The organism is Pedobacter sp. AC212 (genome assembly GCF_979258625.1).
In genome coordinates, this window is the sequence record NZ_OZ409870.1 from 3575633 (window position 1) to 3690975 (window position 115343).

Here is a 115343-nt window from a genome sequence, read left to right on the forward strand (position 1 = left end):
ACCAAATCAAAATGCGCAGCACTCCATAATCGTAGGTGATGAAGCTCAGCAATTGGTGCAGGGTATTGCCATAAATCTAAATGGTAAGCGCTATTTTTGAGATCTGGCAAAATGTGGTTTCTTACCGTGATAGTAATTTCCAGTTCATGTTTCTTATCCGCAAAAATCGTGATTTGGCCATTATAATTGCCTGCGGGAGTATTTTGTGGTACAGTTACACCGATCCAGATTGGCCGAACTGTATTGGCTTCAATTGAAAGTGTTGAAACAATATCAATCGGGTCAGCCACTAAAAGAGAATCATAAAGCTTTGGCAATCCATGTGCGCAACCATCTTCTGCATTATCCGACAGTACATAGCGTACAAAAGAAACGTTTATATTTTCTTTACCAATTACCCCTCCAAGATTGTTTTTAAGATCACCAACTACAAAATGGATTTCCCCTGAAGAAACTCCTCCCCAAATTAATGCCTGTGTATGTATTCTCTCTCCTTTCCAGGCAATGCCATTCCAAAGCTTGCTTTTTTTTATATCTGGAACACGTTCTTTTTCATAGCGTACCTGATCGTCGGCGTAACTCACTTGCATTTTTCCCTTAAGCGGAATCCAAGAATTAGTGTCGGTAGGTTTAGGATTTGGAAGCTCGGTATAAGTCAGATTATCTTTATTATTCAATGTCTTATTCTGTGCTTTAATCTGAAAACAAAAACAGCTTAAGATCAACCATAACAGAAAAATAGCTCGAAAAAAAAACCTCATACCAAATTAATCAGGCCGCTAAGTTCCCCAATTAATATCAGGTTAATATTTATTTAATGTTATCAGTCAATGAATTCAAAAAAGCAACAATGTGACCTATTTCTGTATCACTAAGCTTTAACGGCTTTGAAGATAGTGTTTGCATAGGGACATGGAGGCCCAGACCTGCCCCACCGCCCTTGTTATAAAATTCTATTACTTCTTCTAACGTCTTAAAGGCGCCATTATGCATATATGGGGCCGTCTTAGCTATATTTCTCAAGGTCGGGGTTTTAAAAGCACCTCGATAATTATCCATTGGATAAGTATCGAACCGTCCATTATCTGTGTCGAGATGTGGATTTTCGAAATTGGCGCTGCTCGTTGTCCCGATCACTTCTAAGTCATTACGATCAAAACGTGGAGGAACCAAGCCATTGAATACAGGCGCAAAATGACAGGTTCCGCATTGTGCTTTGCCCATGAAAAGATTGTACCCATTTATCTCACTAATATTTAACTTTTTGAGTTTTCCACTCATGTAACGATCAAACCTGGAATTATAAGGCGAGAGCGTTCTTAAATAGGCAGAGATAGCTGTGGTGACTTTGGTTATTGTGGATGTTTTACTTAATTGATCTGGAAATGCGACTAGAAACGCTTGCTTGTAATCTGGACTATTCTTTAAGCGTTCTTCAATCGAGCTGAGTTTGGCATTCATCTCTAGCGGATTTTGTAACACTTGCAAAATCAATTCATTTGTATTTGATGCACGGCCATCCCAAAATTGACTGTGCTGTAGCGTGGAATAAAGGAGTGTGGGTGTATTTCTGGATAGTTTAGCGCCCCCATCGAAAGTGGTATTGGCAGTCAATCCATCAGAAAAATAAGTATCTGGATTATGACAACTACGGCAGCTCCGTTTCATATTTCCCGAAAGCATCGGTTCCTCAAAAAATTTTTTCCCTATAGCAATCAGGTCCGAATCCCGCTTGGTGAGCTTGCCAATTTCAATAGCCCCCGGACTAAAAAGCCTTGATGGGACTTTTGAATCTTTGCTACCAAAGCCGTTCTGAAAAATAAAATTATCCATAATACCTTGGAGCGGAAGTACATATTTTCGGGTAAAAAGAAGTCTGTCAAAAGTATCAAACTCAGCGCTTTTTTTGAGAAAGTCAATTGCCTCACCCAATTTGGCGTTCAACTGAGCATTCAAAGGCTGAGACGGCATATTAGTGATATAAGGCTGCAATACCGATCTGATTGTCTCCAACGAAGCCTTTGCTTCAATTATTCCTGATTTTAACTCTGGCGCATCAAATCCGGAAATCTCTAGTGATACCATATAAATTAGGGATAACTGCAGGCTTTCCATAATTTTAGTATCATTGATAGGGAGATTAAACAATAGCGAATTAATATCCGAAGCAGATGCAGCAAGAAGTTTTACCTGCCCGATAAGTTCAGCTTTCACACTATTCGAATATTCTTGAAAAAGTAACGACTCTATAACCTGCAAACCAACGGGTTCGCTGGCTTCCATAAAGGGTATTTCCACCTCGGGATTTGGCGGCTGGTTATAAATTAACGCAGCACTTGACAGAAAATAGTCCATAAAAAAGGCTATTTTTTTATAGGCAATTCTTGTATTTTTCAATTCGGCTATAGCGTTTAAATGACTTAGCTCCGAATGATCAAGAAGATCAACAGCATTCTTTAATCTCTCACAGGAGTTAGAAAAGGCCGAAGAATTTTCACGGAAGTAGATCAGAGTGAGCTTTGTTTCCTGGCTTTGGCTTTCATCCTGGCGCTGAACTGTCATGGATAGGAACATAAAACCCAGATAAACAACCAGCAAACCAAACAGCAATTTCTTCATAAATGACTTACTTCTTAATCATTCTGAATTGATCACGAACCTGTCCGTCGGCACATATCCATTTAAAGTCCAGCACATTCCCCTCCACTTCCAAAATCGCTGCACCTGCATCCGTCGCATTAGAATAATACATCGCATTGTGAGGGAAATCAGGATAAGGTTTACCAACATAACTTGCAGATCCACTCACTACGTAAACAGTTCCCTGGGTTCTTGAAGTTTTAACATAAGGCGAAGAATCTTTCGAGCCATCATTTAAGCCTGAAGAACTGCTGAGATTATGCTTTGTAGAATTGAAGGTTTTTGCAGGTCCGTAATGACCGTTCATAAGCTTTGATCGCTCATAAACATGGCTATGACCGCAAACAATCAGGTCTACTCCCTCCCTTTCTAAAATACCAATCAGATTTTCCCTTACCCCGGTCATGATATCATCGGTATCAGAATCATGAGTACCCTTGGAGTATGGAGGAAAATGCCAATAAGCTACTATCCAGCCCTTGTTTTTGTTCATAGTCAAATCTTTTTTAAGCCATTGCACCTGCGGGCTTAGGGTATCATAAAGAAAATATTTACTTTCCTCTTTTCCATAGGAATCAAGAGAGATAAAATGAATGTTTCCCAAATCAAAAGAATAATAGGCAGGATTATTTGACGGAACGCCGCCAGCTTCTCCCTTCACAGGCATGGTAAAATTCTGGTAGTAAGCGGTATTGTGGTTGTTTTGAGCATAATCCGAACCAAAATCTACATCATGATAATCATGGTTTCCAGGTGTAGGGTAGACTGGATAGTTTTTAAGCAACCTGTTTTTGTAAACATTGAAGAATTTAGATTGAAATTCGATATCAGTACCATCATTATAGGCATTGTCGCCCAGCAAAATCCAGGCATTAAGGTCTCTGTTTCCAAGATAGGATTCAAAGCTGTTTCGAACTCTCGCTTGATTGATGGTTAAAGCACCACAGTCGCCAAATATTCCAACTTTATATTTTCCGATTGCACCAACTTTTGGTAGCGTGGTAAAATAATTATTTAGTCCTAACTGAAGTGTATCTTGAGCAGAGCCTACGCTATAAAAATATTTTGTTGAAGGTTTTAGCCCGGTAATCAGTACTTCATGCTCGGTAACCAACGTAACCTGATCTTTTTTTTGATTCAATTGGTTAACAGCATCCCCATAGGTCACTCTACTTCTTGTAGCTACATCCGTACGCCATCTAATTACCATACTGGTATCAGTTGCAACCTGCAAATAGGGTTCTCTAATCAGTTTAGGCTTATTAATAAATTTTTCAGCTGAACTGTTTTGTCCCATAGCATGGTTGGCCAGAAGAACTAACCCACAAGATAGATATTTAATAAATGTTTTTAGTTTCATATTATTTTACGACTTCAACTTCGAAAACATCTTCCAAACAATTCATACCATCGGTAACACGGTAACTAGATTTTCCAACTTTCGGCATGATGGTAATTTCCCTGGTTTTTTCTGAAGACCCATCCCATTTGTATACACCTATATACGAAGCCTTTAAAGTAACTTTCTGCCCTGCTCTAACCTGAATTTTCTTTCTGGCATTTACATTTTTCATCATCGTAAAATGATCTCCAATCTTACCATCTGCCTGTATCCATTTCAGATCCAATCGATTTGCTTCCACTTCCAAGATACTTGCTCCGCCGATGCTCACACTGGCAAAGGGCATAGCATCATGCGGAAAAGAGGCTTGAGCATGATCAATCCTACCGGAAGAGCCGCTTAAAACATACACCGTTCCCTTATTAGAATCATTTTTAATATAGGGGCAAGAATTTTTTGAACCGTCGTAAAAACCAGACGAGGTACTTAGCAAATGTTTCTCAGGAGAAAACGAAGCCTCCGGACCATAATGCCCCTGCATTAATTTTGACCTTTCATAAGAGTGACTATGGCCACACAGAATCAGGTCAACGCCATATCTTTCGAGTATTTGAATGAAGTTTTCACGGATCTTTATGAGCTGTCTTTCTGTATCAGAATTATGTGAACCCATTGAGTACGGTGGATGATGCCAATATGCTATGACCCAGCCTTTGTTTTTGTTCGCTTCAAGATCTGCTTTTACCCATTTCACCTGTACTCCTGTCGTATCATATAACCTTGATCCGTTATCCTCAGTTCCATGCGAATCCAGTGAAAGAAAATGGATATTTCCAATATCATAAGAATAAAATGCAGGGGTATGCGAAGGCAGGCCACCAGATTCACCTTTGGTTGGCATGTTAAAATTCTGATAATAACCAATTTCTCCAGAACGTTGCGCTACTTCAGCTGCATAGGGCTCATCGCGGTAGTCATGGTTCCCAGGTGCCGGAAACACGGCGGATCTTTTCAATAAATTATCTTTATAGGTATTAAAGAAGTTATGTTGATATTCCATATCGGTACCGAAGGAATAGGCATTATCGCCAAGCAAAACCCAAGCCGTAAGTGTGTCATCACCGATATACTTTTCGAATTGATCGCGGCTGTTAAGCTGATTCGGTATACTAGTTCCACAATCACCGAAAATACCGATCCTATATTTACCTTCGGTTCCTACCGTAGGAAAGGTGTAAAAGTTGTTTTTTTCATCAAACTGTAGCGTATCCTTAAATCCTTCTATCATGTAATAATATTTTGTAGAAGGCTTTAGGTTATTTAAAGTGACTAGATGATCCTTACTTCGATTACTGTTTCCTGCAATTAAGTCGAGCTTTTTAGGGTCCGTTCCAAAACGCACAAATCCAGCATCAAGTTCATCGGTTCGCCACCTTACAATAATACTTGTTGGAGTAGTAACCTGAAGGTATGGACCACGGATTAACGCTGGGCGAAAACCATACCTTTCCGCATCTCTTCTCGATGTTGTAGTTTGGGCAATACCGTTAAAAGAAAAAGCGGTGATAAAAATATATAGTAAAATGTATTTCATTATGTTTAATTAAAAAGCAACCATAGCCAAAAGGTCATAGTTGCAATATTAATAAGAAAAAAAAAATTAAGGTTTATCCCACCATACCCGTGTGCTGGTTAAGTCAGGCCCCTGACGCTGCAAGGCTGCCTGTAATTTCGGATTGGTTGAAACCTCATCTGGCTGGTAGGTCAACCTTCTTGGCATCTGGGCATTAAGATTGCCTGGCTGCAGGGTGGCAGAAGTTAATTTTTCGTAAAGTTTTGGATAGCCACTTCTTCTCATATTGGCGAAAGTCTCATACCAATTGAAATGGGTTTCTATCCAGTATTGTGTATTGATCATCTCGAGTGCTGCCTCAGTGCTGGCCGGATTATAAGGATTAGCCACTAGATAGGCGTTTGCCTGTGTTGAAGATATTACACCTTCGCTGCCGTAAACTTTGAGTTGATCCATCGCAGCTCTTACGCCGTTTTCGTAATAGGTTTTAGCAGTTGTTGTACCTGTAATTATTCCTCTTACAGTACACTCGGCTAGCTGAAACTGAACCTGTGCATAGCTCAAATGGATATAAGGCGCATCGTATCTACCAAAAGTGGCATTATTTGAAACTGAATAATTTAAGCGGTTAGCTGAGGGAATACTCGCATAAGGTGCCTCCTCGGCCCTATCCCCAAAAGCTGGCCAGCCTTTCTGCTTTGAAGGATCTTTACTTCCAGCGCCGTATGTTGTTCTGGAAGCAGGTAACATGGCATATACACTTAAGCGAGGGTCAGCATTATCTTTTAATTGGTTAACAAACTGCGAGGTTAATCTATAATTATCCGGGTATCTGATAAAGATATGTGCCTGGCCATTAGAAGTTGGATTAGTTGTTCCACCTGTTGAGCTGTTTGGCAAATATTTAACAAGAAAGTTATCGTCGTTAGTAGTCATCAGCCCACCAGCTACGGCCTTTTCAATCCATTTTTTTCCATTTACCGGATCAACTTTCATGATCCTCAGCCCTAAACGCAGCATTAAACTATTTGCAAATTTCTTCCATTTTGTTAGATCTCCTTTGTATACAATATCTGAAGTAGTTGGCAGTTTTTTAGTATTATCGAAGGCGGCGGTAGCTTCTTCAAGTTCTTTGAACATATCTGCATAGATTCTTTCCTGAGGATCATAGGCTGGTGTAAATGTCCTGTCTAAGTAGCCTCTTCCACCTTCGAAGTAAGGGATCTCACCATAAAGATCCGTCAATTGGTGAGCAAGGTAGACTTTGATAATTCTTCCTATGCTGGTATAATTTACACGAGTTGGATCCACCTTACTCCGCTCTATAAAATCAACCGAATTTACCAGCGGATTACCATAAATCCATTCAAAATGATAGCCGTGATAGCCTCCTGGTGTAATCAGCGTTTGGTAGCTTTTTCTATTGGTAACCTGCATCACAAAAGGAGCAACAAAATCGACCATACAATAGTAGGTGTTATCAAGCATGGTTAATTCAATATCAGGAAGCATGTAATCCAGATTTGGGGTTGAAACAAAATCTTCGCTAATGTTTACTTTGTCAAAATCCTTATCGCAAGCGCCAAGAATTGTAGATAGGATCAGCATAGAGCAAACACCTATTTTTTTTATTATTGTTTTCATAATCAATATTTGTAAATGGATACTAATCTATTTGGGTTGATTAGAGAGAAAGTTTAAGTGTGAAGCCAAAGTTTCTGGTTACGGGATAAACCAAACGTTCAATACCTTGTGCATTGCCACTGGCTACACTGCTCTCGGGATCTACATTTGTAAGAGCCTTGTTTTTATATAAAGTGGCTAAATTCCTACCTACGATTGAAAAAGTTGCATTGGCTATACCTGCCCTGCTCAGCAGTTTTTTTTGGAAAACGGTAACTAAGTGATACTTCTCGAAGTTTTACAAAACTGGCATCGTAAATAAACTCTTCGGCAACATGCGAAACCTGTTGATAATAAGATTGTACACTTGCGGCTCCTGTTGAAAAATCCGTGTTGCTATTTCCTCGTAATTTTATGGTATTGATAGCACCGCTTTCATTCACGCCTTCCCCAACCAAACCTTCTTCACGCCCGATTAACGTATTTTTGTGTTTACCATTGCTGTACGATAATGCATTGGTTTCTGAATATATAGAAGCGCCCCATTTTGCATCCAAAAGCGTGAATAGAGAAAAATTACCATAACTAAAAGTGTTCGTGAATCCCAACATTTTGTCGTACACCCCATTGGCAAGAAATTCATTTTTAGTATTGTAAAGCGGTAAACCTTGAGCATTGTAAACGACCTGTCCGTTGGCGTTACGTTGATATTTATATCCATATATGCCACCATATCGTTTGCCTTCTTCCAACTGGATAATTACTTCACCACTTTTTGCAGTGGCCATAAGTATTGGTGCATTCTCCGTACCAGGCCCAAGGGTAACTACTTTATTTGCATTTTTTGTAAACGTTGTACTCAGATCCCAAGCAAATTTACCTGCTTTTACCGGTGTGGCTTTTAACAATAATTCAACCCCCTGATTCTCCATCTGTCCTACATTCAGAATGGCCGTTCTAAAACCCGTACTTCTTGAAACCGCAGTTCTCACAATATCATTTTTGATCTGTTTGTTATAATAACTCACATCGAATCCAATTCTGCTGTTAAAGAAATCCATTTCTAGTCCAAGTTCATAATCCGTACTCAATAAGGGCTGTAACTTACTGTTACTTACATTTGTTGTTCCGATATATTGCAAATTATTACTGCCGTAAGCAATCTGTGTTAAAGAGTAACTCAAATCAAGCTGATATGGACTTGTATCGCCGCTAACCTGTGCTGTAGATGCCCTGAGCTTACCAAATGATATTGCGGAAGGCAGTTTAAAAGCATCTGAAAAGACAAAGGATAATGATGCTGCAGGATAAAACAGATTATTATTCTCCATTGGCAAAGTAGAGAACCAGTCATTACGACCAGTTAGGGTTAGATACAAGTATTTATTGTATGAAAGCTCTAAGCTACCGAACAATGAATTGGTTTTTTGCCAGCTTTTACTTGTAGTAGGAAGTTTGGTAGAAAGATTATTAAAAGTATAAACACCTGGCACAACGAAACTATTACCCGAAGTGTTTACAATATCTCTTCTACGTTCTAAGTTATTTCCACCAACAAAAAAGTTCAAACCAAAATTGTGAAATTTTAAATCGTTTAAGCCTAGTATTACCTCATAATTGCTGACAAGGCTCTTGGTTGCAGCTTCTTCCAACTGCCCCAGAGGATAGCTGGTAAACTGATTACCTCCGGGAATATACCTGGTTCTTCCCGCCGCATAGTAGTCACGTGTACCTCTTACCCTTAAATATAACCATTTAGTGAAATCATATTGCAGGCTTATTGATCCGGTAACCCTATCTTTTCCATCACTTTGGTTTACTTTATTGACAGCATAGTAGGGATTAGATATGCTGTTGGCATAACTGAATTCATTTCCATCTGCATCATAGCCAGGATTTAGACTTTCCACATCAATATTTCCAGGCATATAGGCTAATGAATAAAACAAATTTGAAACATTACCACCAATGAATGGTCTGTTTTTTGCCTTTTCAATAGTATAGTTAATGGCAACATCCGCAGTCAATTTCCCGAAATGTGAACTGGTCTTAAGGTTTATCCCTGTCCGGTTAAATTTTGAATTAGGGATGATATCATTATTTCTTAAGTCTGACAAAGAAATTCTATAATTATGGGTATTGTTACTCCCGGATAGCGCAATGGTATTGGTAATTGTGCTACCCGTATTGAAAAAACGATCATAATTATCAGTCACCGGACTAAATGGAACAGTAACTCCATCAAATCTTGTAAGCTCCCCTGTTTTTCAGACCATTCAAAAGTATAATTTTGTCCTCAAATTTCCTGTAATAAATCTACAGGAGATTTGAAGTTCAATGCTTGATGTGGTCGATGGTAATTGTAATCCATCATCCATTCCTCTACTTTCTCCCTTACATCATCCAGGGAGTGAAATATGTATGCATTTAACAATTCTCTTCTGATGCTTCCATTCAATCTTTCAATATACGCGTTCTGTGTTGGCTCTCCTGGCTGAATAAAAACTAGTTCAACATTGTTTTCCTTTGCCCATTCATCCAACTTATGCGAGATGAACTCCGGCCCATTATCCATTCTTATTTTTTTTGGAAGTCCCCTATATTGTTTCAACTCATCCAACGCTCTGATAACCCGCAAGGACGGCAGTGAATAATCTATCTCCATAGCTAGCATCTCTCTGTTGTAATCATCAGCGATGTTCAACAACCTAAATTTCCTTCCATTCCAAAGCGCATCGCTCATAAAATCCATGGACCATACCTCATTTATAGTTTCTGGTACAGACAAAGGCTTCTTGACTCTTTCTGGCAGCCTCTTTTTTGCCCTGCGGCGGATATTAAGCCTCATTGATGTATAAATCCTATAAATCTTTTTATGGTTCCATTTAAGCCCTTTTCGACGCAATCGGTAGTAACACTGCCAGAAGCCTATGGAGACGTGCTTTTCAACAAGAAGTGAAAGCGCATCAACTACTTCACTATCATCCCGTCGTTTATGTTGATAATAATGTTTGCTGCGGTTCAATCCAACGCATTTACAGGCCTGACGATGGCTTATCCTTTTTACCATTTCATCCACTAAATCCCTTTTTTCGTCAGGCGTTAAAGCTTTTTTTCTACAGCCTCCTTGAAAACTTCATGCACGAGGCTAAGATTAGCATACATTTTCTTTAAACGTGCATTTTCTTCCTCCAATGCCTTAAGTTTTGACAACTCTTTTACTTCCATTCCGCCATATCTCTGGCGCCATTTGTAAAAGGCTGCTGTACTTATTCCTAACTCTCTGCAGAGATCGTGCACATTCTTGCCATTCTCATGTTCCTTGATTGCTTTTACAATCTGGGATTCCGTAAACTTGATTCTTTTCATATTGCCAATTAAAATTAATAGTTTTTCTAATAGCCTCGCTGCGCTCGGTCTAGAATTCTACTTTTAACTGGTCTGAATTTGGGGAAGTGCACAATCTTACTGATGGTCTTCCATCTAATCTTGAACCCCAACTTGACGAACTGAAACCTTCTTCCGGTGTAGCAGGAGGTTCATTACCCGTTCCACTCTGCCCATAATCAAATTGAAAGTCAGTAGTGTTAATGAGCTTATCAAAAAGAACCGATGAACTGAAATCAAGTGTGGCTTTACCATTGTTGGATCTTCCTTTTTTTGTTGTGACCAATATCACACCGTTTGAGGCAAGAGAACCGTAAAGTGCTGCAGCAGCATTTCCTTTCAATATACTGATATTCTCAATGTCGTCTGGATTTAAACCGGTGAGACCGTCCCCGTAGTCTACGCCACCATAAGCATCAGGTCCTCCCAATGTTTCAGAATTTATGGGAGTTCCATCTACTACCCATAACGGCTGATTGTTTCCGGTTAGGGATGCCCCTCCCCTGATCACTATTCTTTTAGTACCTGCAACACCGTTTGCGATATTTCCCACATCCACACCTGCAACCTTTCCGGATAAGGCATTAACAATATTTGGAGTCTGTACATTATTGACCATACTCCCATCCAGGGTGCTCACCGCATAGCCAAGACTTTTCTTATTCCTTTTAATATTAAGGGCGGTCACGACAACTTCTTGGAGATTTTTGGAATCCGGGGAAAGAATAACATTGATAGTATTCATGCGATTTACCGCAACTTCTTTAGGTATATATCCTACAAATGAGAACAGCAGGATGTCCTGTTCAGTTACTTTTGCCAGTACATAACCACCAGAATTATCAGTGGTAACTGCCACAGACTTTCCTTTAACGCTTACCGTTACTCCGGGCATACCAGCTCCCGTTTCATCAGTCACCCGCCCTTTAATTTGAATGAGTTTGCTTTGCCCAAAAGAGGTACTGCTGACTAAAGTGCAGAATAACAGCGTTAGCATGATATTGGTAAAAATTGATTTCATTATCTGTTTGATTTAATGTTTTAATGTGGGCAAAAGTATTGTTTGAGGAGCCTGCAGAAATCCTTTTAAAAGTTGATTTTATATACTTTTTTAACATAAAAACACTAAAAAATACCCTTTAACACTAATTTAACAATCAAAAAACAATAGCTTAACAAGCTGTTGGTGATATCTGTAAATTAATAGATACGTGAGGGAATAATGAATATAGAAAAACTGCCAAATTCAGATTTTCTTCAGATTTGGGTTTTATCTTCACAGATATGAAAGTGCTTATTATTGAGGACGAGCCCGCCCTGGCCTCAAACATTGTAGAATATCTTTCCGGGCAAAACTACATCTGTGAGCCCGCACCAACGTTTCAACGGGCTATGGCTAAGCTCAGTCAATATACTTATGATTGTATTCTGCTTGATATTATGCTACCGGATGGAGACGGAATCCGGTTGCTTGAGCAGATCAAAATATCTGAGAAGGGAGATGGTGTAATAATTATCTCCGCAAAGGATTCCCTGGATGACAAGATTCGCGGATTGGAAATCGGGGCAGATGATTATCTTACCAAACCTTTCCATTTGTCAGAACTCGCTGCAAGAATGTTTGCGGTTATTAGAAGAAAGAAATTTGACAATACCAATAAAATCAATGTTGGAGATTTAAAGATTGATATACCTGCAAAATGTGTATCTATAAAAGGAAAACAGATTCTGTTAACCAAAACGGAATTTGATCTTTTAATTTTCTTTATCGGAAATTCCAACAAAGTTATATCCAAGGGCGCACTCGCGGAACATCTTTCAGGAGACTATGCAGATATGTTCGATAATTTTGATTTTATATACGCTCATGTAAAAAACCTCAAGAAAAAACTCTCGGATGCCGGTTTTGAGCATGAGTTGAAAACGGTATATGGGACAGGATATAAATGGGAAAGATGAACAAGCTATTAAGCAAAACGTTTATTTCATTTTCGATCTATGCATTATTTGTCCTTGCAGCAAGTATTCCGGCTTATCATTATCTCGTAGATGGCATTTGGCTTGCAGAATTAGATGAACATAATCAAATCATTGCAAGCAGGACAGAGCATAAACTCAATCAAATGCACCTTGATGACAAACAACTTCAGGAAAGCATCAAACTCTGGAACAGCATTCAGCCTGGCACCAGTCTAAAAGAAGTGGGGCTTGATGTAAAGTTGAAAGACAGTCTTTTTATTGAATTCCGACAAAACCCGTATCTTAAAAGAGTTGAGATCGATCGTTTTCGGGGACTTCGTAAATTAATACATATCAACGGCAAGCCTTTTATTTTGACTATAGAAACTAATGTCGAGGAAACTGAAGAAACCGTAGCTGCGATTGCCTTGGTGACTTTAATATTTTTTGTTATTCTGGTTATGGGATTTTTGGTGCTTAATATGAGGCTGTCAAAAAAACTTTGGAAACCTTTCCGGGCAGCATTAAAAAACCTTAAGGAATTTAACTTAAACCACCAAAAACCTATCGAGTTCCCGGCGACAAATATTCTCGAATTTAGGGAACTCAATCAGGCATTAGAGAAACTTATCGGCCATACGATTTTGGTATACAAGGGGCAAAAAGAGTTTACTGAGAATGCCTCTCATGAATTACAGACACCACTTTCTATCATTAAAGGAAAGCTTAACCTATTACTTCAGGATGAGCCGGTTACCCAAAGACAGTATCAGCTCATCGAAGAGATTGATTTAGCAATCGCCAGGATTACCAGAATAAACAGGAACCTGTTAATGCTTGCAAAAATAGAGAATAACCAATTCGATAATACGGAGCAGGTAAAACTTAGTGAAACATTGTTGAAGACTAAGAGGGAACTCAAAAATAATTACCGGTTGGATGAAACTCTATTTATAGAAAAAATTGATGAAGGAATAACGGTTTCCGCGAATCAGACCCTGATTGAGATTATGGCAGGAAACCTGATTTCCAATGCCATCAGGTACAATACGGTAGGTGGAAAAATAACCATTTCATTAACAAAAGCCCAGCTTACCATCAGTAACAACGGCATCAATTCACTTCCATCCGAAAAACTTTTCAGGCGTTTTTCTTCCGCGAGCCAATACGGAAGCGGACTTGGGCTTGCAATTGTAAAAGAAATCTGCTTTAAAAATGGCTGGGAAGTGAATTATACCTTTGCCGATGGTGTACATATTTTTAACGTATTTTTCCAAAGAGAATAGGAATTCAGAATTAATTCTAAATCTCATCGGACTATTGTAATAAAACATCAATAACCTTATGAGACGATTATTCATACTATCACTTCTTTGCCTGAGCCTTAATGTAGTGGCGCAGCAGGCGACTGACACGACTGAGACAGCATTTACACCAATTGATTCCCTCTCATTTATCAGATCAAAAAAAATGTCAGACAGCGACCTTCAAAAGAAAAAGGAGGGCACTTTTATAACGGGGATTCCGGATTTTTCTTCTGATCCGGTTACAGGTTTTGGCCTTGGTCTCCGAACCAATGTGTTTTGGAACGGCAATCGCGAAAATCCATTGTTTGCTTACACGCCCTACCTGATGAGGTTAAAAGCGAACGCCGCGTATTATACCTCCAATGCCAGGGAACTCATACTATCTTTAGATGTACCTTATTACAAAGGCTCAAGATGGCGATTCAAGCTCGATTTCAAAGCCCAACAGAATCCATCTAATTTATATTTTGGATCAACTCAAGTTACTTTAGGCGAACTGCGCTTGCCATCGGCAGTGGCCGGTTCAGCCGGCTATGCAACCTACAAGGAATTCGACATCGCCCGTAAAACCCTTCGACCGGGTGGACCAGGGGAGGCCGCAACGACGGTAAGCGATGCACTTTCTAACCGCTTCCGGGAAACTGAATTTATGCTGAACCTAAAAGCCGACTATGCGATTGGAAAAGGAGTCTGGCGGATAATGGGGGGCTATGAGATTCAACACCTCGCCTACGCTACATTTGAAGGACTGGAAACCGATGCGGTTGACCCCATTTCCGGGCAAAAGAGAAAGGCGCTTAACGGCACTTCTCTTTTGAGGAGGGATTTTGAGCAAGGCAAAATTTCAGGGCTAGAAGGCGGATGGGTTTCAATTTTGCAGACTGCATTGATATATGATACCAGGGATTTTGAACCTGACCCTACAAAAGGGCTCTATTTCGAGGCCGCGAACGAGTTCTCTGGTAAATTCATTGGTTCACAGTTCAATTTCAACAAACTGTTTTTACAGGGTAGATTTTACCAAAAACTTCCGGTAGGGAAAAGAACAGTATTTGCAGCAAGGTTAGGAGCAGGGAATATTTTTGGAAAGCAGGCTCCTTTTTTTGAATTCCAGGACCAGTGGAGTCCGGATGGAAGTATCAATAGCCTGGGTGGCAGGCAGTCGCTCAGAGGCTACCGGGCGAACAGGTTTCTGGCGAGATCGGTTTGGTTCGCAAACTTTGAGCTCAGGGCCAGAATAGCCGAGATGAAGTGGGGCAAACAAAATTTTGGCTTTGGGATTGCACCTTTTTTCGACGCGGGGACTGTTCGGGACAGATGGCAGGACATCAACTTTAAAAACATCAAGACCTCTTATGGTGCGGGAGCCAGAATTTCCTGGAACCAATCCACCATTTTATTCTTTGACTATGGAATTTCAAAAGAAGATAAGCTATTCTTCTTTGGCATCGGTCAGATATTTTAAAATTAAGACACTACTTACTACCATGATCCTTTAATGCAAATTCAGGATTAGCTTTGCATTAAAGAATCATGTTTAAATGATCTAAGAATCTCTATTTACCGAACTCCAAAACTTTGAAAGTTCCTGAAATTATTTTTGGCCGCTGTCCTTCAACAGTACTTTTCTCAAAATTTGCTGTTGGGAGAAAAATATGATGGGTAACATTATCAAGTGCAATTGTTCTGGCACCAGACTCGGATTTTATAGTTTCTTCTACCACAAATTTATCTGCCGAAACTTCTCTCACTACTGTGATTGTTCCCTCCCCGTTCGAGCTGTAAGCTAATTTTGTTGCTGCATCAAAAACCACTCCGTCAGCTCCATCACCGATTGGTAATTTAGCTATATGTTTACCCGTTTTAGCGTCTAAAACAAGCATTACTTTATTCGAACACACCGTAAAGAGCCTCGAAGTAGTCCGGTCAATGGCCAAACCTGAAGGTTCTTCTCCACCAAGGAGTTTATGGCGGAATAACACTTTGAAAGTTTTACTATCAAAACAAACAATCTCATTTGTATCTTCAATGTTTACATAAATTTTTCCTTTTCCATCAGATACACCAGCCTCCGGCTTTCCTTCCAATGGAATAGTGGCTACCACTTGATCGGTCTGTGGGTCGATAACAGTCGCATCATGGCTTTTTCCATTGAATACAAATACTTTCTGCGAATAGTCATCATAAAAAGTAGCATCTGGGTTTTGGCCAACATTAATCTGCGACATCACAGTTAAGTTTCTTAAATCGAAAACCGTACATGTTGCTGTTTTACCATTGGTGGTATATCCCTTGCCCAGGGCACTTACGACAGCTATTCCATGTACACCTTGTGTATTATGGATTACACCAACCGAATCGCCCGTATTTTTGTTCAAAACATTTACCTGTGTTCCGTGAGAAACAAAAAGGTTATTATTCTTTTGATCGACAGTGAGATAATCCCAACCACCACTGCTCCCAATGGTGTGTGTAGCTAATAAATGAATACCTGTTTTCTTTTGTGCATTTACTGATAGGCCGGTTGCAATCAACAAAGCCATTGTTATAAATTTCTTTTTCATCTGTTTAAATCTGTTCTTTTTTGTGATGTTGGTATCATGATTTAATCATTCCATTGTGTGATTTTCAAATCGTGGCGACTTCATTTTATTTTTGAGTTGAATTTTCTAATGGCTTGTTTGAATAAAATTTACGGATAAGGCTTGGGAGTGCAACCAAAAGCAGTGGCAGGGCTACAATAAACCCACCAATTACAGAAATGGCCAGTGGTTGGTGAAGTTGTGCACCGGCGCCAATGCCCAATGCTAACGGCATCAGCGCAATAATCGCCCCTAGAGCGGTCATTAATTTAGGCCTTAACCGTGTCGAAATAGCGAAAGTAATGGCATCATCTACTTCTTTATCGTGCAACGACTCCTTAAACTGTAAGAAAGTAAAAATTGCATTTTCCCCGATAATGCCCACAATCATAATCAGCCCGGTGTAACTGCCCACATTCAGTGGAGTAGCTGTTATAAAAAGTGCTAAATAACTGCCTGAGATTCCCAAAACAGAAATCAGGAGAATTAAAAATGCTATTTTAAAATCCTTGAAAAGGAATAAAATAACAGTAAAAACAAGCAAACTTGATGAAATAAGGATAGTCAATAATTCAGAAAAAGATTGTTGTTGCTCCTTGTAAGCACCGCCATATTCAATGTGATATCCTGAGGGCAGATTTACTTTTGATTTGATAGCTGACTGAATATCATTCATTACACTTCCCAAGTCGCGGTTATCTAATCTGGCGGTAATGGCACCAATGGTTTGCAGGTTTTCCCTTTCCACTTCAGCACTACCTGGTTTCAGCTCAACTTTAGCTAAATTCTGAATTGGAATGGCAGTTCCATCAGGCAGAAAAATCTTCATCCTCGAGATATCAGAAATACTAAATTTTCTACTACCCGGATAAACCATTCGGATGGGAGAAAGTTGTTGTTTATCATACAAATCACCGATTACATTACCTTGCATGCCCGTTTGAACCTGCAACTGAAATGATGCAGGCGTTACACCGTATTGAGCAAGCATAGCAAAATTAGGCTGAACATTTACGGTTGGGCCAGATAATACAATCCCATCAAACACATCAGCTGTCCCACTTATCTTGGAAACCAAATTTGCTACCTGTTTTGATAAGCCCTGTAATTTTTGCTGGTCGTTACCAAAAATTTTAATCTCGATTGGCTGAGTCGAACTCATTAAATCGCCAAGCATATCGCCAATCACCTGGCCAAAATCGACCACTAATGCAGGCTGTGTACTTTCAACATGTGTTCTGATCTCAGAAATTACCTCACCTGTACTTTTTGTTCTGTTTGGTTTGAGTTGAATCAGGTAATCCCCTGTATTAGGCTCGGTAATGAAAAAGCCCATTTGTGTTCCCGTTCTTCTCGAATAGGCCTGCACATCAGGTATTTTAACAATTTCTTTCTCCACTTCTTTCAACATCCTATCGGTTTCTTCAAGCGATGTTCCTGGAGGCGATGCGTAATCCAAAACAATACTCCCCTCATCCATTTCGGGCAGAAATCCTGTTTGTAAGCGAGGAAAAACGACTGCAATGGAAGCTATTAGGATCAATATAAAAACAAAACTGATATACGGTCGCTGAATAAAATAACGCACCCAATTTTGTGGCTTAACTTCATGAACAACAGCTTGCTTGCCTGATGCATTATTGTGTGAATCTTTTGTGAGCAACAGATAAATTACGGGTAAGCCAATCCAGGTTACAAAAAACGAGCAAACCAGGGTAACAATCATGGTATTGGTCATTACCTGGAAATAAGACCCTGCAACCCCTGTCATAAGTACAAAAGGAACAAAAATCACGATGGTACTAATCGATGAACCCAACATTGCAGGAAAAAGATAATGAATCGCCCTTCCAAGTAAAGGAACTGTAGGTTCATCAGGATACTCCTCGTGTGTACGATGGATTTGTTCTACTACTACTATAGCATCATCAATAATTAATCCAATAGCCGCTGCAATAGCGCCCAAAGTCATGATATTTAGAGAGTAACCGATAAAATAAAGTACAACCACCGTTAGGCAAAGCGTAACTGGAATAGTGATGAGGATGGTTGCGCTGGCTTTAATTGAACGCAGAAAAATAATGGCGACAATGATGGCCAGTACTAATCCTATCCATAAACTATCACGAACGCTTTTGACCGATTCGTTTACAAAATCAGCTTGTACGTAATAGGGTTTGATGGTGATCCCCGCAGGAAGTATGGTTGCGAGCTGACTAACCTTTGTGGCCATTTGGCTCGAAAGGTCAACAAGGTTGGCGTTAGGCTGTTTAATAACTGCAATCAGAATTCCGTCTTTACCATTTGCATTTATTCGGGTATATTCTACACTTTGTTGTATGCTAACCTTGGCAATATCGCCAACTTTTAGTGTACGGTTTCCCTTTCTGGTGAGTACAAGGTCTTCAAGGTCAGTTTTGGTTTTTACCGTTGCATCGGTAACCGAGAGGTATAAATAATTATGGTCGGCTAAATAGCCGTTCGATTTTATAAAATTGGTTTGAGAAAGTACAGTGCTAATTTGATCTGGTGATATGCCTAGCGTTTGCATTTTGGATACATCAAGTTCCAGCCAAAATTCCTTGCTTTTCCCTCCAATAACCCGAATTTCAGATACACCTGTAACTTGTGAAAGAAAAGGTTTCACGGTATAAGTGGCAATCTTTTTCAGTTCAGCAGGCGAATATTTATGGCTCTCCAAGCTATAGCCGCTAACGGGCAAAATGGAGGGGTTCATTTTCTCAACCGAGATGTTTACCCCTGCCGGCAATGTTGCGCTGATTTTTGCAATCTGCGATTCGATTTGTTGCTGGCTTAAATTGATATCTGCTCCAGGATTCATAAATGCCGAGAGCTCGCAACTTCCACGACTGGTTGTACTCCTTACTAATTGTAGATTTGGCACTTGCTTTACCGCATTTTCCAACGGACGTGTAACCGTCACCACCATTCTATCAACTGGTTGCAGTTCAGCATCGGCAATAATTTTAATCTTCGGAAAAGTGATTTCGGGGAAAAGTCCAGTTTTCAGTTGCTGAAAAGAATAAACGCCTCCAACCAGAATAATGACCAGTACGGCCAGAATAGGATTTCTATGAGAGATAAAAAAGTTTTTCATGCTATTTCTGAATCTTAACTTTTGCTGTATCGGCAATTCCGTAGTTACCTGATGTGATAATTCTATCCATTGTTGAAAACTTAGGACTCAACACTTCCGTCGTACTGCTGTTTTCGATGCCTTTCCTCACATTTACTTTTACCGCTGTAGAATCGTTAATGAGTTTCATTACCCAAAATTCATCTTCCGTTTCGTTGGCTAATACCGCAGATTTTGGTAGCACCTGTGCATTTGGATGGCTGAGTTTGCTCAGTTTTACTTTTGCAATTAACCCCTCTGGAATATCTTTGCCTATTGGAACTTTAATAATGTATCGCTGAGTTTGCGCTAATGAATCAACCGCAGGCATTGTTCCAGAAACAGAACCTGTTAATGACGTTCCATCGGGTAGCAATACATTCAGGTTTCCGTTTTGCTTAATGATTTGATTAATCTCGTAGGGCAGGTCTAACAAAAACACTAAACTATTACGATTGCTGATGGTTGCCAAAGCCTCACCATCTTGCACATAATCGCCTTTTTGATGATTAACCTGAACGATAATTCCGCCTTGTTCTGCCCTAATATTTGAAATCCCTGAAAACTTAAAACCAGGATCGAGCTTATTAATGGTATTGCCAATCGATCTTGCTTCTTTGGTAATCAGTGTGAAAAGATTTTGCCCGCTGCCTACTTTTTGACCAGTTTGTGCGTTAGCTTTTTCGATATAACCATTGATGTTTGCTTTAACAAAGCTCTTTTCTAAATAAGCAGACGTTGCAGAAAGCTCAACATATTCAGCCAGTGAACTATCGCTCACATGCGTAATTTGTACTGGTGTAACTGGAGATGGCGTATCTGCTGTAGTTTCAGGTGCTGAACTGCTACAAGAAGAAAGTGTAATTGCAACAGCGATGCTGGCATAAATCAATTTTAAATATTTTTTCATTATCGGTTCCAATAATTATATTGATTAATCAGTTTTAAGCGGCTTATAGTAGTTTGTCTCAGCAGATTTTGTGCAGACATATAATTGTTAATTGCGATTACAAAATCAGCCACCCGCAAATCGCCTGTATGCATCAGTTTACTATCCACATCAATCAATCCTTTACTAAATCTGATTTGATCGTTGATTTTTCCAAAAAGCGAATTGGTTTGCTCAATTTGCTGACGAATTAAATTGAGCTGTTGTGTTTGTTGCCTAACAAAAAATGTTCTGTAATTTGATATGGTTTCTGAGGCCAGATCTAGTTTATTGAACTGCATTTTTTTCTGATGACCATCGTAAATCGGAACAGAAAATGTAAATCCCACACTAGCCCCAAAATTTTTGTATGGCTCAAGCACCAGTGATGAACTATATCCGCCATTGGCATATAAGCCAAGTTTTGGTTGATAATTAAGCACAATGGAGCTTCTTTGATTTTCATTCTTCAAACTATCCAATTCGAATTTCCTTTTAAAAAAACTAATTTCGACGGAAAGCTTATCCGATTTAAGTTTCGGCTCCTCTAACCGGATTGAAGTGGTATCAGCAATTCCAGATAAGTAATTTAGTGTGGCCAAATCATTTTTATACTGCAAAGCTGCTTGTTTTAAGCTTAATTCCTGCTGTTGCAGTGTAACCAAAAAGGTTAAATATTCTGATTGTTTGTAAATATTACTTCTGGTTAAAGTTTTAAGCAAAGCTTCTTCCTTTTTAAGTAAAGCAACCACCTCACTATTAAAATAAACCTGTTCTTGACTGGCAAAAGCCAGAATATATTGGTCGGCAATAGAACGATTTAAATCGAATGTCGACACTTGACTTGCGTACCTAATGGAGTCGCTTTGCAACTTTACGCTTTCTAACTGATTATTAATACGTTTTTTATTCAGTAAATCGTAATTCACATTGAGCAAAGCATCTAACGATTGTCCATTGGTTATGACTTCATCATAACCATAACCATGAATTATCGGTGCATACAATCCGCTTGAGGTTCCAGTGACTTGGGGTTTCCCCGTTGCCCGCACGATCAGACTATCGATACCTGCAGATTTGCGCTGGTTTTCTAAATCCTTTAGTACAGGACTCGAAATTTTCGCCTGGTTAAGGAAAAAATCAAGATTTTTTGTTGGTTCCTGCGCTTTCGCAAAAAGTGAAGCGTTAAGAAGTATACCAATGGAAAAATATTTGAATTTCGTTCTCATTTACTAAAATTTATTCCTTTAGTTAAAACTTGTGCAATTCTGCTAAAAGTTTAGCGGGGCATTACCTTTGGGCTAGTTAAGTGGATTTCTTTATAAATTTAAAATCTTCCGGATAGCATCAAACCCGATGCTCCAGGTTGGTAAAAGGGCATCAAAGTAAATTTGCTATCTTTCTTTTTATTGAATATCTGTTTCATGTAAGGATAAATCAGGTATGCAATCTTAGTCGAGGCAATTCCAAATCCCGCACCAGCAACAACATCGCTGAACCAGTGTTTATTATTGTACATTCTTAAGGTTCCTGTAGCAGTAGCTACAAAATACCCTGCATAGCCAATCCAAGGGTTAACATCCTTATATTCCTGATGTAAAAATTCTGCAGCCATAAAAGCAGATGCGGTATGGCCAGATGGAAATGAATTTTCTCCATTATTATTCGGCCTCATCCTGCCAACGCCCTGTTTAACAAAATGAGTAGAAACCCCCATAATCGCAGCAGAAGTTACATAAAGCATAGAGGCATCAAACAGATTATGTTTGCCTTTTACACCTGAAAGATTTAGTGCATAAACAGCCGCCGCTGGTGCAAACTGTAAATAATCATCAACATGGGCTGCAAACAAAGGATGGTCCTCCTGTAATTCGGCCTTAGTACTCAAATCAAGCTGTTTTAACGCACCATTATCGTAAACTGCTGCAAAGCCATAACCCACCAGAACAGCCGGGGCGATGAATGAGGTCACTTTAAATTTGTTTTTGGGAATAGGATTACCCGAATACCATCTTCCCAAAGAATCTACATTTGAAGTGGTTTTTAACGAATCTACATTTTGAGCAAATGAAGAGCATGTTGCTACTACAAGCAGCAACATGATATAAAAGTACTTAGCCATACTAAGGTTTTACAGGATTACCGTTCGCATCAAACAATAAGTCTTTTCCTTTTACTTCGGCCTCATAGCTTACGCTACCATCAGCTTTTGTAATTTTAGCAGCCTCGGCAACTTTCATTCCTTTTAACTTAAGCATTACAGCGGCCGGAAACTCACTTGTTTTGATTGCAACTTCTGTCTCTATTAAAGCTCCAGATACTGCATAAACTTCAGAAATCTCTTTGCCATTTAAGCTAAAGCCAGCCTCGTAATTTTGTTTTTCCATCTCCCAGTTTACCTTAATTCCAGGGTGATTTTTTGCAAAAGCAGTTTTAACCGCAGCTGGTATTTTTGCCGCTGCAACTTTCTGTGCGAATGTAACGGTGACCATAACGCCCATCAATAAAAAAATTCCAAAAATCTTTTTCATAGTTTTTTTTTCCTCAAAACTATAAGCCAATTATGTAGGAATTCTGTAGTTATGATGCAGGATTAAAAAAAACCGAAAAAATATGTAATTCGTTTATTTGCTGGTAATTGATCTGATATCCATATAGGTTACATACCTGCTTGGTAATGGCCAAACCAAGTCCCATGCCTTCAGATTCGTTTGATTTTGAGAACCTGTCAAAGAGCCTATCTTTCCCACTAAAATCCTTTCCTGTGTTGGAAATGATAAGTGTAGTTTCAGTGAGCTCTATCAAAATCTTTCCACCACGTTGATTATGTCTTACCGCATTGCTAAAGAGATTATTTAACAAAATATCTGCAAGATACCGGCTCATGTTGACTGTTTTATTACTCAATTTAACTTCAACAATCAAGCTGTCCCTTTCAAAAAGTTCATGAAACTGCCTTACTTTGGATTCTATTAAAACTTTTAAATCGATTTCCTGTGCACCGGTAATTAAGTTGTTTTCGATTCTAGCCAGTAGCAGAAGGGATTGATGCAGCCGGGAAAGCCTACCTGTTGCCTGATAGATGTCTTCGAGCAGTGTGCCTTGCTGGGCGGTAAAGGGTTCGGTCTGCAAAAGCGAATCAAGTTTTGAATTGATCACTGCTAGAGGAGTCATCATTTCGTGTGAAGCATTATCTGTAAAACTCTTGAGCTCCCTGTAATCCTTTTTCACCCGGTCAGCCATGGCATTTACCGATTGGTTAAGCTCAATGAATTCATCTATTTTTGTAGTATCGCTATTTAGTGATTCCATTTTGGTCACTTCAAAAGATTTCATTCTTTTAAGTGTGTTATAAAATGGCATCCAGAGTCTGCTCATTACAAAGCGGTTAATTAGAAATAGTGAGACGAGTAAAATTAGCGTCACCCCTAATGTGATTAGCAGGATTACCCTCACTAAATCTTCGGACTCTACCCTTGATTTGGTAATGGTTACCTGAATGTTCTTGCCTTTTAACCGGAGCGTAGTAACCAGACTTCTTCCCGGCTCCTGCTCGTTCTCGTTTTGGTTTAAGTAGGTCGTATTGCTAAACTCCCGGATATCATTAGTATCTGCAGGTAACTGGCGATAAGAAACCTGCTGATCGAGGTAACTTGCCGAAAGGGGTAGCTTTTGATAGGTCCTGGTGTACTGCCTGATCTCATTTTCCTCTACTGCTAAATCCTTGTCCAGTTTATTGGTGAGGATCAGGTGGATAAAGAAATAATAGATTATTCCGGTGATCACCAGGATAATGGAAGAGGTCAGGATATTGACCCTGTTATATCGGGTAGATAACTTCATGCATCTGTAAATTTATAACCGATGCCATAAACAGATTTAATATAATCCTTTGCACCTGTCTCTGCCAGTTTCTTTTTCAGATTTTTCACATGGGTATAAATAAAATCGAAATCATCCGACAGATCCATTTCATCTCCCCAAAGATGTTCTGCCATCGCATTTTTTGTCACAACCTTATTTTTATTGGATAACAAATAGACAAGCAGATCAAATTCTTTTCTGGTTAGCGTAAGTTGATTATCATTCAAGGTAACCGTCATTGCGGATACGTCCACTTTAATCTCATGGAAGGTAATCACATTGTCTCCGTCAAAATTTTTCCTGCGTACAATCGCACTCACCCTTGCCTTCAATTCTGAAAGATGAAAGGGTTTGACTAAATAATCATCGGCTCCAAGATCAAGTCCGGAAAGCCTGTCATCCAGAGAATGCCTGGCAGAGATAATCAGTACACCATCCTTTTTATTAGATTTCTTCAATTTGGATAAGAGATCCAGACCTTCGCCACCGGGTAAACCGAGATCTAAAAGGATGCAGTCATAACTATAAAGTTCAATCTTTTCACTGGCCGTATCGAAATCAGGAGCATGTTCACAAATATTCCCCTCTCCGGTAAAGTAAGCAAAAATGCTTTCGTACAAGGCCTGCTCATCCTCAACAATCAGTATTTTCATTTTTTTTAATCTACATGTTATATTTAAAACGGATTAACTGTACAGGTCAGTTATTCAACACGGCTTTTAAGCTTTGCAATATTAAGCGCTTTTTTTGGCTGAAGTTTATTTTTCCCATAATCAGTAAAATATATATGAGCTGATAACATGTTCAAATTTAATTCATCCCAGTCAACATCGGTATAAAAAAGATTGAGATTTATCTCCCATTCCGTTTTTAGCCGGCTTGCGTAATCCTGGTAGTCTGGGAGAGAAAAGTGATAGAAATCAGCATCGCAAATCACCTGTTCTAATTTGCCTACAGGATGTTGCGGAAATTTCGTAGCAACAATACACTTCTTAACAAGCTCTATTTTTTCTACGGCTAATCCATTTGCGCCTAAAAATTCTGCTGCAATTCTTGCGCTCTCCTCTTCGTGCCCGAAGTATTTCTCGGTATAACCGACATCATGAAGAAAAGCGGCAAGCTTTAGTATAAAAAGCTCATCCTCGCTAAGCCCTTCTGCCTTCCCGATTCTCTTTACTCCATTCACGACCATTAAAGTATGGCCGAGGTTGTGAAAATACATCTGGAGGGAAAGCCTACTTTGAAGACATTCCTTCACAAAAACCGCCACTTTCTTCAAAAGAATTTCATTCTTCATATTTTATGTTAATCCTGACAAGAATAAGCTTCAAATCTGGAGAAATTCTGTAGCACGCGTGCAGCCATAAACTAAAATATCACAACTATGATTTGTCATCGTTTTATTTGAGATTCTTCAGTTTGTCTACAGATTTGAGTGGTATTTTTATGCTAATTACAAAACAAAAATCATGTGGAGATATTATGCAATTCTTTCTGCCTTTTTTGCGGCAGCTACCGCTATACTTGCTAAAATTGGAATAAAAGGGGTGAATGGAAATTTGGCTACAGCGATACGGACGGTGGTCATTCTATTTATTGCATGGGGAATTGTGCTGGCAAGCGGGGAAATTTCTGAGCTGAAAACCTTGAGCAAAAATAATCTGATTTTTCTTGCTTTATCCGGTGTGGCAACCGGTCTTTCCTGGATTTTTTACTTTAAGGCATTAGAAACAGGGAACGTTTCCAAAGTTGCCCCGATCGATAAGCTTAGTGTTGCCATAGCAATGGGCCTTGCTTTTCTTATACTGAAAGAACCAATCGAAACCAAAACTTTAATCGGAGGACTGATGATTGTCGGCGGCAGCCTGGTGATTTTGCTGTAACGATTATATGATTGAATTGGGTAAAGTGGGAATATTCAGACGGGTTTTAAAAGCAGCCGGTTTATGAATATTTTTTACATCGGCATGAATAAGTTTATCGCTTTCAATCCCTTGCTTTTAAGTTAAGTGTGTCCTCAAATCCAAAATCAGGATCATTAGTCCATCTAAGAGATATACCTACAGAATTACTACAGATTTGGCCATTACATTCGCGAAACTTGATTCAAATAATTTTATGAAACTTCTACATCATTAATGAATAAAATTACCAAATTTTTCAGCCACAGGTTCTCACCTGTTCTTCTCGCGGTTGTACTGCTCTGCACTGTTTCTCTAATGACCAGAATTGCCCTTATGCTATTTTCTGCCCACAACCTAGACTGGTCAATAGCTAATGTTGTGAGAATATTTTTGATTGGAATTCTATACGATATGGCAGCGGCTTCATTCGCATGCATACCAATAGTTATATACTTGTGGATTTTCCCTGCAAGATGGTATCGGAAAAAAGTAAGCAGAATATTGCTATTTGTGTATTTCTTTATTGTGGTACTTACCCTTATGTTTAACGCCGTATCAGAATGGTTTTTTTGGGAGGAATTTTCGGTCAGGTATAATTTTATAGCTGTAGATTATCTTGTTTACACCACCGAGGTCATTGGAAACATCCGTCAATCCTATCCAATTAATACGATATTGGCTATCATGATCTTGCTTGTGGTGGCAGTGCTGTTCCTGATTCGCAAATTGATTTGGCCGGAAAACTATGTTGAGCAGCGCTTCAAAAAACGAAGTGTATATGCTCTTTTACTGCTTAGCTTACCTGTTCTTGTCTATTTCGGACTCAGCCATAAATGGAAATATCTGAGCAGCAATCAGTATGTTAACGAGCTGTCTGGAAATGGTATGTATGATTTTGGTTTCGCTTTTTGGAATAACCAACTTGATTACAACACTTTTTATAAAACATTACCGATATCAAAGGTGGAATCTATCATCCAGCATATACTTGGTAAAGCAACAGACAACACAAAATTCACTTATACTACCAGAATGGTAGATAATAAGCAGCAAGAAAACAAGATGAATGTTGTGCTGATCAGCGTGGAGAGCCTGAGTGCTGAATTCTTGGGCAGCTTTGGAAATAACCAGCACATCACCCCAGAACTGGATAAGCTGGCAAAAACAGGAATGCTTTTTACCAATCTTTATGCTTCAGGCACCCGCACCGTCAGAGGTTTAGAAGCGCTTTCTCTTTGCATTCCTCCAACACCGGGGCAGTCCATTGTAAAACGTCCGGATAACCGGAACCTTTTTACCCTGGGCAGTGTTTTTCGCTCCAAAGGATACCATTCCAGATTTATCTATGGCGGATATGGATATTTCGATAACATGACAGAGTTCTTTTCCAATAACGGTTATGAGGTAACTGACAGAAGTGCTTTAAGTGATTCAGAGATACATTACTCGAATATCTGGGGTGTAGCAGATGAGGATTTGTTTACACTTTCATTGCGTGAACTGGATAAAGACTATCAAAATGGCAAACCATTTTTCGCACAGATTATGACTGTTTCCAATCATCGTCCCTATACTTATCCCGAAGGAAGAATAGATATTCCCTCCAAGACCAGTAGAGAGGGTGCGGTGAAATACACAGATTATGCAATCGGAAAATTTATAAGGGAGGCACGACAAAAGCCATGGTTTCCCAATACGCTGTTTATTATTGTGGCAGATCACTGTGCCTCCAGCGCAGGAAAGGTAGAACTGCCGGTAGACAGATATCATATTCCCATGATTTTTTATGCGCCTGGTCATATTGCACCGTCGAGATTTGAGAAACTTACAGCGCAGCTGGATATTGGCCCCACTATTATGGGCTATCTGAACTTCAGTTATCACAGTAAGTTTTTTGGCCATGATGTTTTTAAAATGGAAGATACCGAACAAAGGGCATTTATCAGTACTTATCAAAGCCTTGGCTACATACGAGATGGCAAACTTGTGGTACTTGATCCCAATAAAAAAGTAAATACCTTCCGTCAGGATTTTAAAACCGGTGGTTCTGCAAAAATCCCCAATGATGAAAATTTAACAAATGAAACAATCTCTTACTATCAGCTGGCTTCATTTCTCTATCAGAAAAAACTTTATCAACAGGAAAAATGATAACAATAACAGTGTGAATCCTATTTGTAAGGACATTTACACAATCTACAAAAATGAAGCCTAATCTTAAACTTCAGTTTTCCAACAGAATCGCCACTGATATTTGCAGCATCAGTTCATTAACCCATTACCATGCGCCATTACTTATTTATATTTTTCCTCTTTTTTATTTCCATTAATGCCAATGCTCAAACGGATAAAGCTAAAATAACCGGAACCGTCCTGGATGCAACTACAAAAGAACCTATTGATTTTGCCACCATCACCGTTTTTAAGTCGGGTACAAAAAGTGTAGTCAATGGAATAAGTACTGATGCTAAAGGAAACTTTACGCTCTCAGGCCTTCCAGGCGGCCTTTACGATGTTTCAGTTGATTTCATTGGCTATAAAGCGCAAACCTTTCCTGTAACTGTGAGCCAAACATCTTCTGCCATTTCTTTGGGAACTATTTTACTAGCCTCAACCATAGATCAACTGCAATCGGTTACCGTAACGGCTAAAACACCGATTATTGAAAACAAAATAGATAAAACAATATATAACACAGCGAACGACCTTACAGCTCAAAATGGCGTAGCCTTAGATGTTTTGAAAAAAGTTCCGATGGTAAGTGTAGATATCGATGGAAATGTAGAATTGCAAGGTAGCGGAAGTGTTCGGTTTCTGATAAACGGCAAGCCATCAAATATATTTGGTGCAAGCCTGGCCGATGCATTGCAATCTATTCCGGCAAGCCAGATTAAAAGCGTGGAGGTCATTACCAGTCCGGGCGCAAAATATGATGCCACCGGTACAGGTGGGATAATCAATATTGTATTAAAAGACAATAAATTTCAGGGAATAAACGGTACTGTGAATTATTCTATTGGTTCCAGACTTCAGAATGGTTCGGCCAACCTAAATGTTAAAAAAGGAAATTTTGGAGTTGGTATTTTCTTTAGTGGCAACCAGCAGTTTAACACTGTTGCTAAAAGTTCTTCCAACAGAACATCCTACAATTCAACCAGAGACACCATTAATAATTTCTTTCAGGATGGCAGTAGTTCGCAGAAAAGGGGTAGTTACCAAACAGGCTTAAATTTAAACTGGAATATTACGCCAAAAGATGAGCTAACAGCCACCTTAGGATACAATCATTTCAACAATAATACGAATGGAATAACTAACCAGATTCAGCAATACCTGCTCGCGAGGTCGGGAAACAACATTTCTGATTTGAGGAGTTTAAGAAATTCAACCAGTAATTTTAGTGCCAACTCCACCGATGTGAGCCTGGCTTACAAAAAGACTTTCAAAAAAGAGGGCCATGAAATGGACTTTCTGTATAATACAAGTTTTGGCAATAATCTGGTAAAAGCTTCACAGATTTCAACTTATCAAGGCGGAGGTTTTCCAAATACAGGATTGAATAGCAGCAATCCCGGAAAAGAGAACGAAACAGAAATTTCGATGAATTACACGTTGCCTGTAACCAAGAAATTGACCATTGAGGGTGGCGCAAAAATATTGATTGACAACCTAAACAATAATGTACTGACTGACACGTTGCTTACAAACGGGGCTTATATCAATAATACAAACCAAACATATGGCTTTAACTACAAACGAAATGTGTATGCCGCTTATCTTTCGGCATCGTTTTCACTTTTTAAAGATTTCATCACCGGAAAAGCAGGCCTGAGATACGAAAGAACGGGAAAAGTAGCCGATTTCTCAGGAGCTGCAATCGCAGGCTATAACACCTTTGCACCTTCCCTTACCTTACAGCATAAGCTTGATGAGACCCAATTGGTCAAGTTATCCTATAGCTATAGGATAGAAAGACCGGATTATGGTGATTTGAATCCATTTTACAATATAAGCGACCCACACAATATCAGTACCGGGAACCCGCTTTTGAAGCCTGAAATTGGCAATAACTTAGAATTAGGTTACAGCAAAACTTTCGAGAAAGGTGCTAATATTTATTTTGCAGGATATTATCGCCGCAACACCGACGACATGCAACAATTAACCACGTTTTATGATGTAATTTCCATCAATGGCGTCGATTATTCTGCGGTAGCCTTGACGCAGAGGATGAATCTTGGTTCCCAAACCAGTATTGGCGCAAGCCTTTTCGCCTCTGTGCCGGTGACTGAAAAGCTTAATTTGCGGACCAATCTTCAAGCCGGCAACAGAAATAACATTTCGCCTGGACTGGCAAGCGTAAGCGCCTTTGCCTATAGAGCAAATTTGAATGCCAGCTACCAATTTGGCGGAAATTTACTTGCTGAAGTTTTTGGGAACTACAATTCCCAGCAGCGAAACTTCAGGAGCACCAGACCATCGGTATTTAATTATAGCTTAGCAATAAGGAAACAATTCTGGAATAAAAACGCAAGTATTGGCCTCACTGCAGCCAATCCTTTTAACCGTTATTTAACGCAAAGACAAACAAGCTTTGGACCTAACTTCGAACAAACCAATTTAAGACTTATCCCTGTTCAATCGTTTGGTTTAAGTTTATCCTATAAATTTGGCAAACTTCAGTTCAAAAAGGATACGAAAGAAGATAATGGACCTCAGTTACCGGATGTTGGTGGCGGCGGAAAATAATTGTGAAGTTCTTATTTAAGTTTATTGCCAATACTTGTGAGTTCGCAATCATAAAATTGAGTCTAAAATTAATTAAATTACGCACTGAAACATTCGGTTAACAAAATATTACGTCAATAACACGGGCCAGAGTTCGTCTAAAAATCACTAAATACAATATATGATTATAGTTAAACTTAAACTTCTCTATGAATTTTTTTTAAATAGAGTCTATCAAAAAACAGTCGATTTTTATGACAAACCAAGAATTTTCCAAATAGTTAGTATCAAAAAACGAACGGTGAGTTAAGAGATACTTGGAGATTACGGGGTCAAATATATCGGTATTTCCAGGGGATACCTAGCTATGCAAAACATAGCGTTTCTATTTCAACTATTTTTTCAGCAATTTAATCCATTGTATCTTGGTAGTTTCAACTGAAACGTCGATCTACCATTTCAAAATTTATAAAGACCTTTTCCTGACTGTGTGATATATAATCTAGTACTCCATACACCAGCAGTGTAAGCAATTCCTCTTGACGACAAAATGCTTCGCTGTCAAAACCCCTCTCGAGAACATATCCTCCCCTTCTTCGGAGGCTTCAAAACTAGGATTAGAAAACTTTGGTAAAATTTAATCTTCAAAAACAAAGTGTAAATGACCTGATAATTTTGAAATTGCCAAATGAGATAATTTTTGATTATGTCAAACCATTAGTGCAACTAGAAAATGCAAAGAGCATTAAGAAAACCAACATTGGGGAAACTGAAACTAAAGCTTTCAAAAACAATAAATTTATCGACTCTGTATTCCAAATCATATGTGAAATTTAAAAATGGATGCTAAAAATCTAAAATAGTGTTCTAAAGTTGAGTCCTAAGGTTATCCATATTTATCTAATTTTGTGCAAGAAACAAAAGAAATCTTAACGAATTGTATATCAAAACTATAGAGAAAACTAACTTAAAAGATCTAAATAACATCGATTTATAAGCGCTTAAAGATCAAAATATTAAAAGATCAAAAAGCTGGAAAATAGGCGAGATAATGCTTAAACGCAACAATTAATAAAACATAAATAGCTAACAATCAAATTGTTAGCTATTTTATACGGTACCCTCTCGGAGGAATACTTTGAACACTTAAGTGCTTTTTTACAAGTTCTTGGGCCAATTGTCGATGACTTAAAGAGCAAGGGATTTATATAAAAATCTGTTTTTTTGGAAAAGTGGCAACCGATGTAGTAAAAATTTAGAACACAAAAACTTGGCAAATATGAATGAGAATAGTTTCGCTTTTTTTCGTTGACAAGGACGAACTAATGAATTCGACTGGAGATTCCGCTGAGAGTAAATAAGTTATTTTGGAACTTAAGTGGAGAGTTCCACACTTCGAATCCAGTGCGATTGAAAATCTCAAAAAACGAACAATAAAATAGTCAAAACAATCTTGATTAGTTCAGATCATTTCATAATGTAAGGCATAAATTTCTTTTGGTCAGCTTAAAAATCTGGTTTTTAATAAAAGTCCCACATACTATCTTGACATTGAATTAAACTGCCGCCCGCATTACCGCCCGCCTCAACATGATTTTCTCAATAAGGCAGTGCAAACGGCTCCGATAGTCGCTACCCAACCACTTGATATAGTTTTTGGTTACCGAACCCAGGCATTTGCTGTACTGTTTTATCCTCCAGTTGATTTCTTTATCAAGTTCATGTTCCAGCTCAAACGCTTCGGCCACTGTATCAGCATTGTCAGCGCACATCATTGCATGTTGTCTGATGGAATCCCGGAGCACGGTTTTTGCCTTTTCCCCTTTATCCATGGCTGTTTGATAAACGGCAAGCACATCGAAAGATATCTCAGAGCTGTTGGCAAACCTGTTTCGCATTTCCGAAGGCATCTGGTGGATATCATCGCTGGCCTTTGCCAGGATCTGATGATAGATTTCGGGGTTTTCAAATACATGCTGCCAATCGACCGGCGCATTCCATTCTCCAAACCTTTCTGCATTATTACCCAGGTCTATAATGGTAAAGGTTTTTTTACCACCCAAGCGCCTGGCTCCTCTCCCGATCATCTGGTGATAAAGGGTGAGTGATGTGGTAGCACGGTTGAGGATAACTGACTGCACAGAGGGTTCATCAAAACCAGTAGTTAGTATGGATACCGATGTTAATATCGCCCCCTTTGTTTTTTTGAACCATTTTAATATTTCAACCCGTTCAGCACTTTCGGTCTGGTTATCCAGATGGCGGATCGGGTAACCCGCCTGATGAAAAACTTCCAATACCTTTCGGGAGGTAAGTATACCGTTATTGAAAATCAATGTTTTTTTACCAGATGCATGTTGCTTATAGGCGTGTACCAAAAGATCGAGCATTATTTTAGACGAATATAGCTCATCGGAACTACTCACCGTATAATCGCCATGTATGCCCCCGTTTAGCGTGTTGAGTTCCACCTCATAAGCAAAAGCCTTTGGCTTTGCCAAAAAGCCTTGTTCGATAAGCGAATTGATCTGCTCCCCAAGCACCAGCTCACTGTAAAAGCTTTTCATCGGGCGCGACACATCTGCTGAAAAAGGTGTGGCAGTTACCCCGATTACTCTGGCACCAGGAAATCTATTGAGCAGTTTATGAAAAGAATTGTGATGGGCTTCATCTACAATCACAAGGCCCACCCCTTCTGTATCGATCAAGCCATCATCGATCCTGTGTTTAAGGGTTTCGACCATGGCTACATAACAGTGATAATAATCTTTTTTGGCTATCCGCTTAACTTTGCTGTCTACTACTTTATTAAAAACGCCAGCATTTTTCATTGCAAGCGACGTTTGTTTGCATAGTTCTTGTCGGTGCGTGAGCACAATAACCTTTTTACCATATTGCTTTATAAAACGATCGGCAATTTCAGAAAAGATAACCGTTTTGCCTCCGCCGGTAGGCAACTGGAATAGCAGACGTAGCTCATAGGTGCCGGTCTGCATTTTTTCAAACAAAGTGTCTATCGCGTACTGCTGATAGGGATATAATTTTTTTGCTGACCCATGCGCAGCCGTGGATGATAAAATCTGCATGGTGATACAACCACAGAAACTGGCTGAAAGTTTTAAGGCATAATACCATTGGTTTCACAAAATCAGCACTCAAGGCTATGGTCGTAAATAATAATATAACGCCTCCTTTATGGATCATAAAAACATTCGTTTTTCCCGTAAACCATTGCAGCTATTGATGCAGCATTGTAAAAAGCATTCTCTAGAAGATAGAATAGAAACGAAGCATGCAGCCCCGTTCAACGCTCTTTTTTAAGACCTTAAACAATTTTGTCCTTAAAACCGAAGCAGACAAGACACACATTAATAAATCCCTTATTCCAACATGATCAAGGAACTTACCCCCCGAGGTCTATCAGCATCGCTATTCCGAACGTTCGACAAGCGGATGATCGCCGGGCCTGGGCACATCATCTTCCTGGTGATGCTCTTCAAACGCTAATGCAGCTCGCAATTGCTGTGAAATATTATTGAACCTGGAATCATCTGCAAGAAATGCCGCAAGCGTATCGAGCTCTTCTTTACTGCCATCTATCTGTATATTCATACCTTTAATTTCACAAAATACGGGCCAGGATGTCAGCCCATCTGCAGTTGCACGACTTCGTTACAAGAACGGCTATAATCTTTTCAAGCCTACAAATGATAATTGTTGTCCCTAAAAAACCGTCATATCAACTACCCTGATACTTGTATTTTTACAAGCTTTCCAGAATGATATATGATTATGATTTCACACAATAAAATTTATCTGTATAAAGAAATTGCACGCCTGATGAAAAGAAAGAAACAAGGAATCTTCCGCTGACTTATAAGGCGTTAGAAACATAAGCAACCACATTTGATACTACAATACATATATTTTATTTAAATGCGGGTTTAGGTGGTATCCTGCCTCCCGGTTGCACCTAAATTGTGTAAGCTGCTTTCTATACTCTTCCTCAAGGCTTTTCGCTGCTGGTAAAAACATTCTATTTTATAGAGTGCACGAAAAGATCTCCCATCAATTACACATAAGAGCTTTGATTTCCGATGGGTCTCAAATCGATCATACACTCCGTATGACAAAGTTGAGTACTGCTGTTGATAAAATCTTTTACCGGAAAGATAAATAAAAATGAACATACACAAAACTAAAGATTGTGCACTTAGTATAAGTTGCTTTTTTGTTGATATTAATACTGTTTAAACTCAAGTAAAATACCCTTTCTTGTATATCATTGGGTAAACAAGGAAAGTTTTCATTGAGTATTAATCGCTTTGACTATGTTTGTTGAATGTTTAAGCCCATCAGAAAGCTACTGTTCATAGACGACGAACCATCCTTATTGGAACTTGCCCCCCTGATGTTCGATGAGTTCGAGGTTCTCGCTTCGGATAATGGTGCCTCAATCATTGAGCTCATTAATGATTTCCAACCTGACATCATTCTCATTGACCTGATTATGGGAAACCTCAACGGTCTTGACGTTTGTGAAACGATCAGAAAACAGCCAAAATGCAAAACGCTCCCTCTCATTCTGATGACAGCCGAAATTATAAAACCTGATTCCGATTTGTAAGGCGCTGATGGTATCATCGAAAAACCATTTGATATGCCTGAAGCATCAGCCATGATCCAATCTTTTTTTGAGAAAAGATTTTAATCGGAAAACCATTCGCCAAGATTTATTGTCATTAGATAAATACTAAATTGATATGCGCACCATCCTCTTACTGGAAGACGATCAGGATATTAGAAATCATACACTTAATCCTTGAGCAGGAGAATTACAACGTCATTTCCTTCGCCAACATAATGGATTTTAGCAATAGGTAAAAAAAAATCCAATTGACCCCTTTCCGCCAAAACACCAACGTAAAGATAAAAAATAATTTACAGTGAATATATTTCTGGCGAGACGGGGTCAATCTATTCTGGTTTATCCACCTAAGTCGTTATACAACAACAGCTTAGAAGACCCTGTGGAGAATGCCGGATTTCCACTTGTATTTTAATCCGTTAAAGTTTCTACCGATATTGTAAGAAGGATCAAGAAAAATTTATTTTACGCAACCATTTTCAATAACATCGGCAATATTATTACTAAGGGAAATCCGTCTCAAAACCAATACTTTATGTATTGAAAATCGAGAGACCTTTAATGGCAATATATACTGTACATGAAATACATAATTCAACTATCATAAAGATGTGCAATAGTCTAAGCTTCCTATAAAGTCTATTATTTCTTCTGTCATGAATAGGCTACTACATTGAAAGAATGTATTTTCTTCAGATATTTTCCAAACGACACATCCTTATCTTTTCAAGTCCCGCGTTTTGTAATAAAAAAGAATGATGAGTTTTTTATTCTATTTGCCAGCCTCTTCGCCACTGACTTATTACAGACAATAACTTAACCAAATCAAAACATTATTAAAGAGAACCGGAATACAAGATTAGAAAGTAGAAAAGTTGGCTAAGGTGAGGCTTTGGTTGATTTTTTAAGCTTTCTTCATCAAGATATTTCTGATAGGGGCGGCATCCAACGCCCCTATCAGAAATACATGTTTATCTCAGCTATTTTTGAGCAAGTAGTTTAACTAAAGTATCATACAATACACGTCCTCTTAGATTTTTACCGATGATTTTCCCAGAAGGGTCAATGAGAAAGTTTGCCGGGATACTCTGCACACTATAAATCTTGGAAGCCTCATTCTCCCAGCCTTTTAAATCAGATACCTGTGTCCAAATCAAGCCGTCATTTTTTATAGCAGCAAGCCAGGCATCCTTTTTTCCAGGAAAATCCATTGAAACACCCAGTATAATAAAGTTTTTATCCTTGAAGGCATTGTATGCATTTACCAATGCTGGATTTTCAGCACGGCATGGTCCGCACCATGATGCCCAGAAGTCAACAAGTACATATTTCCCGCGAAAATCAGATAATTTCGTGGGTGTACCGTTAACATCATTTTGGGTAAAATCTGGCGCCGGCTTTCCTTCCGACACAAGCGACCCTGTGGAAAACTGGACGGATTTTTCTTTAAGTTTTGTCAATGCTAAGGTTGCTATTTTGCTTGTTTCATTCCGCATTTCCAGAATTGAGATCAATGAATCTGCCCTATTTTTACTTACCGAGCTGCCTCCTGCTACATAGTATGCCATTAGCGGCGTCAGCTTTGAAGCAGGATACTTTTTAACAAACTGTGATTGTGCATCGTTAAGGTAAAAGTAACTACTTTCGTATTCCTTCAGCGCCTGTACTCTCACCTCATTACGTGTCAAATAGCCTACCGATTGGATTTTCTCCACAATAACCTTGGCTCCCCGCAAAGCTTTTGCAAAAACTTCATTGAATTGGTGAAATACATCGGCTGATGCTCCTGTTTCTCTAACATTAGATATGGTACCCTCCGAAATTACCTGCGTTTCACCTTCAACAATAATCAGGCGGGCTTTAACGCTTTCTGTGATATGCATTTGGTCGAGCTCAGGGCCTAAAGCCAAGGTCAACTCAATGGCATCACCCTGTATTTCTCCTGAAAATTTGTAAGTACCCTTCACAACAGTAGCGCTATCAGGTTTCTTGCTCAAATAATCCGGATAAAGTAGGAAGACTTTATCTGGCATTGATTGCATGTTTTCTAATCTTCCGTTAATGAAGAACTTATTTGATTGCTGTGCAACTGCAATAAATTGCAATGCAAAGATTAATATTGATGTAAGTATTGTTGATTTTGTGATTTGTTTCATGTTTTTTAGCTGAGTTATTTGGGCTATTTATTTTTTAGTATATAGGCAACGGCCTTCGACAGTTTAAAAAGAACGTGTTACTTTAACAACAATCAATTATATCCTGGATTCTGGTCTAAATTTTTATCATTCCTGATCTCATACGCTGGTATAGGCATCAGTTGCTTGTACGGCAACCATGTCGTACCCTTTGTAGGGGCAACTACGCTCATGATCTCGTTAATTCGTTCAGTACGCTTTAAATCGAACCATCTATGTCCCTGCTCACAGAACAGTTCCAGTTGTCTTTCTTTCATTACTGCATCGAGAAGGGCGGGCTGGGTAGTAGCGTTAGTATTTCCCAATCCGGCCCGGTTGCGAATCCTGTTCATGTCACTCTGCGAACCAATTATATTATTCAGCTGGGCACGGGCTTCAGCCCGAATCAAATACTGCTCACCCAGACGGAGTATGGACAGATATTCTGGCTTGGAAGCAGCCAATGCGGCGGTGTGTGCCTTGTACTTGTATGGAAAAAGATAAGTTGTACCGGAGATATTAGTTTCTCCTATCCAATTTGCCCTCCTAAGGTCATTAAGTTCGAAAGCTTTTTCCAATTGCGGACTGATGGAGGCAGGCTTAGCTGAAGTACCTATGGAATTTGTGAGCACAAAATTACGTGCATCAAATAGAGCATAATTGCCCTGAACAACGGATTGCAGTTGAAATATGGATTCATTGGAATTTTTCAGGAATACTGATGATGGAGCAACCAGGGAAAACATAGATGTATTATCTAACAGAATCGAAGCTGCAGTTTCTGCCTGTGCCCACTGTTTGTTATATAAATAGATGCGGGCCAGTAATGCAGTCGCTGCCCAATATGTTGGCCGCACTCTTTCTGCACTTGACAATGGATATGACGTCGTAGCATCACCGTTTAAATAGTTCTTGCTGAGCTTAGCCTGTGCATCCTGCAGATCGGCGATCATTTGCGTATAAATTTCGGGAATTTCAGCACGTTTGGCCATGGTGTAGAGCCGATAGTCAGATTTTATGATCAACGGAACTTTTCCATAGGTGTTTACAAGATAATAATAACACAACGCACGCATAAATTTAGCTTCACCAACCAGTTGAAGTTTGAGCTGTGCATTTAGTTTAGTGCTACTCTCTATACCTTCAATAGCTACATTACAGTTATAGATAAGTGTATAAGTTGTGGACCAGTAAATCTCGGTGTTATCGGAAACGTTATTCTGATAGAGCTGTGTGTAGGGTGAGGCTGAATTAATATAATAATTTTTAAGTTCATCCGAGGCAAAGCCCGTAAACAGTGTCGCATAGCCGTTTAATAGATTATTCGTCTCAGCGATCCGTATATATAACCCGTTCAAGACTGACGTCGCAGTTTGATTCGTTGCATATACGCTAGACCCCGTAAGCCTGTCGTCAGGCGGATCAAGCTGAACAAATTTTTTGCAGCCGGAGGTCACGGTGATTATTAAAATAATTATAGAATATATATATTTCATTTTCATTAGATTTAAAGGTTAACTTGTACACCGAGAACAAAAACTTTTAGTGGAGGGAGTGTTGCATAAGATTGGGTTTCAGGATCACGCCCTTTATAGGAAGTAATTGTAAAAAGGTTTTGAGCTGAAAAGTTAATACTTGCATTTTTTACCTTGAGCTTATTTTTAAAAAGTGAAGCCAACTGGTAAGAGAGGGTTATATTTTTTGCACGGATATAGGAGGCATCTACATAACTGGCATCGCTCTGAGCCCAGGTACTGTAGGCCCTTATACCTTCGAAAGATTGTGTAAACCGCTGATATTTGGCCTGGTCGCCTGGTTTTTGCCATCTGTCAAGAAATTCAACAGGCACATTACTGTACGTCGCTGAGATCTGATCATATAGATCGGTGCTGAAATAACCGGGCGCAAAATCTGTCAGGCTAAGTCTACCTATTTGCTTAACAAATTCAAAAAATACATCTAGCTGCAGATTTTTATACCGGAAAGTATTATTGAGCCCCCCAAAGTATTTTGGCAAAGTATTTATCGCATTAACCTGGTACTCACTATTCAAACTTACATAGGCTCCCGCATTTGAACCTAATGATCCATCTTTTTTAAGTGCTGTGTATAGACCTGTAGTCGGGTCAATGCCCTTATAGACCCATGCATAAGTTCTGCCACTGACCGGCTGTCCAATTTCAAGTATACCTGCATAGGTTGAACTTTCAATATTATCAAATTTCAATAGCTTATTGCGATTAAAAGAGGCGTTCAAATTGGATGTCCATTCGAAATTACCAGTGGTGATATTTCGTGTGCTTAAGGTAAATTCCAGACCCGAATTTTGGACCTTAGCTGGAAAATTATAATTAGGAACACTGGTGAATCCCGTAAACGTAGGAATACTATAGTTTAGCAATTGATTAGAACTTCGATTTCTGTAATAGGCTGCAGAGGCAATGACCCTATCTTTGAAAATCCCAAGATCTATTGCAAACTCAAGTTTAGCATTTTTCTCCCATGCTACATCCGGGTTTGCCAGCGTCCTAGGATAAAAGCCGGTCAATCCCTGATAGGTATTTGCACCGCGGCTCTGATACAAATCATAATAGGCATAGTTACCTATATTATCGTTACCACTTGTACCGTAACTTCCCCTTAGTTTACCAAGACTTAAAAATCCGAATGCATCTTTGATCCATTGCTCTGAAGAAAATATCCATGCAGCAGCAGCAGAATAAAAATTTCCAAATTGTTTATCAGGTCCAAATCTGGAGGAACCATCTCTTCTCGCTGTGAAGTTGATAATATACCTGTCAGAAAGATTGGCATTAATTCTGCCGTAAACCGCATTGTACTTATATTGAGCGGAACCGCCATCCCCCAATGAAACCTGCCCTGCATTTGCCAAATTGCCAATTACCACATCGCTTACAAAATTACTCCCTATGAGGTAGCGCCCTTCATTATCAGACTGCTGAAAAGTGGTACCAGCAAGCGCGCTAAGTTTGATGTCTTTTATTTTTACTTCATAGCTAAGCTGAGGTTCAACGACCCAAGTTTTCTGATCATTAATTGTATTGATTAATGCAGGAATGGTAGATGCTGGAACCAGTGAGAGGTATAAAGGTGAATAAGAAGAAACCGGCTGTTTTATTTTGATATTGCTATTTAAATTTGTAAGCCCGATATTGGCTGTGAAAACAAGTCCATTGGTAAGCTGATAAGTTGGTTTAAAACTAAGCACGAAATTGTCCGTTTTATTGCTGTAGGTCCGGGCCAAATTAGCATAAGGATTGTTTCCATTATCAGAATTGGCTCCGCCGAAATTCAATGTACCGTCAGGATTGAAAGAATCAGGCGCATTTGGTGCTCTTAAGGTATTCCCTGTCAAGTCCATCTGGGAATTCAGATTATTGTCCCTGAGAAAACTTCCGGAAAAATCAATTTTTAGTTTTTTATTTTTTGAATAGGTGGTGAGGTTAAAATTTAGTCCACCTCGTTTATCGTCAAAATCTCCAGGCGAAAGGTTACCCTGCCTGTTAAATGTTCCCCTAATGCTATACTGAATTGTCTCAGTTCCACCTGAAAGGGAAAGGTTGACATTAGTGTATGTGGCAAATTTACCGATTAGTTCTTTCTGCCAATTGGTATTGTTCGTCTGGCTCCATGTGCCGTTTATATCATAATTGGCATCGCTAGGAGTTGTTGCAATATCCGGCAAGGGGAGGCCATCATTTTTGAAAGCTTCGCGGCGCATCTCTAAATATTGCTGGGTATTCATTAATTGCAGTGTTTTCGGTGCCTGCATTATGCCCTGATTGATATTCACTCCCACGGACATGCTGCCAACCTGTCCTTTCTTGGTCGTAATTAGTACCACTCCATTTCCACCCCGGGATCCGTAGATAGCTGTTGCATCGGCATCTTTCAATACGGAGATGCTTGAGATATCGTTTGGATTAATATAGTTCAATGGGTTGCCTTGAGCACTGTTCGCGAGCAAACCACTACCTCCATTATTTCCCAGTGGATCAAACAATAATGCAGATTGAAATGGTATACCATCTACGACAAATAAGGGACTATTGCCCACAATATCATTTAAAGAGGATCTGCCCCTGATCAGCATATTTACCGGACCATTGACGATTCCACTGGTTTGAGTGATCTGAAGACCAGCTACCCGTCCCTGCAAAGCCAGCATAGGGTTTAACACTGGTTGTTTTTCAATATCTTTTGCTGTTACCGTGACAGTGTTACCAGTAGCCAGTTTCTGATTTTCAGTATAATATCCTTTATTTACTGTCACTTCCTGTAATTGCCCCGCTATTGGATTCATACGGATGATGCCCATTTCAGAATTTGCAGGAAGTTCAACCTGATCGTATCCGATAAATGAGACTATTATGATCGCCTTCTCATCGATATTGTTAAAGTAAAAATTGCCTTCTGAGTCTGATTGGGTACGCTTTCCAGTTCCCTTGATACGTACGGTTGCTCCCGGTAAAAAAGTACCGTTTTGATCCGCTATACGTCCACGGATGTTAATTGTTGCAACACTAAAAATTTTGTCCAAAATGGATGGCGCCTTCCTGGTGATGATGATGTTTTTGCCGTCGATCTCATAGATCAGGTTTTGATTGGCAAGGCTATTATTCAGCACTTCATCTAATGGTGTGCTATTATAGTTCGCATCTATTGTTTTTCCATCGTTAATAGTGGCCGCGGTGTAGATTACTGCATAGCCTGTTTGTTTCCGGATTTCCTTAAAGAGTTGTTGCAGATCGATATTGTTTACTTTTAGCGTGAGCTTCTGCGCAAAAGAAGCTGCGCTGACCTGCATCATCATAGCAATCATTAAAACTGTCACTAGTTTCATAATCAGCAGGATTTTAGGCACGTGATGATTTCTCCAACGTATTGGTTTAGCATATATTTTATACATTTGAACTTCTGTTTAGAATTTAGAATGGTTACAAGTCATTTACTGATCTGATCAGATTTTGCTCAGGGGTGTTTGCAGCACCCCTGATTTTTATGCTGTCAGTGATTTAAATGTATCTAAGTGCTATCTGGATTTTTTTTCATTTCGTTTAAGTTTGTTTGTGGTTTAGTTGATTTTTGAGTTGGTTAATCTATTTCTTGCTGATGATGATGCTTCTTCCTGCGACTTTCATATTTACATTAGCAGCTTTACTGAGTACTCTTAACAGGGATGTAATGCTTTCATCCCTGGAGACGCTGCCGCCGAGTATTTCATTTTTAAGCTCCTGTTGTTTAAATATGATCTCTACATCGTACCACCGGCTGATTTTGCGCATCGCAGTTTCCATGTTTTCGTTATCAAATATGAAAAAACCACTTCTCCACGCTACGGCTTCATCAGTATCAGCTTCCCTTATACTCGCTCTGCCGTCTCTGCTGTGCGTGGCTTGCTGCCCGGGCACCAACATTTGTGCATTGCTGCTTTGATTTCCGGTCTTTGATACTTTTACACTTCCCCTCAATAGGGTGGTTTTAGTACCTGGCTCGTCATCGTAAGCATTGATATTAAATTCTGTTCCCAATACAGATACTTCCTGCAGACTTGTAGTTACGATGAAAGGGTGTTTTTTGTCTTTGGCTACTTGAAAATAAGCTTCACCAGACAAAGTTATTCTACGTTCCTTAATCTTTTGGAAATTTGTGGGATACACAATTTTAGAGGCAGCATTCAAGTCTACCGTTGAGCCGTCTGGCAACCGTACTTGGTAGGTTTCCCCTTTAGCCGTTGACAAAATATTGGTTCGGTTCGGATTAGTATCAGCATCATGGATTTCATAAACCAGTTGTCCGTCAGCTGTCTTTTTTATGTGAACTCCAGCCTCATTTGCGAGCTCACCATTAGCTGCATCAGTTAATCTGATCTGCTTGCCAGATGCCAATGTCAGTGTAGCTCCAAATTTTCCAGGCGCAATTTCCTGAGCATTCAGGTCAGCAGAATCGGCAGGTGTTTTTCCAATATAAAATAAAAGGTATCCTCCAAATACAATTAATGTGATGGCAGCAGCTGCACCTATAAGACGGGGACGTAATCTTAACCTTCGGGAGTTAGAGACAAACTTCCTGTTCAATCGCTGCCAAACTTCCTCCTTCGAACTGTTCAGTTCTGATTCGGACACCTCGGCCCTTTTTTTATTATTGAGTTGAAAAAGCCAGAGTTTAATAATCCGCTCTGTCTCTTTATCATCGCCTCCACCAGGCAACTTGTCTAAAATATCTTTGATGTCCTTTTTTGCCATAAGGCTTATTGATGCTTATTTACTGTAAGGCAATCTAATAAGGCCATTTGGTGACTTATGATTAGGAAATTGTTAAATTAAATTCAAATAATTTTACAACACTCTGGTTATCAAATAAATAAATGTTAAAATTTAATTAAGGATGTAAAGTACAAATATTGCGGTTCCCAAATTTTCCCTAAGCTTTCTGACCGCCCGTTTGAGATGCGTATTCACGGTATTTTCGGATATATCCAATTTGGCAGCAATTTCTTTCGCAGATAACAACCCCTCGAACCTAAGCTCATAAACCTCACGCATCTTTGGAGGCATGGCCTCGATTTGCTGACGAATCATAAGAGCGATATCTTTCTCACGGATTAAATAGTCGGTTTCAGCACTATCTATCTCGATAAAATAATCACCCTGCTCGATATATTTTTTTACGATAGCGTTATGGGTAAAAATATTAAATATTTTGTTCAGGACTGATTTATATAAATAACTGGCGAGGGAACCATTTAGCACAAACTTTTGTCTGTGATCAATCATCCAGGCAAAAATATCATGGACGACGTCTTTTGCTTCATCAGAATTGCGGAGTTTGTTGTAAGCAAAAAGGTAAAGCAGATGATAGTAGCGGTCATATATTTCCTTGAATGCAGCGTCATCCCCAGAGCGAAATAGCTCCGTAAGTTCCGAATCACTATACCTACTGTAGCACTCCATTTTTAAAACCTTGGATAAAATCTACTAAATTGCAAGCAATGTAAAAATTATTTGGCACATATAGCTATAACAATGCCTCACGATTGGTAATATCGGATTGATTGACCCAAGTGATTAGTATCGCATTAGCATTACAAGTAAAACTATCAGCTAACTCTATAAACTTATTTCTAAGTTTGTAACTCTGGTCATTAAAAACTGAAACAACCTCCCTCTAAATTTTAGGATGGCTAGATCACTCCTATCGAACTTACCATTCAAAGCAAAGTTCTTGAACCAACTGAATAAACAAATTTATTTCACCCCATTCCGCCAATTTTGTAAAATCCAAACAAGCAAAACTTTATAACAAATCTATTTCTAGTGAGATGGGATCAACGTACTCGGATTTATCCACATGATAGCTGCACTGACCAGACATACCAGTCCAAAATGAAACAAGCACGCATTTCGGGATTTCAATAACGCCAATAAATCGAAAATTAAGCGGTTCATCGTAAAGTTAATTGAAGGAGTTGCGGAACTCAACGGGAGTTAAATCTGTTTTACTCTTAAATAGTTTGCTAAACGACTGGGGATATTCGAAGCCCAGCTGAAAAGCAACTTCCCCGACAGTAAGCGTTGTCGTGGAGAGTTTTTCTTTCGCTTTTTCAATTATTTTTTCGTGAATGTGCTGCTGTGTATTCTGTCCGGTAAGGCTTTTGAGAACTCCGCTCAGATAGTCGGGAGAACAATTGAGCAATTCGGCAATATACTTCACGGTAGGAAGGCCCTTATTAACTAGATCTTTATGATTAAAATAATCATCGAGAATTTTTTCCAGTTTATCCAGTATCTGATTTCCAGATATCTTACGGGTGAGAAACTGACGCATGTAAAACCGATTTGAATAATTCAGGAATGATTCAATCTGGGAAATGATGATCGATTCACTGAATTGATCGATATTTGCATGGTATTCCTGCTCGATATTTTTAATAAAACCTTTTAAAACAATCTCCTCTTTTTCAGAAACGAAAAGTGCTTCATTTATTGCATAGTTGAAAAACTCATATTTTTTGATCGCTTTGGCTAGCAGATTTCCCCAAAGGAAGTCCGGATGGATAAGCAGTATGCTACCTGTACTTCTGAAGTTATCGTCCGCTTTAAAGGAAAATATTTGATTGGGCGATATAAAGAACAATACGCCGTCATCGAAATCATACTTTTGCTGTCCATAGCCATACTGTACATCCCCGGCCTCCACCTTTTTGAGTGATATAATATAAAAATCAAAGACCACCTTTATACTGTCCTCACTTTTGTATGGCGTTATCTCAGCTAGGTCTATAACGCTAATCATCGGATGTTCCGGATTGCCTATGCCCAGTATTTTGTGGTATTCCTTAATCGTTTTTATTCTGTAGGGTCGTTTCAAAATCATTCCGATTCTTATAAAAAGATTATAAATACAAGATTATTCGGTATCAACTTTTTCCAAAGTCAGTCCTGGATTCAATCCAAAAAAAGAAAATCCCCAGAAACCCTTGACGTTGAGACTGCCTTTTACGGTAATGCTGAGGTAAGAGTCATAGGTATTTCCCTTCGCCCCATCGTAATCATAGAGCTTTCCCTTCCATCTGTTCCTTTTAACATCAAATTTAATATCAGTTAATAAAAGAATTCCCACCAGGGGCTTTTTTCGCTTTTCTTTGTCAGGATTATTGACGTCTAAAGCAGGCTTTCCATAATTATCAACAGAATTCTTTAAATAAATTAATTTGCCATAATAATTGTCACCCGTTTTAAACATCTCCACCTTCCCTTCTTTGACCGGACTATACCATATACCAACAATATCATCCGCTTTTGATTGTGAAAATATAGTTGTATAAAAACTTAGCAATAGCATTGTTAAAAGTAGATGTCTCACTGCTCGTTATATTTTATTGCGAATGCTTTCGCAAAATCATTCATTTTATTCCTACCTAAAATCACTGGTTTGTTTTTAAAGTAATCTTCGAAAAGGCTACCATTGTGCATCGCCACATTCATTTCGGTAAATTCGTCGGCTATTTTTTCTGAAGCCCCTATTTTTATAAATGCATCTTTCATTTGCTTGTCACCGATAAGCACCCACTTTAAGTACGGTTTCCCGATGGCGTTTCCCAGCTTCGAAGCTATTTCCTGGCAGGTAAGTTCCTCACTGGATAAATATCTAACTTTCTTTCCTTCCTGCTGAGCGTTGAGTTCCTCTGCGATGGCAGAGGCAATATCCAAAGGCGATACCCAAGCAATTTTGTCACTTCCGCCATAATTTGACAATATTATTCCTGAATATCCTTTGATAAGCCCTTTGATACCATAATATTTAAGGTAGAGCAGTTTTCCAATGATACCCTTTAAAAAGCCGTCACCCTTAACCATATCCATAAACGCATACAAATTATAGTCGAAAGATCCCGGTCGAAGATGGGTAACTGCTACATCCTGAGGAAGTTGCTTAAAGACATTCTCTGCAATGTAGTGGAAAACCAAAACCCCTGCGCCAGAAGGCCTCTCACCACCTACGCTACTCAGATGAACCACCTTTTTAATGCCCGCATTTTGAATTGCCTCAGCATAATTCCTGCTAATGTCCAATGCCTGTTTCTGATAATCAGGCGTATCAGCCCCAAAAAAGTTAAAGGGCGGCAACATACAGTAGGCAGCGTCATGGCCCTGGAAAGCTTCAGTTAGAAAAGTACCATCCTCTAATTCTCCAATCGCAGCCTGTGCACCTAACTGTTCGATTTCCGCCTTCCTCATTACCGATCGGCTGATTATGGTTACCTGATGTCCTTGTTCAATCAGTTGCACAACGAGCGGCCTGCTGATATTCCCCAATGAACCTGTCACAATTATTCTCATAATAATATTTCATTTAATCCTGATGCAAAGCTCAGTTAATTAAATTTCATTTGTGTGTTCAAAACCTCTTTTCTTGTATTCAAAAACAAACGAAAACATTTAATAATTTAAATCCAGAAACTTGATGAGGTTATCACCAATTGAATGAAATCATTACAACAAGCTAAAGTTGATCATTATTATCACTATGTTAATGAGTAGCAAATCTTCTAAAGAGAGATTCACTGGAAGTTTCAAACCGAAATTCGTCCTAATTGCATTATAGTATTAAAAACTCTCAATTTTGATATCACTTTGCTACTGACGTTATTGACATTTGAAGTAAGTATAGGATAAAAAGAGAGTTTCATAAGAATAAATTTCTCGAATGATAGCATATTATATTTCAAATTTCAGTTGTAGCCCATCAAATAACATCGATAGGTCTTACTTTATTTGTGAAGTCTTATAATAACGGATTATCTAAATTATTATGGAACCACTTCATAATATCAGGCATATCGGGATTTGAAGATTAGGTGGTGTACATCCCTTACTTTATATCTTTCTTTCAGCTGTAAAATTCTATTGCAACAATTACGGCAAAGAGAAAAATCGTCTCACAAAATGTAGGTATCCATCCCGTACTGTATACTCTCTTTCTGCTATATATCTATCCGCTAATTGTGACAAAGAAAAAGTTTAAGATGCCGAACATCGATTAATTTAGAGTATTAATAACTATAAGCGCCTTGGTGCCTTTTTTTTAGGATTGTTATTTTTCTGCTATTACGAAATATAACCTTTTAAAAGACGTCATTCAAAAATTGATTTTGGATACAAACATAAAGGTTTTGGCTTCATTCCTCACGTTTTGCCAAGATATCTTTGCTTCACATTAATATAAAATAGAAGCATGTTATCACAAAACAAAATTGCAGTTGTAACCGGCGGAAGCCGTGGTCTCGGAAAAGATATGGTTCTAAGTCTTGCTAAAAGTGGACTTGACATAGTTTTTACGTACAATACTCAAAAAGAAGCAGCCGAGGATATTTTAAAACAAATTGAAGCCATCGGGAAAAAGGGAATCGCACTTAAGCTTGATATTTCAGATTCTTCCGGATTCGATGAATTTACAAAAACTTTAATAGCCAAGTTGAGATCTGAGTTAAATACAGACAGATTTGATTTTTTAATCAATAATGCAGGGTTTATCCATTATGCTGAATTTGCAAATCTTACTGAGGATCAGTTTACAGAAATGGAAAATATTCATCTGAGAGGACCGTTTTTCCTCACACAAAAACTGTTACCTCAAATCAATCCATTCGGTGGTATTGTAAATGTATCTTCCGGTCTTACACGTTTTGTCACACCAGGTTTTGCAGCTTATGCAGCCTTGAAAAGTGCAATGGAAACCCTGACTAAATACCAGGCTCAAGAATTGGGAAAAAGAAATATCAGGGTTAACGCGATAGCGCCCGGAGCGATTGAAACCGACATTATGGGTGGTGCAGTTCGGGACAATAAGGAAATGAATCAACAATTAGCCGCTCAAACTGCATTGGGAAGAGTGGGTCTACCCGATGATATTGGTGGAGTTGTTACTTTTTTATGCAGTGATGCTGCACGCTGGATCAATGCCCAGAGAATTGAAATTTCAGGAGGTTCTAATCTTTAATGCCAGGTTCAAAATGGAAAATCAAGAGAATGCTTTTGTAAAAGCATTGAAAAAAGACGAAATAGATACAATCCGTAAATTTTACGGTTCGTTCAAGATGAAAAATCCGGAAGTATTAGATGAAATCTGTTTGCAAGACTGGAAAGATATCCCACTGGCACCAGGTCAGAAAAACGGCCCTGAAGGTTTAAAAGAAATCATGAACTATCTTTTTGAAGCCTGTCCGGATATCGAGGTTATCATCCACGAAATTTTTGGAAGCCACGAGCGAGCAGCCGTAAGGGCGTCAATGGAATTTACTCACGTCAATGAGATTATGGGAATTAAGCCGACCCACCACAAAGTATCGGTATCGTTGCACGAATTTCATTATTTGAAGGATGGCAAGCTGACCCATACCTGGCATTTGGAAGATTGGTTCGGACTGTTAATGAAAAGCCAAACAGAAGAGGCAAAGTGATCTTAAGATGTAATGTTACTTTTTTAGAATCTCTGATTTACAATTAATACTTTAAATTTGTACCCATGGAAATCGTTAGAATAAAGTCGATTACAGAATATCATCGATTCAGAGGACTTCCAAAACCCGAACACCCTTTAATCAGCCTCGTTGATTATTCCCTGATACAGTTCACTGAAGAAGCACAAACACTGAATATCGTTATGGATTTTTATTCGATAGCTTTGAAGCGGGATATTGGGGCTAAAATATATTATGGTCAACAAACTTATGATTTTGATGAAGGACTGATGTCGTTTATTTCGCCTGGTCAAGTTTTAAGAATAGAGAGAGATCCGGATTCGTTTAACAGCGGATCCGGTTATCTTTTGCAAATTCACCCTGACTTTTTGTGGGGTTCTGCCTTAGCGCAACAAATTAAAAAATATTCCTTTTTTGACTATTCAATTCATGAAGCGCTATTTCTTTCCAGTAGAGAAGAAGAAACTATTCTTTCTATTTTTAAAAACGTAAAACAAGAATATCATTCTAATATTGACAGTTTTTCGCAAGGTCTGATTGTCTCTCAGATCGAACTGCTGCTCAAATACTGTGAACGCTTCTACAACCGTCAGTTTATTACCAGAAAAATCAGCAGTCACCAGATGCTTACAAAAGTAGAGAATTTCCTAAACTCCTATTTCTCATCGCAAGAACAAATAAAAGATGGCCTTCTTTCTGTAAAAAAAACTGCAGATGCTATGAATGTTTCATCCGATTATTTGAGCAATATGCTTAAGCAGCTCACAGGTAAAAATGCTCAGGAACACATCCACCAAAAACTGATTGAAAAAGCGAAAGAGAAATTATCTACCACGAGCCTGTCAGTAAGTGAAATCGCTTATGACCTCGGATTTGAATATCCGCAGTCTTTCAGCAAACTCTTCAAGATAAAGACAAATGTTTCGCCAATGGAGTTTCGTAAATCATTTAATTAATCAACAGGTGATTGTCAATGTATTATGCTTTTGCTTAAGAAAAAATAAAAGCCAACGCAAATAGTTTGGGCTTAAATAGTACACAAAATTAGTTGAAATCCAACTAAAAGAATTTATGGAAAATACTAAATAGTATCTCTTTTATCTGCAAAAATCCCTGTTGGCCTAATTCAATATTTTGAAGGTCTGCCGATAATATTAAAGCAGAATATTTCTACCTGAAGAAAATCTGCTGAGATACTGATAAAGACTGCTCGTCAAGCGCTGACACCAGAGAAAACAATGCTTACTCATACATTATTCCTGCTCAATAACCAATTTAACACCTTTAAGCACATAAAAGGGCAAGTAATGTCGATAGCTGCAACGCATGCATCCCAACTAATGAGAAAGGCGTAGATTGCCAAACTGAAGATTCCGGTTCAAAAAAGGTATTACGCTGCCATCTGTACCGCCAACCGTGGTCGGACCATTGGCGCCAATCAAAACACCTTACAAAGTAAATATGCCCTTTACTTAATGATATATTCAATAACATCAGATTCAGATAAGCGGAAATACCCCAAAGCATACTCGCTAACCAACCCTTTGTTATATATATTCCCCTTTGCATTGGCTGCTACCGCTTGAAAAGGATTTGCGCCAGCAGCATTTTGGAGCATTAACCTCATGTAATTAAAATAGGGTTTTGATATTCCTTCCAAATGGATATTAACTTTGTCACCCTTTTTCAGCTGCTCTTCTATTATAGATGCGGACATTTGAACGCCACTATAAAACTTATCTTCTGCAACAGATATGATAGGAACCGGCTTATATGGGTTATTAAACGTGATCATATATTGATTTTCCATACCAGGGCTATCTTTATAAAACATAATTACTTCCATTTGATCCTTTGTGAAGCCACCATTGTTATCCTGGTTAACCTCCGATATTCCGGGGCAATCCATCAGCTGTTCAGAAGCAGCATATATTTTACCTTCATAAATAATATTCAGTTCATACTTTTCTCCAAGCCTGGGAACAAAATCAACACAAACATATTCACCTTCATTATTGGCGGCAACAAATTTGAAAATCCTGCCTTCGCTATTTTTTATTGTTACGTCTTCAGCATCATTTACTGGTGCTGATTGACTATCGTAGTATGCGATTGTTTTCGAAAGCCGGATTTTCTGAACATTTCCCGACGTACCCTTCACCCACTTGATATTTGCTTCCACGACCAGACGCGGCGCTGCAGTCTCCAGATTTACAACCACTACTTTTTCACATGCGGAAAGCATGACCACCCAGCATAGGGATAATTTAATAATAATTTTTAATCTTCCTCTCATTTGAATTTAAAGTTATAGGTTACCGCAGGCACAATACCAAAAAGGGAAAGCCGGACGGATTCACTCTGGTAGGTATCGAAGTTTTGGCTAAAGTTAATTGAAGATGTATTCTTCCTGTTGTAAAGATTATAGAAACTCAGTACCCACTCTCCCCTAATTTTTTTACCGGATCCTGGATTTGGCACATAGGATACCGACAGATCAAGGTGATGAAAATCTGGCAGCCTATAGGCATTCCTCGCTCCGTATACTGGGACTTGGATACCCAAATAATTAAATTGGCCAACCGGATAGCAGGTAGGCCTGCCTGTTTGATAAGTAAAAGTTGTTCCTATAGAAAGTTTTTTCGACAGTGGATAGAAAGCAGTCAGTGAAAAATTATGTGGCTTGTCATAATTGGTCAAGTACCATTTTCCGTTATTGATACCCGGACCACGAACACTTGTGCCTGTAGTCAGTTGCTCCGTTTTACTTAGCGTGTAAGACAGCCACCCGGTAACCTTCCCATAGTTTTTTCTAAAAAGCACTTCAAGTCCGTAAGCTCTTGATTTGCCGCTCATGATCACCTGTTCAAGAAAATCATTCCCCACCAGATTTGCGCCATCAATATAATCAAGACGATTTTGGATCTTTTTAAAATAGGCTTCCAATTCTAATGAATATTTGTTCTTAGTAAGGTTAAGGAAATACCCAACACCCAGCTGATCTGCAATTTGAGGTTTAAAGTATCTGTCGCTTGGCGCCCAGACATCTACAGGCGTCGGAGAGTTACTATTGGAAATTAGGTGTAGATATTGCACCATCCTATTGTAGCTCAGTTTAAGGCTTTGCTGCTCATTCAGCTGAAAGGAAGCGGCGAGTCTTGGCTCCGGGTAAAAAAAACCGTCCACGATCTCGCTCTTTTTAAACGACTGTGTAGCAGATGGCTGTGCGGAAGTGTAGATGCCCAGCTGCTCATCGTAAAATACCGGACCTGAATCGTACAAATTGAGATTTCTACCACCCATTCTGAGAAATGAACTCAAACGAAGACCATAAGATATCCTAAATACAGCATTAATCGTCTGCTCTGCCTGAAAATATGCTGATGATTCAAAGGAATTCTTATCAATCAGTTTTAAGGCAACTACCGGTGCTCTGTTTCCAAAGGGAACAATTTCTCCAGGTTTGATCTGATAAGAAATAAGGTTAAGCCCGTAACCAATCTTAAGACGTTGGGAAAGGGTTTGCGAAATGTCATACTGAAGGTTTGTACTGTTAATGCCAGCGGTCCAGTCCAATCCTACCGGATTGATCTTTAAGCGAAAATCGTAACCTGAATATACTGCTGTAAACTTTCCACTTGAGTGCTCTGAAAAACGGTGTTTCCAGACCGCGTTTACAAAAGCATTGCCATAATTATTAACAAAGTTATTACTGATTCCAAGCACATCGTTTCCCAGATAGCCCGATATAAAAAGGCGGTCTTTTTCCCCAAGACGATAATCCAGTTTTGCATTCAGGTCGTAAAAATAGGCTGTGTTTTCATTCCCTGAAATTTTTAAGAAAAGATGCGCATAAGAGCTTCTCGCAGCGATTAGCATTCCCCCTCTGTTCTTACCGAAAGGCGCCTGCATGCTCAGCCTGCTGGTTATCAAGCCCAAGCCACCTGAAAAAGCCGGTCTGGTCTGTAGAATATCTTTGCTGTTGATGTCCAAAACCGATGAGGCCCTGCCACCATATATGGCCGGGATTCCACCTTTGTATAGGTTAAGGTCTCCAACAATATCGGCATTGAAAACAGAAAACATTCCAAACAGGTGAGAAGAAGAGAAAACAGGGGCTCCATCCAGTAGTATCAAATTCTGGTCGGAACTACCTCCCCTGACATTGAAACCAGATGAACCCTCCCCTGCATTGGTTACCCCAGGAAACTGCAGTATCGCTTTAAGAGGATCGATTTCTCCAAAAATAGCCGGAATCTTCGCCAGTTCAGTTGAACTCAGCCGATTCAGACTCATTTGGGGAGCCTTTAAATTCGCAGCTTTGGTTGTGCCAGTCACCTGAACCTCCAGCAGTTGTTGCGGGTCTTCTTTGAGTATAATGTCGCGAACTGTCTGACCCGTTACTTTGAGCTCAAACTCTTGGGGGATAAAACCAACATAAGCAACCCGCAGCCGGTATAATCCAGTTTCCAGGTTAATTTGGTACTCGCCATTATTATTGGTAAAAACAGGTTCCTGTTTGCCAACGAGGATAATATTTACCCCCGCCAACTGATTTCCAGTACCGAATTCAGTAACCGTTCCTTTTACCAGGTATTGTTTCTGGGCAAAAAGCGGTGTGATATGGAGAAAAAACACCATAACCATGCAGCTCGGTACACTTAACCGATGAACTAAATTATTTAACATGAATAGGTAATAGGATTAGTCTAAGTTTTGATTAGTAACTGCTTTAGCTGGATCTGAAAGAAAAGGTTTCCCCTGAAGCGCTTGAAGGAAAGTAAAGGTTGCAAGAATCGCATATATACAGGCAAGAGCCAGTGTAGCGCTTTTATTTTTAAAAACATACCAGGAAAATAAAGGAATCACCTGCAGGGCATGCATACCAATAAAATGGGCGACACGCAGGTCTCCGATCCTGGTATTCCAACCAAGCAGGGGAATCGCCGCACCTTTTTGCGGTTCGCCGACACTGTGGCTGAACCTTGCTCCCATCAGTCCGCCTTCCATAGCGAATATCACGAAAAGAATGATACCCGTCCTTATTGCCCATAAATAATAGTCAGGCAAGGGTCTTATCGCTGAGGTAAAAAAAAGAATGCCAATATAAAGTGTCCATAAGGTTAAAATGACCGCGACAATGCCCATCATAATCGTCATTGTGAAATAAAAAGGCGAGCTGGTATTAAAGTGCGACATCTGCCCCCTTGCAGCCTGAAAGGAGATATACAAAATTTCAAAGCCAAGTGTAATGACCACCACCCAGCTGTAGATATACACTGATGGCTGGTCTTTAAGTTCAAAAGCATACCACCCCATCGTCCATGAAAAAATAGCGATGGATAGCGCAAATTTCAGTGGCTTCAAAAAATTAGTAGTTCCTTGATTAAAATAAAATTGCATCAACAGCAGCAAAACCAATGCCGCGAATAGGTTCAGAAGCCCGAAATTGAAAAGCAGAATATTTCGGTCAAGCAGTATTTTCATAAATTTTATCATTTCATTTCTGTTAAATCATCGATGTATCTCTTAGTAACCAACAGTACTTTTGAGTCAGTCTGAAATCATGACTTCGTTGTTTTTCAAAATTAAAGGCATTGGAGGTGATTAAATAGCTACATTAGCTTTAAAAAGAGTCAGAAACGGTCAAAATGATTTTAGAAGTTGATAGTACAAGTCCTGAGGAATTAATTTATGCAATTGCTAGGAGTATTAAAGCTGAGGTTAAGGACGGAACGATGCAGATTCCTTCAGTTTACGGAAGTGGATATATCAAAAGTATATCAATATCCAATGGACCTACGATATTAATAAGACAATATGAACTTAAAGAAGAATTAAAAATAAGCAGCAAAGCCGGCGAGCAAAGTGCGCAGGGAGTTGTAATAAGTTTCCATAACATTTATCAGCATAAGGATACACCGAAAAATCAGACACGCTTATTGCCTTTTGCGCAGATAGAGTCAGCGGTCGAAGACTATCAGGAGTTGTTTCAATCCAAAACCCATTTCAATACGATTATCATTATCATCAGCATCAGTCAATTGCAAGCGCTTATCCAACAAAAAGGCAATCAAAATACCATCCAGAAGCTGCTATGGAAAAACAAACCCTTCATTTTTGAAGAGCTATTATCGCCTGAAATGCAGGATGTTGCTAACCAGATTCTAAATAAGGTAATTCCTGATGACCTCAAAGCATTATTTTACCGGATTAAGGCTGAAGAATTGATTTACCACCTTTTTGCCGAACTTAACCGAAGAAATAATTTCTCGGTATATCCTGCAAACATTGAGGATATGAAAACAGTGTATTCCATTCGGGATAAAATAATTGATGATTTATGCGTGAAGCCGAACCTGATGCGGCTTGCTCAGTCCTATGGAATGAGTGAGAGTAAGCTCAAGCGTCTTTTCAAACAGATATTTGGAACCAGTGTGTATGATTACTATTTGAGGTTCCGAATGGAACACGCCGTTATTCTCTTGGTAGAAAAGAAACATTCCGTTGCCGAGGTAGGATATATCTTGGGATTTACCAACCTGAGCCATTTTGCAAAGTTATTTGCGCGGCACAAAGGATTGAATCCAAAAAAGTATGCAAAAGTACATCAACAAAAATGATCCGGTGCTGCATTCGTACCTCCTTGATACATTGTGCATTAACATCATTTAAAATTGTCAGCGACATATAAACCTTTAAACTAAAATACTTGACGAAAAGATTTCTCGTATACTTTAAACTCCTAATGTTTGATATAAAGAAAAATCGACCCCGTTGGATGAAGTTACCTTCCGTGGGGTTGTTGAAAATATACGATACAAAGAAAACACTGGCGTAGCTTGCTTGCAATGAGAATTTAAATTAATGCATCTCAAAACAATATGGCAAGAAAAAAACTCTTTAATCAAATGGATCACCATCAGTCTCACAAAACGAATGTATGCCCTAAATGATTGCTGCTATTTAGAAGATTACAATTCGTCAAGTAAATATATTGAAAGTGTTTAAAATAGGGACGCCAGTTCATGACGATGGATGTTTTATTGATCTGGAATCTATTTAAACTTAATACAGCAAAAAAAATGTTTCAGCCATTCCTCTGATGTAAAAAGCCTTACTGGTTTTAAAGCAATTTCAACAGCAAATTTGAAACCGGTGAGCAATTTTTTTTGGAAGATACTTTCCCAGATTTGATATACCTAAATTGTGCCTAGAAGCGGAACAATATTACCAACAGTAAGAAACCTGTAAAGGGCAGATTGTCCCAATGCATATCTACCCTTATCCAATTAAGGAGATTAGATTTTTTATCCGATTTGGACATATTCATTCAGCACATTAAGATAGATGTCATTCCTTGGAAAACCAAATTGATTGTAGAGATAAAAAGAGCAATCAAGTAAAGTAATACTCTCATTGATCGCTTTTAATCAATTATAACATTTATTTACAAGCAATCGTTATTGCGTCAAGTAACTTTAATCACTAAAATCATTGCAAGATGATCAAGGTAATCGCTTTGGAATTTGATTGATTTAAACTAAAGCACTTTGGGAAACTGATCAATTGCGATGCATGCATTATACAGAGACAGATTCGAATGATTTATTCTTAATCCTCTTAGTTCAGAGCGCTTAAAATGTAGATCATTTGTTTATTATGCAGTATGAATTTAAACTCCACATATTCCAGATGAATGTTCTTCGAGATTTTAATTATTGATCCGCTTGAATCGTAGTTGTCAATAATTCGATCACCTAATGAAATTGAGTTCAACTTGATCAAGGGAGTTTCATGGTCTACTTTGGTCATCTTAGAAACATATTTAATTGAGTTTGATTAACGGATAGTTGTACAAACTAGTTTTTTTTTTATAAATAAAAAACTAACAAAATAGGAATCAAATTGACTTATTAAATCTACAAATTCAAATAATACGAGCTTACGCAAGAATGTTTAATCTTGTTCAATAACGCTAAGGCTGTGAAGAGATTGCCTTTGCTTGTTCTAAGAATGTCTGATCTTTATAAATTATAAGAATAATCATTGTCAGGTGAATTTTTCATAAATGAACATACTGGGGATAGGATGTATGGCGGAAACCGCCAATAGTTTTAAGTGCCAATAGTTTTTCAGCTCAATTCATAAATTCTCGAGTTATAGATGACCTTAAACTAATTGTCCTTGATAAAAACAATAACGAGATGCTTTTCGAGAACAGTACGCCAATTAGCATATTAAAATACACATCAATTGCTTCATCAAACTATATTTTCTTCAGATCAGCAATTTCCAAGAACAAAAACATTCCAATAGAAAAGGATTACTTCAAAGGATGGAGAATCAGTATTACTGATGTAATCAACTACGTCCCAAACCCAGGTGAAAATTATGTGCCAGAAGACCTTGTGTTGAGTTTTCCAACAGATTCAGGTGGCAGACCTTTAAATTTAAATAATGCAGTAAAATATAAGGTAGAACAAAGCAATGCCCTTCAGAATGTCGTAGAGCTAAGAACATACACCGATTTTTTAGGCCTTTTCGGAGATACCCCTAATGGCATCGTTCAATTAGAGGGAAAAGCTGAGTATTTTATAGCGCCATTCAATTTGACAAACAGTTCAATTTATCTGTTCAAAAAGATAACTCCATTTGTTAATTTCTCTAAACTTGACCAAAAAACGAGAAATGTAGTGCTACAGGAGTTGACGACCGCATCTTTTTCTTTCAAAACTCCCCTGGAAATTTTACAGAAATCATATCTTCAAATGGGTTTTAACCTGAGTTTGCTTTCGTTCAGATTCAGGAAAGAATTTCCTTTCGAAATGAATTTTTATGGATCCACACAATATCAGATTACAGATGTGATGAAAAGCGACAGTGTAGGCCAGAATTACAAGACTATGGGACTAGGCGGTGGGATAAGTCTGGAATTTAAGCGTTATAACAATTTTGGTTTTATTTATTCCTCTCAATTTACCAGATATAATGTAAATGGCTTTAATACTTTATCTGCGGTATTGAATCCAGTAAATTTTTGGGTTTTTAAAAATGAGGCTGAAATCTACTATTACCCCGGTTCAACAAAGCAACAGAGCATTTTCATAAGATTAAAAACCTTTAATGACATTACGAGAGGAAACAATGATGCATTTTATCAATTACAGTTCGGCTATCGTTTTTCTATTGGTGGTGGCAAGCTAACGCGATAAATCGAATTTAAAAGTTAACAATGTTGTAGCTCAAAACTCCATCCCAATATAGTCAATTGGAATCGAATTTAGAACAAAAACCGTTAAGCATAATATGCTGGTTATAGAAGAGTTGGGTTTTGCTGACCTACTACTAAGATAAGCATCCTATCGCTGATTTAAGATAAGATTGGAATTTATAAAACCGGCCGGCATCCACCGACCGATTTTATCATTAACTAAACTATTTAACCTTCTTTTATAAAGTTTTTCTACATCTTGATAGGACTAAATCCATTTGCTGTCTCCGTCTTTTTCTCGCTGTTGCTTTTGCCTCTTCAACACAATTCGATCTAATACATAGCAAAGCATATATAGGGAAAGCAGAAGCGATGCTAAGATTTCTCTTGACTCCATATCCAATTCAGTTTAATTATTTTCATTGTTATAATTCAGCTCAAAACACTGCATAGAATTGATCAGTTGTAAAATTTCGTCCTCTTTGTACTTTTCCAAATTGACCAAGAAATCTCCCTGGGGCAGGCGATCCACGATATTTATATTTTCTTTATCCAATTGAACAATGAGCCGGAATTCATCTTCCGGATTTGCAACACAAAATCTCACGGCATGCACCGAACGATCTTTTGGATTAACTATGGCCCGGAACTTTGTATTTCGTTCTATTTCCCGGTACAACGACAAAGAGCATCTGCACAATCGGGAGACATTGCCTTGCAAACCTCCATTTGCTTTAAAATCCATAAGCCGGTGGTAAAATAAAAACATATCATCAAAGTTTGATTCAATTGCCTGGTTTATCCCATTTTCCGTAAGAGGTTCATTGAAAAGTGTGAAGGTCGATTTTTCCAAAAGTGAATCTCTGATGCAAATGATGGACAGATGTTCGGGTATTATTTTGCCGGCGCCTCCATGAGCGTAAACCAAGTCAAAAAAATCAAAGGAAATTTGGGCATTAAATAAATCAGCTGACCGGTCACACAATACAGGGACTGAAACCTTTGGAAATTTTGAGACCCTGTTACCCTGTAGATCATTTGTCGAGGTCAGGTGCAAAAAAGAGATATTATATGGTATCCAGTTACATTGGGGGATGTATGAATAGCAAGATTCCCTGGAGGAACTGATTATTTCAACATCGAAATATTTTCTTGCATCAATAATTGAAGTAGCGGAACGGCTTCCTGTATCCAGAAATCCACCGCGTATTCCTTTGGAAAGATTCAACATGGAAAAAATGCCAGACCGCTCTGTGTTTCTATTATTATTTAATATCAACACAGAATAATCAGGGGAAATTTGCAATATTTCGCTGAGTAAAATCTGTACCTCATTCATAGTTGGCTCTACTTTAGCGTCAGCCAATTCGGTCAAAATCCCGTGGTTAAGGGATACTTTCAAAGTACCCTTTGTTAGTTTGTTAGAAACTGGATACGAATTATTTTGAATCTGCTGTTCCATATTATGCTGCTGTTTATAGTGCAAATTTCTAAACGATAATAGCATACGGGAAACCGCAGCAAAAAAATGGTCTAAAATACTTTATATGCTTAAGCCCACCTAATTATATTCCGTTTCATCTTTGAGAAAGGGACGAATAAAAATATAATTTTCCAGCGGTGAGAATACAGATGCAGTAATTGTAAATAATACACTATCAATTCATTACATCCAAATTCATTAGGATTTATCCACGAGAAATCCTGAATTTTAGATATCTTCGGCCGACCAAATTAAACCATATAGGTATGTCAGAGTATGTATTAGACGAAACCGACAGCAGCATTTTGAATCTGCTACAAAGGGACGGAGATCTCACGTATAAGGAAATATCGGGAAAACTAAGAAGAAGCAAATCCAATATTGTTGAACGTATCAAAAATCTAAAAACCGAAGGCTATATTGAGAAAAGCGTTGTACTGATTAATGTCCAAAAAATCAGAAATATATTCACTGCGTTTCCCCTTGTTGAATTAAATAATCATGCTCAGGATTCAATTGATATCTTCAAGGGCGAGATGACCCGATATTCGCAGGTCATGGAATGTTACCATGTGACTGGCAATTTTGATTTTATGTTGAAGATCGTAACCAGTGATATGATTGCTTATAACGACTTTTTAAGGGAATATATCGCTACGAACCCTCTGGTCGGCAAGATCCAGAGCTTTATGGTTTTATCCCAGAGCAAAAGAGAAACTGCGTATGTATTGTAGGAAGTCATGGAGGAGGAGCCCCAATTCGTTTTTTTAACTACAAGCTTGCGGCGTTCTCGTCCAGATGTAAAAAAAAAAGGTTGTCCAAAGATTTATTAAGCAACTGGTGATTATCTGGAGGATTTTTCGACGTCGTTCCTAAGCATTAATGAATTCTTGTATTGATAAATAAATCAGGTAAGGCAATTGGCTTGTCTGCTATCTTTTTTAACAGAACAATATTTTATTCATCTGTAGATTTAGATATTATCTAATGGTTAAAGGGATTTAGTGAATGCTCAATTAAAGTGCATTTTAAGTTTATTATACAAGCACTGTTGCTTGAATTTTATACTAACTGAAATTTCAACTAGGGATGTTTGATAGGAAGGGCAACTTTATAAATAAAAGTTGCCCTTTGACTGAATACCCCGGAATCTATGCCCCGATACGCTCACGAGCCTGTTTTGCGGCAGCAACCATGTTTGTAAGCGCCGCTTTTGTTTCGGGCCATTTGCGTGTCTTTAATCCGCAATCCGGGTTCACCCAGATATTTTGTACCGGAAGTAGGCCAGCAGCTTTCGCCAGAAGAGTAGTCATTTCCTCAGTGCTTGGTACTCTTGGTGAGTGGATATCATAGACACCTGGGCCAATCTCATTAGGATATTTAAAATTGGCAAATGCCTCTAGGAGTTCCATTTGTGACCTTGAGGTTTCAATGGTAATCACATCTGCATCCATAGCAGCGATTTGTTCAATGATGTTATTGAATTCACTATAACACATATGTGTGTGGATCTGGGTTTCATCTTGTACCCCACTTGCGCTGATCTTAAAAGCTGTAACTGCCCAATTTAGATAATTCAGATGTTTAGACTTTCTTAAAGGTAATCCCTCACGAATGGCTGCCTCATCGATCTGTATAATTCGGATCCCTGCCTTTTCCAGCGCTAAAACTTCATCACGAATGGCAAATGCAATCTGGTTAGTGGTAACATCACGCCCTTGATCATCGCGTACGAAAGACCACTGTAAGATCGTTACCGGACCAGTCAGCATCCCTTTCATTGGTTTGTTGGTTTGGGATGCAGCAAATGTACTCCATCGAACAGTCATATCAGCCGGACGGCTTACATCGCCATAAATAATCGGAGGTTTTACGCAACGGCTTCCATAACTTTGTACCCATCCCTTCTTCGTAAACAGAAAACCGTCCAACTGTTCTCCAAAATATTCTACCATATCATTGCGCTCAAATTCACCATGAACCAATACATCCAAGCCAATTTCCTCCTGCCATTGGATGGTTTCAATTGTTGCTTTCTCGATGGCTTCTTCATATTCCTGCAAACTCAAATCCCCTTTTTTTAATTTCGCACGCAGTTGACGGATATGATCTGTTTGTGGAAAGGAACCAATGGTCGTGGTTGGGAAAGGGGGAAGATTAAACTGGTCATGATGTAGCTTCTGTCTAACCGGATGAGCACTCTTTCTGCTGGAGTCCTTTACAGTAATAGATGCGAGACGATCTTTAACCTCTTTATTATGTACTTTCGCAGATGTTCGTCTACTTTGCAACGCGTTTTTATTTACTGAAAGCAATTCTTGATTTCCATCAGAAATCGCCTTAAGTGCGACAACTTCAGCAAGTTTCTGTTTCGCAAAGGCCATCCAGTTTTTGATTTCCGGATCAATGGTCGTTTCCTGATCTAAATCCATTGGACTGTGCAAGAGAGAACAGGATGGCGAAATCATCACCCTATTTTCACCGATTTTTTCAGTTGCTTTGTGTATCAGAGCCAATGATTTCTCATAGTCATTCTTCCATACATTCCTTCCATCAACGACACCCAAGGAAAGTTTCAAGGTTTCTGGTATAATCGACAATATTTCATCCAACTGTTCAGGAGCCCGCACCAGGTCGATATGCAGGGTATGTACAGGAAGATTTACTGCCAGCTCCGCATTGTCAAGCAGCGCATCAAAATAAGTAGCTGCTAAGATCTTGATGCCGCTAACCCGATTTGCAATGGCACGATAGGCATATTCGAAAGTTTCTTTTTCTTTTTTTGAGAGATCAAGCACCAAACAGGGCTCATCAAGCTGTACCCATTCGGCGCCCATCTGCTTTAATCTATTAATGATCTCGATATAAACCGGAACGAGCTTTTTGATCAGATCTATACCTTCAAAACCGGCCTGTTTTTCTTTGCCCAATATCAAGTAGCTGACAGGGCCAAGCAAAACTGGTTTCGCTTTTTTACCCAGAATCTTCTGTGCACTGCTGTATTCAGAAAATATATTTTCGCAAAAAATCCCAAAATTTTGGTCTGCAGTAAATTCCGGAACGATATAATGATAGTTGGTATCCAACCATTTGGTCATTTCCATGGCCGTAATATCAAGACCATCTTTTTGATAGCCTCTTGCCATCGCAAAATAAAGGTCCATTTCGCGGTTAGACTTGATTTGCGAAAGCACCGGAGAATATCTCTTCGGGATAACGCCAAGCATAAAGCTGGTGTCCAGTACCTGATCATAATAGCTAAAATCATTACAGGGGATCAGATCTATACCAGCAAGCTCCTGGCTTTGCCAGTTTTGTTCTTTGATGATCTGCCCGACTTTCTTCAGTTCACCGAGACCAATTTTTCCGGCCCAATACTGTTCATTTGCTTTTTTTAATTCTCTATTCCCACCGATCCGCGGGTAGCCCAGGTTATGCGTTTGCATTGTTCAATTTTTTTAGATGGTTAATACTCATTGTTGGCCTTTTTTTCCAATCACGAATGAGACACCCGATCTTGGCTTACAACTAAATTTATTCTTTTCAAAGGTATAATTGAAGACACAAAAACCAGCATATGTAAAATTTTAAGCAAATAATTCTGTTTAAATAATTAAAAAAGGTTTTTTTACTTTAATATAGTATTTTTGAATCGTGTAAAAGAAAAATATGCTATGCAGGACCTTGATGAGACTGATTTACTGTTGTTAAAATTATTGGGCAACAATTCAAGCCAAACCACAAAAGAGCTGGCCAGACAGGTCAACCTCTCTTCTTCTCCTGTATTCGAGCGGGTGAAGAGACTTGAACACAATGGATATATCAAGAAATATATCGCCATATTGAATGCCGAGAAATTCAATCAGGGATTTATCGTTTTTTGTAACATCAAGCTTAAGCAACATGATAGGACCATCGGGCACAAGTTTGTTGAGGACATTATGAATATTGATGAGGTTGTGGAATGCTATAACATTTCGGGAGACTATGATTTCATCTTAAAAGTATATGCGAAAGATATGAAGCATTATCAAGACTTTGTGTTCAACAAACTCGGATCTGTGGAAAGTATAGGCAGTGCACATAGCACCTTTGTTATGGCAGAAATCAAAAACGCCCACAACATTAGTTTGTAGGAAATAATATCCTTGAATAAATGCTTATCATATTTCGTCTAACTACACAGAGAAGTCAAAGTAAAATTACCTCCGACCATTTTCGCGCCATGCTTTTCATGCACTTACAGTAGTAGATACAAATCTGGACTAATAGATATCTTTGATCTGACACCTTTCCGGATACTCCACAACAATAACTTTGTCATCAAAAGATTTGCAGGTGATGAATATAATTGCCTAAAAACTTAAGGCTCAGAATATGTACCCGTCTCCTTTCTGATTAAGACTTGATTTATTCCATAGAGAATAGCAAAGTATACTTATTGGAAATCAGGACAACTGGCCACAGTTACAATATTGCTTATTTAATAACCAATTCTGTTATGTCAACATTAGCTAGTACCATTAAAATTCATCACTCAGCTCTCCCGACCATATACTTAATTATCCTGTTCATTCGGCCAAATGATCTGGATTAAACAACCAGTAGCATTTAATGCTGCATTTGAAAGCTGGTACAGCTAAGTATGTCAAATCACAAGATTAATTCAGTTAGCATAAATCAAAACAATGAAAACAGTAAACTATATCCTTTTCGCAGCATTACTAATTACTTCTAGCTGTAAGAAAAAAAACATGTACATCTTTACAGATATTGAATTTTCACTGAATAAGCCACAGGAGATCAATTCAGCTACATTCACGGTCACTAAAATAATTGACAACCGCTGCCCGATTAACACAGATTGCACTACTGCAGGAAAAGCTGAGGCGTATATCACTGTAGTATTAAATGGTGAGGTCAGAGATTTAGTGTTATGTATCGGGGGAGATTGCAAGAGCACTGGGCTTTCGGGCTTTCAAACCCTTACTATCTCTAGTGTCAATTATGCTATTAAATTAATGGAAGTTAATCCTTACAACAATCCGGGTACTGATACCGAATCCAAAACGGCGAAGTTACAGATCGCCAGACAATCTTAAGTACATTGATAAGCAAATATAAACGATCGATGTAACTGCATTGCCCCCTGATTAGGTTTTCTTGGGGGCTTTTTATTTTATCTTAATAGCGGTCAAAGGTTGATGTCAGCCGTCCTCAGAACCTATTTATTATGGAGTGTGACCAACATTGGAAATGGCATCTTAAACAGTTGTAACCATACTTTAAATAAATGAAGTTATTACCTTGAGCGATTATTCGTCAATATGGTCGTATTTGTCAAGTCGAGCGAAACCCGGATCGAAAAATATTCAGGCCGCTGTGAATTCAGGAAAACAAACACTTTAGGATCTTTATTTTAAAGTGATTTTGAATATTGCAGCGGCGTTGGGCCGAATCTCCTTGTGCCGGTAATCTTTGACATTGATGATTTGATGGGTGATCAGATTTTGCATCGAATCAATTGAATGCTCATCAATCCCCATTCTTAAAAAGTCCAGCGTCGAAGTTGAGATTTTATTTTCATAATTAAATATTGCAATGTATCTATATTTCCCCGAGGCTTTCACAAATAAATTCGAAGCACCACTGCCCATGACTCCCTCTACCGGCCCAAAAGGCTTTTCCGTCTTTAATCACTTGCAGCAAATCCGGATTTTGAAAAAGTATTTTCGCTGATGCTTTCCATTCTCCACTTCTGGAAAAGTCATCACCCGTTATAAATGTGCCAGTTACAATTGCTGAAAGCATGCGAGAAATATTTGCAGCCTCCGACTCCTCTCCCAGCACAACATGATCGGCATCGATGTAATTGTAAAGGTGAGTTTGCCACCACCCGTAGGTTAAACTGTTTAGCGTGTATTCTGTATCATTAATACTTTTAAAAGCATCACATGCTATTCTTCGTACCTGAAGGTATCTTCCGGAGGCCAGATTTGGGGAGATGGCTGCATAGACCAGCATTTTATTATCTAAACATTTAAGCAGATATTCCATTCCAACTTTATAGGCCTGCATTCCCGTAGAGATATTTGGATCGTAAAAGCGGCTAAATTCTACGGCAGCATGGCCTAGAAAATCAAGCTTGATCATTTCAAATCCACACTTTTTGAAGTTGGAAATCATATATTTTATTCTCATCTGTGTACCAGGATGTGTGGGATCTAAAGCCCTCGCTCCATCAAAATCATGGAACTCATCCTTTACTTTCGTCCACATCTCACCGTAGTTATAACTACTGCCTTTCGCTTTCCGACCTCCGCCAGATCTAAATCCCCAATCGGTAAACGGTGCCCAATATATTCCCGGCTTTAACCTATTCGCTTTACAATAATCAGCAAATTGCTTCAGTTGTGTATAACTATCCCCATCCATCATATTGTCCCAATAAGAATCCAGATCAATATAGCAGACGTCATCAACCCGGAAGTGCTTCATTTCCTTCGCAAAAAAATCTACCACGCTTTTTACTTTCTCAAGTGAAACTTCTTTTTGCATTGCACCCCAGCTATTCCATCCGACGGGTGTGGGTCCTTTCCAGTCTCCTACTAAAGGATTTGAATGAGCCCTTAGTGTTTTTGAATAGTCTTCCATGCCAATCCGCCAGTCGCTAAAATATCCAAATAGAATTTTTGACGACTTTATTTCGTTTGCATGGATATATCCATGCTCAAGTTTGTCTCGGCTGATGTCTGGATGTGTAAATCCGCACTGCACTACTAAATCCACCGCATATCGGCTTATCAACGTGGTTTTTATGCTAGTTTTCCATTGATCCTGATCCAGTGTGCCGATCACAAAGCCTTTCCGCTTTTCATTATCATAAATCGAGGTGACTTCTGCACTGGTGTTATCTTTTCCCGGCCGCAGTGAGTCTGCCCTGTAGCGGATGAAGGCGTCATTATCGAATGGTACAAACAATGCGTTGTAATTTGTGAAAGGTATACTTTCAACCAATTCTCCTTTTAACGGAAACAGCTGATTACTGCTTAACGCTGATCCCTTTACAGAAAGTTCAATTACAAAAAAATTGCGATTGGTAAAAGCAAGAAATGACTGGACAAGATTCAGACCTGATCGGAACTTTAGCGTAAAAGTGTATCGTTGACCTTTACCCATAGAATTCCTGAAACTATTTTTGCGAACTGATATGCCATGAGCATTTTGGGAACTTGTCAGCTGACTCTTCAACTTTGCTTCAGAATAAGCATTTTTCAAAACAATTTTTCCATCGACATAAATATCAAAAGTTCCCTTTTCAGGGTGGTAATCAATGAGCGACTTATCGCCATACTGCATTTTCTGTCCATATCCTGATACACTGCATAAAATAAGGGATGGAAATATGAATGTTCGAAAAATATTAGCCCAAATAGCGTGCACAAACCATTTCATTTAACCCCTTTCCGCCAATTCACTAAAATGCAGATAAGCAAAACTTTACAACAGTTTTATTTCCGGTGAGACGGGGTCAATGTACTCAGGTTTTTCCAATCTGAGGCGCAATAATATCTCCCTAAGCTAATCTAGGTTACTCGCTGCAACTGTCCTTGGAGAAAATAAACACCTTAGGCTTGATCTAACAACTGTCGTGAAAGTCAAGTTTGTCTACCGCAGATATATGATGATTATGCGCGGAGCGCGCCCGGAACTATCAAAGCATTAGGGTAACATTAAGTTACCCTAAATACTCCGATCAACCTAAATAAACTTCTCGGGTTCTTTCGAAATTGCGGCAAAGATCGAGTGCAGTCTGCGCCCTTTGTAGGCCTGTTCCATAGAGGATGCTTTTAAGCTTGAGTTCTCCATTCTTAAAATTCCGTACATTCTGAAAATAACCTGTTACTGCATTGTAAGCACCAAATAAGGTACCTTTGGTCGTTGGCTCCTGTTGCGAGGGTGCAGTTTGGGCATATTCAAAAACATCCTGTACAATATTCATGTAATGTCTTGAAAGCTGGTGAAACTTTTCATCTTTCAAACTTATAAGGGTTTCTTTTCCGGGTGCCATAGCAATTTGTATCAGTTTGAATATTTGCTGATCATTGATCCGTACTTTTGCCCAGTGGTTATAAAGTTGTTCCATTTCATCGGCTAACCGATTGGTTAAACCCATCAGCTGGTGTGCCTGTTTGAGCCGATCTTTAGCGCTCGCGGTGTGACGGATTTTGATACTGTTCTGCAGGCTGTTCAGGGCGGCATTCAGCGTATTCTGGCACACTATTCTCACGGGAGTGAATGCAGCTGTTATACTTCCATAACCATCATGGGAAGTTGTTAAAAAAATGTACTGCTCAATAAGATCATCCCTTCCTATCTTGATATACTCAGGCAATTTGGCTGTAATAAAAATACGTTCACCGTTCCCCAATGCGCCAGCTGTTTCGTATTTGATACTGTTGTCATTACCTACGATACTATCAAAAAAGGAAAAGGCATCCTTATTTTGAACGATTTCGTAATCCCTGCCTACTACACCAAGCACCTGTTCTGTATCGCTTCGTATTGTCGCAAAATAGTTAGGCACCTGAATGGTGGGTTCGATGTCATTAGCTATCGCATCATAAAGATCGGCGTTGGCATTATCGAGACTAAAAAGGGGCCTTTTTTCCACTTGGTAGTCAAGGCCAGCATATTTGATTGCCTGTGCGCTAGTAGGGTATTCTGTGACGATTGTTCCCAGGTTATGCCATGCCTTTTCTTTAACCGAGAAAAAACTGTGTTTTTTGCTAACTGGATTATAATTGATGTTATGCGCCATGATTTCTGTTTTTTAGGTTTCGGGTTTGAGTGGTTAATATTTCGGAATGAATAACCTTGACTTTGGGGGTATTGGTGATAAAGAAACGGGATGTCTTTTCCATTTCCTGCAAAGTTTCATTAATATGGCCGTGTTCGGTTTTCACCTCGATACGGACAATAAAAAAGATCTCTTCTGTTTTCATCTTAATTGAATTTAGTAGTGTAAAAAATTGTATTTATAAGTAGAGAGCATTGATCAAAGCACTTTATACAATATTTAGCAATAAAGGCTGCCAAGGTTTAAATTTGATTCTAGGCCAGTAGATTTAGCCCTGCCCGAACGAACAGGACTAAAAATGGTCTTTATTTTGGAATGATGATTTCTGCCTCTATTTCAGCTAGTTTATTGGTACACAGATCACGCACAAACAGCGCAACTGCTTTGATAATCACAGGATTTTTGGTAGAGAATTTATTTCGTTTATCGTCTGTTATCTCAATTTCGCAACCCTGGTAATAATTGGAGGTGATATCTTCTGCTTCTTGTTTTTGTTCAATCTCGAACTTATCCAAATTATCAATGGTATGAACCAGCCTGCCTCTCTGCACCATCCTTCTATGGAGTTCTTCCACGAGTTTTATAGTTCCCTCCAAACTCAAGGCTGGTTTTTCTTCGGTGACGGTATGAGCGGTTTTTGACTCGTCATTTTTCATTGTCTTTGCTTGGTCTATGGTTTTAATGTTTGCTTTTTCATCATTACTCAAGAGTGACTGATTTTCAATGTTTCGATTTGACTTTCCTGCAAGTGGCTGATAGATTGGGTTCTTTACATTTTTAAGGTCAATAAATTCAGCAGTTCCTCTGGCGGTATTGTTTACTTGATCTTTCATGATTGTTTTTTTAAATAATTTTAAATACTGATGTTTTACGCTCTCCCCAAACTGGGGGGCAATGTTTCCGTTTCGCTCCGCATTGCGGAGCTTAGGGACGGGTGGCTTTTTCGGTTTTAAGTTGTTCATGTCTTTTAATTATTGTGCTCAACGCCAGTCGGCAGGATCCTCCTGGCTTTTTGTTAAGCCACCCTCACCTGATTACAATCCATCAGCAAGGCAAGACTTTGCGAAAAATAAATACGCTTTGGAGCGTAGCGAGAAAGGAAGATTTTTTTTCAGCAAACCGGAGGCCCTGGTCTTGCCGGCAGAGGGATTGTTCAGAAATTTGCTACTCAAAATGCCTACAGGTAAACGATTTGGGATAGAAAAAAAGGAAATGGAAATAAAAAATGAAGAAAAAAACAATCAACAAAAAAATGGCATCCATTGCCGCAAAGCGATGGATGCCATATAAATATCAGTACTTACATCAGGTTTTCATCTTTGAAGCTGAAGTATGAGTCCGTGCAGAGAATGATGTGATCCAAGACCTGAATATCGAGGAGTTTTCCGGCCTCAACAAGCCGTTTGGTAAGATTAATATCCGCCGGACTAGGCGAAACCTCCCCTGAGGGGTGATTATGACTGAGCAAGATAGCGCTCGCGCAGGCCTTAAGGGCTATAGCGAAAATTATCTTGGCATCAGCTATTGTTCCAGACAGGCCACCCTGAGAAAGATTAACAATTCCCATCACGCGGTTTCTGCGATTGAGCAAAAGTACCTTAAATTCCTCAAGCAGTTCAATTCTGTCTTTACTCCAGTTTTCCAGCATGATTTGGTAGGCACTGCCAGCGCAGTCTATCTGTGGTCTGTTGGCTGCCTTGAAGGCTGGCTTGTAGCTGATTTCGATTTCGGCAAGTTGATAAGCTGTCTTTTCCATAATATTTTGATTTAATTATGGAGCCCGATGGGTCTGTGGGCCGCCAAAGCGAAAGAAGCAACGGAATAAATGGCCAGGAATGCAAAGGCCTCAGGTGGGTTTATGCCGGAATTTCTTGTGCGTGCCGGCCTACAGACCTAAATTTGATCCAAAAGTTAAATAAAAATTTGGGATGTAAAATGTTAGTCTAGGTTTTCAATGCTTTTGATCAGGGAGGTTTTCCACTGTAAGTAACCCAGCCTTCCGCACAGCTCATTGACAAAATATTCAATATCTGCAGGCACATCATTCACCACACGGAAGCGAACTTTATATTTGCGATTATAGCTAAGGCAAACGATGATATCATCTGTGGAAAATCACTTTCCCTGAAGAGATTTGAGGTGAACCTGTTTCAGATCCTTCGCGGCACGTTACAGGCGATCGTTCATTACCCTGGCCAGGTTCTTCTGAGGAACAAAATCAGTCTCGAAAATGGCTAAAACTGTGACGGTCATAGAGCAAAATAATTTTTTGAAATGAACATTTACAAATAAATAAAACTAATCTACTGAGGTTCAAGAGAATTATTTTTATAACGGTTCCCTGATCGTGGAGATGTTGGTGTAATATGCCCCGATAGCAAACGGACCGAAAACATGCTTTAACAGGGATCCTGGTGTGTAAAAGCATTATGAATGTGTTTCTCGATCTTTTGTAAATTGCCATGGGATCATTGGCAAATCCCCCGCGCAAGAGGATTATATGGTGTATTTTACTTCAATTTAAAAAAAAATCCTATATTAGCTTTTGAGAGCGTTAATTTAGATGAACGGGAACAGAATTTAGGTTTTGTTCCCGTTTTTTATTTGTACCGACAGCATTGTATAGTTTGGCAGGATTTAATTATTATATCCAGGTCTTTTGAGCCGAAATCTGTATTACGAAAACATTAAGTTTTTACTTATCGCTATTTTTTCCCTCATACGTCAGCTCTGATTTCCTGAACTAAAGGCGTAAGGTCCTACAATTTTACTCACTGAAATATGGCCACAATATTACCCTTTTAAGCAAATATTGTCCCACTATCTCCTATTAGAGGTTTAAATCGTTCTCCTAAATCCACTGCTTTTTTGTAAGCGAATGAACCAGGTTGGTTAAGTTAACTTCTCTCAAGTGAGAAAACAACCCCATAAATAAATTGTCGAAGGGCGTCTAACATATCCTAAAAGCAGTTTGGATTGGCTTTATTGAGGAATTTTAAGTTTTATCTAAAACCTTATCATGTTGGTCCACTTACTTGGTAATATATAAGGGAATTGGCATTTGCCCAAACCACAACCTAATTCAGACTATTTGAAATTTCCTTCAATTGAAACTAGCATCAAATAAAATTTACGACAAGACGTTACACATTTAAATAATGTTTTACTGATGTTTATCAGTTGCGTTTTCAATCTTTCTCTTTGTCTATGCAATCAAGGATTACTTTCGTTAGATTGGTTATCGGAATGTTGCTCTAATCAAAATCAGAAAATTGGCTTGGTGTTATTAATGTATAGAAACTTTTAGTGCAATTGCTATTTGAAGTGATACTTTAAACCGATCTCAAACTCTCCATTAGTATAATTTTGCAAATCAGATGTGTTGCTGGTGTAAAATAACAAAACTGAAAATTGATTTTGATAAGTTGTTCCAGCGCCAACAGTTACACTATTAGTGGTGTGGTAAATGGAACTCAAGAGCAACTTATCTCCCCAAAACTGGGTATTCAAACCCAGGTCTACGATATCCCGGTAATTATCAATTCCCCTATAGGTTAACTTAGGTTCAAGTACATTAAGCACACCATTTGGATTTAAAAATTTGTAGGAAATTGCCCCAAAATAACTGGAACGGTCTACTACAGTCCTAACCAGGTCACGGTTAAAAAAGCGTTTCATATTGGGAAGTGCACCCTGAATGGTCAAACGATTAGTCCTAAAAGCGATTCCAAAATCTCCGTCGAAATAAAGTTTACGCTGATTAAAATTATTCAGGCTCATGTCGCTTTGATCACCTCTAACCTTGCTGAAATCAATCCACTCGTTCATCACGCCGGCAGACAAGCCGAAATCGATATAACTGCCGCCATTGTTTAACGGCAAATGATAAGCAAAACTACCTTTGATGTTTGTACGTTGAATCACCCCCGATGTTTCATTGTAAAATGAAAGCCCGGCACCGATTTTACTGTTTTCAGAACCATAAGTAGCCGTTACAGCCTGCATGGATGGAGCCCCATCTAAAGATGTCCACTGCGCTTTGTAAGCGGCATTAGCTTCCCATCCCTGTGCTATCCCAGCCATTGCCGGATTGTTTAAATATTGATTTTGATAATACATGGAGCCCATAGGATTTAGCTGGCTGTAAGCTGTGAGACTCACCAGCCAAAGTAATGGGAATAATAATTTTTTCATGTTTGATATTTTTATTTCCGGCCATTATCTGGTGTAACGACCGGATTAATTTTTGTTATTGTCCGATGATTGAAATGAAACCTTTTCTAATGCCAATACCCTGGCCGAAATCAATGATGTAATAGTAACTACCCTCGGGTAATACATTTCCTTTGAAAGTACCATCCCAGGTATTATTATATCCTTTCATTTCGAAAACGGATTTTCCTGCTCTGTCAAATACTTTAACCAAGTTATTAGGATACATATCGATGTTCTCAATAATCCAGGTATCATTTTTACCGTCGCCGTTTGGTGTGAGTACATTCATAATGTTCAATACCTGAAAATCAGCCCTTACCTCTAAAGTGAAACTCTGGGTACTGCTTCTTCCAAACTGATTGAAACCTGTAACCGTATAAGTTGTATTGGCATTCGGCCTCACGGTTAATGTGGATGTATTTTGCCCGCTCAGGATTCCATTTGAATTACTCCATTGATAGGTAACCGCTCCGCTTGCAATAAGGTTGGCTGTTTCGCCTTTGCTTACACTTGCACCTTTATTACTCACAATACTGATGAGCGGCGCCGGGTTGTTAATAATGGTTAGGCTTTGCGATACCGGAAGGGCGGCTGCATAGTTTGCATCACCAGTCTGACTAGCGGTAATCACTACGGTACCTGGATTCAAAATCTCAACCTGATTACCATTCACAATGCGGGCAATATTGCTATTGCTGCTGGTATAACTAATTGTTAATCCAGCGCTTGAAGTGGCAGTTAAATTAAATACTGGATCTGTCGACAATTTATTCGCCAGTACATCAAACGTAATTGTTTGCGGACTGGAAAGTACGGTAAGGGTACCTGCCACATAACTTATTGCGTAGTTAGCTGCTACAGCTCCACTACCTGTAATCGGATAGATGCCAGAAGGCGAAGCAGCGGTTGCAGTAGTAGCAATATTTACAGGTGTTGTTAAAACGCTGTTGTTTTCCAAGCCGGCAAAGCCACTATAACTTGCAGTAAGCAATGGGTTTGGTGCAAGGTAAGCCTTTGTTTTATTGTCTAATGTAACCACCAGATTCTTTCTGTTGATGATTAAGTTGTTGCTATTGAAAGTAATGATATAATTTACACCAGCCGTTAAATTGTTCTGATTAATGAGGTAACTTCCACTATTTTCGCCGGCTACTCTGGATAACGTTCCGGTCAATGCGTCTCCTGCAACTAAGGCGCCCGGCGAAAGCGTATAAGTCAATAATGGATCCGTATCGCCATAGATTTTACTTTTGGCATCTGCCGTAACCACTATTGGTTTTGTGGTAATAGCCGCGGTACCAGAAACTACACCCGATAAAGTGTAGTTATTGGCTTTTGCGCCGCTAAGTGTCGCACCTACGGTTGCGATCGCTTTGGCTGAACCTGCGTTTTTATCTGCGAATGTTGGTGTAAATCCTGTCAACACGACATCGGCAAGATCAGCAGCCAGTACACCATTTAAGGCGATACTTGAAACCATAGCTGAGTTGTTGCCATCGTAAATCTTGTTTGCGAAAATGATGTTTCCATTAACCGGCTTTCTATTTACAACCAAGCTTACTATCTTACTTATAGCAGTATAATTGGTTGCATCTGCCGGAACAAAATCTACTTTTAAGCTTTGATTTGCACCTGCATTTAAAAGCGTATTTAAACTAGGTGTGTAAGTCAAGGTGCCAGGAACATTCGCCGCCGCATTTAACTGCGTTGCTGTTAGGGCCGTGCCATAAGTAATCGCAACCGGGTTGGCCCAGGTAATTACCGGCGTGGCTTTGGCTACATTAATGGTTACCGTTTCGCTTATTGAAGCATAGTTCGCCGCATCTGTTGGAACAAAATCCACTTTCAAGCTTTGGTTTGCACCTGCATTTAAAACCGTATTTAAGTTAGGTGTGTAATTAAATGTGCCAGGAACATTAGCCGTTGCATTTAACTGCGTTACGGTTAATGCTGTCCCGAAAGTAATGTCTGCTGGGTTTGTCCACGCAATGACTGGGGTTGGTTTACCTACATTAATGGTTACTGTTTTACTTGTTGAGGTATAATTAGCCGCATCTATCGGAACGAAATCTACTTTTAAAGTTTGGTTAGCTCCTGCATTCAGGATCGTACCCGAAGCTGGTAAATAAGTGAATGTTCCGGGAACACTAGCCGCCGCATTCAGTTGAGTTGCGCTCAATGCCGTACCGAAAATGATGTCTGCAGGGTTCGCCCAGGTAATTACTGGCGCTGCTTTGCCTACATTAATCGTTACCGTTTTAGTGATAGCAGTATAATTGGCTGCATCAGTGGGAACAAATTCTACTTTTAAAGTTTGGTTTGCTCCTGCATTCAAGATCGTACCCAAAGCTGGGGAATAAGTTAATGTTCCGGGAACACTAGCCGTTGCATTCAGTTGGGTTGCGCTTAATGTCGTACCGAAAATGATATCCGCTGGATTCGCCCAGGTAATTACTGGTGTCGCTTTGCCTACATTGATCGTTACGGTTTTGCTAACGGTAGTATAACCAGCTGCATCTGCCGGAACGAAATCTACTTTTAATGTTTGGGCTGCACCTGCACTCAGGATTGTACCCAAAACTTGTGAATAAGTTAGTGTGCCAGGAACGCTTGCCGTTGCATTTAGTTGCGTAGCTGTCAATGCGGTGCCGAATGTGATGTCAGCAGGATTAGCCCAGGTAATTACCGGTGTTACTTTCCCTACATTAATTGTCACTGTTTTACTAACAACTGTATAATTGGCAGCATCTGATGGAACAAAATCTACTTTTAAAGTTTGGTTTGCACCCGCACACAAGACTGTACCCAAAACCGGTGAATAAGTAAATGTTCCAGGAACGCTCGCCGTGGCATTTAACTGCGTAGCCGTTAATGCGGTACCGAATGTAATGTTAGCAGGATTAGCCCAGGTAATTACGGGTGTTACTTTGCCTACATTAATCGTCACGGTTTTACTAACAGCAGTATAGTTGGCAACATCCGTCGGAGCGAAATCTACTTTCAAATTTTGGTTTGCGCCTGCATTTAAAACCGTCGCTAAATTAGGGGTGTAAGTCAATACTCCAGCAACGCTAGCCGTCGCATTTAACTGGGTCGCCGACAGTGGTGTACCATAATTAATATCTACCGGGTTTGCCCAGGTAATTACCGGTGTAGCCTTCGCCACATTGATGGTTACCGTTTTGCTGGTTGAAACATAATTCACCGCATCAGTCGGAACGAAATCTACATTCAATGTTTGGGTTGCACCGGCATTTAAAACTGTATTTAAATTAGGGGTGTAAGTAAAGGCCCCCGCAACACTGGCCGTTGCATTCAGTTGGGTTGCGCTTAATGTCGTACCGAAAATGATATCCGCTGGATTTGCCCAGGTAATTACTGGTGTAGCTTTGCCTACGTTAATCGCTACCGTTTTACTGATTGAATTGTATTTAGTGGCATCTGTTGGAACGAAGTCTACTTTTAGATTTTGGTTTGCACCTGCACTCAAGATCGTACCCGAAGCTGGTAGGTAAATGAATGTTCCTGGAACACTAGCCGTTGCATTCAGTTGGGTTGCGCTCAATGGCGTACCGTAAATGATGTCTGCCGGGTTTGCCCAGGTAATTACCGGTGTAGCTTTGCCTACGTTTATGGTTACTTTCTTACTAACGGCTGTATAATTCGAAGCATCAGTTGGATCGAAGTCTACTTTTAAGCTTTGGTTTGCGCCTGTATTCAATACCGTTCCGGCCACTGGTAAGTAAGTTAACGTGCCAAGCACATTGACTGTCGCATTTAATTGGGCCGCCGTTAATGCAGTACCGTCGTTAATATCCGCCGGAGTGGCCCAGGTAATTACTGGAATTGCCTTGCTTACATTAATGGTTACTGTTTTACTTATGCTTGTATAATTGGTTACGTCCGTCGGAACGAAATCCACTTTTAAGCTTTGGTTTGCACCTGCATTCAGTACCGTACCAGAAACCGGCAGGTAAGTAAAGCTGCCGGGGATACCAGCCGTTGCATTCAGTTGGGTAGCCGTTAATGGCGCACCATAAATAATATCGGCAGGATTAGCCCAGGTAATTATCGGTGTAGCTTTGCTCACGTTGATCGTTACCGTTTTACTTGTCGAAGCATAGTTAACTGCATCCATCGGCACGAAGTCTACTTTTATGTTTTGATTTGCACCTGCATTTAAAACCGTCGTTAAATTAGGGGTGTAAGTCAGTGTCCCTGCAACACTTGCTGTTGCGTTTAACTGCGTAGCTGTTAGCGCCGCGCCATACGTAATGTCTGCGGGATTTGCCCAGGTAATTAATGGTGTAGCTTTACCTACATTAATGCTTACTGTTTTACTTGTCGAAGCATAGTTAACTGCATCTGTCGGCACGAAATCTACCTTTAAGTTATGATTTGCGCCTGCACTTAAAACCGTGTTTAAATTAGGGGTGTAAGTCAGTGTACCCTGAACACTAGCCGTTGCATTCAATTGGGTTGCTGTTAGTGCTGTGCCATACGTAATATCTGCCGGATTTGCCCAGGTAATTACTGGTGTAGCCTGCTCCACATTAATGGTTACCGTTTTACTGGTTGAATTATAGTTAGCAGCATCCGTCGGAACGAAATCTACTTTTAAGTTCTGATTTGCACCTGCATTCAGCACCGTACCAGAAACCGGAAGGTAAGTAAATGTTCCTGCAACACTTGCTGTTGCATTTAACTGCGTCGCTGTTAGTGACATGCCATACGTAATATCGGCAGGATTTGCCCAGGTAATTACCGGGGTTGCCTTGCTCACGTTAATCGTTACCGTTTTACTTGTCGAAGCATAATTCACCGCATCCGTAGGCACGAAATCTACTTTTATGTTCTGGTTTGCACCGGCATTCAGTACTGTACCAGAAACCGGCAGGTAAGTAAATGTGCCAGCAACACTTGCTGTTGCGTTTAACTGCGTAGCTGTTAGTGCCGTGCCATAGGTAATGTCTGCCGGATTTGCCCAGGTAATTACTGGTGTAGCTTTGCTCACGTTAATCGTTACTGTTTTGCTCGTCGAAGCATAGTTCACCGCATCTGTCGGCACGAAATCTACTTTTAAGTTTTGATTTGCACCTGCACTTAAAACCGTGGTTAAATTAGGGGTGTAAGTCAGTGTACCCGGAATACCTGCTGTTGCGTTTAACTGCGTAGCTGTTAGTGCCGTGCCATACGTAATATCTGCCGGGTTCGCCCAGGTAATTACTGGTGTAGCTTTGCTCACGTTAATCGTTACTGTTTTGCTCGTCGAAGCATAGTTCACCGCATCCGTAGGCACGAAATCTACTTTTAAGTTTTGATTTGCACCTGCACTTAAAACCGTGGTTAAATTAGGGGTGTAAGTCAGTGTACCCGGAATACCTGCTGTTGCGTTTAACTGCGTAGCTGTTAGTGCCGTACCATACGTAATATCTGCCGGATTTGCCCAGGTAATTACAGGTGTAGCTTTACCTACATTAATGCTTACTGTTTTACTTATCGAAGCATAGTTAACTGCATCTGTCGGCACGAAATCTACTTTTAAGTTTTGATTTGCACCGGCACTTAAAACCGTGGTTAAATTAGGGGTGTAAGTCAGTGTACCCGGAACACTTGCTGTTGCATTTAACTGCGTAGCTGTTAGTGCCGTACCATAAGTGATATCGGCAGGATTTGCCCAGGTAATTACCGGGGTTGCCTTGCTAACGTTAATCGTTACCGTTTTACTTGTCGAAGCATAGTTTACCGCATCCGTAGGCACGAAATCTACTTTTAAGTTCTGATTTGCACCTGCATTCAGCACCGTACCAGAAACCGGCACGTAAGTAAAGGTGCCGGGAATACCAGCCGTTGCATTCAGTTGGGTAGCCGTTAATGGCGCACCATAAATAATATCGGCAGGATTTGCCCAGGTAATTACCGGGGTTGCCTTGCTAACGTTAATCGTTACCGTTTTACTTGTCGAAGCATAATTCAGCATATCCGTAGGCACGAAATCTACTTTTAAGTTCTGGTTTGCACCTGCATTCAGCACCGTACCAGAAACCGGCACGTAAGTAAAGGTGCCAGCAACACTTGCTGTTGCGTTTAACTGCGTAGCTGTTAGCGCCGTGCCGAAAGTAACATCTGCAGGATTTGCCCAGGTAATTACTGGTGTAGCTTTACCCACGTTAATGGTCACCGTTTTACTCGTCGAAGCATAGTTCGCCGCATCTGTCGGCACGAAATCTACTTTTAAGTTTTGATTTGCACCTGCATTCAACACCGTACCTGAAACCGGCAGGTAGGTAAAGGTGCCGGCAACGTTTGCTGTAGCATTCAGTTGGGCAGCCGTTAATGCCGTACCATATGTAACATCTGCCGGATTAGCCCAGGCAATTAGCGGTGTAGCTTTACCTACATTAATGCTTACTGTTTTACTGATTGAATTATAGTTCGCCGCATCCGTCGGAACAAAATTCACATTTAAGGTTTGATTAGCACCTGCAGACAACACTGTGCCAGAAACCGGCGAATAAGTAAATGTTCCGGGAACGCTTGCTGTAGCATTTAATTGCGTAGCCGTTAATGCTGTACCATAGGTAATATCAGTTGGATTAGCCCAGGTAATCACCGGCGTAGCTTTAACAATACTGAAATTAACGGTAGTGGAATTTCCTGCAACATCAGTGGCAACGAGTACATAGTTACCCACTGCACTCACATTGGTATTATTTGTAAAAGGATTTCCATTGAGCGTTCCGGTGCCGTCGTTAAATGCAACAAGCCTGGAAACAGGTGCCGTATAAATGTCATTATTTGTAACCCCTGTTACTACAGGCGCCGTCAGATCAATGATGATGGAAAATGCTGATGACGCAATACTTGTATTTCCGGCCACATCAGTGGCTTTGACAGTAATGTTATGGCTTCCGGCCGCTAGTGATGGGCTCGTAGTGATCGACCATAACCCACCTGTAGATACTCCACTTCCTAGTTCGGTTGTGCCATCTGTATCATAAAGTCTCACCGTAGCTCCAGCTTCTGCAGTTCCGGTGAAAGTGGGACTGGTGATATTGGTAATTCCATCTGTAGTGGAAACACCGCTGTCGCTTCCGGCAGCAAAAACGGGTTTGGCTGGCGCTGCAGGAGATACCCTATCAATGGTTATCGACCGGGCTCCAGATACCGGACCTGTATTGCCCGCAGCGTCTTTTGCCGTTGCAGTAATACTATGCCCGCCAATGCTGAGTGGTGTACTTACTGCAATGGACCAGTTTCCTCCTGTTGCTAACGCAGACCCAATAATTGTACTGCCATTATCATATAAAGTTACAGTAGTACCAGGTTCAGCAGTTCCTGTAAAAGTTGGTGTGGTTACATTGGTAATTCCATCTGTAGCCGACAGACCACTATCGCTAGCCGCGATTAGAAAAGGTACTGATGTTATAGCCGGTATCTGCGTATCGAAAGTTAAGGCCTGGTTTGGACCAGCGCCTCCTGCATTTCCGGCAACATCGGTATAACTTCCAGCCGCTATCGTAATACTGGCCGCCCCATTGTTCGTGTTTGCAGCAGGCGTAAAAATTGCTGTTCTGATTAGTCCAGCACCCGAAATGCCACTTAGCGTACCTCCCGATACTGTGATATCACCCGAAGAACCATCCCAGGTAAAAGTATTTCCCGGGTTTTCGCTAAATGTAAAAGTAATGGTAGCTGTTTCCCCAGCTTTCAAAGCTACACTACTGCTTGAAATGGTAACAGATGGTGAAGTTAGATCAACAGTAATACTTAGCTCTCCCGAAAGTGCACTGGTTATGTTGCTAGAATTGGTAGCAGTAGCCGTAAATTTATGAACCCCTGCAGTTAAAGCAGTGCTCAGCGTAATCGACCAGGCACCATTGGTAGCCAAAGTTGAACCCAGTAGCGTTGCCCCTTCATATAGTTTAACTGTAGCGTTCGCCTCTGCAGTTCCTGTAAATACCGGGCTTACTACATTGGTAATCTGATCTGAATTGGATATCCCAGAATCGCTGCTTGCCGCCAATAATGGTGTGGAAGGCGCAGGGATGATTGGTTTCAGCATAATCACCTTGCCTCCGTTTATTCCATCATCTCCATCCACAACAAATAGGGATGAATTGGTTTCTGCTATTCCCCATGGATAATAAAATCCATTTTGACTCAGGTTGTTTTTGATGATTGTCGCCCCACCGGCAGCACCGTATTTCGTTAATTTATACTGATTAGCCGTGCCGCTAAATTCACTGGCATACAGATTATTTTGTGCATCAACAGCCAATGCCGAAGGATAACCGCCAGCAGATAAAACAGATTCTGTTCCTGATGATGTAATTTTAATAATGCTGCCCTTATCTACCCCGTCAAATGGCGCCGCGATGTATGTAGTGCCATTTCCATCAACAGCCAATCCTGTAATGTACGAATAACCAGCCCCAACATTAAAACCTGCACGAATCATGGTTGCAGTGCCTGGTGAAGCTCCGGTGGCATATCTTACAACATCGTATTTATTAGTTGCTCCATTATATTCCGATACATAAAGCTGATCATTGGCAATGGTAAGTGCCGTAAAATACTTTCCGGTAAGAAACGAAGTTGAACTGGTGTAATTTCCCGCTGCCGAAACCTTAATAATTTCTCCGTTTTTATTCGTATCAGTAAAATCAGTGGAGAGGTACACATCACCGTTAGAAGCTACCGCAAGACCCCAGGGAAACTCCTGAGCCCCATGTGTAAGCCCCGTATACACCACCACAGGCGTTCCCGCCGGATTGGTTAAGGGATTGGTGTACTTTACCACCTCATAGGTTTGGCCATTGGTGCCGCTTTTCACACGGGTGACATAAATATTGTTAGCGGCATCTTTCGCCATCGCACTATAAAGCCCGCCCTGTTCGAGGGTAGTTTCAGCGTATTGCGCCAGCGCAGGAATAGCCAAGGACAGAAAAAACAGTATAGCCGATAAGACAATACCTGATTTTGTAAAGAATCTCTTCATTTTGGAGCGTGTACTAAACGGATAAATAGGGGTTTTGCCAGCCACTCACAGTTTCCTGATACAACAAAGAAGTATCAAATCCTACTGCTGATGTTTGGGCAATGATTGTTTGGTTTATATTTTGGTTATTCGTAATGATTCTGGTAATGTCGATGTTTGGCCGTTGCCTGCCATCGGCATCTACATCTAAAACACCTCTCGGGCCAGTTACACACTGGTTTTTTAGCTGCTGTAAAGCATTAGCTGACTCGCCTCTTTTAATTAAAGGCATCATTTCTGCGAGTGAAAGACCGATTTCATAGCCAATCATGCCAAAAACATTGGCTTGTTGTTTACCGAAATCCTCAAAATCCTTTATAAAGTTGCGATTGTAAACGCTTTCATCATTCCGGTTCCAGCTGGAGCTTGAATATACTTTGATGCCGAGGTGTTTCACATCATCAAGCATATCTTCATAACCCATGTTCTCGGCAATCAGCAAAGGAATGGCATCGTAGAACTTACTGCTGCGCCATTGTTGCAAAAAGTCGTTGCCCATCTTACCCGTAAAAATGGCGTGTACAAAATGGGGCGGATCTTTTTCAAGAGCGGCAAAAAATCCTTCCAGGTACAAACCATCTTTATTGGCCAGATTTTCAGTTAATACCATGCTGTGTAGCCTTTCCGCTCCGGCAGCACCGGCACCATCCACAAAGGCTGCATTTAAATTAAAACCTGCTTCATAAATGGGCGCTATGAGCTGACCATCTTTGCCAAATTCTTTTACCGCCCATTTACCCAGTGCATACTGTGCCTGCCAGAAATTCATGGAAATCAAGCCGATATTTGGGCCGTAACCTGCAGGTGATGGTGCCAGTTCACCCATATCGAAAAACAATCCCAGCTTCTGGTGATTTTCCAGCAAGGGACGGATTTCATCCAGCACCTTGATATTCACCATGCCGGTAACCACATCCACCCCTTCAAAGAAAAGAAGTTTCTGCAGGGCTTCCAGGATTGCTTTTATACCTCCCTGACCAACATAAACCGGTACAAAAGCAAAGTCTTGCTGACTGAATTTCATTTTCGCAGCCGCACAGTAAATCCCCGCCATCACATGTTGTGCATAGTAAGGATAAATGCCCGAATAGGGCATCAAAAAGCCAACTTTGATGGGTCTGTTCAATTTAGTTTCTGGACGGATAAATGCCCTCAAGGCAAAAAATATAATTTAAAGCAAGATATGGTTGTAGAATGGAAACAGGCTGCCCGCCTCCGCTTAGCCCTATTGTGACATTTTGTCCAGCTAAAGACGTAGGGTTGCTGGTTCCATTTGTATAAGTATTCAAAGTTGTTGCATTTGGCCCTGAACCCGTTTTCGGGCTTATTGCTAATCTATTTCCTGTGGGTAATGAGCTATTACCTACGCTACTATCAGCAATTTGCCCTAAGACACCAGTATGATTGTGCTGGGGCATTTGATTAATCTGCAATGTTATATTTTCTACTCCCGAAATTTGTCCTAACTGGTATTGGCTTAAACCGGGCACTGATCCATTCGTAGCACCAATAGCCACTCTACCGCGTAGATCAGGCAGAGCAAACGTATTTATTCCATTACCACCATAAGTCGTTCCGACTAATGAAAAAGTAGCTGCATTTTGTGAAATGCTCAGCAACTGACCGTTGCAGTAAGCCCAGCCTCTCATGGCATAATTCCCGGCAAATAGCTTTATTATCGCAATATATTCTTCCATAATTTAGATATTAAAATTGTAATTGTTATTATTTCGAGCCGCCATCAATGACAGCAATTGTTGTTGAGACTGGATTTTGTTAGCTCCCGGTACATGCTGTTTAAAAGCCAAACCTGCCCTTTCTTTTTCTTCACTAAATGCGATGGTAAGGGTTGCAGTTGATAAACCTTTATGGTGGTTACTGCTCAACAATACTTCTTCCTTTTGAGCATTTTTAACGATCCATAATTGACTTTTGCCTTCATTCGCGTTTCCGCCAATTACACAATCCACGCCAATGGAAGATTGCGCCAGGATTTTATTATTGATTCTCGCTTTTTTGTTAAAACCCAGGTGTGCCAGGCAAATTACTACATCACAGTGGTGCTTTTTTTTCAGCAAATGGCTAACTCTGTTCAAAGCCGTTTCTTGATGGCTTACCACCAGGCCAGCAATATTCGCACTTTCACCTACTGCCGTTACGCCTACCTTAAATTTACCATACTGTAGAATTTGATAGGACTTAACCGTTTTTCTTAAAAGCGGGTCTTCAAAATGATAATTACAGCTCAGTAATGGAAAATTGAAATAAGGAATGAGCGCTTTAAACGATTCTATACCTTGTAATAAATCAGCAGCGCTCAGGTTTACAGCATGGTAATTGATCTTATTCATGATATCGATGCCCCGCAACTGATCATTCTTATCGTGGCCGGCATTTAGAAAACCACCAGCATCAAACAATAAAGCCGAAACCTCTTCGTTATTAATCGTGTTATGCAACTGGCGAAGCCCCCCGAAATCCCGGTAAGCCGCGTTAACCTTCCCAAGAAGGTCGTTAGTGTACATCATTTTTAACTGCGATTGGTTTACCCCACGGGTATTAATAGATTTCGCAACGCCTGCAAGGGCATCAAGCGAATTTGCCAGTAGCAAGCTACTGCCAACGAAGAGATTTTTCCGAAGGAAAGATCTTCTATCTGTATTCATAAAAGCGTTTGTAAGGAGGATTAATTCTTACAAAGATGTAATAAAATTTTTAGTCAAGATAGCCTTATTTACAAGAGTTTGACAAATGTCATTAATTATCGATAAACATTTGCCCTAAGTAGATTTAAAGGTATAATTAGTCGAAATATAGCCATAAAGAATTCTGAAAAAATTAATTTATCAGCATTTTTTGTACACGCAATCATACACGATATTTTTTCTGTATAGCTGATAACATGTATTTTTTCAGCATCCAGACAGACAAATTAATAGGCGTTTCTCCCGTATGCAACCGAAAATCTGCAGATACAGGCTCGTCAAAATTATCATTTACTCCCGTCAAGTTATAGATTTTATCCTCATGCTGGTCGGGCAGAAAGGCTCGTTGATACAGTCCCTTCGTATCCCTCAATCGCAAAGTAGTGATATCACAATCTATATGTACCAAAAGTGCGTCGTACATGTTTTTTAATAAGGTTCTTGATTCCTGATAGGGATTAATGGCCGAAATGATGATTACATCATAATGCTGATTCATCTCTTCCGCCACGGCACCCAGGCGCCTGATGTTTTCTATGCGGTCTTCCCGGCTAAAACCCAAATCCTTGCATAGCTTTCCGCGGTATACGTCGCCGTCAATCACCGCCACCCGGTATCCTTCAAGGCTTAGTGCTGCTTCGAGCGCATGGGCTAATGTGGTTTTTCCTGCTCCGGATAAACCAGTAAACTGGAAAATTCTAGCCATCAATACGCAACGTTTTATAATATTCTGAATAGGCCGTTTCTGCAATCTCATAACGAAAAGATGCATCCGGGCTTATCTCCGTTTTAAAGGGCCTATCTGGATACTTGCTGTGAAAAGCAATCCTGTCGATCATGGCCGGCTTCAAAAATTCGAGCCCGATAGCCCGCTGGAAATGAGGCACCATTCCCTGCATCCCCCAACGGTAATCATAAAAATGATTGTGTGGAAAGTTTAAGTCATGATAACTTCTCAAACGATCATAATATCCGCCGAGTACTGCTGCTGTGTACAAATTGAAATCCTCGAAGTCAGCCGGTTTAAGTTCCATTCCAAACACCGCAGGTAAAATATAACCCGGAATGCTCTGGATGCCTCTTCTTTTGTAATGCGACGCCAGCACCGCAGCAGGTTCACGGGATAAAAAATAAAAGGGGGTATCCGGGAACCATTCTCTCAATAAAGCATAAAAGTGCAGGTGCCAGCTATCCAGTTTAATAAAGTAATGTTTTTCTCTTCCTGTTCTTTGTTTACCCATCAGCTGAATAGCCGCTAAGAAAACACCCTTAAGTTCCTGCTCCGTTAAAGAGACATCCTTTTCTCGCATCCGCAACACCTGATCAAGCAAAGGTGCTTCCGCGATCACGATATGATCCTGAGCTGCGGCGAGTGCCTGGGATAACAAAGTGGAACCACATCTGGATACATGAAAAATAAAGGCTGTTGGTGTCAAACTTTTCACGCCGGCGGCAGCTTGCAGCAAAAAGGCCAGATCGCTTTGCGGATGGAAGCGGGAGCGCATGCGCATGCGTGCCCTGCAAATTGATATCGTTTCATCAAAGAAAGGTTCCTGAATGTGATGATCACGCAAATCCAGCCAATCAACGTGCCATTGTCCACCCTCAAAACCAATATGATAAGGGATCCAGTTTTTTAAATGCGCCTTCATCTCCCCGCCCTTAAATTTTTAATCAATGCCCGGGCCGTATCAGTATTCATCCGTTCCAGCTCAGCGATAATCTGATCATTGGTTGCTGCATCATATTTTTCGGCTACATGCTCCGCGTCGAAATCATAACCATGTGCTGCGAAAAGCGAATCTGTCCACCCATTCCTGATCCCATCCATCACCAGATGAACCCGAACTTCATTTCCATCATTTTTAATGCTATGCGTTTGGCTAAAATCAATGTACCAGCAACTGCCTTCCTTTAACGCAAGGGTTTCTTCCGCTACCTTAAAAATCACATTTGCATTGGTTTGAACCGGAATATGAATTCGAAAATGACCCTCTTTATAGTTGCAGCCTAAATCGCGGTGGGGTTTAATCTCGCTTCCAGGATGCAAGGCCAGTAAACGGATGGTTTCTTTATCATATTCCCAGGCATCAATCACCTCCCTGAAATAAGGTAAGCGATCCAGCAGTGGAGTATCCTGATAGGTTGAAACACCGTAATTCGCATAAATATCTGCTTCCCGGCCACTGCCAGAACGCAAAGAAATACTTTGCCAGCAACCCTGATAATCTTTTTGATTAAAATGATCGCCCCATTCCTGCTGTAAACAAATGGAAAGTTCTGCCTGGAGCTGCTCCACATCATAATGATGCTTAAACTGGATGTAATCTAACAATGGTTCGGGATTTGATTGTAATGTTAGCAAACAGTTTGTCCTTAAACAAATTATTTTGCAACTTCATGCTTTTCCAATCCCCCATCAATGGTATCCATGCATCAGCTTCCTGAACCTCATTTAAATACCACGCCCCAGCCAGACTGTCCCTTTATCCTTACTTACTATGAAAATCACCGCCCAAACGAGGCACCAGAATCAAAAGATGACGCGCTGATCCTAAAAGAGAAAATGTTTCTGTCTTTCTTCCAGATCGGCATTTTTGAAACCTACCAGTTCCTATATCAGGAGTGCAGGGATGCCGCACATTTTAAGGAATGGCTGATCGGATTAAAGGGACTGGAAACGCATTTAAAATCAATTCATAATTTTAATGAATGGCTCCGGGCAGGTACATCAGAAAACGATACGATCCTTCCCCAGCTTCTGGATGAAGTGAATATGGATTCCTGGGCAAAAAACGGATACCTGAAAATTTCCGGCCTAGTACCCGAACAGGATTGCGAAGAAGTAATTACTTTTATTGAAACGAGCTTAGGCATCCAAAGCGATAATCCCAAAACCTGGTATCAGCCTCATGAATTATTGCAAGGCATGATGTTCCAACGCTATCAGGCGGCCTGTATTGATAAAATCCGCCACAACGCCAAGCTGAAAGCAGTATTCATGCAGCTCTATGGCGGCAAGAATATCGTTCCGAATGCCGAAAAACTAAGCTATAATCCGCCGGAAAATACTCACTACCGCTTTGCCGGAACTCCGCTTCATTGGGACATTGATTTTAGCAGAGGCATTCAGTACCACATTCAAGGCCTGGTTTACCTTAACGATGTTCCTGCAGAAAGAGGCGCATTGACATTGATCCCTGGCTTCCACCACGAAATTGACATGTTCCTCTCTAAACACCCCCATCCGGATGTAGCCATCGAAAAACTGAGGCAAGAAAACCGGCAGATTGCCGTTGCCGGCAAAAAAGGCGATTTAGTTGTTTGGCTCGAAGCCTTACCCCACGCCGCTAGTCCGAATCATTCCGATCAACCCAGGTTTGTACAGTATGTAAGTTTTGGGCTGCTGTAAACACAATAACAATTAAAAAGCGATTTCAATGTGGGTAACTTGGTTCAGTTTTTATCTTTTAAAGCAAAGTTATACATATGAAAAACACCAGATTACCAAAACGATTTCCCAAAAACTAAAAATAATTTCAGCGCTTGAAAAGGGGAAAAATTACATCCATAGATACTGCGAGTCGTAAAGGCGTGATCATTGACGAGTTTAGCTCACCCTAAACGGCCTTGAGGCTGTAGAAATCAAAGCAAGAAATTATTCACTCGTTTAATTATATTGGGATGTTATGGTTCAACGTATTGAGTGAGGACTATTTTTTTTGCGTGGTTAAACATGGGCGTGCTCACCAAGAAACGACAAAATCATTGAATTTACAGTTCCGCCATTAGCGCTAATTCCAAAGAAACACGTAATGGCAGCTTTACTGATATAATGATTTGTGCTCAAGAAAACCCCTATTGACAGCCGCTCACTTCAAGCCTCGCCTTCAACCTCTCTTCCGAACCGTTTCGAGACGGCCTGCTTAAGTGTGTTTATATTTAGGTTAGCCTCCATCCCTTATTTTTTATGAAACAATATATTCCATTTTGTCTTTAATGAAAAAAATGTAAAAATTCTTCACAGATGAGTCGGTAGAATTGGTTTTTTAAGATAAAGATGTATTAAAATCTGATACTGGTTCCAATAAAGCAAGATCGCCCAGCGTCGGCCTGAATACCATAATTCAGTCCTCCGTCTAGCTTTATTCCTTCCGATACTTCCACCTGCACTGCGGCATTAATGTAATTCGACCAGTGATGGGATTTGAAGTCATAAGTATAATAACTCTCGGCTATACCGTCAACTTTTTTAATAAGCTGGTGGCTAAGGCTTACCGACTGGAGAAATTCAGTGTGCATACCTGAATCCTCTTCATCTTCTAAATGGTCGGCCTCAAGTTGAAAACCAAGCTTCCAATCACCCGCAAGTTTTAACTGCATAGGAACGATCAGACCATACTCATATCGAGAATCTTCATACCCAGAGGTCGGAAAACGCATATAGGGCATGGCAGCGAGTGCAAAGTTTCCCCGTTTATTTCCTAGAAAATTCTGTTTCAGCCGGAGACTGAAGTTTCCAAAGCCGTGACTGCGCTCCAGCTCTTCGCCGGGTTCTGATTTCACCTGCCAGACGATGGGTTCCGCGCCGAGCTGAAGCTCGGTTGTACCGCTAATGCCAGCCTTTAGATAAAAATTATTTGCAAAGAACTTGGTGGTAGATTCTTCCCCTACCCTCTTCTGCACAGACCGGAACAGATCAGACTCAAACTGGAAATGTCCCGCATCAACGGTATGTGCTGATTCGGTCACGTCTGGCCGATCTGTTTCCATTTCTGCCATGGACGCAGCCGGAACCGGATTAAGAAGCGAATAGCTTGATTTCTGTGTGCGCTGTGCCGAGGTGCTGCCAGCAAACAACACTACAAACAGAAAGATGAGGAAGTTTGACTCTGTACGGTAAATTTTAATGCTCATTTTGGAAAGTATAATGTGGACAGACGAACAACAAGATAATTAGCAATCCGGTTTAGATTTTTTGAGGTATGAGAACTTAACTATTGTTACCAAGGATAAAAGCGAGATCATATTGATTGAAAAACAATTGTCTGATTGGCAAAAAAGAAAAATAAACGGTGTTAGTGGTAAGATGGAAATTGCTGATGCGAATTACACCGAAGCAATGATCATGGAATTTAGCGAAGAGACAGGCGTTGATACTTGTCCAGATCAATGGCATAAGTTCGGTACGATGACTTTTATAAAAGATATATAGGGGGAGAAGCTAAAGTATCGTAATTCAAAATGTTTGACAATGTGGTTTACGATTTTATTACCAAGGAATCGAAGGAGATATTAAGGGTCAATACTGATAAATGCCCTGATGGTTTTTCGTGCATGCATAATTTACATATTCTCATTCCTTTGGCATTGAGTGATGAGTTTAGGTATACCTCATTGGTCGGTTAAATAAATAACCTACCATCCTCTGTTCGATGACGGGTCGATAGTAATTTGATACCGATGAATGAAACTAGGCCTATTGTTACGCCTACAAATATTGCTGCTTTAAATGGTGACATGGTATAATAACGCTTCAATTAAATTTTTGTTTTCCCCCGCTATCTTAATTGGTTGCGGGGCAAGCCCGATCAAGCCATACAGGAATTTGTGGCTTTTTTATACTATCGCCTCCGGCGCTTTAGACACATAATTTCTATCATACAACCGATCGCCATTAACGCATGCAAAAACACGGCATATAATCTTAAATTTAATGGCATTCATTGTTGACATTTTGTTTTTTTTATCTATTTCGACTCTCCTTTTATAATAAGCTTTAATTTCAGGATCATGCGCTATGCAAGTTCTAACGCCGTTATGAAGAAGCGATTTAATCCGTTTGTTAGCGAATTTCGATACTCGTGAATTCTTGATTATACTAGTTCCTGATTTATGCTCAAATGGTGCCACCCCACAATAGGACGCAAATGTTCTGGCAGTGGTAATTGATTTGAATTCATTTGAGTGGATAAGAATTTGTAGTGCAGTAACATCACCAATACCCATAACTGAAAGCATGATTTGCATCAGCCTGTTACAGTGAACATCGTTTTTCCATAATATCTTGATGCGATCGTCGATTTTGGTAATTAGATCATTAATTTTGTCAATTGAGGGTTGACAAAGATCGATATTTGCTTTCGAGATGGATTGATCAATAAATGCATCATCTTCCTCTAATGGAGTGATTATTATAGTTTTAATCTTAACAATACGTTCACGCAAAGTAGATAAACTACTTAGTTCTTCGATAATTTGTCTGCGTGGCACCCATAATTTTAGTTCTTGCAAATTTTTGATTAAATATCTTGCAATTCGTGCCGCATCTAGTTTGTCGTTTTTACCTCTAATAGTACCAAGTGAATTTTTGATGCGTAATGCTGGTTCAACTACAACTTTAGCCTTCATCTTTATTAAGGTTTTCATGAGAACAATCCCATAAACGCCAGTAACTTCCATTCCAAAAACTGCATATCTAAGTTTGAATCCGGGTATTTGATTCAAGCTATTTACAAAATCGATTATCGATTCGACGTTATTGGATACTTTTCCATTATTTACATGCCCGCCACCATATCTTACGCAATAATTAAATGTCGCTTTTGCAACATCAATTCCGATAAAGTATTTAATAACTGATAGCGCTTTTGACTTCATGAATTACTGTAAAATCAAATCACTCTAAAGTCCTTAAATCCCTTATAGATTTCACTAATTTTGTGGAAAGGTCGCTTCTTCCATGATATAAGAATTATTTTTGAGCCTAATATTTCTGATGGGTTTTTCCTATAAGTAATACTAGGTTTTTCTCAAAAATAGTTATATCAAAGGTTGAGTGATTTGATATTTGAATATAGTAAGAATAATACAATTATCAACCTAAAATCAGATACTTATCGCCTCATTCGCCTGAAGACAAACACGCCTGCAACTAACACAGCTCCATAGGCATAATGATCGAGATCGCATTGAACAGGGGGATTTAAAATTTCGTAAGTCCACTCATCATAGGTTTGGCCTAATGCTGCAAATTGACAGGTGCCTATTCCAGTACGAGTTATGAGCCTAACTCTAGGACAAGCTGGGGCAGAAGTTAAGAAACCGCCTCTGTTTCTCGTATAAAGGAAATTGAAAACAGAGTTTCTTTGCGTGTATAGGGTTCCAGTTGTAGTTGATCCGTCAAGGCATCCATTTTGGGCGATTGAATCTGTACAGAGAAACAATAATGCAAGCAAAATAAATCTTTTCATCTTATAACAAACGAAAATTGACTTATCTCAATTTTTCTATTTGTACAATGAACAAAAAATGAACAGAAAATTTAAGTTTTTCAGAGAATGAACGAGGTCATTTATATACAATCACTCAAGGTGGTTTTTTATTTCTCCAATAATTCAGCCCGAGGTACCTCAGAGTTGAAGATCATTAATTCATAATCATAGCTGATGTGCTCGCCAGGTTTCGCGGGTTCTTGAACAGGAAACGAAAGGTAAATCATACCGATCAATAATATAAAGGTTAAACCGAGACTAAGCAAGACCTTAAAAGCATAATTACTGAATTCTTGATCTGTCATAATTTGAACTGGTTAATTTATCCCCTGCTAAATAAATAACAGGGGATGTATACTTTCCTCGCGAAAGCTGAGAGCCGTCATCCTGTGATCCTCAAGACTGTATTGTCTACCACAATTATAGACATTCTCAAGTTAATCAACAATACTCAAATTTAATATACCCTGCCAAATCCATGACAGGGTATTAGAATACTAGTTAAGTGTCATCCCACTAGTTTAAGGTTCACATAAAATTAATGATAAAATATTTAATTAAAATGCTTGAAATAAAAATGTATACTAAAATGTATAACTACCTAATGGGCGGTGTATTTATCACCCGATAAATTCTATTGCCGGCAAATTGCCCGACATTTAATCTGCTTTAGGCTACCAAAGTCCCTAAAATTACATTTTAACTTAATATATCCTAGTTTGAAAACTACAAAGCCCTGCATTGTACTGCAAGGCTTTACTCTTATTAAATCATCCCAGACTGTTAAGAAAAAGGCTATCTCAAGACAGCTTTAATATTATACACTAACCAAATGTATGTTTTCACCATAGGTAGATGAATGGTATTACAACTCTTATGAGAAGTAAGTGTTTTGGCTATATTATTTTTTTTGAATCGACCTCTGCTGCTATAAAACTGCTCCTCAAACTCTGCAATATTTTGTTCTCAAGTTTTTTTAGCAACTTCTATCGGTCCTTTTATTATGCTTGGAACTTTGTGTTTGCGACGTGGCATGCCAATACAACAAGGAGGAATCCGCGTTTATTTTATCGGTGATCTTTCGGATCCCAGAAGATTGCACTAAAGTTTTGCACCTGCTCATCAAACACCACAACTCCCTCACTCTAGAAAAGTTCGTGCACAGTAATATTAGTGAAGTGGTCTCGGCCGGTCAATAATCCCGAACGGTTAACAACCGATGAGCAGGAAGGTTGGATGAGTTAAATGTGAATGATTCATTGCGACTCCAGCTGATCTGGATGATTGGGCAGAACCCAAGCAGTGCGCTATAGCTCCATAAGTAGTTACATGTCCCTCGGGGGTGAGCGCTACGATTTCATAAACTTTTTCCTAGAACTCCGGCAAGTCGATGAAACAATCCCATTCTACTTTGGTTTTCGATTAGGCTTGCCATATGACATTAACGCAAGTTAGTGAACTGGAAGAGTGGTTTAAAAATGCACCTCATACAGATATGCCCGTATTCCTGAATGCTGCAGTTGAGGTGACCGATTAAGATCTGTTTCTGGAATTGCATTTTTTTCCAATGAGCACAAAACCTGATTCGAAAATTAACTCCCCTATCATATTGGATTGCAGCAAATGAAGTTGATTACAGAAAGTTATATTTAACCGGCTTCATCAATATGCTTTCCCTCTGATCCGGCAGTATTCCCGTCAAATAATTGCGATCTCTAAGACAAACGGTTGATTAGTAGAAAGCCGAGACTGGAAAGGTTAAGAAGTCATGAGATATGGCCCTTGTGTTGTTGCCAACCAATTTTGCATTGTTGGAAAGGCGTTAACCTTGCCGAAAAAGATTTACGATGACTCAAATCTGTTATTTCAAATATTTGAAGAGAATCAGCGCTAAATGCTCCTCATTATCGCATCTGCTATTCAAAATAATTATCTGGAGCCAGATCCTGCATTTATTAAATTCCTGGGGAATAATATTGACGGAGAAACAATAGTAATCTCACTTTAGGTTTCAATGAAGAAAGCAAACATCCAGTTTTTTTTTCGATTCTATTATCTTAATGAACGGCCTAGCAGAAATAATAAGTCCAAGCCAAACAAAGTAAAGTCCACTAGACGGGAGCGAGTTGATAGCCGCCCACACTCCAGAATCGCAGGCGCCTGCAAATACTTCGGTTAGACCGAATGGGATGTAAGATGGAAATTAGCAGGGAATAACTTTATGCTTAATAGGGCATCGATAAATACCAATGATGATGACGAAGAAGGCTTTTCTGTAGATGGAAGTAATGATGAACAGCCGAAAGAAATGCATGCTAGTGAGTTTTTAAACTAGGCTATTTTTTTTTCTAATCGAGAAATAGGTTACAGGAACGATTATAAGCATTACCCACCAAATGTGATCATCAAGCGGAACGTTGCATGGGCTCTTGAAGGGTGGGGATATATTGGTGTAATATAGCCCATTCTTCGTTGTTCCATTCTCAGTTACTGAACAGGGACCAGTGGAAGGACCAAAAACCTGAATATATGTGTGGACACCACAAGCACCTGTAAAATTCACAAAATTATTTCCATTACCAGGAACGAAGGTTGTTGCGCCAGCAGCAGTAGGTTTGTTGAATACCTTATCGAAAGTATCATATTTGGCAATTAAACAACCCTGACTAAAACATGAATAAGTGCTAAACAATGATATAACGAAAAGTAAAATCAACTTAACTTTCATAAAAGTATTCTGGACAGTAAAATATTAGTGGAAGAATAAATCGGATGCAGACTCGTAAAGAATTCCGCTCTTTAGTAGCAATAGCAAGATTACAAAAGCGAACAAAACGTAAACTACGTTAGTGCAGTATCGTACGAAATTTGTTTCGTGCAATACATAGCATGTCTTCAATGAGAGCCATTGAAAAGCTGAGTTTAAAGAATTCATACAACGGGATAGACACTATATACAATGAAGATAGACAGAATGTTTTAAAATATTTACCTCAACGATGAAATCGTAACCCTTTAGGTACTTATCACGAGACAAATACTTGGCTGCCGTTAAATTTAGGTAGTGAACCAATAGGTCTTGATTCAGTGAACTAAGAATGTACATAAGTTCAAAACATTTCAGTTGTGAAAATTCGCTAATTCTGGGTTTACAAAAGCTTTTTTTGATGCATCTTTGCGAAATGTCTATTCCTGGTCTTTTTTCAGCAACACTTTTTGTGTTGGCGTGCTGTGCTGTAAACTGTTTTTCGCAAACCGGCTGTTTTGTACCTGTCGCAGGAAGCGCGGGAAGGAGCACCGTAGATATGATATATACAGCGCCGCAGCCTGGTGAGTCTCCAGGGAAATTTTATACCACTGCAATCGCTTATCGATTAACTTGCCCTGCTGGAGCTAGTTCGTTGATAACTTACGCTTCCAATGTTCAAGATGCAATCCCATCAGCGGGTTGTTGGGTTGATTATAAAAATGATGGTAGTCCAACGCAGTATCCTAATAATTATTACCAGAATGGTAAGGTGGTTACCTTCAATGTTAGACAATGTCCTATTGACGACTATATTCCCTTAATGTTCTTTGGAGTGGCAGGCTTGATTTTATTCAGGAGGAAGATTGCATTCCAATGAGTTTTTCTAGGCCTACAAAACTTGTAGCTAATTTATAATATGCCCATGTACTATATAGAATGATTCTTTAAAACCAATGTTTGAGATGATTGTCTCTTAAACGTCCCGTTATTTTTTTCTAACCTAAAATTAATGTAATGAGAACGGGAATAGTATTATCCTATAATAAAGAAGTGAAATATGGTTTTATTAAAGACCTGAATGGCCAAAAAATTAGGTTTTATAATGAAGATGAGATGGATTACTGTGCAGGAGATATCGTACAGTTCAAAATCGGAGTGATGAAAAACAGACCCCTCGCGATCAATGTAATTTTAATTGCCAAGAAGGTTAACCGGTATTCTAGTGATTGCTAAAATTAGAGCCCTCCCCTATTGGGCGGGGCTTGGAGTTATGCTAATGCCTTGTCAAATTTTTTATAATTCTTTCATAGTATCTAGAATTCGTCAAAAAGCAATTCATGTTTTATTTTGCTAAAGATATCAGCATTATCAACTTGTCGATATCTATCGTATAGGCTTTTCAAGAACTCCTTTGTGCTTTCGACTAAATACGGAATGAATAGCAAGAGCGTAAGACCACTGGAGGGTTTATGCCGGAATTTCTTTTGCGTGCCAGGCATCAAACCTAAATTTGTACCGGATTAAGTCATAATATTGACCTTAACTGCTTAAGTTTGTTTTTTGTAGCGTGGCAAAAACCGGATTCTTCCACTGAATGTAACCTAACCTCCCACAGAGTTCCTTTACAAAATATTCAATATCACCGGGAACATCGTTCACTACCTGAAAGCGGACTTTATATTTCGCCGTGTAACTGATGTAGATGATCAGGTCATCAGAAGAAAATCCACGACCGGACAAGGGCTTAAGATGCTGCTGTTCCAGTTCTTGTGCAAGGCGTTGAAGTCTATCGTTCATTACCTTTGCCAATTGCTTTTGAGGTATGAAGTCGGTCTCGAAAATAGGTAAGACGGTTACAGTCATACCACAAATATAATTTTCAGACAGAAATCTGCAAATCAGTTCCAGTAACGACCTGAAATACAGATTTTAAATTTTTTTAGGCTCAGCAGCGATTCCCTATTAGGGTATCCAAACCCGAGATAAATACAAAATTTTGTGTTTATAACCTCCATTGTCAACATTCTCATTCACTTTGCTGATGAAATAGATTGATCCTGTTGACCGAAAGAAATATCACAACATTTTTAATGGCACAAGAGAATCCGATCTTACTGTAATAAATAATTGGCCATGCGTAATGGAATACCAGAGTATAAAATCGAAGCGCAAGAAAGCTATCCGTACTTTTTTTGTTCAGTGGTAAAATAAGCGCTTCTACCGTTAATCTTTTCTGATTTGATGGGATAACCCGTAGGCGATTTCTTGATATGGGCACCATGAATGTTCATGAAGTCCCGCAGCTCCCCCACCAGTTCATTTTTGTTTTCCGCTCCAATTTTTGATATGGCCTCTTTCAACACCTTTTTCATCGAAACATGAAGTTGCTTTACCACTTTTTCCGGAATCTCCCTCGCAACTGACAGGGGCGAAATACGTGCATCCCAAAGGATTTCATCTGCATAGGAGTTTCCGATTCCCCTGATCGCTTTCTGATCCATGAGTACTTCCTTGACCTTCCTGGAACGCTTGGAGAGCAGCACACCTAATTCCTTCTCACTGATCAGCAGGGCATCTGGAACAACATTTTCTTTCGGATTCATTGTCAGGCTAGCCTGCTTAAGCAGATCAACAATTGCAAAACCCTCTGCTCCTGTGAAATGAAATGCGGCAATGGTATGTTTGGGCAGTTCCTGGTCAGCTTTGATTTCTTTTAACTCGCCTCTCAACATCAGATGTAAGCCTAGCATGCCGGAATTCCCGAAGTGGAACTGGAGGGTCTTCCCCACTCTGTCTACCCCTGTTAGCTTTTTGTTTTCTACTGCCTTTTTGAGTTCAGTGCCGGAGACATTAAGTTTTTTATCAACTATTATCTCCATCGATTTTAGTAATTTACCTTCAAAGCGATGGCTTAAGGTACGGGCAAAAACAGTTAAATCCGGAAGTTCAGCCATGACAAAAATTTAGACGCTTAAGTATTCTTTAATTTTAACAACGGAGTCACCATTTAATGCGATAGCTCCTTTTAGCAGATCAGGGCTAACCTGGAATTGTTCTGCCCAATAGCGCAAGTCTTTTTCATCATCCGCATTAATTTCCCGCTGATCAAGAGGTTCAAGGGTATCAGAGTCATCTTCTATCGCAAACCGCTCAGTTTCTCTAGTAGAATGCTGCGTTGCCTCCGTAGTATTTCGTTCGTTATCTTCCATCTCTTCAAACATTCTATATTTCTACTTTTATTAGCATTCAAAACAGGTCTTCATCCGGATGGGTAAGCAACTATATTAATTTACGCCCACCATTACGAAATAGGCCTCTTCTTCCTTTTTAACCAGGAGGTCAAGGTGTTCTTCAAAATCCACGAGGTTCATTACCTCATCTTTCAAAAAGGTACTGAATACCTCGATATCCGTATTAGAATCAATAATAACTTCAAGGGTTTCACTTCCTTTCCAATGAGTTGCGATGATTTCCGGATAGGTGCCCATAAGCAATGAAGAAAATCCTTTTCTGGAAAAAGCTTCAGAAATATTTCTGGCAATCTCCCAGACATAAGGTTCTAATTTATCATCTTTTGTATTCCATTGTAGTCCCTTATCTTCATCCTGCCACATGTTTCCGATATATTCTCCGTTGAGGTGTACCAAATAACATCCTCCGCTTTGTTCAACTGTAGCCTGAATATCTCCTGACACACCAGGTATGGTAAATATGAACCTTTCCATGTTGAAGTAGTTATTATTGTCGTGTTCAATATCGTTTAACAGCGAAGGCCCGTTGTTTCGACTGGTTTTCTTTTTGTATAGCAGGTAGGCTGAAGTAAAGGCGAAGACCCCGATGGCACCGATAACCAACCCTTTAAGCATTCTACCGGATTGAAAATTCTGAATGTTATTCATTAGCGCTTTTATTGAAGAGAACATTTGTTTTGAACATAAGTTTTGCATTTATTCTAGCATAATAGAAATGCAGAGCTAGGAGAATTGTGACTGCGCATCACCAATAACCTTCTGCATGTCAATACCTTCGCCCAGTATGCCGCCAAAAATATCTCCGGTTTCTTTTAGCCTGGAAATCGCATTGAAAATGGTGAAGTCCTTCATTTTTAATCCTGGTTTGACTTCCTCCCAATCCAATGGCATCGATACTGTGGCGCCAGGTTTGGGACGTAGGGAATATACGCCTGCTATGGTCGCACCGGGCCGGTTTTGCAGGAAATCAAGATACATTTTCCCTCCACGATTTTTTATTGCCCGCTCCAGGGTAGTAAACCTTGGAAGCATCCTATTGACCTGGCGAACGATCAGATTGGCAAAAAGCTGGCTTTGCTCGTAAGTATACTTTGCACCAAGAGGAATGTAAATATGAATTCCGGTTGATCCCGAGGTCTTGGGATAACTGGTTATGCCAATCGACTGAAGGATCTCATGAGTCACCTGTGCGGCTTTTATCACCTGCTCAAAGGTATTCTTATCGGGATCAAGATCAATCACGCAATAATCAGGATTCTCAGGAGAAGAGGCCCGGCTAAACCATGGATTCATTTCAATACATCCCAGGCTCGCCATCCAAAGCAGTGTAGCCCTGTCACTCCCTAAAAGATAACTTTTCTCCTCTCCCTTCTCATTGGTATGAGGCATGGTCAGGGCCCATTCGGGCGCATTTTCTTTTACATTTTTTTGGTAGAAACTCTGACCGTGTATGCCCCCCGGATACCTGTTCAAAGACATCGGCCGATCTTTCAGGTAAGGAACCATCAAGGGCGCGACCGCATCATAATAATTAAACATATCGCGTTTGCTCACCTTGTCCTCCGGCCAGTAAAGTTTATTTAGATTTGTAAATTTCAGCAGGTGTCCATCAACCTTTTTTTCTTTGGTATCATCTTCACCTTCCAGTAGCGGTCTGATCTTCGATAGTTTCTTTATAGGAAGATTAGGCTTGGCTAGATTGCTTTTTGTCACGGAAACCTTATCATCATCGCTGTTCAATTGGTGGTCGAGCTTAACTTCATCAACAATCGCTTCAGCATCTTTTTCCACTTCAAGAATGATTTCTTTTGGATCCTTATCTTTTCGAAGTCCTTTAAATGATGCCTGACAAACTTTACCATCACTGGTGAGTTCGGCAAACTCGATTTCGCATATTAGTTCGGGTTTTAGCCAGGTTGGCTTTGCCCCCAGTCTCTGTGGCCGAAACTGTGAGGGTTCATCCACATCAGGAATCGTTTCAAAGGGACAGATCTTAGTCGAAATGGGTTCGAAGGCTATCATGAGTTCTTTCTGTGTCGTCTGATTAAAACCTGTTCCGACTTTGCCGATGTAGTGGAGCTTTCCTTTTTCATCATATACCCCAATGGCCAGGGCACTGAATTATTTCTCGGTTCCTTCATTCCTGGTAAAACCTCCAATAATAACTTCCTGACGTCGTTTTGCTTTGATCTTGAGCCACTCTCGGGACCTGCTGTCAGAGGAATAGTAACTATCCGCACGTTTTGCAATAATACCTTCAAGATACATACGTTTTGCAGCATCAAAAAAATCAATTCCCGAGGTGGAATAAGCCTGGCTGATCTTGATCGTATCATGGCCGCTGGGCAAAATCTCTTCTAATATTTGCCTCCGCTCGGTGAGGGTCTTATCCAATAGCGAATATCCTTCGAACCAGAGGATATCGAATACGTAGTAGTGAAGTCTAGCTTTTTTCTTGATTTTCCAGTTTTGTAGCGCACCAAAATCAGGGGTTCCATCTTCTTTTAAGGCAACAATTTCACCATCCAGTATCGCCCTGAAATTAAATTCATCCATCGCCTCACGCATGGCATCAAACTGGGTAAACTCGAGGTTATTTCTCGAAAATATTTGCGTCCGGCCTGGATTAAGATAGGATATCGCACGGTAGCCGTCCCATTTGATTTCATAGATCCAGCCCGGTTCATCGAATGGCTGATCAACCAGTGTTGCTTTCATAGGCTTAATGTCCTGTGGCATTTCTTGCTGTTCCGCACTGCCTGGGCATTTCGGCAAAAATGGCCAGCCGTTCCGCATTTAAACTGTCACCCCATTTCGCTTTAAAGTGACCACCTGTTTCGGGACAAACTGGCCGTTCTGATCTTTTGATCAGCTTTTTTCGCAACTGGCTTTCGGGAATAATTTTTCGATTTCTGCATAAAATAAAGGCTCCTGGGAGCATATCTACTATTCGGGATGGACTACGGTCACTTCGCTGTTTTGAAGGGGGTATGGCGTTTTTTTACGCGTTACCTTGCCTTTAGAATGGATTTTGATCGCTAGAAAGGTCTGAATTGAGGATAAATCCGGCAGTAAGATGGATTAAACCGAAAAGTCCTGAGGGAAATGGATTTGGATCCGAAGTGTATATTTGTTCGGAGGGAAAGGAACTAGATACGCATCATCCGGTAATCAAATTGGTGGCCAGTTTGGCCCGAAACAGAGGGGTCACTTTCACTGAAATACACACAATGGATAGTCAACACAGCTGGTGTCAACGGTATCTCTATCATTCCTTCGACTTTTATACATTGGTGAGCCATTAGGCAAAGATAGTCCCTTGTGAACCCAATTTACTAGTTTGTAATTGACTACATTTTTAGGTGTGATTTTATTTAAAATCCTATACTTTTGTATAGGAACACTATCGATGATAACGGAAGGCGCAATGGGTAACATTAATTCTTGTAGCTCTTCAAGTAATTGACTGTCATTTTTGGCCAACATTACCCGATGGACTCCATACAATGAATAAAAAAACCAGTTAATCTTGGCAGCTTCGTCTGAAGGATGGAAAAAGCGAACATAACCATACAATTCGGTAAAGGCTTTTAGATTTGTCTCTTTCTGTTTAAGTGTTTGCGCAGAAACAAAAACGGGGACGTAAATAGACAAGAAGGTGATGAAACACCTAATTCTGATTGCGATCATACATACTAAAATTAAGCACAAGTACCAGTAAATAGATGTTAATCTTTGTTAAAAGATTCGTTAAGAATATCTTGAAATTCTTAGGTATTGGAACAAGATTTAGAATTTTGATCTCTGTTGTGATCGTTATTTAAGGCTCATAGATGGGCGACTAGGAGAATATCGTTACCGCCCAGTCATATAACATAGGTTACCTGAAAACCATTAGCTTTTTAAATTATTTCAACATTAATAAACTAACATACGATGGTGTTATTAATGCAAATTAACGGGCGCCTTTTTGCGCATATATTTCAGATGGTCAATGAATAAAAATTTAACAAGCTTTTAATCGGGTATAGCAAGAAATGATGGCTTAGTGAACAAACCACCGTCATTGCCCCCCTGTTGCCAAAATATTTTTCTCATAACTAATTATCAATCAATGAATTAATAATTAACCAAAATTGGTGCAAAGGGGTCATTCTATTCTGGTTTATCCACACTTGACCCCTTTTCGCCAATTCCGTAAAATAAAGGCAAGTAAAACTTTACATAAAATTTTTTTCTGGTGGAAAGGGGTCAATCAATTCTGGTTAATTGGAACTGCACTTAATAGATTGGTCCAACAAGGTACCTTTTATATTGTGTTTAGAAAGGATTCACTATCCCATCAAATTGCAAGTATCTTTTTCCATTTTTTTCAGGTAAAGATTTACTCTCCCCATCAATAATCATGACTTTTGGAATACTGCTTTGAAGACCAAACCATCTGGGAAGACCTTCTCCATTGGGATTGCCACTTTTGATAAAGTTTAGCAAATAAGACTGGAAGACTTTCGATGTTTCAAAATCTTCACTTTCCCATTTATAACTGTTGTTTAGCTTGAGATTTCCAAGGGCATATTCAATATCTGAAGCATGTACCGCACCCAATATATCTGCATTATGTGATCCTTGTCCGATAAAAGCAGGACGTTCTCTAGAAAACAAATACCGATATACAGGATGACCGTTTGTTTTGCTGTGCACATCAATCCATTTCCATGTAGAATAGGAAATAAAGCGATCGCTTGCGAGGTCAGTAGCCAACTGTGGCACCTGCTCATCTGTGTTCGCATAATACAGAGCAAATATTTCTTGGCTCTTTGAAGCAAAGACCCTATCCACTCCGGCTTTATAATTTTCAACAGTAGGTTTCTGATTAGACAGAATAGCATTCATACTTCGCTCTGCAGTATTCCATCCTGCCAGGAGTGGCACATCCATCTGACGACCGTAGGTATAAGTAGTTAGTGGTTGTTCTACAAAAAAATAACCGTCTACTGTTAAGGGGAACCAGTAATCTTTTGATCTTTTTAATAACTCCTGCGTTGGGATTTTACGTAAGTCAGAGATGCTGTTTGCTCCGCAGGCTTTTACGAATTCGGCGCCTATTTTTTCTGCATTTGCCAGGCTAACAGGAGGTTCGAACCCAAGTATGGAGCCGCTTTGGCCGATCGCACCTTGAAACAATCCTTTTGAAAGCGGTGAACACAGCTGAGCAGAAACGGACATAGAACCAGCTGATTCCCCAGCAATGGTGATCTGATCCGGATTTCCTCCGAATGCTGAAATATTACGCTTGATCCAACGCAGCGCTTCACTCTGATCCTGCAACCCATAGTTACCAGAACTCCCCTGTTTATTTTCTTTGGATAGGTCAGGATGTGCTAAAAACCCAAAAACACTCAGCCGATAATTTATAGTAATAAAAATCACGCCTTTGCTAGCCATACTTTCTCCGTCATACCTGGGTTCTGATCCATCCCCACTGGAAAATCCTCCTCCGTGAATGTAGACCACCACAGGTAAGGACTTACCATCCTTTATCTGAGGTTTCCAGATATTAAGATATAGGCAATCTTCACTTTCTACATCACTCCTGAAAACCATGTCATCGTAAGTATTCCGCTGAGGCGATCGTGAACTAAAAGCCACAGCGTCTTTTACACCAACCCATTTCTTTTTAGGCATGGGAGATCGCCATCTGCGTTCACCCAACGGAGGCTCCGCATAAGGAATACCTTTAAATGCCAGCACACTGCTGGAGAGAACAGTTCCTCTGATTTTACCTTCCTTAAGCGTGACCAACGTTTCACCGTTCTTTAAAACATCATTCTGAGCGAATGAAAGGCTCGAAGAAAATAAGAGAAACAACAGAATTATATATTTTTTCATTTCTATCATAATGACCAGATATGGGTAAGCGACGACCCTTTATTTATAGTGTAAGTGAAAGACTGATTATTCTCAACGACTTTTACCAATTGGGGCTCTTCTGAATTATTGGAAATGATAAGCACCCGTTTTCCCTCCGGAGTTAAAAAGGCTACATTACTCACCTTTGTGGTAAGGCTGCTTTCAATTCTATACGATCCGACAGGGACAAATTTAGATGCGTGTGCAATGACATAATAGGCAAGATTGCGAACCACCTTATCTCCGTCTATGGTCACTGCTCCCTGGCATATTGAGCAGCCTCCATTGTCCGTATGAGGATTATAGCTGGGATCTGCCGCGAGATTCCACAAAATCACATTTTTACTCCAGTTCCGTAAGGCATCTACTAATATCCTTCCTACTGGATAGGCGGTATTGAAACCACCATCCTTGCTTACCGCCATCATTTCAGTAAAATAGAGGTTTTTCCCAGGGAAAGCACCATGAACCTTGCCCATGGCAGCCGTCTGACCGGCATATAAATGAAATCCTGAACCATCAATATAAGCTGCCGCTTTCTGATCTGCCAATATTGAAATGGGATATTCTGGACCATCACAATTGTGGTCATAAAGAACGATTTTCGTTTTTATATTCTTGCGTTTAAAGTTTGGGCCCAGATGATCACGGATGAAACGCAGCTCTTCTTTAGCCAAAAACTGCATGCTGGGTGTATTGCCATCATTAAAAGGTTCATTTTGAACAGTCACAGCATCAATAACAATCCCGTGCTTTTTCATGGCCTCTATATATTTCACAAAGTAGTCCGCATAAGTACTATAATATTCATCCTTTAATCTCCCACCCTGAACATTCTGATTTGATTTCATCCATACCGGTGCGGACCATGGAGAACCCATAATTTTTATCTTTGGGGATATCGCTAAAATTTCCTTTAATACAGGCACCACATCTTTTTCATCCTGCGATAGGGAGAAATGCTTTAACCCTGGATCAGTTTCCCCTGCTTTCAGGTCATCATAAGAAAATACGTACTCATTCAGATCAGATGCGCCTATACTCACGCGGATATAACTGATCCCCACTTGGCCAGGCCTGTTTCCAAAAAGCTCATTCAGAAGTTTGCTTCTCTCCGTAGCAGACATCCTGATAATATGCTGAGCACTTCCACCTGTCAGTACAAACCCAAACCCATCAACAGACTGATATTGTTTTGCTGCGTTAATGTTGATGACTTCCGCCTCATCATTTCCCGCCTCGACAATATTCTTTTTTGATAAAAGCATCGATTTGTCATTGCTGGTTTCCCAACTCTCCACCTTAAGTTGTGCCAGGAGCAGAAGAGGAAATGCATTTAAAAACAAAATTAACAGGAATGCATTCTTGGACGGATAATTTGAAAGGGGATATCGTGGCATAAACTTATACTTTGTTCATACAAACTTAGGTGCAAGCCTTCCATTACTTTAATAGGATTTTAACATTTAATGATATTTTGTCTCTGATGAACATCCAAGTAATGCCTGAATGCCTAATCTGTATGGTTTATGAACCCATCATTTAATCTTCTTGCAAATGCTTTAACCTCGAAATAATCTCCATACAGGCCCTGCTGTTATGATAGGGACATTTCCATAGACCAGCCTTATCCTGTTTCGCCATCAGAGAACCATCCGCATTTCTCCCCCAAAACCACTCACCATTCTGGTGGTCGACTATCTGTTTTTTTGTATAGTTCCATATTTTATCAAAAAGTTCAAAAAAAACTTGATTCTTTGATAATTCGAATGCATTTAAGAAACCAACCATGGCCTCCGCCTGTACCCACCAATGCTTCTCATCATTCCTGTGATTATTCACCGGAGAATATTCATATATCATGGCCTCCTCATCCATACCCTCAGCAGATGCTTCTGCAATTTTAATGGCCAGGCTTTTAAAGTGCGAGATGAGCTCCTGGTGTTTAATCATTTCGGCCGCCTCCAACAGTAGCCATGATGCTTCAATATCATGACCATAAGAAATTTCACTGGATTTCCTGTTCCATTTCTCATCAAAGAAAAGATCAAGGTGTCCGTCTGTATTTATAATGTATTTATTAAAAACACCTAACAGACCAATGATCTGATTTTTTAAATGTTCATCAGGCCATATTTTGTAAAGCGTGGTGTAAGCTTCCAAAATATGGAGATGCGTGTTCATTGTTTTCTTTTCATTGGCATCTTTTTGACTCAACCTTAAATCCGGTACTTGATCCCAATTTTCTGCAAAAGCCTCAAAATAGCCGCCATCTACCGGATCGAAACTATGAGATTCGATATCGCGAAATAATGCTATAGCCAGATCCAATGCCTCATTATCTCCTGTTGCCAAATGATATTCAGAAAGGCCGTAAATGGTAAAAGCGATGGCATAAATCTGTTTTTTTCGATACCTGGGCATTCCCGTATGGTCAAGCGACCAATAAACGCCTCCATATTTTGTATCAATGAAGTGTTCTTTGATATACTGAAAGCCATGTTGGGCTAAATATAAATTCTGCAAATCGCCATTGAAATTGTATGCCGCGGAAAGGCTCCATAAGATTCTTGCATTCAAAACCGATCCCTTTTCAGCATCAGGATTAATTAACTCACCTTCGGCTATCTGACCAACGAACCCTCCAAAATCTAGGTCTATGGTATTGGTCTTCCAGTAATTTAGTATGTTATCAAGTTCAGTTTTGAATTCTTGGGATAAATGCAATAGCTTATGGTCCATTAAAAATATATTTTAAACAAAAATAAATTTTCAAGTAGTTATGTCTTAATACTTTTTTAACATATAAACATTAAATAGCTACATACAGTATCAATACATTTTTATCAAAATCAAATATTTATTTAACATTAAATTTAGGCTTTAAACCCGATTATTGCACGTATTACCATTTAAACTATATTATAAGCCCGATTTACACTGGTATTTATTTACCAATATTCCTCCATTTTCTTAACATGTATATTTTATGATGACGGAATTTTGCTTAATTTAGCACTATACCAAATATAACATGTTAAATAATATGATAAGGGAAATCACACCTTTGACACAAAGTGACTGTTTCACAATTTTTTCACGTACTAAAACCGAATTCGATTTTCCGCTGCATAACCACGATGATATGGAGCTCAACCTTGTGCTCAATGCGCCAGGCGCAGAACGTATTGTTGGTGACCATATTGGCGAAATTAATGATATGGATTTAGTGCTGGTGGGATCCAACTTATCCCACGGATGGTTTACACATAAGTGCCGGAGTACTGAAATTAAAGAGGTAACGATTCAGTTCCACAAGGATCTGCTAGATGAAAAACTCCTGAAACGCAACCAACTATCTTTTATCAGGAATATGTTTGAACAATCTAAAAGAGGGGTGTTGTTTTCAGCTGATACCATTAGTAAAATTGCACCAAGACTCCTGAATTTAAGTAACAAGAATGGATTCCATTCTATGCTTGAACTGTTATCGATCCTGCATGATCTTTCCATTTCTAAAGATAATAGAATGCTCTCCGATTCCACATTTACAAAAGAGGATTTCAATTACAATAGCAGGCGCATCGAAAAGGTATTTGAGTATATGAACAGTAATTTTGATAAGTTGCTTACCTTATCGGACGTGGCCAAAATCGCCAACATGCCAGAGGCTTCGTTCAGCCGGTTTATCAAAAAAAGGACAGGCTACACCTTTGTTGACAGCCTTAGTGAAATCAGATTGGGTCATATCAGCAGAATGCTTATTGACACCACCCAATCTGTAGCGGAGATTGCCTATAAATGTGGTTTTAACAATATGGCCAATTTTAACAGGACTTTTAAAATCAAAAAAGGTTGTACCCCAAAGGAATTCAGGGAAAATTATGGTGGAAAGCGTGTATTTATTTAAAATATCCTTTGCACAAACCCATGGAGCTGTTCACGCCAGAAACGCCATTCATGACCGCCCTGGCTATCATGAAATTCATGAATTATACCTTTTTCCTTTAGGGTATAATCCAGCGCCAGATGCCCCTGATATCTTGGATCATCCTTACCACAGGCGATCCACAATAATTTGATGTTTTGATTAACTTCTTTTGGATTCGAGAATACTGATGGCACTCTTTCATTTATGTCAAAAGCAGCATCACTCAGCAGCCCGGCACTGAACTCTCCTATATAAGAAAACTTATCCAGATTTTTCAGCCCTATAATGTAAGCCTGCCCCCCGCCCATGGAAAGCCCAGCAATGGCCCTTGACTTTCTATCCGCCATGACCCTGAAATTTTTCTCCATATAAGGTATAACATCAGCCAGCAATTCTTTTTCCAGTTGCTCAACGCCATCTTTTGAACTTCCACCGGCCCAGCTTCCATCTATAAGGCCATTGGTCATGACAATAATCATTGGTTTGGCTTTTTTTTCAGCGATTAGATTTTCCAGGATGACATCTGCTTTGCCTGCGGCCTGCGTCCAGCTTGTTTCATTATCCCCGCCGCCATGCCTTAAATATAACACCGGAAATTTCTGCTGTTGGTTTTGTTGATATTCTGCTGGAAGAAAAACCGTCATTCCCCTTAATTTCTGAAGTGAAGATGACTGGTATTTAATGTACTGCAAAAGACCATGAGGAACCTGCTGAACCTCATCGAACCTTGGCTCATCCCCTGGAACTTCGACGATACTACCATAAAGTTCCGTACCTGATTTTACCACCGGATTTTTTGGATCCAAAATAGTGATGCCATCAACCCAGAACTGATAGGAATATACACCTGGCTGCTGAGCAGGAAGTTTAATTTCCCAATTACCGGCCGTATCTTTAGTCATTGCAGCAGGATTCACTGCCCATTCCCCGAAAATCAGGTTTACCTGCGAAGCCTTCGGTGCCTTGAGACGGAAAGTTATACTCTTATCATTTGCAACCACTGGTGAGTAAGGTGGTGAAGCAGGCCCCCACCAGCCCTGTACGCTATAGGTATTTTGAGGCTTTTGTGCGTTTGACTGGAATCCAGCCAAGAATATCAGCATGAACAAATATCTTTTCATCTTTCAGTTTACCAGCCTTTCATCTCATCAAGGGTGATGACATTTTCAGCATTTATTAAATTATTGATTTCTGCATTCGTGTTATGCTCAAACACCAACTCCGACCACCCCATAAAAAAAGTCCATTTTGGCTGTGTTTTGAGCTGCCCTGGACTTGGCAATTTTTGACATTCACCGATAGCAATTGGCTTGTTCCCTCCCGCTTTCACCATAATATCATACTTATCCTGACTAAAACCACTTTTATCATCATAGATATCCAGCGCCGCAATATCCCAATATTCGGGACCTGGATTATAATCAACTGCATCTTTTGCCAAAGATTTAAAATCCTGTATATCCCATACCCAGATCAGGTTTGACAGTTTTTTGTTTTTGGTTAAATAGTCGTGCGTGAGCTGGTACAATTTTCGCGTACCGGATGCTCCCGGCCTTCCACCCCACCAGAAAACGCCCTGATTCATTTCATGCAACGGACGGAAAAGTACCTCAACATCTTTCTCCTTCAATTGCTGCAGATATACTGCAATTTCATCCATCATCGCTTTCCAGCGTAAATTGATAATGGTTCCTTCGGTAAGCAGTTCCGACCATTGTTGATCTGTTAATTTACTAAGTACACCTTTCTTGTCCCAACCACAAGGTTGCTCCAGTGCAGGATTACAGGCATGCCACATGACATTAACGACTGAACCCTTGCTCCACTGTTTGGACGCTTCGTTTATCATCTTTTGTCGGTTGGAAATATTTTCCTGCTGAAAAAGAAAATCGCCGCTCCATAATCCCGGGTATCTTCCGGTCGTGACATTTATCTGAACAGTCCATTTCGCGGGTTCAGCATTCGGTTCCCGGTTATGGATGCCGGCAATGGTATATTTTCCTGAAATGGCATACAGATAATTCAGGCTTTTGAACCTGGTTGGTCCGATTGCTTTTTTCAATTTCGGAATCACTACCGTTTTCTGGGACTTAACCTGCCCGATCAAACTGAGGTTTACAATAAGACAAAGTGCGTATTTAAGTATTTTCATAATTTATTTCTTCTTTAAAATATAAACAGCATCGGTACCGGGATTTAAGACCACTGTAGAAATCTGAGCCTTATTATCAATAGATGTAATGTCATTTAATGCAGAGAATTTCCCAGTTTCACAATCATATCTTTCTGCAGAATAGACTGCAGATATTAAAGGTATGTTGATTTTGGTTGTGAGTTTTTCTTTTTTAGGGTTATACAGATAGATATAATACTCATTTCCGCATTTGACGCTATATAGTTCCATGTCTGAATTAGATGACGAGACAGAAAAAATATCAAAATTACCTTTCCCAGCCATCATCATCCTGTCTTGTATGATCCTCACCTTACGAATGTAAGTATCAGTCCCCCTATTGTCGAAATATTCCCACCACCAGGACAGTGGCAAAACAGGTGTTGGAGAAAACAGGCCATACCAAAGTCCCCTTTTAAAGTCACTGTCCATCTCCTGGGCAAAAAGGTCAAAGTTTTTCGACCAGTCATATTCATAACCATACTCACCGATCACATATGGTTTACTGAATTCCTTTGTATAATTCACAATTGTCGTTGGGAGTGCCCTGTTGTTTTTATAGATATGCTTTTGATTAAAATCAATATCACTGATACTGTTTAAACCTTTTAGATCCCTATGGGATATACTGGTGGTAACCAAATGATTAAATGGATCAATTTTTTTCATGTATTCAGCCATTTCTTTGTGCCATTGCACAATATCTTCAGCTGGTATTGGATTGTTCTTATCTCGGAACTGGACATTGTCAATTTCATTAAAAAATTCCCATGCACCAATTGCAGCGCTGTATCCCCAGCGGGCAACAATAAAACGCAGTCGGTTATAGTACTGTTTTTTAGCTCTTGGATCCTTGAAAAACTCAGCGGTGGATACCTGATAGCGACCGTTCTTTGCATCATAAGAACCCGGACCCAAGGTGAGCATCATGTATAAACCTAGCGAATCTGAAAGGTTGACCAGCCTATCCATTTTTGCGATCGCACTGGGATTGAAATAAGCTGAAGAATTGGTGTAGCGTTTATTATTAATACCGCTCTTCCAGTCCAGCGGTAAATTCCAGGAACATATCCAGGTCCGAAAATAATTTCCACCATGCCTGGAGAGTGCCGGCAACATATATTCATAATTGTACTTAGGATTCTCATGGAGTGCCTTGAAGAATTTGGAATCATCATCATCTCTTGATTCCCAGCAAATATTTTCACCGATACCACGGAAAGCATCACCATTATCAAATCGAAATGCCCAGTTGCTTCCCGCATGTAAAATTCCTTTGTTTTTGGAACCTGTAATATTGAAAGTTTTAGTAGCCGTGGAGAAAACAAGTTTTTCGTTCTTTTTCAGATGAAACCTATAGGTATACTTTCCTTTTTCCTTCGCCATAAATCTTGCTTTCCAGGTCGATTTTTTGGTATCTCCAGATTCATAGTAACAGGGCAGGACCAATCGCTTTCCTGAAGGAGATTTTAATTCCATATCCATCGAGATGTCCTCCTGCAGATAAGGATTTTCAAAATCAGCAGTTAAATCAATTTTCCACTCTGCTTTTTCATATTGCTTCGCATTTCTGTTCTCTAAAACGAAAGCGATAATTTTGTTCTGCGCCTTCAAACTGATTACAGCGAGCATAAATCCTATAGTGCAAAAGCCTTTTATCATCTGTTCTTTAATCATTATAATTTATTTTGTTGGAGAGTTTTGCTTAGTAGCGGCTAAAGCTTGAGCACATTCACATCAATAATCACAATCACTTCATTATTTGCTGATTTGAGGCGATATTTACTTGCATCATGTACAGCAAAAGCGAAGCACCATTCTTTTTCCGTTATAATTTGCTTTCAAAAAGCTAAATAATTGAAAGATAAAACGACGCCGCATATCAATAGCCATTGGTTTTCAAAATCCTGAGCATAGGTATGCATCTTATTATATTGCAAATTTTCAAGTGTTATAAACGTATAATGATAAATTCATATGGACAATATGATTTTGAAAATATGTCACAGGATTTTTATTTGACATTTTAGTTTAATATTGCTGTAATAATTTGATAAGCTGAGGGCATCAAATCAACATTCTGCCCTTAAAGCCTGTAAGTATCTACCTTATATCTAAAAGACAACGATTTTAGATTTGATGATAGTAATTTACCCATAGCTTAATATCAATTGACTTGCGCTAAGTATAGAAATAAAATATTTTTTATAGTTAATGAGTATTCCACAAAATATATCAAATTATAAACTGTAAGTAATATACGTCTGTAATTTTGCTTTCCACATATTGAAAGCCCCTTTCAAAAAATCCTGATATTTATAACTATCATTTAGGGCGTAAGCTGAGGAAAATATCCAAAGGTTTCAGCATTTAACATTGAACCTCTGGATATTTCGTGAATGATACTTTATGACTTTTCACCAGTCAAACCGTTTATTATTTATTAGCGACAGGTCCTCTTAGTGATTAATAAATATTTTACAACTCCTATTCTATTACCTTTAGGAATACACTAATAGGTTAAACTTTTGTTGTTTTGCGTTTCTGCAAGAGCGGTTGCTTTATTTTTGTTAACAAGATTCACAATTGTGTCAACAGTTAACGAAGATTTCAAACCATCTTCTGGAGTATTGATTACATAATCACTAAGTTTTTCCAAAGTTGAAGTTGCAACATGCATACGTGTATCAGATGAGGCGTAGTAAATAAAAACTTTCCCGTCTTCATCCAAAATCCAACCATTACAAAACGCAACATTAGAAACATCGCCAACTCTTTCCTCACCCTCTGGAGCGATGAAATATCCTCCAGGTTTGTGAATCACTTTGGTAAGATCATTTAAGTCTGTCATAAACATGTATAAGACGTACCTTAAACCTGCGGCAGTATTTCTCACACCATGAGCTAGATGTAACCAACCCTTGTCGGTTTTTATTGGAGCTGGCCCCTGCCCGTTTTTGGCCTCATATACAGTATGGTATTCTTTTTTAAATATAATAAATTCGTGGTCGATCTCAGCATTTTCGATAGACTTCGATAAACCAAAACCAATTCCACCGCCACTACCAGCTTCTATGAAGCTATCCTGCGGCCTTGTATAAAAGGCATATTGACCGTCTACAAATTCTGGGTGTAAGACCACATTTCTTTGTTGCGGGGAGGGTGTTTTAAGGTCTGCTAACCGATGCCAATTTTTTAAATCTTTGGTCCTGACTATACCGCACTGTGCCAGCGCTGAGGTTTGATCTCCGTCATGAGCGGACGGATCACGCTTTTCTGTGCAGAACAGACCATAAATCCAGCCATCCTCATGCTCGACAATACGCATATCATAAACATTGGTATCCGCATTATCGTAGGCATCAAAAACAATGGGATAGTCCCAGAACCTAAATCCATCTATACCATTATCACTTTCTGCAACAGCAAAAAATGACTTTCTATCAGATCCTTCCACGCGGGCAACCATAATGTATTTCCCTTTGTACTTTATCGCTCCGGCATTGAACACTGCATTGAAGCCAATGCGTTCCATAAAATATGGATTAGAAGTCGGATCGAAATCATACTTCCATGTTAATGGCACATGTGCCGCGGTAAGTACTGGATATTTGTATCTTTCGAATATTCCATTGCCCTCTTCTTCTTTCAGGTTTTCTTTGTTTATCAGTAAATCCTGTGCTTTTGCTAAAAGCGCTATACGATTCTTAAAAATGGATGTCATGCTCTTCTTATGTATTAATTTTATTTGTGATAGTATAATTCTATACACTCTACTATTATTCAATTAACTGGTTATCAAATTTTAAATAGATAACGAGTTGTTAATTTTCTTGCTCTATTTTATCTTTTGTTCTTCTCTGTTCCAGTTCTCCGGATATTGTATTCATTAATGAATCGTTTAATTTGTAAAAACCAATGAAAACTGCCGAGAGTGCTGCACCTGTTGCGGGTATAAAACTTAACATCATCCTGATGCCACTTTGTGTCTCTATTGTTTGAGAAACATTTGCTTCAAAACCATAAATCGCAAGCATCCAACCGGTCAGGGCTCCTCCAAGTGTCCAGCCCAACTTTTGCGACATGGAGGACGAGGAAAAAATCAGCCCAGTCGCGCGTCTTCCTGTTTTCCATTCAGAATAGTCAGCAATATCAGCGTACATGGACCATAGTAGTGGAAAAATACAGCCAGCACATATACTAATCAAAAATTGAAAAGTGAAAATTAACATTAGATCGTTCTCTTTGAAGAAATAGAACACACAGCTCAAAAGTGCAGCAATCACCATTGCATAGAGAAAGGTATTTTTCTTACCTATCTTATCCGAGATTGGTTTTGCCAAAACGACTCCAGCAATGTTGGCCGCCTGTCCTAAAACCAAGTAAAGTGTGCTGTAGTTAATGGCTATTTTAAATATGGGTAACTCGAAGGCCTGTTGGCTTTGAAAATAATATTTGAAATAATAAATGACTGATCCATCTCTCAAGGAATTGAATATTAGTGTTGAAACCCCAGCTCCCAGCAGAATGAACCAAGGTTTGTTTTTAGCTAAATTTTTCAAATCATCTTTAAGAGATGACTTTTGTTCCTTTGGTGGACTTATTCTCTCTTTTGTCCACGCAAATGTGAAGTAAAAGAAAACAGCAGCAATGCAAGCATATAAAACCATCGTAAACAACCACCCTCTTTGTGCATCTATTCCTGATGCTGTTTGGCTGAACCAACTTACCAAGGGCTC

General features: G+C 39.6%; 88 protein-coding genes (2 of these 88 running past the window's edge). 22 read left to right on the top strand and 66 right to left on the bottom strand.

Going from position 1 to position 115343, the window contains the following annotated elements:
- From ACZZZC_RS15260 to ACZZZC_RS15295, 8 genes are all read right to left on the bottom strand, one after another.
- Positions 1–677, bottom strand: the beginning of a protein-coding gene (locus tag ACZZZC_RS15260; RefSeq protein ID WP_463487557.1) for a DUF4091 domain-containing protein. It extends 1012 nt beyond the left edge of the window; only the first 677 of its 1689 coding nucleotides appear in the window; it begins with the start codon at positions 675–677; the stop codon falls past the left edge of the window.
- Between the two features lie 133 nt (positions 678–810).
- The gene (locus ACZZZC_RS15265; RefSeq protein ID WP_463487558.1) at positions 811–2619 is read right to left on the bottom strand and encodes a cytochrome-c peroxidase; all 1809 of its coding nucleotides are present in this window, start codon (positions 2617–2619) and stop codon (positions 811–813) included.
- A gap of 7 nt (positions 2620–2626) precedes the next feature.
- Positions 2627–4000 carry a purple acid phosphatase family protein gene (locus ACZZZC_RS15270; protein ID WP_463487559.1) on the bottom strand — a complete coding sequence of 458 codons (1374 nt, stop codon included), beginning with the start codon at positions 3998–4000 and terminating at the stop codon, positions 2627–2629.
- A gap of 1 nt (position 4001) precedes the next feature.
- The gene (locus ACZZZC_RS15275) at positions 4002–5576 is read right to left on the bottom strand and encodes a purple acid phosphatase family protein (RefSeq protein WP_463487560.1); all 1575 of its coding nucleotides are present in this window, start codon (positions 5574–5576) and stop codon (positions 4002–4004) included.
- A gap of 66 nt (positions 5577–5642) precedes the next feature.
- Positions 5643–7199: a SusD/RagB family nutrient-binding outer membrane lipoprotein gene (locus tag ACZZZC_RS15280; RefSeq protein ID WP_463487561.1), complete on the bottom strand. Its 1557-nt coding sequence runs from the start codon at positions 7197–7199 to the stop codon at positions 5643–5645.
- A gap of 185 nt (positions 7200–7384) precedes the next feature.
- Positions 7385–9394: a SusC/RagA family TonB-linked outer membrane protein gene (locus ACZZZC_RS15285; RefSeq protein WP_463487562.1), complete on the bottom strand. Its 2010-nt coding sequence runs from the start codon at positions 9392–9394 to the stop codon at positions 7385–7387.
- Between the two features lie 80 nt (positions 9395–9474).
- Positions 9475–10547, bottom strand: a protein-coding gene (locus ACZZZC_RS15290) for an IS3 family transposase (protein ID WP_463487563.1) whose coding sequence is annotated in 2 segments (ribosomal slippage) — positions 9475–10286 and positions 10286–10547 — 1074 coding nt in all. Because the reading frame shifts where the segments join, the coding sequence is not laid out codon by codon here.
- A gap of 49 nt (positions 10548–10596) precedes the next feature.
- A complete protein-coding gene (locus tag ACZZZC_RS15295; protein WP_463487564.1) occupies positions 10597–11586 on the bottom strand; it encodes a carboxypeptidase-like regulatory domain-containing protein in 990 nt (329 codons plus the stop codon).
- 263 nt (positions 11587–11849) lie between these two features.
- Between ACZZZC_RS15295 and ACZZZC_RS15300 the strand changes: the two genes are divergently transcribed.
- Genes ACZZZC_RS15300 through omp85 form a run of 3 tightly spaced genes read left to right on the top strand, consistent with a single transcriptional unit; the run spans position 11850 to position 15296 of the window.
- Positions 11850–12524 carry a response regulator transcription factor gene (locus ACZZZC_RS15300; RefSeq protein WP_463487565.1) on the top strand — a complete coding sequence of 225 codons (675 nt, stop codon included), beginning with the start codon at positions 11850–11852 and terminating at the stop codon, positions 12522–12524.
- Positions 12521–13810, top strand: a complete 1290-nt coding sequence (locus ACZZZC_RS15305; protein ID WP_463487566.1) for a sensor histidine kinase — start codon at positions 12521–12523, stop codon at positions 13808–13810. The genes ACZZZC_RS15300 and ACZZZC_RS15305 overlap by 4 nt, the downstream gene beginning before the upstream one ends.
- A 58-nt stretch (positions 13811–13868) precedes the next feature.
- Positions 13869–15296, top strand: coding sequence for an Omp85 family outer membrane protein (gene omp85 / locus ACZZZC_RS15310; protein ID WP_463487567.1), 1428 nt, complete (start codon positions 13869–13871; stop codon positions 15294–15296).
- A 91-nt stretch (positions 15297–15387) separates the two neighbouring features.
- Here omp85 and ACZZZC_RS15315 read toward each other — a convergent pair whose 3' ends face one another.
- From ACZZZC_RS15315 to ACZZZC_RS15355, 9 genes are all read right to left on the bottom strand, one after another.
- The gene (locus ACZZZC_RS15315; protein WP_463487568.1) at positions 15388–16395 is read right to left on the bottom strand and encodes a YncE family protein; all 1008 of its coding nucleotides are present in this window, start codon (positions 16393–16395) and stop codon (positions 15388–15390) included.
- 85 nt (positions 16396–16480) lie between these two features.
- Complete coding sequence (locus ACZZZC_RS15320) at positions 16481–19531, bottom strand: efflux RND transporter permease subunit (protein ID WP_463487569.1); 3051 nt, start codon at positions 19529–19531, stop codon at positions 16481–16483.
- A 1-nt stretch (position 19532) separates the two neighbouring features.
- Entirely contained in the window at positions 19533–20459 is a 927-nt protein-coding gene (locus ACZZZC_RS15325) for an efflux RND transporter periplasmic adaptor subunit (protein ID WP_463487570.1), read from the bottom strand.
- Positions 20459–21706 carry a TolC family protein gene (locus ACZZZC_RS15330; RefSeq protein WP_463487571.1) on the bottom strand — a complete coding sequence of 416 codons (1248 nt, stop codon included), beginning with the start codon at positions 21704–21706 and terminating at the stop codon, positions 20459–20461. The genes ACZZZC_RS15325 and ACZZZC_RS15330 overlap by 1 nt, the downstream gene beginning before the upstream one ends.
- Positions 21707–21804: 98 nt before the next feature.
- Positions 21805–22599 carry a phosphatase PAP2 family protein gene (locus ACZZZC_RS15335; RefSeq protein WP_463487572.1) on the bottom strand — a complete coding sequence of 265 codons (795 nt, stop codon included), beginning with the start codon at positions 22597–22599 and terminating at the stop codon, positions 21805–21807.
- Position 22600: 1 nt separating this feature from the next.
- A complete protein-coding gene (locus tag ACZZZC_RS15340) occupies positions 22601–23008 on the bottom strand; it encodes a hypothetical protein (RefSeq protein ID WP_463487573.1) in 408 nt (135 codons plus the stop codon).
- Positions 23009–23057: 49 nt separating this feature from the next.
- Positions 23058–24320: a sensor histidine kinase gene (locus tag ACZZZC_RS15345; protein WP_463487574.1), complete on the bottom strand. Its 1263-nt coding sequence runs from the start codon at positions 24318–24320 to the stop codon at positions 23058–23060.
- On the bottom strand, positions 24317–24994 hold the full coding sequence (locus ACZZZC_RS15350) for a response regulator transcription factor (RefSeq protein ID WP_463487575.1): 678 nt from the start codon (positions 24992–24994) through the stop codon (positions 24317–24319). The genes ACZZZC_RS15345 and ACZZZC_RS15350 overlap by 4 nt, the downstream gene beginning before the upstream one ends.
- A 50-nt stretch (positions 24995–25044) precedes the next feature.
- Positions 25045–25638, bottom strand: a complete 594-nt coding sequence (locus ACZZZC_RS15355; protein ID WP_463487576.1) for an HD domain-containing protein — start codon at positions 25636–25638, stop codon at positions 25045–25047.
- Positions 25639–25810: 172 nt separating this feature from the next.
- Here ACZZZC_RS15355 and ACZZZC_RS15360 point away from each other — a divergent pair, with 172 nt between their 5' ends.
- From ACZZZC_RS15360 to ACZZZC_RS15370, 3 genes are all read left to right on the top strand, one after another.
- Positions 25811–26224: an EamA family transporter gene (locus ACZZZC_RS15360; protein ID WP_463487577.1), complete on the top strand. Its 414-nt coding sequence runs from the start codon at positions 25811–25813 to the stop codon at positions 26222–26224.
- A 561-nt stretch (positions 26225–26785) separates the two neighbouring features.
- Positions 26786–28396 carry an LTA synthase family protein gene (locus ACZZZC_RS15365; RefSeq protein WP_463487578.1) on the top strand — a complete coding sequence of 537 codons (1611 nt, stop codon included), beginning with the start codon at positions 26786–26788 and terminating at the stop codon, positions 28394–28396.
- Positions 28397–28528: 132 nt separating this feature from the next.
- Positions 28529–30994: a TonB-dependent receptor gene (locus ACZZZC_RS15370; protein WP_463487579.1), complete on the top strand. Its 2466-nt coding sequence runs from the start codon at positions 28529–28531 to the stop codon at positions 30992–30994.
- A gap of 1535 nt (positions 30995–32529) precedes the next feature.
- On the opposite strand, the gene ACZZZC_RS15375 is transcribed toward ACZZZC_RS15370, so the two are convergent.
- Together ACZZZC_RS15375 and ACZZZC_RS15380 are read right to left on the bottom strand one after the other, a co-directional pair.
- The gene (locus tag ACZZZC_RS15375) at positions 32530–34059 is read right to left on the bottom strand and encodes a DEAD/DEAH box helicase (protein ID WP_463487580.1); all 1530 of its coding nucleotides are present in this window, start codon (positions 34057–34059) and stop codon (positions 32530–32532) included.
- Positions 34060–34402: 343 nt separating this feature from the next.
- On the bottom strand, positions 34403–34585 hold the full coding sequence (locus ACZZZC_RS15380; RefSeq protein WP_463487581.1) for a hypothetical protein: 183 nt from the start codon (positions 34583–34585) through the stop codon (positions 34403–34405).
- A gap of 730 nt (positions 34586–35315) precedes the next feature.
- Here ACZZZC_RS15380 and ACZZZC_RS15385 point away from each other — a divergent pair.
- Complete coding sequence (locus ACZZZC_RS15385; protein ID WP_463487582.1) at positions 35316–35600, top strand: response regulator; 285 nt, start codon at positions 35316–35318, stop codon at positions 35598–35600.
- A 1001-nt stretch (positions 35601–36601) separates the two neighbouring features.
- On the opposite strand, the gene ACZZZC_RS15390 is transcribed toward ACZZZC_RS15385, so the two are convergent.
- The 8 genes from ACZZZC_RS15390 to ACZZZC_RS15425 all read right to left on the bottom strand — a co-directional run bounded on the left by ACZZZC_RS15390 (position 36602) and on the right by ACZZZC_RS15425 (position 47658).
- Positions 36602–37777 (bottom strand): redoxin domain-containing protein, encoded by a 1176-nt coding sequence (locus ACZZZC_RS15390; protein ID WP_463487583.1) that lies wholly within the window; start codon positions 37775–37777, stop codon positions 36602–36604.
- A 92-nt stretch (positions 37778–37869) separates the two neighbouring features.
- Entirely contained in the window at positions 37870–39297 is a 1428-nt protein-coding gene (locus ACZZZC_RS15395; protein WP_463487584.1) for a RagB/SusD family nutrient uptake outer membrane protein, read from the bottom strand.
- Between the two features lie 5 nt (positions 39298–39302).
- Positions 39303–42659: a SusC/RagA family TonB-linked outer membrane protein gene (locus ACZZZC_RS15400; protein ID WP_463487585.1), complete on the bottom strand. Its 3357-nt coding sequence runs from the start codon at positions 42657–42659 to the stop codon at positions 39303–39305.
- Between the two features lie 256 nt (positions 42660–42915).
- On the bottom strand, positions 42916–44061 hold the full coding sequence (locus ACZZZC_RS15405; RefSeq protein ID WP_463487586.1) for a FecR family protein: 1146 nt from the start codon (positions 44059–44061) through the stop codon (positions 42916–42918).
- Positions 44062–44193: 132 nt separating this feature from the next.
- Positions 44194–44769, bottom strand: coding sequence for an RNA polymerase sigma factor (locus ACZZZC_RS15410; RefSeq protein WP_463487587.1), 576 nt, complete (start codon positions 44767–44769; stop codon positions 44194–44196).
- Positions 44770–45271: 502 nt separating this feature from the next.
- Positions 45272–46192: a helix-turn-helix domain-containing protein gene (locus ACZZZC_RS15415; RefSeq protein WP_463487588.1), complete on the bottom strand. Its 921-nt coding sequence runs from the start codon at positions 46190–46192 to the stop codon at positions 45272–45274.
- Between the two features lie 33 nt (positions 46193–46225).
- Positions 46226–46660, bottom strand: coding sequence for a DUF2147 domain-containing protein (locus ACZZZC_RS15420; RefSeq protein ID WP_463487589.1), 435 nt, complete (start codon positions 46658–46660; stop codon positions 46226–46228).
- Between the two features lie 17 nt (positions 46661–46677).
- Positions 46678–47658, bottom strand: a complete 981-nt coding sequence (locus ACZZZC_RS15425; RefSeq protein WP_463487590.1) for an NmrA family NAD(P)-binding protein — start codon at positions 47656–47658, stop codon at positions 46678–46680.
- 895 nt (positions 47659–48553) lie between these two features.
- On the opposite strand from ACZZZC_RS15425, the gene ACZZZC_RS15430 reads away from it, so the two are divergent.
- The 3 genes from ACZZZC_RS15430 to ACZZZC_RS15440 all read left to right on the top strand — a co-directional run bounded on the left by ACZZZC_RS15430 (position 48554) and on the right by ACZZZC_RS15440 (position 50755).
- On the top strand, positions 48554–49318 hold the full coding sequence (locus ACZZZC_RS15430) for an SDR family NAD(P)-dependent oxidoreductase (RefSeq protein WP_463487591.1): 765 nt from the start codon (positions 48554–48556) through the stop codon (positions 49316–49318).
- Between the two features lie 13 nt (positions 49319–49331).
- A complete protein-coding gene (locus tag ACZZZC_RS15435) occupies positions 49332–49778 on the top strand; it encodes an ester cyclase (protein WP_463487592.1) in 447 nt (148 codons plus the stop codon).
- 65 nt (positions 49779–49843) lie between these two features.
- Positions 49844–50755, top strand: coding sequence for a helix-turn-helix domain-containing protein (locus tag ACZZZC_RS15440; RefSeq protein WP_463487593.1), 912 nt, complete (start codon positions 49844–49846; stop codon positions 50753–50755).
- Between the two features lie 512 nt (positions 50756–51267).
- On the opposite strand, the gene ACZZZC_RS15445 is transcribed toward ACZZZC_RS15440, so the two are convergent.
- The 3 genes from ACZZZC_RS15445 to ACZZZC_RS15455 are packed head-to-tail and all read right to left on the bottom strand — an operon-like array spanning position 51268 to position 55286.
- Positions 51268–52095 (bottom strand): DUF4249 family protein, encoded by an 828-nt coding sequence (locus ACZZZC_RS15445; protein WP_463487594.1) that lies wholly within the window; start codon positions 52093–52095, stop codon positions 51268–51270.
- Positions 52092–54488, bottom strand: a complete 2397-nt coding sequence (locus ACZZZC_RS15450) for a TonB-dependent receptor (protein WP_463487595.1) — start codon at positions 54486–54488, stop codon at positions 52092–52094. The genes ACZZZC_RS15445 and ACZZZC_RS15450 overlap by 4 nt, the downstream gene beginning before the upstream one ends.
- Positions 54489–54503: 15 nt before the next feature.
- Positions 54504–55286, bottom strand: a complete 783-nt coding sequence (locus tag ACZZZC_RS15455) for a hypothetical protein (protein WP_463487596.1) — start codon at positions 55284–55286, stop codon at positions 54504–54506.
- Positions 55287–55450: 164 nt separating this feature from the next.
- Here ACZZZC_RS15455 and ACZZZC_RS15460 point away from each other — a divergent pair, with 164 nt between their 5' ends.
- Both ACZZZC_RS15460 and ACZZZC_RS15465 read left to right on the top strand, forming a co-directional pair.
- Positions 55451–56422 (top strand): helix-turn-helix domain-containing protein, encoded by a 972-nt coding sequence (locus ACZZZC_RS15460; protein WP_463487597.1) that lies wholly within the window; start codon positions 55451–55453, stop codon positions 56420–56422.
- Between the two features lie 1584 nt (positions 56423–58006).
- Positions 58007–59014, top strand: a complete 1008-nt coding sequence (locus ACZZZC_RS15465; protein WP_463487598.1) for a hypothetical protein — start codon at positions 58007–58009, stop codon at positions 59012–59014.
- A gap of 408 nt (positions 59015–59422) precedes the next feature.
- Here the strand turns inward: ACZZZC_RS15465 and ACZZZC_RS15470 are convergent, their stop codons facing one another.
- Complete coding sequence (locus ACZZZC_RS15470) at positions 59423–60388, bottom strand: PLP-dependent aminotransferase family protein (RefSeq protein WP_463487599.1); 966 nt, start codon at positions 60386–60388, stop codon at positions 59423–59425.
- 374 nt (positions 60389–60762) lie between these two features.
- Between ACZZZC_RS15470 and ACZZZC_RS15475 the strand changes: the two genes are divergently transcribed.
- Positions 60763–61230, top strand: coding sequence for an Lrp/AsnC family transcriptional regulator (locus tag ACZZZC_RS15475; protein ID WP_463487600.1), 468 nt, complete (start codon positions 60763–60765; stop codon positions 61228–61230).
- Between the two features lie 417 nt (positions 61231–61647).
- Here the strand turns inward: ACZZZC_RS15475 and metE are convergent, their stop codons facing one another.
- Positions 61648–63942, bottom strand: a complete 2295-nt coding sequence (gene metE, locus ACZZZC_RS15480) for a 5-methyltetrahydropteroyltriglutamate--homocysteine S-methyltransferase (RefSeq protein ID WP_463487601.1) — start codon at positions 63940–63942, stop codon at positions 61648–61650.
- 201 nt (positions 63943–64143) lie between these two features.
- Between metE and ACZZZC_RS15485 the strand changes: the two genes are divergently transcribed.
- Positions 64144–64632 (top strand): Lrp/AsnC family transcriptional regulator, encoded by a 489-nt coding sequence (locus ACZZZC_RS15485; RefSeq protein WP_463487602.1) that lies wholly within the window; start codon positions 64144–64146, stop codon positions 64630–64632.
- A gap of 552 nt (positions 64633–65184) precedes the next feature.
- Positions 65185–65598: a hypothetical protein gene (locus ACZZZC_RS15490; protein ID WP_463487603.1), complete on the top strand. Its 414-nt coding sequence runs from the start codon at positions 65185–65187 to the stop codon at positions 65596–65598.
- A 505-nt stretch (positions 65599–66103) separates the two neighbouring features.
- Here the strand turns inward: ACZZZC_RS15490 and ACZZZC_RS15495 are convergent.
- From ACZZZC_RS15495 to ACZZZC_RS15510, 4 genes are all read right to left on the bottom strand, one after another.
- Complete coding sequence (locus ACZZZC_RS15495) at positions 66104–67855, bottom strand: alpha-amylase family protein (RefSeq protein ID WP_463487604.1); 1752 nt, start codon at positions 67853–67855, stop codon at positions 66104–66106.
- A 397-nt stretch (positions 67856–68252) separates the two neighbouring features.
- Positions 68253–69317 carry a DUF932 domain-containing protein gene (locus ACZZZC_RS15500; RefSeq protein ID WP_463487605.1) on the bottom strand — a complete coding sequence of 355 codons (1065 nt, stop codon included), beginning with the start codon at positions 69315–69317 and terminating at the stop codon, positions 68253–68255.
- Positions 69307–69501, bottom strand: coding sequence for a hypothetical protein (locus ACZZZC_RS15505; protein WP_463482935.1), 195 nt, complete (start codon positions 69499–69501; stop codon positions 69307–69309). Before ACZZZC_RS15505 ends, ACZZZC_RS15500 begins: the two co-directional genes overlap by 11 nt.
- A gap of 160 nt (positions 69502–69661) precedes the next feature.
- Entirely contained in the window at positions 69662–70189 is a 528-nt protein-coding gene (locus ACZZZC_RS15510; protein WP_463487606.1) for a hypothetical protein, read from the bottom strand.
- A 127-nt stretch (positions 70190–70316) separates the two neighbouring features.
- Between ACZZZC_RS15510 and ACZZZC_RS15515 the strand changes: the two genes are divergently transcribed.
- Positions 70317–70646, top strand: coding sequence for a hypothetical protein (locus ACZZZC_RS15515; protein ID WP_463487607.1), 330 nt, complete (start codon positions 70317–70319; stop codon positions 70644–70646).
- Positions 70647–70656: 10 nt separating this feature from the next.
- On the opposite strand, the gene ACZZZC_RS15520 is transcribed toward ACZZZC_RS15515, so the two are convergent.
- The 9 genes from ACZZZC_RS15520 to ACZZZC_RS15560 all read right to left on the bottom strand — a co-directional run bounded on the left by ACZZZC_RS15520 (position 70657) and on the right by ACZZZC_RS15560 (position 87651).
- On the bottom strand, positions 70657–71112 hold the full coding sequence (locus ACZZZC_RS15520; RefSeq protein WP_463487608.1) for a JAB domain-containing protein: 456 nt from the start codon (positions 71110–71112) through the stop codon (positions 70657–70659).
- 1559 nt (positions 71113–72671) lie between these two features.
- Positions 72672–73550, bottom strand: coding sequence for a PorP/SprF family type IX secretion system membrane protein (locus tag ACZZZC_RS15525; protein ID WP_463487609.1), 879 nt, complete (start codon positions 73548–73550; stop codon positions 72672–72674).
- A 55-nt stretch (positions 73551–73605) separates the two neighbouring features.
- Positions 73606–82572, bottom strand: coding sequence for an Ig-like domain-containing protein (locus ACZZZC_RS15530; RefSeq protein ID WP_463487610.1), 8967 nt, complete (start codon positions 82570–82572; stop codon positions 73606–73608).
- A gap of 13 nt (positions 82573–82585) precedes the next feature.
- Positions 82586–83767, bottom strand: a complete 1182-nt coding sequence (locus ACZZZC_RS15535; RefSeq protein ID WP_463487611.1) for an ABC transporter substrate-binding protein — start codon at positions 83765–83767, stop codon at positions 82586–82588.
- Positions 83739–84308 carry a phage tail protein gene (locus tag ACZZZC_RS15540; RefSeq protein ID WP_463487612.1) on the bottom strand — a complete coding sequence of 190 codons (570 nt, stop codon included), beginning with the start codon at positions 84306–84308 and terminating at the stop codon, positions 83739–83741. The genes ACZZZC_RS15535 and ACZZZC_RS15540 overlap by 29 nt, the downstream gene beginning before the upstream one ends.
- A 3-nt stretch (positions 84309–84311) precedes the next feature.
- Positions 84312–85277: a metallophosphoesterase family protein gene (locus ACZZZC_RS15545; RefSeq protein WP_463487613.1), complete on the bottom strand. Its 966-nt coding sequence runs from the start codon at positions 85275–85277 to the stop codon at positions 84312–84314.
- Positions 85278–85479: 202 nt separating this feature from the next.
- Positions 85480–86022 carry an adenylyl-sulfate kinase gene (gene cysC, locus ACZZZC_RS15550; RefSeq protein ID WP_463482984.1) on the bottom strand — a complete coding sequence of 181 codons (543 nt, stop codon included), beginning with the start codon at positions 86020–86022 and terminating at the stop codon, positions 85480–85482.
- Entirely contained in the window at positions 86015–86968 is a 954-nt protein-coding gene (locus tag ACZZZC_RS15555) for a hypothetical protein (RefSeq protein WP_463487614.1), read from the bottom strand. The genes cysC and ACZZZC_RS15555 overlap by 8 nt, the downstream gene beginning before the upstream one ends.
- Positions 86965–87651 carry an aspartyl/asparaginyl beta-hydroxylase domain-containing protein gene (locus ACZZZC_RS15560; protein ID WP_463487615.1) on the bottom strand — a complete coding sequence of 229 codons (687 nt, stop codon included), beginning with the start codon at positions 87649–87651 and terminating at the stop codon, positions 86965–86967. The genes ACZZZC_RS15555 and ACZZZC_RS15560 overlap by 4 nt, the downstream gene beginning before the upstream one ends.
- Before the next feature lie 87 nt (positions 87652–87738).
- Here ACZZZC_RS15560 and ACZZZC_RS15565 point away from each other — a divergent pair, with 87 nt between their 5' ends.
- A complete protein-coding gene (locus tag ACZZZC_RS15565; protein ID WP_463487616.1) occupies positions 87739–88728 on the top strand; it encodes a phytanoyl-CoA dioxygenase family protein in 990 nt (329 codons plus the stop codon).
- A gap of 653 nt (positions 88729–89381) precedes the next feature.
- Here ACZZZC_RS15565 and ACZZZC_RS15570 read toward each other — a convergent pair.
- Complete coding sequence (locus ACZZZC_RS15570; RefSeq protein ID WP_463487617.1) at positions 89382–90233, bottom strand: transporter; 852 nt, start codon at positions 90231–90233, stop codon at positions 89382–89384.
- Between the two features lie 112 nt (positions 90234–90345).
- Between ACZZZC_RS15570 and ACZZZC_RS15575 the strand changes: the two genes are divergently transcribed.
- Entirely contained in the window at positions 90346–90531 is a 186-nt protein-coding gene (locus tag ACZZZC_RS15575) for a hypothetical protein (protein WP_463487618.1), read from the top strand.
- A gap of 404 nt (positions 90532–90935) precedes the next feature.
- On the opposite strand, the gene ACZZZC_RS15580 is transcribed toward ACZZZC_RS15575, so the two are convergent.
- From ACZZZC_RS15580 to ACZZZC_RS15590, 3 genes are all read right to left on the bottom strand, one after another.
- Positions 90936–91976 carry an IS110 family RNA-guided transposase gene (locus ACZZZC_RS15580; protein WP_463487619.1) on the bottom strand — a complete coding sequence of 347 codons (1041 nt, stop codon included), beginning with the start codon at positions 91974–91976 and terminating at the stop codon, positions 90936–90938.
- Between the two features lie 721 nt (positions 91977–92697).
- On the bottom strand, positions 92698–92895 hold the full coding sequence (locus ACZZZC_RS15585; RefSeq protein ID WP_463487620.1) for a hypothetical protein: 198 nt from the start codon (positions 92893–92895) through the stop codon (positions 92698–92700).
- Positions 92896–93799: 904 nt separating this feature from the next.
- Positions 93800–93946 carry an MGMT family protein gene (locus tag ACZZZC_RS15590; protein ID WP_463486276.1) on the bottom strand — a complete coding sequence of 49 codons (147 nt, stop codon included), beginning with the start codon at positions 93944–93946 and terminating at the stop codon, positions 93800–93802.
- Between the two features lie 79 nt (positions 93947–94025).
- On the opposite strand from ACZZZC_RS15590, the gene ACZZZC_RS15595 reads away from it, so the two are divergent.
- The gene (locus ACZZZC_RS15595; protein ID WP_463482991.1) at positions 94026–94127 is read left to right on the top strand and encodes a DUF6965 family protein; all 102 of its coding nucleotides are present in this window, start codon (positions 94026–94028) and stop codon (positions 94125–94127) included.
- A gap of 789 nt (positions 94128–94916) precedes the next feature.
- Here ACZZZC_RS15595 and ACZZZC_RS15600 read toward each other — a convergent pair.
- Positions 94917–95318, bottom strand: coding sequence for a hypothetical protein (locus ACZZZC_RS15600; protein WP_463482992.1), 402 nt, complete (start codon positions 95316–95318; stop codon positions 94917–94919).
- Positions 95319–95895: 577 nt separating this feature from the next.
- Here ACZZZC_RS15600 and ACZZZC_RS15605 point away from each other — a divergent pair.
- Positions 95896–96216 (top strand): hypothetical protein, encoded by a 321-nt coding sequence (locus tag ACZZZC_RS15605; protein WP_463487621.1) that lies wholly within the window; start codon positions 95896–95898, stop codon positions 96214–96216.
- Positions 96217–96353: 137 nt separating this feature from the next.
- Entirely contained in the window at positions 96354–96572 is a 219-nt protein-coding gene (locus tag ACZZZC_RS15610; protein ID WP_463482993.1) for a hypothetical protein, read from the top strand.
- Between the two features lie 306 nt (positions 96573–96878).
- On the opposite strand, the gene ACZZZC_RS15615 is transcribed toward ACZZZC_RS15610, so the two are convergent.
- The 11 genes from ACZZZC_RS15615 to ACZZZC_RS15665 all read right to left on the bottom strand — a co-directional run bounded on the left by ACZZZC_RS15615 (position 96879) and on the right by ACZZZC_RS15665 (position 107242).
- Positions 96879–97202 carry a hypothetical protein gene (locus ACZZZC_RS15615; protein ID WP_463482994.1) on the bottom strand — a complete coding sequence of 108 codons (324 nt, stop codon included), beginning with the start codon at positions 97200–97202 and terminating at the stop codon, positions 96879–96881.
- A 314-nt stretch (positions 97203–97516) separates the two neighbouring features.
- Positions 97517–98293, bottom strand: a complete 777-nt coding sequence (locus ACZZZC_RS15620; protein WP_463487622.1) for a DNA-formamidopyrimidine glycosylase family protein — start codon at positions 98291–98293, stop codon at positions 97517–97519.
- Between the two features lie 9 nt (positions 98294–98302).
- Positions 98303–98560 (bottom strand): DUF3606 domain-containing protein, encoded by a 258-nt coding sequence (locus ACZZZC_RS15625; protein WP_463482996.1) that lies wholly within the window; start codon positions 98558–98560, stop codon positions 98303–98305.
- Positions 98561–98623: 63 nt separating this feature from the next.
- Positions 98624–99238, bottom strand: coding sequence for a hypothetical protein (locus ACZZZC_RS15630; RefSeq protein WP_463482997.1), 615 nt, complete (start codon positions 99236–99238; stop codon positions 98624–98626).
- A 75-nt stretch (positions 99239–99313) separates the two neighbouring features.
- Positions 99314–100702: a non-homologous end-joining DNA ligase gene (gene ligD / locus ACZZZC_RS15635; RefSeq protein WP_463488242.1), complete on the bottom strand. Its 1389-nt coding sequence runs from the start codon at positions 100700–100702 to the stop codon at positions 99314–99316.
- 9 nt (positions 100703–100711) lie between these two features.
- Complete coding sequence (locus ACZZZC_RS15640) at positions 100712–101308, bottom strand: ATP-dependent DNA ligase (RefSeq protein WP_463487623.1); 597 nt, start codon at positions 101306–101308, stop codon at positions 100712–100714.
- A gap of 4 nt (positions 101309–101312) precedes the next feature.
- Positions 101313–101531 (bottom strand): hypothetical protein, encoded by a 219-nt coding sequence (locus tag ACZZZC_RS15645; RefSeq protein WP_463482999.1) that lies wholly within the window; start codon positions 101529–101531, stop codon positions 101313–101315.
- 272 nt (positions 101532–101803) lie between these two features.
- Positions 101804–102280: a hypothetical protein gene (locus tag ACZZZC_RS15650; RefSeq protein ID WP_463483000.1), complete on the bottom strand. Its 477-nt coding sequence runs from the start codon at positions 102278–102280 to the stop codon at positions 101804–101806.
- A gap of 630 nt (positions 102281–102910) precedes the next feature.
- Positions 102911–104458 (bottom strand): carboxylesterase/lipase family protein, encoded by a 1548-nt coding sequence (locus ACZZZC_RS15655; protein ID WP_463487624.1) that lies wholly within the window; start codon positions 104456–104458, stop codon positions 102911–102913.
- A gap of 26 nt (positions 104459–104484) precedes the next feature.
- Positions 104485–105900 (bottom strand): glycoside hydrolase family 30 protein, encoded by a 1416-nt coding sequence (locus ACZZZC_RS15660; protein ID WP_463487625.1) that lies wholly within the window; start codon positions 105898–105900, stop codon positions 104485–104487.
- 142 nt (positions 105901–106042) lie between these two features.
- The gene (locus tag ACZZZC_RS15665) at positions 106043–107242 is read right to left on the bottom strand and encodes an AGE family epimerase/isomerase (protein ID WP_463483003.1); all 1200 of its coding nucleotides are present in this window, start codon (positions 107240–107242) and stop codon (positions 106043–106045) included.
- A 403-nt stretch (positions 107243–107645) separates the two neighbouring features.
- On the opposite strand from ACZZZC_RS15665, the gene ACZZZC_RS15670 reads away from it, so the two are divergent.
- A complete protein-coding gene (locus ACZZZC_RS15670) occupies positions 107646–108410 on the top strand; it encodes an AraC family transcriptional regulator (protein WP_463483004.1) in 765 nt (254 codons plus the stop codon).
- Here ACZZZC_RS15670 and ACZZZC_RS15675 read toward each other — a convergent pair.
- From ACZZZC_RS15675 to ACZZZC_RS15695, 5 genes are all read right to left on the bottom strand, one after another.
- Complete coding sequence (locus ACZZZC_RS15675; RefSeq protein ID WP_463487626.1) at positions 108407–109552, bottom strand: esterase; 1146 nt, start codon at positions 109550–109552, stop codon at positions 108407–108409. The genes ACZZZC_RS15670 and ACZZZC_RS15675 overlap by 4 nt on opposite strands.
- Positions 109553–109560: 8 nt before the next feature.
- Complete coding sequence (locus ACZZZC_RS15680) at positions 109561–110583, bottom strand: glycoside hydrolase family 26 protein (protein WP_463483006.1); 1023 nt, start codon at positions 110581–110583, stop codon at positions 109561–109563.
- Between the two features lie 3 nt (positions 110584–110586).
- Complete coding sequence (locus tag ACZZZC_RS15685) at positions 110587–112281, bottom strand: DUF5060 domain-containing protein (protein WP_463483007.1); 1695 nt, start codon at positions 112279–112281, stop codon at positions 110587–110589.
- 835 nt (positions 112282–113116) lie between these two features.
- Positions 113117–114328, bottom strand: coding sequence for a glycoside hydrolase family 130 protein (locus tag ACZZZC_RS15690; protein WP_463483008.1), 1212 nt, complete (start codon positions 114326–114328; stop codon positions 113117–113119).
- 100 nt (positions 114329–114428) lie between these two features.
- Positions 114429–115343, bottom strand: partial view of an MFS transporter gene (locus ACZZZC_RS15695; protein WP_463483009.1) — the 3' portion only. The gene runs 495 nt beyond the window's last position; only the last 915 of its 1410 coding nucleotides appear in the window; its start codon lies off the right edge, out of view; its stop codon occupies positions 114429–114431.

Excerpts from the sequence above, each read along its gene's own strand:
- ACZZZC_RS15270 (WP_463487559.1), bottom strand. The coding sequence starts at position 4,000 with ATGAAACTAAAAACATTTATTAAATATCTATCTTGTGGGTTAGTTCTT.
- ACZZZC_RS15305 (WP_463487566.1), top strand. The coding sequence starts at position 12,521 with ATGAACAAGCTATTAAGCAAAACGTTTATTTCATTTTCGATCTATGCA.
- ACZZZC_RS15385 (WP_463487582.1), top strand. The coding sequence starts at position 35,316 with ATGTTTAAGCCCATCAGAAAGCTACTGTTCATAGACGACGAACCATCC.
- ACZZZC_RS15610 (WP_463482993.1), top strand. The coding sequence starts at position 96,354 with ATGAGAACGGGAATAGTATTATCCTATAATAAAGAAGTGAAATATGGT.
- ACZZZC_RS15445 (WP_463487594.1), bottom strand. The coding sequence starts at position 52,095 with ATGAGAGGAAGATTAAAAATTATTATTAAATTATCCCTATGCTGGGTG.
- cysC (WP_463482984.1), bottom strand. The coding sequence starts at position 86,022 with ATGGCTAGAATTTTCCAGTTTACTGGTTTATCCGGAGCAGGAAAAACC.
- ACZZZC_RS15325 (WP_463487570.1), bottom strand. The coding sequence starts at position 20,459 with ATGAAAAAATATTTAAAATTGATTTATGCCAGCATCGCTGTTGCAATT.
- ACZZZC_RS15620 (WP_463487622.1), bottom strand. The coding sequence starts at position 98,293 with ATGGCTGAACTTCCGGATTTAACTGTTTTTGCCCGTACCTTAAGCCAT.
- ACZZZC_RS15340 (WP_463487573.1), bottom strand. The coding sequence starts at position 23,008 with ATGAAAAAGATTTTTGGAATTTTTTTATTGATGGGCGTTATGGTCACC.
- metE (WP_463487601.1), bottom strand. The coding sequence starts at position 63,942 with ATGCAAACGCATAACCTGGGCTACCCGCGGATCGGTGGGAATAGAGAA.
- ACZZZC_RS15555 (WP_463487614.1), bottom strand. The coding sequence starts at position 86,968 with ATGAAGGCGCATTTAAAAAACTGGATCCCTTATCATATTGGTTTTGAG.
- ACZZZC_RS15540 (WP_463487612.1), bottom strand. The coding sequence starts at position 84,308 with ATGGAAGAATATATTGCGATAATAAAGCTATTTGCCGGGAATTATGCC.
- ACZZZC_RS15390 (WP_463487583.1), bottom strand. The coding sequence starts at position 37,777 with ATGAAACAAATCACAAAATCAACAATACTTACATCAATATTAATCTTT.
- ACZZZC_RS15475 (WP_463487600.1), top strand. The coding sequence starts at position 60,763 with ATGTCAGAGTATGTATTAGACGAAACCGACAGCAGCATTTTGAATCTG.
- ACZZZC_RS15500 (WP_463487605.1), bottom strand. The coding sequence starts at position 69,317 with ATGGCGCATAACATCAATTATAATCCAGTTAGCAAAAAACACAGTTTT.
- ACZZZC_RS15330 (WP_463487571.1), bottom strand. The coding sequence starts at position 21,706 with ATGAGAACGAAATTCAAATATTTTTCCATTGGTATACTTCTTAACGCT.
- ACZZZC_RS15365 (WP_463487578.1), top strand. The coding sequence starts at position 26,786 with ATGTTTAACGCCGTATCAGAATGGTTTTTTTGGGAGGAATTTTCGGTC.
- ACZZZC_RS15515 (WP_463487607.1), top strand. The coding sequence starts at position 70,317 with ATGTCTTTTAATTATTGTGCTCAACGCCAGTCGGCAGGATCCTCCTGG.
- ACZZZC_RS15335 (WP_463487572.1), bottom strand. The coding sequence starts at position 22,599 with ATGGCTAAGTACTTTTATATCATGTTGCTGCTTGTAGTAGCAACATGC.
- ACZZZC_RS15430 (WP_463487591.1), top strand. The coding sequence starts at position 48,554 with ATGTTATCACAAAACAAAATTGCAGTTGTAACCGGCGGAAGCCGTGGT.
- ACZZZC_RS15295 (WP_463487564.1), bottom strand. The coding sequence starts at position 11,586 with ATGAAATCAATTTTTACCAATATCATGCTAACGCTGTTATTCTGCACT.
- ACZZZC_RS15675 (WP_463487626.1), bottom strand. The coding sequence starts at position 109,552 with ATGAAAAGATATTTGTTCATGCTGATATTCTTGGCTGGATTCCAGTCA.
- ACZZZC_RS15275 (WP_463487560.1), bottom strand. The coding sequence starts at position 5,576 with ATGAAATACATTTTACTATATATTTTTATCACCGCTTTTTCTTTTAAC.
- ACZZZC_RS15360 (WP_463487577.1), top strand. The coding sequence starts at position 25,811 with ATGTGGAGATATTATGCAATTCTTTCTGCCTTTTTTGCGGCAGCTACC.
- ACZZZC_RS15410 (WP_463487587.1), bottom strand. The coding sequence starts at position 44,769 with ATGGAGTGCTACAGTAGGTATAGTGATTCGGAACTTACGGAGCTATTT.
- ACZZZC_RS15440 (WP_463487593.1), top strand. The coding sequence starts at position 49,844 with ATGGAAATCGTTAGAATAAAGTCGATTACAGAATATCATCGATTCAGA.
- ACZZZC_RS15640 (WP_463487623.1), bottom strand. The coding sequence starts at position 101,308 with ATGAAAGCAACACTGGTTGATCAGCCATTCGATGAACCGGGCTGGATC.
- ACZZZC_RS15375 (WP_463487580.1), bottom strand. The coding sequence starts at position 34,059 with ATGCAGATTTTATCATCCACGGCTGCGCATGGGTCAGCAAAAAAATTA.
- ACZZZC_RS15605 (WP_463487621.1), top strand. The coding sequence starts at position 95,896 with ATGATATATACAGCGCCGCAGCCTGGTGAGTCTCCAGGGAAATTTTAT.
- ACZZZC_RS15320 (WP_463487569.1), bottom strand. The coding sequence starts at position 19,531 with ATGAAAAACTTTTTTATCTCTCATAGAAATCCTATTCTGGCCGTACTG.
- ACZZZC_RS15685 (WP_463483007.1), bottom strand. The coding sequence starts at position 112,281 with ATGATTAAAGAACAGATGATAAAAGGCTTTTGCACTATAGGATTTATG.
- ACZZZC_RS15315 (WP_463487568.1), bottom strand. The coding sequence starts at position 16,395 with ATGAAAAAGAAATTTATAACAATGGCTTTGTTGATTGCAACCGGCCTA.
- ACZZZC_RS15670 (WP_463483004.1), top strand. The coding sequence starts at position 107,646 with ATGGAGCTCAACCTTGTGCTCAATGCGCCAGGCGCAGAACGTATTGTT.
- ACZZZC_RS15495 (WP_463487604.1), bottom strand. The coding sequence starts at position 67,855 with ATGCAGTATGGCGATAAGTCGCTCATTGATTACCACCCTGAAAAGGGA.
- ACZZZC_RS15545 (WP_463487613.1), bottom strand. The coding sequence starts at position 85,277 with ATGAATACAGATAGAAGATCTTTCCTTCGGAAAAATCTCTTCGTTGGC.
- ACZZZC_RS15380 (WP_463487581.1), bottom strand. The coding sequence starts at position 34,585 with ATGAATATACAGATAGATGGCAGTAAAGAAGAGCTCGATACGCTTGCG.
- ACZZZC_RS15625 (WP_463482996.1), bottom strand. The coding sequence starts at position 98,560 with ATGTTTGAAGAGATGGAAGATAACGAACGAAATACTACGGAGGCAACG.
- ACZZZC_RS15650 (WP_463483000.1), bottom strand. The coding sequence starts at position 102,280 with ATGATCGCAATCAGAATTAGGTGTTTCATCACCTTCTTGTCTATTTAC.
- ACZZZC_RS15350 (WP_463487575.1), bottom strand. The coding sequence starts at position 24,994 with ATGAAAATACTGATTGTTGAGGATGAGCAGGCCTTGTACGAAAGCATT.
- ACZZZC_RS15510 (WP_463487606.1), bottom strand. The coding sequence starts at position 70,189 with ATGAAAGATCAAGTAAACAATACCGCCAGAGGAACTGCTGAATTTATT.
- ACZZZC_RS15565 (WP_463487616.1), top strand. The coding sequence starts at position 87,739 with ATGGTATCCATGCATCAGCTTCCTGAACCTCATTTAAATACCACGCCC.
- ACZZZC_RS15580 (WP_463487619.1), bottom strand. The coding sequence starts at position 91,976 with ATGAAGTCAAAAGCGCTATCAGTTATTAAATACTTTATCGGAATTGAT.
- ACZZZC_RS15660 (WP_463487625.1), bottom strand. The coding sequence starts at position 105,900 with ATGCCACGATATCCCCTTTCAAATTATCCGTCCAAGAATGCATTCCTG.
- ACZZZC_RS15585 (WP_463487620.1), bottom strand. The coding sequence starts at position 92,895 with ATGACAGATCAAGAATTCAGTAATTATGCTTTTAAGGTCTTGCTTAGT.
- ACZZZC_RS15355 (WP_463487576.1), bottom strand. The coding sequence starts at position 25,638 with ATGAAGAATGAAATTCTTTTGAAGAAAGTGGCGGTTTTTGTGAAGGAA.
- ACZZZC_RS15345 (WP_463487574.1), bottom strand. The coding sequence starts at position 24,320 with ATGAAGTTATCTACCCGATATAACAGGGTCAATATCCTGACCTCTTCC.
- ACZZZC_RS15615 (WP_463482994.1), bottom strand. The coding sequence starts at position 97,202 with ATGACTGTAACCGTCTTACCTATTTTCGAGACCGACTTCATACCTCAA.
- ACZZZC_RS15370 (WP_463487579.1), top strand. The coding sequence starts at position 28,529 with ATGCGCCATTACTTATTTATATTTTTCCTCTTTTTTATTTCCATTAAT.
- ACZZZC_RS15525 (WP_463487609.1), bottom strand. The coding sequence starts at position 73,550 with ATGAAAAAATTATTATTCCCATTACTTTGGCTGGTGAGTCTCACAGCT.
- ACZZZC_RS15490 (WP_463487603.1), top strand. The coding sequence starts at position 65,185 with ATGAAAACAGTAAACTATATCCTTTTCGCAGCATTACTAATTACTTCT.
- omp85 (WP_463487567.1), top strand. The coding sequence starts at position 13,869 with ATGAGACGATTATTCATACTATCACTTCTTTGCCTGAGCCTTAATGTA.
- ACZZZC_RS15300 (WP_463487565.1), top strand. The coding sequence starts at position 11,850 with ATGAAAGTGCTTATTATTGAGGACGAGCCCGCCCTGGCCTCAAACATT.
- ACZZZC_RS15280 (WP_463487561.1), bottom strand. The coding sequence starts at position 7,199 with ATGAAAACAATAATAAAAAAAATAGGTGTTTGCTCTATGCTGATCCTA.
- ACZZZC_RS15415 (WP_463487588.1), bottom strand. The coding sequence starts at position 46,192 with ATGATTTTGAAACGACCCTACAGAATAAAAACGATTAAGGAATACCAC.
- ACZZZC_RS15455 (WP_463487596.1), bottom strand. The coding sequence starts at position 55,286 with ATGAAAATACTGCTTGACCGAAATATTCTGCTTTTCAATTTCGGGCTT.
- ACZZZC_RS15450 (WP_463487595.1), bottom strand. The coding sequence starts at position 54,488 with ATGTTAAATAATTTAGTTCATCGGTTAAGTGTACCGAGCTGCATGGTT.
- ACZZZC_RS15400 (WP_463487585.1), bottom strand. The coding sequence starts at position 42,659 with ATGAAACTAGTGACAGTTTTAATGATTGCTATGATGATGCAGGTCAGC.
- ACZZZC_RS15665 (WP_463483003.1), bottom strand. The coding sequence starts at position 107,242 with ATGGACCATAAGCTATTGCATTTATCCCAAGAATTCAAAACTGAACTT.
- ACZZZC_RS15645 (WP_463482999.1), bottom strand. The coding sequence starts at position 101,531 with ATGCTCCCAGGAGCCTTTATTTTATGCAGAAATCGAAAAATTATTCCC.
- ACZZZC_RS15630 (WP_463482997.1), bottom strand. The coding sequence starts at position 99,238 with ATGAATAACATTCAGAATTTTCAATCCGGTAGAATGCTTAAAGGGTTG.
- ACZZZC_RS15595 (WP_463482991.1), top strand. The coding sequence starts at position 94,026 with ATGACATTAACGCAAGTTAGTGAACTGGAAGAGTGGTTTAAAAATGCA.
- ACZZZC_RS15460 (WP_463487597.1), top strand. The coding sequence starts at position 55,451 with ATGATTTTAGAAGTTGATAGTACAAGTCCTGAGGAATTAATTTATGCA.
- ACZZZC_RS15435 (WP_463487592.1), top strand. The coding sequence starts at position 49,332 with ATGGAAAATCAAGAGAATGCTTTTGTAAAAGCATTGAAAAAAGACGAA.
- ACZZZC_RS15265 (WP_463487558.1), bottom strand. The coding sequence starts at position 2,619 with ATGAAGAAATTGCTGTTTGGTTTGCTGGTTGTTTATCTGGGTTTTATG.
- ACZZZC_RS15395 (WP_463487584.1), bottom strand. The coding sequence starts at position 39,297 with ATGAAAATGAAATATATATATTCTATAATTATTTTAATAATCACCGTG.
- ACZZZC_RS15680 (WP_463483006.1), bottom strand. The coding sequence starts at position 110,583 with ATGAAAATACTTAAATACGCACTTTGTCTTATTGTAAACCTCAGTTTG.
- ACZZZC_RS15505 (WP_463482935.1), bottom strand. The coding sequence starts at position 69,501 with ATGAAAACAGAAGAGATCTTTTTTATTGTCCGTATCGAGGTGAAAACC.
- ACZZZC_RS15520 (WP_463487608.1), bottom strand. The coding sequence starts at position 71,112 with ATGGAAAAGACAGCTTATCAACTTGCCGAAATCGAAATCAGCTACAAG.
- ACZZZC_RS15465 (WP_463487598.1), top strand. The coding sequence starts at position 58,007 with ATGCTTTTCGAGAACAGTACGCCAATTAGCATATTAAAATACACATCA.
- ACZZZC_RS15600 (WP_463482992.1), bottom strand. The coding sequence starts at position 95,318 with ATGAAAGTTAAGTTGATTTTACTTTTCGTTATATCATTGTTTAGCACT.
- ACZZZC_RS15530 (WP_463487610.1), bottom strand. The coding sequence starts at position 82,572 with ATGAAGAGATTCTTTACAAAATCAGGTATTGTCTTATCGGCTATACTG.
- ACZZZC_RS15425 (WP_463487590.1), bottom strand. The coding sequence starts at position 47,658 with ATGAGAATAATTGTGACAGGTTCATTGGGGAATATCAGCAGGCCGCTC.
- ACZZZC_RS15405 (WP_463487586.1), bottom strand. The coding sequence starts at position 44,061 with ATGGCAAAAAAGGACATCAAAGATATTTTAGACAAGTTGCCTGGTGGA.
- ACZZZC_RS15570 (WP_463487617.1), bottom strand. The coding sequence starts at position 90,233 with ATGAGCATTAAAATTTACCGTACAGAGTCAAACTTCCTCATCTTTCTG.
- ACZZZC_RS15690 (WP_463483008.1), bottom strand. The coding sequence starts at position 114,328 with ATGACATCCATTTTTAAGAATCGTATAGCGCTTTTAGCAAAAGCACAG.
- ACZZZC_RS15420 (WP_463487589.1), bottom strand. The coding sequence starts at position 46,660 with ATGCTATTGCTAAGTTTTTATACAACTATATTTTCACAATCAAAAGCG.